Source organism: Gordonia sp. NPDC003950 (genome assembly GCF_053605205.1).
In genome coordinates this window covers 1-84,612 of the sequence record NZ_JBSGIT010000025.1, presented here as the reverse complement: position 1 = coordinate 84,612, position 84,612 = coordinate 1, and the positions used below count along the sequence as shown (strand labels likewise).

Below are 84,612 nucleotides of genomic sequence, written 5' to 3'. Positions count from 1 at the left end.
ACCGTCTTCGACCTGCGCACCGACGCCGAGGTCGCAAAGAAGCCCGACGTGCTCCCCGACGGTCGCAACCCGAGGCTGGAACTCGAATTATCATGCCGCACCCGGCAATCCATCCAACGTCATGGTCCTGCGGTGATACGACCTCAGCCATCGGCGTTGTGGGTCAACCGTTTCCGGTGGGATCAACCACGGGTGGTGGTCGGCTCCCATGACGACGTCCCATCCGTTATGGTGGACATCGTCATGACAGGACGAACAGAGCAAAGCGCCGTTCTCCACACAGGTTTCGCCGCCATCGATCCAATGGACGATGTGGTGCGCCTGGGTCCGCGAAGGCGGCGCACCGCACTTGATGCACCCTTTGTCGCGGTGCGTCAACGCGCGGCGTTGGGCCCGGTTGAACAGTCGGATCGTCCGTCCGAGTGACAGGGGTACCTCGTCTTTGCTGACGATCATCACACCGACGGTGGCGTCGCAGCACAGTTTTCGGGCGGTGGCTTCGGTGACCGATCCCATGAACCGCAGCGATGCCAACGAGGGCGTGCCGGTGGGGATCGTGAGGTTGACCAGTTCGGTGGGCATGCGTGGCCCGTCGTCGTCGCAGTACTGTCCGGTGGCGACACGGGCGGCGGTGTCCAGGATGATCTCGAGGGCGTCGGCACGCATTTGTCCGGCCGAGCGTGGATCGCGGGACCCGTCGGGTTGGGGTCGTGGCGCCGACAACACTTCGATCGCGGTCCGTAGTTTCTCCCCGAGCACGGCATGCAGATCGCCGGTGACGGTGAGTCGTCCGTCGTCGGAATCGTGAAAGTCCAGCGTGTTGATACTGCGATCTTCGCCCGCCGGTAGACCATCGGTGTCGTCGGCCTGCTGATTCCCGCGACTCTTGGCGTAGTCACGGATCTCGGCGGGCGTGAACCCGGCGGTCGCGTGCCCGAGTAGGGCAATGCTGTGTGCGTCGCGTTCTTCGGCGGTGACGGGTTCGCCGGATCGTTTCTCGATGTGCGTCAATCCTCGGACGATGGCGTCGGCGTGTTCGGCCGACAATGTGCCCAGCGCGGTGTGGCGGTGTACGCGGTCGATATCGGGAGTGGTACCCAGGCGGATCATGCGGGACGCCGAGGCCGGGGCGACACCCCACTCGAGCAGGAGCTCCTGCAGTTTGCGACCCTCCTTCTCTGCAACCTTCAGGTGATCGCAAAGTCCGACAAGCACACTGGCGTGGTGATCGACCAGATTGCGGATCAGCAGGATGGCATGCAGCGCGCTCTTTGCGTCCTCGTGGGTGAGGCTGCCGGTGGCGAAGTCAAGCTCCGACAACAAGTCGATGGTGGTGTCAAGTTCCCCCGATGTCATGTCCACCACAGTACGCCGGGTTGGCGGTCGACGCAAGGGTCAGTGTCGTGAATCCTGTTGTTGTGCATAACTTTTGGTCTGTGGATAACCTATCGTCGGCGTCGATCCCTTGTCGGTGGGCTGTGCTATAGCGCGGCACGTTCACGGGAGACGTTGTAGTGGTACGGGTTCCAGCCTTGTCTCACCTGGTCTCGACACGGACTTCGTTTCGACGGAGCTCAACGCGGCGGCTAGCGCTCCGTCCGGCTCGACCGGCGGGATGGGGCCGCCTCGACCGGCGAGAGGATGTGGCTCGACCGGAGGGATGGGGCCGACTCGACCGTAATATGAGCGCTGTCAACGGAATAGAGAGCGCTGTCAGTGACGAGGTGAGCGCTGTCAACGGAATAGAGAGCGCTGTCAGTGACGAGGTGAGCGCTGTCAACGTAATTCAGGGCGCTGTCAACGGGATACCGAGCGCTGTCAACGTAATTCAGGGCGCCGTCAACGGGATTGAGAGCGCCGGCGCTGCGATCAGGCTAGCCGAACCAGCGTTCCAGGACCCGGGCGACGCCGTCGTCGTTGTTGCCGACGGTGATCTCGTCGGCGGCGGCGAGGGCGGCGGGGTGGGCATGCCCCATCGCCACGCCGTGGTCGACCCAGGTGAGCATCTCGACGTCGTTGGGCATGTCGCCGAAGGCGATCGTCGAGGACGCGTCACTACCGGTGTATTCCAACAGCTTTCGCAGCCCGGAAGCCTTGTGGGTGTCCGGCAGGGATAGTTCGATCAGGCCGTTGTCGGTGGAGTAGGTGATCTGGGCGAGCTCACCGATCGGACCCGAGAGCCGTTGTGCCATTTCGGCACTGGGCATCCGTGGCGCGCGCACCAGGAGCTTGACAGCCGGTTCGGTGTAGATCTCGTGGTCGCCGACCTCCACGTGGTCGGGGTTGAGCCAGGCGTGTTGGTATCCGGCGGTGGCAACGAAGGGTGCGGTGGCGGCATCGTGGGCCGACTCCCCCACCCGCTCGGCGGCGATACCACAGCCCGGAAGGTGTTCCAGGGCAAGTCTTCCGAGCTCGATGAGCACCTCCGGGGCCAGGGTCGCCGCCCACAGCACCCGATCGCTCTCGACGTCGTAGACGATCGCGCCGTTCGCGCACACCGCATGGCGGACCGGCAGCACCGACGGATCGAACTGATCGGTGATCTCGGCGATCCAGCGCGGCGGACGTCCGGTGGCGAGAACGAAATCGACCCCTTGGGCGACGGCGTTGGCCAGCACCGACTTGGTCCGTTCGGACACCACATTGTCGTCGTCGATCAGCGTTCCGTCGACGTCGCTCGCGATCAGGGTCGGTCGCTGCCCGACGCCACTCATTTTCCGGCCTTCCGGTCATGCGCAGCGGCTTTCGCGGCCCGCGCCTCCGCTTTGCGTTGTGCCTCTTCGGTTTCGATCACCGCAGCCTCTTCTGGCGTCGGCGCCGACCCACCCAGGCGGGCCGGGACCCAGAACTCACCGGCCGGATGCGAGTAGTGCTCCTGGATCTCATGCAGCATCGTCGTCATCGTGTCGCGCACCCTCAGGATCTCGGCATCCATGTCGGCATCGACATCGACGACAATCGGCGCACCGTAGCTCACGCGGACCGGGATCCCACTGCGTCCCATGTTCCGCCGACCGCCCTTGGTCCACTGACGCTGAGCGCCCCACACGATCGCCGGAACAATGGGCACACCCGCCTCGGCGGCCATCCGCACCGCTCCGGACTTGAACTCCTTGAGCTCGAAACTGCGGCTGATGGTCGCCTCGGGATAGACCGCAACGATTTCACCACTGCGCAAGGAATCGACCGCCGCGTGATACGCGTCGGCACCTTGTGAACGATCGACCGGAATGGTGCCGGTGTGCGTGACCAGGAAGCGCATGATGCCGATGTCCATGACCTCGGACTTGATCATGAACCGGATTCGACGGCCGACGGCGTGCAAACCGAGGGCAGCGGGAAGAAAGTCGACGTAGGACGTGTGATTGAGGACCAGCACCGCACCGCCGGAGGCCGGGATGTTGTCGAGCCCGGTGAACTGCAGATCGACGTTCTGCGCACGGCGCAGCGTCGAGGCGATGATCTCGAGGGTGCGAAAGACCGGCTCCCGACGCCGAGGTCGGGACCGGGAACCGGTCGGCCCGGCCGCAGTCATCATGCGGCCACCCTATCGGTAGCCTCCGACGGGGAACCCTCAGTCGTCGCTCGACCGCACGAACTCGGGCTGATCGATGATCCGCACCCACGATCCGTCGGGCCGCTGCACGACCACCTGGGCTCGCGCTCCCGCGCCGTCCTTCGGCGGCGTGGAGGTGAGCGCGATGTCACCGAAATACAGGGTCGGCAGCGCCGGCTCCGGCGTGAAAGTCGGCCGGTCGGCCAGCACCGTCGCCCACAGATCGCGAATGGCATCGCGGCCACGGGTCACCTCTCCCGGCGGGAAGGCCATCACCGCATCCTCGTGATACAGCGAGGCCACAGCGTCGGCGTCGCCCGCATTCGAGAACTCGACGAACAGCCGGGTGATGTCCTCCGGGGTGGCGGCGGTGGGTCGGGTGGCGGTGGGTCGGGTGGCGGTGGGTCGGGTGGTGTCCGTCGACATGAGGTCGTCCTCTCCGGTGGTTGATGTGCTCCTCCAGCATCGAACGCATCCACACATAAGTCCAAGACGCATCTTTGATCTGAACTATCATTGGCAGTTATGGAACTCCGGCAGCTGGAGTACTTCGTCGCCGTCGCACAGTCGGGCTCGTTCACCCGGGCGGCCGAACTCACCCACACCTCACAACCCAACGTCAGCGCCCAGATCCGCGGCCTCGAACGCGAATGGGGCACAGCACTTTTCGAGCGTGTCGGCCGCACCGTCACCCTCAGCGACGCCGGTGCCGCCGCCCTCCCGCACGCTCGCGCGGCGCTGGATTCCGCGGCGGCCGCGGCAACAGCGGTCGCCGACGTCGGGCAGGTCATAGCCGGATCGCTGTCGGTGGGCATGGTCGATGGATGCACCATCGGCGCACTGTTCGATGCCTTCGCCGGGTTCCGGAGGGCTCACCCCGGCGTCCGGTTCTCCCTGTGCGAGGACGAATCCCCGGCACTCGCCGACCGCGTGCGCACCGCCGATCTCGACGTCGCGCTCACCGGCCTGGCCGGCACCACTCCGGCCGATCTGGCCTGCCAGGTGATCATCGCCGAGCACATCGTCGCCGTGGTACCGCGCGGTCATCACCTCGCCGGACGTGCCCGGCTCACCCCCACCGACCTGGCGGCCGAAACGCTCGTCGGGTTGCCGCGAGGCGCCGGCATCCGCACCGTCTTCGATCGCGGGTGTCCGGATCTGCGCATCGACGTCGAGGCCAGCTCACCCGATGCGATCCTGGCCCTGGTCCGCAGCGGCGTCGGCGTCGGCATCCTCAGCGAGTCGATCGCGGCCGGTGCCACCGACACCATCCGTGGCCTGCGCATTCGGGGCGTCGACGAGCAGGCGCTGCTGGCCCTGCTGTGGCGCCGGAGTCCCTCACCGGCGGTGGCGGCATTCGTCACCCGGGCCCGCACAGCCTTCGGAGTGGACCGAGTGACGAGGTGACCTACTCCGCCGAACCACCCTCACGCTGCGCACGCTTGGCCGCCTTCGCGGCCTGCTCCTCGGCGTCCATCCGGTTGGCCTCCTCGAGAGTCGGCGCGGAGCCGCCGAGGCGCGCGGGTACCCAGAACGCACCCTTCGGATGATCGGGGTAGCTTTCCTGCAACTCGAGCAGCTTCTCGCTCATCACCTTGTGTAGTTGGGCGGTGAGGGCGTCGGGATCACCGACCGGCTCTATCGGCTCGGCCACCCCGATGGCGATCGGCGTCTTGGTCCGACCCAACCGCTTCGGATGGCCCTTCGTCCACACCCGCTGCGCGCCCCAGATGACGGTCGGGATGATCGGCGCACCCGATTCGATCGCCATCCGCGCCGCACCCGACTTGAATTCCTTCAGCTCAAAACTGCGGCTGATCGTCGCCTCCGGATACACGCCGACGAGTTCGCCGTCCTTCAGGTACTCGACGGCGGTCCGGTAGCTCTCCGCCCCCTGAGCACGATCCACCGGAATGTGCTTGAGCGAGCGCATGATCGGACCCGAGTACTTGTTGTCGAAGACCTCTTTCTTCGCCATGAACCGCACATACCTCTTGCCCTGCAGGAAGGCCGGGATGCCGGCGTAGGTGAAGTCGAGGTAGCCGGTGTGATTGATGGCGACGACGCCGGGCCCGGTCTTGGGCACGTTCTCGACGCCGGACACCGAGAACTTGAGTCCCTCGGCCAGCCACAGGAGGCGCGCGGTGGTGATGACGGACGAGTACACGGGTTCCATGACAGACGAGCTTAGCGAGGTGGTTACGGGTGCGTAGCCGCGTGCCGAGAACTCGGCGCCGACGCGGCCGTCACGGCGCTCACAGCGAGAACCCGGCCATGCCCTGCATCCCGAAGAACATGTAGGCCATGCTCAACGCCATGAACGCCATCGCCAGCCGGTCCGGCCACCCGGACGGCAGGTAGGCGTCATCACCGGCGGTGTGGCTGTGTTCGGAGCCGGTATCGCTGCCCGCTCCCGGGGGCACGACCGAGTATCCGCGGAAGATGTCGCTGAGCCACCCGATTGCCTCGGCGACGAACCACACGATCAGGACGACACTGAGCAGTCCGCTCCACGACGCCATCGGCAGCCACATGTAGATCATTCCGGCCTGCTGAGCGAGCAGCAGCAGCCACAGCAACGAGAACGATCGTCGGCGGGCGAGCAGGCTGACGAGATAGGCCAGGACGAGCGCGCTGATGACGACGAAGAACCACATCTGTGCCCGCGAGACATCCGGCCCCCAGGACTCCGGCGGGCGGAACGACATGATCAGGTACATGTAGATCATCGACAGGCACATGACGATGTGCCCGAGGTGGAACCAGCGATTTCCGTGTCCGCGGATCACGCACGGCACGTGATGCAGAGCCGCGCCGAGCAGCAGGATCGACACGAGGATCGTCAGCCAGGGCGGGAACCAGTCGATCCCCGGTGCCATCTCGTGCATATCGGACTGCATCTCCATCGGCATGCCGGGCATCTCGTCGGCGAGCGTGATCATGGCGTTCCCCTGAACCTGGTCGGTCGTCATCTGCAGGGCGGTCATCACGATCACCCAGGACAGTGGTCGCCGGGGACAGCCCTGCGGTTCCGCGATGTGAGCGCGGTCATGCGTCGACAGGGCCGCACACGCCTCGCCGGAGGCGGCGCCGACAAACACAGCCCTACGGCCCACGACGTCACCACGCCGGGCTCGTTAGATTGGTATGTCGAAGCGACAGGCGCGCAGCCCCGCGCATGCGAAGCAGAAAGGCCCCACGTGCAGATCACCAGCATCGGCCATGCCGGATTCCACATCCAGACCTCGGCCGGGTCGATCCTCTGCGATCCCTGGACCAATCCGGCGTATTTCGCCTCGTGGATCCCGTTCCCGGACAATTCCGAGCTGGACTGGAAGGCCCTCGGCCAGTGCGATTACCTCTACGTCTCGCATCTGCACCGCGATCACTTCGACGAGCAGAACCTGCGGGACAACGTCAGCAAGGACGCGACGGTGCTGTTGCCCGACTACCCGGTGCCGGATCTGAAGCGGGAACTCGAGAAGCTCGGTTTCACCAAGTTCGTGGAGACCACCGACTCGGAGAAGACGACGGTCACCGGCCCCAAGGGCTCCCTCGATGTCATGATCATCGCGTTGCGTGCCCCCGCCGACGGCCCGATCGGCGACTCCGGTCTCATCGTCGACGACGGCGAGACCGTGGCGTTCAACATGAACGACGCCCGCCCCATCGACCTCGACGTCATCGACGAGCAGTTCGGTCGGGTCGACGTGCATCTGCTGCAGTACTCGGGCGCCATCTGGTATCCGATGGTCTACGACATCCCCCGCCGGTCCAAGGCGAACTTCGCCGCACAGAAGCGTCAGCGGGGCATGGATCGGGCCCGGTCCTACATCGAGCAGGTCGGCGCCACCTGGGTGGTGCCGTCGGCCGGTCCGCCGATGTTCCTCGACGAGGACCTGTTCTCGCTCAACGACTTCGGTTCGGGGATCGAGGGTTCGGACAACGAACGCCCCGGCGATGTCACCTCGATCTTCCCCGATCAGGAGACCTTCCTGGAGCAGATGCGGATCCACGGCACCGACGACGGCGTGAAGCATCGTGGGCTGATGATGGTGTCCGGTTCGGTCGCGAACTTCACCGGTGATGTTCTCGACGACGTCACGCATCCCTATGCGCCGCACGATGTTTTCGGCGAGAACAAGCAGGCCTATCTGGAGCGGATGAAGGAGAAGTTCGCCCCGGTGATCGCCGCGGAGAAGGCCGGCTGGGCGTCGGCCGAGGGCGATCCGCTGCTGCCGCCGCTCAAGGAACTCTTCGAGCCGATCATGGCCGCCTCCGACCTGATCTGCGACGGCATCGGCTACCCGGTCGGTCTGGTGATGGGCGAGGAGACCGTCGTCCTGGACTTCCCCAATCGCATCGTTCGCGAGCCGAAGGAGGGAGAGGGCAAGTACCGCTACGGTTTCCGGATCTCCCCGGAGATCGTGCGCACCGTCCTGCGCGACGACGAACCGGACTGGGTCAACACCATCTTCCTGTCGACGCGCTTCACCACCTGGCGCATCGGCGGATACAACGAGTACCTCTACACCTTCTTCAAGTGCCTCACCGACGAACGCATTGCCTACGCGGACGGCTGGTTCTCCGAGGCGCACGACGATTCGGCGTCGATCACCAAGGACGGCTGGCAGATTCAGCGCCGCTGCCCGCACCTCAAGGCCGACCTGAGCAAGTTCGGGGTGATCGAGGGCGAGAAGCTGACCTGCAACCTGCACGGCTGGCAGTGGGATCTGCCGACCGGCCGCTGCCTCACGTCCAAGGGACATGAGCTGCGCGCCAAGCACCTCGACGGCTGAGAGGTCGTGAGAGGTTCGGGGGTCACACCATGTGACCCCCGAACAGGGTCACCCGAAAGAGCCGCCGGGACCAAACCTACGCCGCCGGCGACCATTCTGGTCCGAGGGCGGTGGCGATCGAAGCCACCGTCAGGAACTCGATGAGCATCAGCGGTATCTCGGCCGCCGCGGTGGTCAGCACGCTACGTTCGTCGACGGACTGCAGCGCCGGAACCGTCAGGGTGACCGTCGTCCCCTGCTGCGCGCGGACTCGACCTCCACATCGGCCATGGCGTCGAGTGCTCTCGGCGCCAAGCGATCTCGCAGGGTATCGGCGTCGAACATTCCGGTTCCGTTGTCGCACAACGTGCTCCGTCGGAATCGGCGATCGAAGTGGACCGCGACCTGATCCGTCCCGGAGTGTTTGGCCGAGTTGGTGATCGCCTCGCCGATCAGACCGGCGATCCCCTCCCGACGCCATCGGGGCTGGGCACCGAGCGCCCGCTCCGGATCATCCGCATCGTCGACGGTGACGTCCCGGTCGAACACCCGGGCACCGGCCGGCACGACGATGTCGGACACACGTAGTGATTCGAGTTCGTCGAGCGCCTCGATGTCGGTGGTCGGTAGAAATGCCGAAAGCGAAGGCGTGATGAACGATGGGTGTACGCTGGCCGATAGGAATCGCGGTCACGCCCGTGACCTGGGGTTATCGGTTCGCCTTCGCATCCTTGACCCCCGAAATGTGGACAACAACTCGACATCGGCGCCCTCGCGCGACGTGCAGAATGAGCCTCGTGCATCATCGGTTCGCCGATATTCGATCCCCATTACGGCATCGCAGCGCAGGAGGATCATTCATGGCATCTCCGACGTCGGACACCGACCCGGCAACCACCACCGGCAAGGTCAATCTCGCCACCCTGACCGCCATGGTCGTCGGCTCCATGGTCGGATCGGGAGTATTCCTGTTGCCGAGGCGTTTCGGCACCGAGACCGGTGTCCTCGGCGCCATCAACGCCTGGGCGATCGCCGGCACCGGAATGCTGATGTTGGCCTTCGTCTTCCAGCGACTTGCCGTGCGCAAGCCGGCGCTGGACGCCGGAATCTTCGCCTACGCCAAGGACGGCTTCGGTGACTAGGTCGGATTCAGCTCCGCCTTCGGTTTCTGGGCCTCGGCCTGTGCGGGCAACACGTCCTACTGGGTGCTGATCATGGTGACCACCAGCGCCCTGTTCCCGGCACTGGGAGACGGGTCGACGCTGCTGGCCGTCGTACTCTCCTCCGTCGGACTCTGGTTGTTCTGCTTCCTGATCAGTCGCGGCGTCCAGCAGGCGGCCATCATCAATCGCATCGCCACCATCGCCAAGGTCGTGCCGATCATCGTCTTCATCGTGCTCGCACTTGTCATGTTCGACGCCGGATACTTCTCCGACAACTTCTGGGGCGGAAACGGGATCGACTCCGGCTCGCTGTGGGAGCACGTCAAGGGCACCATGCTCATCACGGTGTTCGTCTTCCTCGGCATCGAGGGCGCCAGCATGTACTCGCGGTTCGCCAAGAAGCGTGAGGATGTGGGCAGGGCAACGGTTTTCGGCTTCCTTGGCGTGCTCGGTGTCTTCGCCCTGGTCACCCTGGTCTCCTACGGCGCGATGCCGCAGGGCCAACTCGCCGAGGTCGACCAGCCGTCGATGGCATCGGTACTGGAATCGCTTGTCGGCGAGTGGGGTTCGGTGTTCATCCGCATCGGCGTGATCCTCTCGGTGCTCGGCGCCTACCTCGCCTGGACACTGATGGCAGCCGAGATCCTCTATATCCCCGCCCGCACCGCGGACATGCCGAAGTTCCTCTCGCGCACCAACAAGGCCGACGCCCCGGTCCCGGCACTGATCTTCGCGACCGGCCTGGTGCAGATCCTGCTGATCATCATCCTGTTCGTCGACGACGCCCTGGACTTCATGCTGGATCTGACCTCGGCGTTGGCACTGCTTCCGTATCTGCTCGCCGCCGCCTACATGCTCAAACTCACGCTCACCCGCGAAACCTACGACGGCGAACCGGGTTCCGAAGGCAGCCGCGGCAGAGGCACCGACATGACGATCGCCGTCGTCGCGGTGATCTACACCGTTTTCCTGCTGTGGGCAGCCGGAATCGACAAACTCTTGTTGTCCTGCATCCTGTTCGCCCTCGGCACAATCCTCTACGTCATCGCCCGGCGCGAGCAGAAGCTGCCCGTCTTCCGGCGATTCGAGGCCGCGATCTTCGGCGTATTCCTGGTGGGTGCGATCGGCGGTGTCATCTACCTCGCCACCGGAGCCGAGGACATCTACGACCATCCCGAACAGGAGCGGCACTCCAACTACGTCGAATATCCCGAAGCCGGACAACCGGATTGACCTCCGACCGAACGGCCACCACCTCATCGGACAGGCACACATCATCGAGACAGGACGGACGCAATGACTGCACCATCAGCGAAGTACGGGGTTCATTCCGAGGTCGGGAAACTGCACAAGGTTTTGGTGTGCTCCCCAGGACTCGCGCACGAACGACTGACCCCCACCAACTCCGACGAACTCCTCTTCGACGACGTGCTCTGGGTGCAGAACGCCAAACGCGATCACTTCGACTTCGTCACCAAGATGCGTGACCGCGGCGTCGACGTCGTCGAGCTGCACAACGTCCTCACCGAGACGATGGACATTCCCGAGGCACGCACGTGGCTGCTCGACCGCAAGATCGTCGCCAACGAGACCGGCATTGGGCTCGTCGGCGCCACCCGCGAATTCCTCGACGACATCAGCACACGTGACCTCACGAAGTTCCTGATCGGCGGATTGTCCACGGTGGACCTGCCCACCGAACTGCGCCCCCGCTACATCGATCTGGTCGACGAGGCCACCGGACGCGGCGAGTACCTGATGCCGCCGCTGCCCAACACCCTCTACACCCGCGACACCACCTGCTGGATCTACGGCGGCCTCACCCTGAATCCGTTGTATTGGCCTGCGCGCCATGCTGAAACACTGTTGATGAAGGCCATCTATCAGTTCCACCCCGACTTCGTCGGCTCGGCGGTGTGGTGGGGCGATCCGGAAAAGTCCTGGGGCGCAGCAACCATCGAAGGCGGAGACGTGCTGGTGCCGGGCAACGGCGTGGTGCTGATCGGCATGAGTGAACGCACCTCCCGCCAGGCGGTCACCCAGGTGGCCCGCGACCTGTTCGCCGCGGGCGCCGCCGAGAAGGTGGTGGTGGCGGGGATGCCGAAACTGCGGTCGGCCATGCACCTCGACACGGTGTTCACCTTCGCCGACCGCGACCTGGTATCGGTATACCCCACCATCATCGACGCGGTCCGCCCGTTCACCCTGGTGCCCAGCGACGCCGAACCCGGCGTCGAGGTCATCACCGAGACCGACCACTTCCTCAAGGTGGTACAGAAGGCCCTCGGGCTCGACGGTCTGCGGGTGGTGGAGGCCGGCGGCACCGCCTACGCCTCGGAACGCCAGCAGTGGGACAGCGGCAACAACCTGGTGGCCGTGGAGCCCGGCGTCGTCTTCGCCTATGACCGCAACACCTACACCAACGCCCTGCTGCGCAAGCAGGGCGTCGAGGTGATCACCATCGTCGGTGCCGAACTGGGCCGCGGACGCGGCGGCGGGCACTGCATGACCTGCCCGATCATCCGGGATCCGTTGCCCGCCTGATCTCCCCGCCGCGTCGATTCACACCTGTGAGCGTCAGGCGTTCTCGGCCTGCTCGACCTCGGTGACCGCCGACGACGTCGCCACCACCATGGCGCCGGCGACCGCGACGACGAAGGCGGTCACGGCAACCGGCCCCCATCCCGATCGCACGGTGTCGCCGAGCCAGAGAATGCCGACGGCACTGGGGATCACGGTCTCACCGACCACGATCGACGCGGCGGCCGCGCTCACCGATCCGGTCTGCAACGCGATGGTGAACAGGTAGAAGCCGCCGAGACCGCACGCCACCACGGCGTAGGCGGCCGGGTCGGTCAGCAGCGTCGGCAGGTCGAACGGATCGAGTCCGTCGACAAGGCGTACGGCCACCGCCATCACACCGAACAGGGTGCCGCCGAGCAGGCCCGCGATCACCGCGACGCGACCGGTGAGCAACCGCATCCCGATGAGGCCGGCCACGAGGAGTCCCAGTCCCATCCCCAGGACCATCCAGTGGCCGGATTCGGTGTTGTCGTGTCCCTCCTCACCGGCCGACACCCCGAGCACCACCAACGCGACCACGACCGCCACGATCGCCCAACGATCCCGCATCCGAAGACCGATGTGCAGGACGATCGATGCGAGCACCGCGGTGACCGCGAGATTGGCCGCGATGATGGGCTGTACGAGGAACAGCGGCGCGGTGCGCGCGGCGAACAGATTGCCGAGGAAGCCCAGTCCGTCGAGGACCAGTCCGGTGATGAACGTGGCGGTGAGCATCGCCGCGATGGTGGACCGCAGGCTCGGCGCGCCGTGGCCATTCGTGTCGTCGGGGACACTCGTGGCGCCCTTGGCCTGCAGCACCGACGCCGTGCCGTAGGCGCATGCGGCCACGATCGCCGCGACGATGCCGATCACCATGAGTGTCAGTATGACCGGTCACGACGGGAGCGACCGGGCCCCGGCGCGGCGCGTCAGCCGTGTCCGTATCCCGCGGGCCGGTTGGTCAGGTCGGCCTTCTCGACCGCGGTCACCGCACTCGACGACGCCAGCACCACACCGCCCAGGACGGAGGCGACGAAGGCCACGATCGCCGCCGGGCCCCAGCCGTCGCGGACCAGATCGCCGAGGAAGATCAGTCCGACCGCACCGGGCAGAACGGTCTGCCCCACCACCAGGGCGGCCGCGGCGCCGTTGACCGACCCCGTCTGCAGGGCGACGGTGAACAGGTAGAAGCCACCCATGCCGCTGAGCAGCAGCGCATACAGCGCCGGGTCAGTGAACAACACACCCGGCTCAAAGGGGCTGACACCGTCCAGGATTCGCGACGCCACCGCCATCACTCCGAACACCGCACCGGCGATCAGACCGGTCGCCGCGGCAATGTGGCGACGCATCGTGCGCATCACCACCAGTCCGAGACCGAACAGTCCGAGACCTGCCACCAGCACCGCCCAGTGCATCCACCACATGTCGTCGGCGCCTTCCCGGCCCGCCGACACCGCCAGCAGGATCAACGAGAACACCACCACCGCACCGGCGATCCAGTCGCGCGTGCTCAGGCCGACCTTCAGCACCACCATCGCGAGCAGCGCGGTCGCGACGAGGCGCGCGGAAATAATGGTCTGCGACAGGAACAGCGGGATGAGTCGCGCCGAGGCGAGGGTCGCGATGAAACCGACGATGTCGAAGATGAACCCAATCAGGAACGGGACCGTCAGCATCGTCGCCGCCGTCGACCGCAACGACGGATGCGCCTTGTTCGACTCACGGCGTTCCTCACGGATCGCCGCGCGTTGGGCCACCTGATCGGCGCCGAGCGCCTGGAGTACGGCCGCCGCGGCGAAGGCGAATGCGCCGATCACCGCGACGATGATTCCGAGGGTCATCGCGAACTCACATCACGACATTGAGGGGGTGAGCACCTCGGTGCCGACGAAACGCGCGAGTTCCGGCGGCAGTACCACCGAACCGTCGGGCTGCTGATGGTTCTCCAGGATCGCGACCAGCCAGCGTGTGGTGGCCAGCGTGCCGTTCAGTGTGGCCGCGACCTGAGGCTTGCCGGTCTCGTCGCGATAGCGGATGGACAGTCGACGAGCCTGGAAGGTCGTGCAGTTCGACGTCGAGGTGAGCTCGCGATAGGTGTCCTGGGTGGGCACCCAGGCCTCGCAGTCGAATTTGCGGGCCGCCGACGATCCGAGGTCACCGCCGGCGACGTCGATGACGCGATACGGCACGTCGATCGCCGCGAGCATCTCCTTCTCCCAGCCGAGCAGCTTCTGGTGTTCGGCCTGCGCCTCCTCGGGTTTGCAGTAGATGAAACCCTCGACCTTGTCGAACTGGTGCACGCGCAGGATGCCGCGGGTGTCCTTGCCGTAGGAACCGGCCTCGCGGCGGAAGCAGCTCGACCATCCGGCATAGCGCTTGGGCCCATCGGCGAGATCGATGATCTCGTTCATGTGGTAGCCGGCCAGCGGCACCTCGGAGGTACCGACCAAGTAAAGATCGTCGTCCTTGTCGAGGTGATAGACCTCGTCGGCATGCGCACCGAGGAATCCCGTGCCGCCCATCACCTCCGGACGCACCAGCACCGGCGGGATCATCAGGGTGAAACCGTTGGCGGCGGCCTTCTGTGCGGCCATCGTCAGCAGCCCCAGCTGCAGCATCGCGCCGAAGCCCGTCAGGAAGTAGAACCGCGACCCGGACACCTTGGCGCCACGTTCCATGTCAATCAGGCCGAGGGATTCGCCGAGTTCGAGGTGATCCTTCGGGTTCTCGATCGGGCGGGGCTCGCCGACGTGCTCGAGCACGACGTAATCGTCCTCGCCGCCGGGCGGTGCCCCCTCGACGACGTTGGAGATCGCGATGTGCGCGGCCTTCGACGCCTCGTCGGCCTCGGTCTGACGCGCCACCGCGGCCTTGACCTGGTCGGCGAGTTCCTTGCCCTTGGCGAGCAACGCCGTCTTCTCGTCGCCGGACGCCTTGCCGACCTGCTTGCCGAGAGTCTTCTGCTCCGAACGCAGCGCATCGGCCTCGACGATCGCTGCCCGACGCGTCACATCCGCGGAGAGCAGCTGGTCGACCAGTCCGGGGTCTTCGCCACGGACCCGCTGGGACTCGCGAACACGGTCGGGGTTCTCACGCAGAATCTTGAGGTCGATCACGAGAAAAAACCTTACGCGAGCTGATCAGGAGTCCCAGAGTCGCAGGTAGTCGTCGCGGCCGAACATCGTCGCCGTGTCGTGCGCGGTGGGTGCCCCCGCTCGGGGATCGGCGCCCGCCCCGACGAGTGCCTCGACCACGTCGTCGACTCCCTTGAACACCGCCCCGGCGAGCGGTGTCTGACCACGATCGTTGGCCAGGTCGACGTCGGCGCCACGCTCGGCGAGGGCGATCACCGTGTCGGCGTGCCCGTGATAGGCGGCCAGCATGAGCAGCGAATCCCCGGACCGATTGCGCAGGTCCGGGGGTGCACCGGCGTCGAGGTAGGCGGCGAGTTCGGCGGTCGCACCGGCCCGGGCGAGGTCGAAGAGCCGGGTCGCCAACTCGATCACGGCCGGGTCGATGTCAGGTCCGGGGGCGTGGCCTTCGGGCTCATCGGCGTGCGCAGACACGGACTCGAGTCTAGGCGCGCGGCCTCCCGGGCCGTGGCGACGCTCGCCGCGCAGGCCGCACCAGGCATGATGGATGGCGATGAGTGACGAAGCCCACCGTGACGACGACATTCGGGACGACGACGTTCGGGACGACGACGTTCGGGACGACGACGCACCGGTCGACGACGTTCAAGACGCCGCGCCGCCACACGACGATGCCGCCGACGATCAGCCGACCACCCAGTTCCGCCCGGTCGACGACGACCCGGAACGCACCCGGCAGGCCTGGTCGGCGGTCGATTCGGGCCACGCGGACGCCGACACCACCGAGTTCGTCCCGGCCACCGACCAGTACTCCGACGAACCCGGCGAATCCGCTGAACCCGCCGGATCGTCGAGTTGGCTGCAACGCAACATCGTGCTGATCGGTTTGGCCGCGGTGCTGGTGGGCGCGCTGGTCGCCGGTGGCATCGCGGTGGCGCTGGGCGCCTTCGACGATCGCGGCAGCGTCGGCGACACCGACATCGGCGAGAGCGAACGTCTCGCGGAGAACGCCTTCACCCAGTCGGGTCCCGGGGATTGCCTGACGTGGCCGGAGAACAAGCCCGGTGAGCCGGTGAACGTGCCGTGCGCCGAGGAGCACCGCTTCGAGGTGGCCGGCGCGCTGAACACGGCGATCCTGCCCGGCTCGGAGTTCGGCGAGTCGGCGCCTTGGCCTGGGACGGAGCGCTTCGGGCAGATCCGCGACGAGCAGTGCCCGGTGATCGTCAACCGCTACCTCGACGGACGGCTCGATCCGCAGGGCCGTTTCTCCGTCGGCCTCATGTATCCGCCACAGGATCAGTGGGTCAAGGGTGCCCGCGAGCTGCGCTGCGGCCTGCAGGTGACCGGCGCCGACGGCACGCCGCAGCTGTTCGCCGGGAAGGTCGCCGATCAGGATCAGTCGTTCCAGTGGGCGGCCGGCACCTGCATCGGCATCAACCCCGAGACGCGTCAGGTCGCAGTACCGCCGACGACGGTGAGTTGCTCGGAACCGCACGCCTTCCAGACCACCGGCATCGTCGACCTCGCCCAACGGTTCGGCGACAAGAACTCCGGACGTCCTTGGCCGGCGGTGAAGGACCAGAACGCGTATCTGACCACCATCTGCCCCGCCCAAGCCGAACGATTCGTCGGCGGCAAGACCAAACTCGACGCCACCACGCTGAACGTGCAGTGGTCGGTGATCAGTGAGCCGCGTTGGCTGTCGGGGAGCCGAAAGGTGGTGTGCTACCTGGGTCTACCCGATCGCGGTGGATTCGCCACGCTCGTCGGGGACGCGCGCGGCACCGTCCTGATCAACGGCAAGCTGCCGGTGGCGCCGTCGCAGGCACCTCCCGGACGGGCGCTGCCGACGCCGGTTCCGTTGCCGCCGGGCGTGACGCCCAATCCGGTCGAGACTCCCGCCCCGGCCGGCTGAGAAAGGCGCACGATGCCCGTACCGATGCGCGACGAGGACTTCGAGATCCTCGTCGGGGATGCGCTCGACTCCATCCCGAGCGAATTGACGGATGCGATGAGCAACGTCGTCATTCTCATCGAACCCCGCAACCCCGAGTCCGATCACATCCTGGGGCTGTACTCCGGTGTGGCACTGACCCAACGGACCCATGACTACGGCGGGTTCCTGCCCGACACGATCACCATCTATCGGGAACCGATCCTCGCGATGTGCCACACCCGCGAGCAGGTGGTGCACGAGGTCGCGGTCACGGTGGTGCACGAGATCGGCCACCACTTCGGCATCGACGACGAGTGGCTGCACGCCCACGGCTGGGGGTGAGGTCGGGTCACCCTCGCTCTCGATCCGCCTCACCTGTCGACGAACAATGGGTTACATTCGCAGACATGCAGCCGGTACCCGACCATGCCGCCCGGGTACAGGCGACGATCTTCGTCGACGAGTTCGAGGCGATGGCCGACTCGCTGGTGGCCGAACTCGACGACCTGTCACCGCGCTCACCTCAGCGGCATCAACTCACCGCCGACCTCTATGAGGTTCGTCGCCACATCGCGCAACTCCAGCGCACCTTCGGACTCTCGCCTGTCCGCGGCGCCTCTGCCCAGCCGATGCCTGGCCGCGCCTGACCGACGGGACTGAGCCCGGTCGGAGCCGGACCGCACTCCTACCCCATCGGACTGTCGTCGACCACCAGCGGCTCGTCGACGACATCCCCGAACGGCGCGCGGGTGGCACCCCATCGATGGCAGATCCACAGCCCGTCCCGGTACTCCAGCTCCACCGATCCAGTGTTGGGCAGATGTGTTGCGGCAGCAAACTTTCCGTCGATTCCCGCCAGCCGGGCGGCGACCAGCCGGATGGCGGCACCGTGACTGACCACCACCACGTCGGTGGCGTCCGGTCCGCTCAGATGCCGTTGCGCGAGAACGTCGATCGCCGGAAGGTAACGCGCATAGACCATCTCGAGGGACTCCCCGCCGGGGATGCGGGTGTCCGGTGCACCTCCGTACCAGGCGTCGAGGACCGACCGGAACACCCCGTGCGCCTCCTCGTCACTGCGATCCTCGAGTTCGCCGGCCTGCACCTCGTGGATTCCCTCGACGACCTCGGGCACCACCTCCCACACCGAGCCGATCAACTCGGCGGTCTGCTGTGCGCGCCGCGCGACCGAGCTCACCAACACCGCCGGTGTTTGCCGCCCGCTTTCCAGCGCATATCGAACACCTTGCCGCACACCGAAATCCGTCAGTGCCGCACCGGGCAGCGCGGTGTCGAGGCGGCGCATGACGTTGGATGTGGTCTCACCGTGGCGGACCAGATGCAACCGGGCCATCAGTCCTGCCCCTTGCGGATGCGCTCGAGCCACTGCGCTCCGGCGCGGTGATCGGGTGGTGGCGCGCCACCGGGCCGGGTCATCGCCCACGATCCGAGGTAGGTGATGCGTTCAGCCCGACGGTAGAGCGCCTGCAGGGCCTCCGCGACGGCCGCGTCATCGATGTGTCCGACGGCGTCGAGGAAGAAACGATACTGCCCCGGCATCGTCGTGCCGTTGTCCAGATCGCGCCGGGGACGCGATTGAATTCGGGTGAGATCGATTCCACGCGAAGCGAATTCGTTCATCGCGGCCATCAGGCTGCCGGGCTCGTTGGACAGTTCGAGGATTACCGACGTGCGGTCGGCGCCGGACGCCGGCAGCGGGGCCGCGGGCCGACCGATCAGCAGGAACCGGGTGAGTGCATCGGTGGCGTCACAGACCCCGTCGGCCAGCACGGCCAACCCCGACGAGGCGGCGGCCAGACTCGTGGTGACCGCCGCGTCGGTCACGCCGGCCGCGGCGTCGAGTGCGGCGGCCGCATTCGAGGTGGCGGTGACGAACCCGGCCTCCGGGAACAACCGGGCGACGCTGGTGCGTACCTGCGCCGAGGCAACCGGATAGGCGGCGATGGTGCGCACGTCGCCGGTCTCGACGCCCGGTCGGGCGGCGATGGTGAAGGCGATCTTCAGCTGGACCTCGGCGAACACCTGCACCCGCGGTATCACCGCACTCGCGACGGGGACGAGGGCATCCATCGTCGCCGGCACCGAACCCTCGAGGGAACTCTCGATGGGCACGCAGGCGAACTCCGCCCGTCCGGAGCGGACGGCGTCGATGGTCGCCACCGGGCTCGGTGCGACGACCTTCTCGATTGCCCCCGGTCCCGTCGCTCCAGGCTCCCCCGAGGGCGACGCACCCTCGCCGCGTAGTGCCGACATCAGGTCCGCGTCGGCGAGGAACCGATCGAGGGCCATCTCGGTGAACGTCCCCGACGGCCCGAAGTAGGCGAACTGTGTCACGACCAGAGCCTAGCCGCTCGTCGGACCGGACGAATTTCGCTCAGAGGTATTTCGACCCTTGCCGGTTGACGCCGCCTCAAATTAGGTTAGGATTACCTTTGTAGCCACACATCAGACCGAGTGAGGACCCGACCATGACACGAGCCATCACCGACCGACCGTCGGATGCCGAGGTGATCGCGACGGCCTGCCGACGCGCCGACTCGGCGATGCTGGCCGTCGAGGTCGCCGGTCGCACCCCCGCATCCGATGCGGCACACCCTGGTGGCCCGACGACGGTGGGCCTGGTCCACCTCTTCGAATCCCAGGCGTTCCTGCTGGTGCCGACCGATTCCGAGGTCATCGAGCTCGCGTCGGGCTCGCCCGAGGGGGTCCCGGCGATGGTCGAGATCACCGACTGCGCCCCGATCGACCTGCGGGAACGCGTGCGGTCACTGGTCTGGCTCAACGGAACCGCACACGCCGTCCCGCGTGACCTGGAACGCGACCTGGCGCTGGAGATCGCCGCGGATCACCCCGACGGCGGACTCCTCGACATCGGCCACGGCCGGTCGATGATCCGACTGCAGGTCGACAACGCCGTGGTCGCGAGCAGTTCCGGCGCGGCCTGCGTGCAGGCGTCCGAACTCGCCGTCGCCAACCCGGACCCGTTCTGGGAGTACGAGGGCGACTGGATCGCGCACCTGGATTCCGATCACGCCGACGTCGTCGGGCAACTCGCCCGCAAGCTCCCCCGCGACCTGCGCAACGGTCGGGTCCGCCCGCTCGGGCTGGACCGCTTCGGCATCCGCTTCCGCGTCGAGGGCTCCGACGGTGACGCCGACGTCCGACTTCCCTTTCCCCGCCCGGTGAACGACGTGAGCGAGTTGTCCCGGGCGTTGCGTTCCCTGGCGGGCTGTCCGTTCATGAACAGCCTGCCCGACTGACCACCCGACGGAGTTCAACCCCGGTCTCGATGGTTGGGCTGGCCACCGAGATCGATGAGGCGAACTCCGGATGTGGTGCCGGTGGATCACCGCGATACCCCTCCGGGGTGATCCACCGGCACACATTCGTCCCACTACCCTGACCGACATGCGCGCCACCCCGCGGACCTGGGTCCGCCCGCGGCCACAGACCGTCGTCCCGGTCGTCACCGATCGCGTGCAGCGACGGGCGTTGATCATCGAACTCGCCATCGTCGGCGTGCTGACCTTCGGTTTCTCCGCGCTGTCGGCCATCTTGTCGCTGATCGAACTGCAGGTTTCGGTGGGTGTCGGCAATGCGACCGTCGCGCTGAATCCGAGCCGTTCGTCGGTCGGCGTGATCGACTTCCTCCGTCAGCTGATGAGCGCCGCACGTCTCTACGCCATCGCCGCGCTGGGCGCCTACCTGCTCTGGCGCGGCGGGATCGTCCTGCGCCGGGTGGGACTCGGCCGCATCCGCACCCCCGACATCCCCCCGGGGCTGGTCCTGGCCGCGGTGATCGGGCTGCCCGGACTGGCGTTGGTCGCCGCGGCGCGCGCCCTCGGCATGAACGCCCACCTGATTCCCGCCGAGACCGACGGCGCCTGGTGGCGATGGCCCCTCTACATCCTGCTCGCGATCGGGAACGCGGCCGCGGAGGAGATCGTTGTCGTCGCCTACTTCATCACCCGGCTGCGCCAGCTCGGGGTGGGCGAGAACACCTCGATGGCCGCGAGCGCGGTGCTGCGCGGCGGATATCACCTTTACCAGGGCATCGGAGCGGGCATCGGCAACATCGCGATGGGGGTGATCTTCGGGCGGTATTACCAGGTCACCTCCCGCATCTGGCCGTTGGTCATCGCGCACACGGTGATCGACGTGGTCGCTTTTGTCGGATATGCGCTGGCGCACGACCATCTGGGCTGGGTGGGCTGAGGAGGCCACACCGGGTGAATGACACGGAAGTGGCGGGCCCGTCGGTACATTCGGTGGGATGAACCAGCCAGATCCGCCTCCCGTGGGGCGCCGCGGTTCCGCGCCGCCGCCCCCGCGCCGACGGAATCCGGCACCCCAACCCCCGCCCGGCGTCACGCCCGAGTGGCAGGTCCCGCCACAGCAGAACCGGGCACAGCAGAACCCGATGGGACGCCACAACCCGCCGCGTCAGGCCCCACCGCAGCAACCCGGTCGCGACAGGTTCCCCGCACCCGGTCCGCAGGGCCACCGTCCGCCACGTCTGCCGGCCGACCAGTCGGGTCAGTTCCCGATACCGGAGCACGCGCGGCCACGGCACGAGGCGCCCGCGTTCGCCGAGCCGCCGACCGTGCGGGTCGCCGACCCGCGCGAAGCGGCGCCACCGCCCCGGGCCTATTCGCAGTCGGCGTACGCACCGACGCAGAAACCCGAACCGGTTCCCGATCGTGAGCGCCGGCCGGTTCCCCCCAACCGGCAGCCGTCCGAGCAGCGCCCCCGCGGCGCAGACCAACCGCCGCGCCCACCGGCCGCACGCCGTGCGGCGGGTTCGGAGCCGCCCCGCCGACGTCGCATGTCGGCATTTCGTCGGTCCCCGGGCCGGCCCGGCCGGCGATTCACCCGTCGCCGCGTCGGCACGATCTTCCTCGTGGCGTTGCTGGTCGCACTGGTCACGCCGATCGCGTTGATGTTCTACTACGACTCGAAGCTGCACCGGGTCGACGCCCTCGCGCCGTATGCGGGCCGTCCCGCCGACACCCCCGGTACCACGTGGCTGATCGTCGGCACCGACTCCCGCGCCGATCTCACCGAGGAGCAACGGCGCGAACTGGCCACCGGCGACAGCGACGGCGCACGGACCGACACCATCATGATGGTCTACAAGCCGCCGTCCGGGGACGCGTCGATCATCAGCATCCCGCGTGATCTCTACGTCCCAGTTCCCGGGCAGGGGCAGCACAAGATCAACGCGGCCTTCAACTTCGGCGGTCCGCAGCTACTGGTGCAGACCGTCGAACAACTCTCCGGGGTGCGCATCGACCACTACGCGGAGATCGGTTTCGGGGGATTCGACCAACTCGTCGACGCCGTCGGCGGCGTCGACATCTGTATCGACACCGCCCTGCGCGATCCCAAGGCCGGCCTGAACCTGCAGGCCGGATGCCAAACACTGGGCGGCGCACAGGCTCTCGGGTTCGTCCGGACCCGCAACTTCCCCAACGCCGACCTCGAGCGAGTTCAGAATCAACGAAAGTTCCTGGCCGCCTTGATGTCCAAGGCGACCAGCCCGTCGGTCATCGCCAACCCGTTTCGCCTGTTCCCCTTCGTCAACGGCGTCGTCGACACCCTCACCGTCGACAACGGCACCCACATCTGGAATCTCGCCATGCTCGCGTGGTGGTTACGCAGCTCGCCACAGACGGTGACCACCCCCAACGGTGGTGCCGTCGACACCGACGACGGCAGTTCCCTCGCGGTCGACGACTCCACCACGGAGTTCTTCGACGCGATCCGCATGGGCAGGCAGATCCCGCAGCAGTGAGGCCGCGCCGGTGCGGCCGGTGCTGCCGGGCGAATCCTGGTGCGGCCGAGCGCATCAACCAAGGTCAGACTGGCCTCAGTAAGGGTCAACTGAGCCGAAACCGGGCGGATCGGCCGGTAGAATCGGACACATGACCACTACCGAATCGACCAAGTTCCACCAGTTGCTCCACGACCAGGTCGGCCACGAATTCGCCGCGTCACAGCAGTACATCGCCGTCGCCGTCTACTACGACAACCACGACATGCCGCAGTTGGCCAAGCACTTCTATCAGCAGTCCGTCGAGGAACGCAATCACGCGATGATGATCGTGCAGTACTTCCTCGACCGTGACATCCAGGTGGCCATCCCCGGAATCGAGGCCCCGCGAACCGAATTCGACGATTACAAGGCGCCGATCGAGTTGGCGCTCGACCAGGAACGACGGGTCACCCAGCAGATCGTCGACCTCGCCAAGTCGGCCCGCGACAGCGGCGACTACCTCGGCGAGCAGTTCATGCAGTGGTTCCTCAAGGAGCAGGTCGAGGAGGTCGCCACGATGACGACCCTGCAGACCATCGCCGAGCGCGCCAACGGCAACCTGTTCGATCTGGAGAACTTCGTCGAACGCGAGTTCGCCGGCGGCAGCACCGCGGACGCCATGGCACCGGTGGCCGCGGGCGGCAACCTCTGAGAGGCCTCGTCTGAGAGGCTTCGTCTGAGAGGCTTCGTCTGAGAGGCTTCGGTCGAACAACCCGGGGTTGATCCCACGATCTGGGTGAATCTCCGGTGATGTTCAGCCATTCTTCAGCCCTATGCGGCAGGGTGGTCCCATGGCATCACGAAGCGGTAACAGCCCCGCCTCCTCCGGCCGCCCTGCCCGCTCGGGTCACACCAGGAGAACGACCCGGTCGACCACGGTGCCGCGGTGGTTCGCGGTGCTCGCCGCGGTCTATGGCAGCCTGTTGACCTTCCTCGCCGTTGCGTTCTACCTGGGTGCGAGCACGTCGAAGACGCACACCGCCGCGGCACTGGTCGACGGGGTGGGCCGGTGGTGGCCGTCGGCGGTGCTCGCCGCGGCGCTCATGGCCAGCCTGCTCGTCGGATTCGGTGCGGCCGCGTCGCGTACCCGCCGATCCCGGGCCGACGGGCGCATCAGCGTATTGTGACCTGCCGACCGCGCAGACCGTCCCGGGAACTGCGTTCGGCGGTGGTGAGGTCGCCGGTCTCGGTCAGCGCCTCCGACAGCCAGGTGTCGAACTGATCGAGTCCGTCGTACCACTCCTCGTGGTGACGTTCGTTGTCCAGGTCGAAGACGGGCACCAGCAAACCCAGCGTGCGGAACGACCCGGCGAACCGCGATCCCTCACCCAGGGTCAGCCGACCCGCGGCATGCAGACGTGCCAGCGCCGTCATCACCTCGTCCTCGGGTTCGGGACGCACCCACCGCAGGTGGGCGCGTTCCCCGGCATCGACCCACCACGGCGCACCCTTGCCGCTCGTCACGTTCAACCGTGCGGTCGGCATGATGGTGTCGTTCGCGCGGTCGAGCATCACCGAGATCTCTTGCGGCACTTCGGTACCCGGCGGGAACCACCAGGAGAAGTCGCCGTGCACGGTGATCGACAGTTCGGCGTCGGCGTTGAGCACGTCGGTGAGACGCAGGTCGGATTCCGTTGATGCACCCCGCAATTCGCCGCCGGGATCGCTGTGCGCGGCCCAGTCGATGGCGCCGGCGAGCGCCGCATCGAGGTCGTCGGGTTCGGGATCGGACTGCAGCGCCACCAGACCCTCGGTACGGCCCCGTGATTCCCGGGTGATCGCCGAGACGGCTCCGGGCAGGATGGTCGCCAGGATCACCTCGTTGCGGGTCCCGGCCGGCACCGGGGGCAACACCGCGGTCTCATCCGGCATCACCGACGTCAACTCGACCGGCGGCGGCCCCGGCTCGATGAGGTCGAGGACCGCGGTCGCCGACGACACGAACGTGTGCAGGGCCACCAGATCACATTCGGCGGCGAGCCCGGCGAACGGCCGGGGCGGGGCGACCAGCGCGGCCGCCTGCCGTGCCTTACGCGCCGCGACCCGTTCGGCTCGATTGCTCCCCGGGCGCGGCCCGCTTCCCCGCTTGCTCTTCTTGCCCATCGGTCCACCTTCTCATGCGGGCTGTCCCGACGATTTATCAGTCGGCCCACCCGATCAGTCGACGGTCACCAACCAGTCACGCACCTTCTGCGGATGATTCGTCGCGATCCAGCGCACCCCGAGGTCGGCACACAGTTGCACGTCGGCCAACTCGTCGACCGTCCAGCAGTAGGTGACCCGACCGGCCGCGGCGGCCTTGTCCACCAGATCCGGATGCAACCGCAGGGTCTCCACCGAGGGGCCGATGCCCGTCGCCCCGACCGCCGTGGCGGCGCTGCCGCCCAGCACCCGTGCCGTCTCGCCGAGCAGGATCGTCGGCAGCATGGGCGCGTGCCGACGGATCCGCCACACCCCCGAGGACGAGAAGGAGATCACCACGGCCCGGCTGTGGTCGGCCGACGGCGGCGTCGCGACCCCGAAATCGTGCAGCGTGGACAGCAGTTGCTGCTCGACGAGACTGCCGAACCGCACCGGATGTTTGGTCTCGATGAACAGCCGAACCGGCCGGCGCCAATCGAGGGTGAGGGTGAGCAACTCGGTCAGCGTGAGCACCTGCGCGGGCTTGCCGGCGTTGTGCCAGCTCCCGAAATCGAGTTCACGCAACTGCGGCAGGGTCATCTCACTGACCACGCCCGATCCGTCCGACGTGCGGTCCACGGTGCGGTCATGGATGCAGACCAACTCGTGGTCGGCGGTGAGCCGGACGTCGCATTCCAGACCGTCGGCGCCCTGAGCGAGGGCCAGTTCATAGGCCGCGAGGGTGTGTTCGGCGTGATCGGCCGACGCACCGCGATGGGCGACGACGGCGGGCTTGCCCGACCGGGAGACCTGGTCGCCGATCATGCGGCCACCACCCATCGCCGATGCGGGGCCGCGTCGACGTGGGTGCGATCGAAGATCGCGATCAGGCGTCGGCCCACCCACAGGGCGAACACCGCCGACACCGCCGCGCTGAGGGCCACCATCAGCACGGCGTTGGCCCCGGTCTGGATGGACCCGGATTCGGCGGCCACCCACCAGGTGATCGCGGCCAGCACGGCCACACCGTTGACCAGGGCCCACGCCACCCACATCGTGCGCAGGCGCGACGAATCGCGGGCATCGCGGCGTCCGTCCATCGCGGCCGCCTCGTAGATGAGCATCGGTGCGCCGACCACGTTGACCAACGGGATCGCGGCGAGCGGGATGCTCATCCATCGCGGCCGCGGATCGAGATACCCCGCCGACGCATACGCCTCTGCGCGCTTGGCGAGCAGCCACCGAACGAAGACGACGGTGGCGTAGACATAGCATCCGAGGGCCGCGGCGCCGGCGACGAACACCAGGATCGTGCTGAAGGTGATCAGCCATTCCGGAAGGGTGGTCGTCCGGTTGATCGCCAGCAGCACATAGCGGAATAGGTGGATCACCGCCGAGACCACCAGGGCCAGACCGACCAAGTGCAGGGCGCTGGTCAGCGCTTTGGTCAGACGTGTCGCCGCCGACGGCCCGTCGTCGGGTGACACCGGCGCATCGAGCAGACCCCACTGCGGGATGTAGGCGTAGCGCGGGATCTGATGCGACACCGCCTGGTGCGGCGCGCGTGGCGGCGGCAGGGTGTCGGCGGGCCGTCGCGCGATCCACCGCACTGCCCGGGTGCCGTATATGTGCGGCGCCGACCGGACGGGCGGTGGTGGCGGCGGTGGCGGTCCGGACTGTTGATACCGGGCGACGACGGCACTCGCCTCGACATCGTCGGCGACGACGGTCAGCGGGCCACCGCACCGGGGGCAGCGGTCACGACCCGAGCGATGCGGCGCCTGAATGCGGCAGCGGGGACACAGATCCAGCATGGTCAGGCAGGTCCCGTTCCGGTCGGACCGGAGGTCTGCACCGGCTTGCCGTTCTGCACCCAGGCGAGCATGCCGCCCTGCACACAGGTTCCTTCGTATCCGACGCGTTCGAGGTATTGCAGGACCCGCATGGACCGGCCGCTCGAATGACAGATGACGTAGAGGTCGGCGTCGGGATCGATCTCGTCGAGCCGGCCCGGTACGTCGCCGAGCGGGATGTGGACGGCACCGTGGACGTGCCCGGCCGTCCATTCGTCGTCCTCACGGACGTCGAGGAGGACGCGGTCGGCGTCGGCGGTGAAATCGTCCGGGAGTTCCGTCACGGGAACCTGCGGTATCTCTCCCATGCTCACCGATCCATGTTCGCATAGGCGGCTGCGCGCCGAGGCCCGCCTGCCCAACGCCGCGGCCCGACCCCCTTGGATGCTTCGTGTGACCGTCGATCGGGGGACAGCCGGTTTGACCCGCCCGAACCACCCGTCGACCGACTATGTAGGACTGCATAACGCTATCCACATGCGGCGATACCGCGCTGTGACCTGTATCACGGACCAAGGGTCAAGTTGTGGATGAGACTGTGGAATCTGTGGAGAATCGCACTCTGCATGCCTAACAATTGTGATCGGCATCACTCGATCGGTGCGAACATTCCGCACAGTGTTCACGTCAGTACACGACCACCGACCGGCTTGACAAATCGTCGAAATCCACAGGCCCTGTGGATAACGTGGGGACAACACGTCGCAAGTGGATCAATCAATCAGCGAAAACGCACACCACTGGCCCCATCGAGCGCACGCACCGCACCACCGATGAGATCCTCGGCGAGGACCGACGCATGCACCTGATCGCCCAGGAGGCGTGTCAGCAGCGGTTTCGGTGCGTCGACGGTGACGATCTCGGCGTCCGGATAGTGTTCGGCCACCACCGACCGCATCACGCCGACACCGTCGACGAGGCCGAGTGCGGCGGCCTTCTCGCCGATCCACACGTCACCGGAAAACAGGGCGGCGTCGTCGCCCTCGAGGCGCTTGCCGCGACGTTGACGTACCCACCGGATGAACGTCTCGTGGAGTTGACCCTGCAGTCCCTCGAGCCACGCCACATCGTCGGCGTTGACCGGCGAGAACGAATCGAGCCGCACCTTGTTCTCCCCCGCGGAGTACAGACGCCGTTCGACGCCGAGTCGCGCGATCACATCGGTGAAGCCGAATCCCGAGGACACCACGCCGATCGACCCGACCAGCGACGTGTGTGCCGCGTAGATCTCGTCGGCGGCGCAGGCGATCCAGTAACCGCCGGAGGCCACGACGTCCTCACAGAACGCGAGGACCCGGACACCCTTCTCGGAGGCGAGCTGACGGATGCGTTCGGCGATGTACTCCGACTGTGTGGGCGACCCGCCCGGCGAGTTGACGACGATGACCACCGCACGCAGATGCTCGGTCTCGAACGCCCGCTTGAGCACCGATTCCACCGACCTCGTCGTCAGGCCGGCCCGCCCGGGCCCGACGTGACCGATCACGCCGTCGAGTCGCACCACCGCGACCTTCTCCGCACGCGCGCGGCCGAGCTTCTTGGCGATCCGCTTGATCGCTGCAGCAGTCATCTCGCCGAGTCTAGCGACGCCTGATCCGCACACCCACCACCTACACTGCTCACGTGCAGATCCGGTGGCTCACCGCGTTCCTCGACTTTCCCGCGCGGCAGTTCGGCAGTGAGGTCACGTTCTGGCGGGCCATCGCCGGCTCGACGGTGTCGCCGCCACGTGGCGAGCATCGGGAGTTCGCGACGCTGCAACCCTTCAACGGCGATGCGCACCTGCGGGTCCAGCGGATCGAGTCCGGCGTCGGCGGCGTGCACGTCGACATCCACACCGACGATGTGCGGGCCGCCGCCGACGAGGCCGTCGCACTCGGCGCCGTCCTGGCGGCCGACAACGCGTCGTTCCTGGTCATGGAATCGCCGGCGGGTCTGCGGTTCTGCCTGGTCCCCGCGGCCGCGACCGCGCGCCGATCCCGTCCGATCCGCTGGCCCGAGGACACCATCAGCATCATCGACCAGGTGTGCATCGACGTCCCGGCCATCCTGTTCGACCGCGAGGTGTCCTTCTGGTCGGAGCTGACCGGACGGCCCGCCTTGTCCGCACGTCGCTCCGAATTCGTCCGCCTCCAACGAGATCCGCGGCTGACCCTGGGAATCCTGTTGCAGCGCTTACTCTTCGACGGGTCGGCGCCGGCGGCGGCCGGGTTGCGTGCGACCGCGCATCTGGACCTGGCGACCACCTCGGTCGACGACGAGATCGCCCGCCACGAGGATTGGGGCGCAACGATGGTCGAGCGTTTCGATTCGTGGGCGGTGATGATGGATCCGGCCGGACGCCGCTACTGCATCACCGACCGCAATCCCCGCACCGGCGACTGAGATGGTGATCGGCGGGCTCAGTCTCCCGCAGCGAGCCAGGCACGTAGCCGGTCCACCTCGTCGTCGAGTTCGCCCGCCACGCTGCGAGCGGGCTCGAAGAAGAGGTCGACGTGCGGTCCGTCGTCGGTGAGCGACCAGGTTCCTGCGAGCCGGCCGTCGCAGAGCACGAAACCGGGTGAGCGGCCATTGGGGGTGACGGTGCGGGCGAACAGTTTCTCGTCGGCGATCCGCGCGCGGTCGGCCTGCGCGACCAGGATGTGATCGAACGGTGCGATGAGTCGGACAGGTGCCGGGGTGTCCGCGGGGATCAGATCGAGACCCTCGAGGTCGTAGAGCGTCTGACCGTCCGGGCCGGTGTGACACTGCAGTTCCCAGTCGCGTTCCATCTCTTCGACGAGGGGCCGCAGTCCACGCAGTCCCGACCACGTCTGGATGGCCGGCACCGACGCCGGACCGAATCCGCGCAGATAGAGCCGGATCAGTTCCCGGCGCGCCTCGTCGCCGACGAGGGCGGGGTCGCCGGAACCGATCCACTCGTCGAGCAACCGGTAGGTCACCGCACCCCGGCCCCGCCACAGCCCGCGCGGCGGGATCTGCACCAGCGGAAGGCCGCACCGGGCGACGGCGACCAGGGTGGCGGGTTGCTCTTCGGGGAACCGCTGCGACAGCGTCGCACCGAGTTCGGCACCGCCGACCGACCGCCCGGCCAGGATGTCGACCGCGGCGGTGATCACCTCCGACGGATCGGCCTCGGACAGCCGCCTGCGATGGATCGTGCGGATCTCCGCGTCGAGGGCCTCCTGCGCGACGGGCCGGATCCAGCGGGCGTCGGCCCCGTCGACGAGGAAGATGGTGCTGCGCAGCAGGGCCATCCGTACCACTTCACGATCGGTGAGCAGATCGTCGAGTTCGCCGGGTTGGAAGCCGTCGATGCGGGAGAACAGCCCGAAGAAGGCCGCTCGCGGATCCTGCGACTGCATGCCGACGATGCGGTCGAGCACCTCGATGGCGTCCTCGTCGGCGCGCGCGAGGAGATGTTGACGGTGCAGCAGGGTGCGATTCCACTGACCGACCGAGATGGGTGCGGGCATGCGTGTCAGCCCGGGAAGGTGATTCCGGTGGCCGCGTGGCAGCGATACCCGTGCGGGTTCTTCGCGAGGTACTGCTGGTGGTAGTCCTCGGCGTAGTAGAAGTGTCCGTCGCCGGCCTGATCGAGCGGGGCGATCTCGGTGGTGATCGGGCCCAGTCCCGCCGCATCCAGCGCGGTCTGGAAGGTGGCCGCCGATTCGCGGGCGAGGTCGGCGTCGGCGGCCGAGGTGGTGAAGATCGCCGAGCGGTACTGGGTTCCGATGTCGTTGCCCTGACGCATCTCCTGCGTCGGATCGTGGGTCTCCCAGAAGGTGCGCAGGATAGTGCGCAGGTCGACCCGTGATTCGTCGAAGACGATCAGTGCGGATTCGGTGTGCCCGGTCCGGGCGGTGCAGGTCTCCTCGTAGGTGGGATTCGGGGTGTAGCCGCCGGCGTATCCCACCGCCGTCGTCCACACGCCCGGCACCTGCCAGAAGATCTCCTCGACACCCCAGAAACAGCCGCCGGCCAGCACGACCGCGTGCAACCCGTCGTCGAAGGTGCCGATGCCGGTGCCGTTCTCGAAATCCGAACCCCGCATCGGGTGATGCAGGACGATGTTCTCCGGCGCGAGCGGCACCGGGGTGCTCCGGCCCGGCAATGCCGCGTCGGCATCAATGAGCTGCTGCTTTCCGGACCGGGACGCGAAGAGCTCGTCAAGCCATGACATGCGTCGATCCTACGCAAGGAGTTCCCGGCTTCATTTGAGTCGGCCGACCCACTGTGCATAAGATGACCCACACGGGATGTGACACCGATCACCACGGTGCTTTATTCCCGTCCAGCCCGAGACCTGCTCCACCCGGGTCTCTCACAGAAGTCAGTGGAGGACCGCGATGGCCACACATGCGACCCGCGACCTGCGATCGATCGCCCGCGGCCCGAGCGCGCCCCGCGTCACCTACGACGTCCGGTCCTCCTGCTTGGGGATCGGCGCCAGCATTCTCGGACTCCTCATCCTGCTGGGCATCCTGGCCCTCATGTGAGGCCACATCAACTCTCGGGCAACACAATTCGGCGTTCAACGAGCGCCTGACACGACCCACAGACCTCAACCAGGGTTGAAGTTTGTTGGGTCGATTTTGTTGCATTCGGTCAACCACTGCGTAAGGGTGGAAGGGTCCGCGATGCGTCGTCCACCCAGACGATTCCGCGCGTGTCGATAGTTGAGAAGCAATACCCCCAGACGGTATGTGCCCAAAGGGTATATGCACAGAGAGGAATACCGTGGCCGAATACACCTTGCCGGATCTCCCTTATGACTACGCGGCACTGGAGCCGCACATCTCCGGCAGGATCATGGAGCTCCACCACGACAAGCACCACGCCACCTATGTGAAGGGCGCCAACGACACCCTGGCCAAGCTGGCCGAGGCACGCGAGGACGGCACCATCGCGGGCAAGGTCTACGGGCTGTCGGCGACCCTGTCGTTCCACCTCGGTGGACACACCAATCACTCGATCTTCTGGAACAACCTGTCGCCGGACGGTGGCGACAAGCCCGAAGGCGAGCTCGCCGCGGCCATCGACGATCAGTTCGGTGGCTTCGACAAGTTCCAGGCCCACTTCACCGCCGCGGCCACCACCCTCCAGGGTTCGGGCTGGGCGATCCTGGGCTACGACACCATCGGCGGCAACCTCGTCACCCTGCAGCTGACCGACCAGAGCGGCAACATCCCCGCCGCGATCATCCCGGTCGTCATGCTCGACATGTGGGAGCACGCCTTCTACCTCGACTACCAGAACGTGAAGCCGGACTACGTCAAGGCCTGGTGGAACGTGGTCAACTGGGCCGACGCCGCCGAGCGTTTCGCCCGTGCGACCAGCCAGGGCAAGGGACTCATCGTCCCCGCCTGATCGCTCTCAGACCTCGGGCGGCGGCCGAACCCAGATGGGTTCGGCCGCCGTTGTCGTCGACGAGGTTGGTCGCTGACGAGGTTCGTCGCCAGAACCGGGGACACCGACCCTCCGTCTGGTGTCACCAATCCTGGTGACACACATCGCTTTTCGTCCGAACGATCGACACGACCGACAAGTGAATCCCCCGAACGGCCGATATCAGGGTCGCGACACGTGCGGTTAGCGTCGCACTGCTGTCCCCGACACCTGATGTCCCGAAGGAGATTCCGTGACCTCTCGCAGAATGCGCGTCTTGTCCGCGGCCGCGCTGTCCGCTGCCGCTCTCGCCATCGCCACCCCCGCTGTGGCCAACGCCGGCGGCACACATGATCCGGCGTACAGCCACCCGCCGACGACGAGCAGCCAGCCAACACCGGCAGCGCCCGCGCCTGAGGCCACCGTCCAATGCAACGAATCGACACAGGCCGGCCACGGTGGAGTAACGCACATCGATTACAAGCTGGGCCGTTCAGGTCCCACCAAGTTCGAGTTCACGTACGACACGGAGGTCGTGCCGGACGAGATCGTGATCAAGTACGAGGGCAAGAAGACCTGGGCCACGCCGGGAGCCATCGGCACCAACGGTGATCGCACGGTGACCGTTGCGGTGCCGCGAGGGAACTCGGACACCGTCAGCGTGATCGTCTATGGGAACACCGACCAAAACACCAACTGGGACTACACCGTCCACTGCCCTGCCTGATCTGGCATCGGCTCACACACCGGGGTGTCGCACGCTCACCGCGTGCGGCACCCTGTGTCTCAAGCGTCGTGTTCTCTCGAAGGCTCCTCGCCGACCCGATCGCCTGGTTCCTCGTCTTCTACTTCGCGCTGATGTGGGTCAAGGAGGCCGTCAACAAGAACGTCGCGGGCAAGAAGACATCCGTGAAGTTCATGCAGATCATCAAGGCGGTCGCCACAGTGCTGACCGTCATCACGCTCGCCCTCTCCCAGAGGGCACACCTCCCAGCGGCCGACCCTCAGAACACCACGGTCGCCGTGATCGCCGCGGCACACGCCACCACGATCACCGCGAGCACCACCCAGTCCCGACGATGGGGCCGCGACGGGTAGGCCGTCAGCCGGCCGGTGCCGCCGCGAGCGGTGATCGCTTCGGCCATCTCCTCGCTGCGTCGTAGCGCCGAACTCATCGCGGCGACCACCATGTCGATGATGCCCATCTCCGCGGCGGGATGCCCGGAGTTGGCGGGGGCGGTCGGCCGCAGCCGGTGCGCGGCACGCAGCAGTCGCAGCTCCTCGATGAGCATCGGCAGACCACGCAGGCACAGCGCGATCGACACCGCCCACTCGTCGACGGGCAGCCGCAGCCATCGCAGCGGTCGCATCAGGGTGGCCACCGCGGGCGCGACCTCGGCCAACGGCGTCGTCCAGATCACCAGGATCGACGTCCCCAGCAACACCAGCCCGAGGGCCGTCGCCCGCAGGAAGATCACCACCGCACTCAGCCCGACCGCGGCGTTGACCGCGGCGCCGACCAGGATCAGTCCCCAGAACCACCAGGGCGGTCGGGGGATGGCGCCCAACGGGATTCCGGCGAGCAGCGCGGTGATCACCAGGACCGCCGCCACCATGCCCAACGCCGGCCACGACGGCAGCACCCACGTCATCGCGCTCAGCGCGAACACCACGAGCAGTTTGGTCCCCGCCCAGAGGCGGTGGATCACCGAATCGCCGGGCACCTGCCGCAGCGGCACCGTCCGCATCGTCATTCGATCGTCCCCTCTGCGTTGATCCCCTCTGCGTTGATTCCGTCTGCGTTCATCCCCTCGCCACGCACCGGCCAGGCCGCACCATCCGGTCCCCCGGGCATCTCTTCTCCCCCGGCCGTGAGTTCGCCGCCGACCAGATGCACCCGCCGGTCGCACACCTGCTCCAACGACGAGAAGTCGTGGGAGATGATCACGATCGTCATCCCCGCCTGCCGCAGTGAGGCGAGCACCCCGATCACCTCGGTCCGCGCACCCGGGTCGAGCCCGGCGAGCGGTTCGTCGAGCACCAGGATCTCCGGGGTGCGCGCCAGCAACCCGGCGAGCACCACACGCCGCATCTGACCGCCGGACAGCGAGTCGGTCCGCGCCGCGGCCATCGACCTCGGCAATCCGACGGCCTCGAGGACGCGGGCCACCTCGGTGGTGCCGACCTTCTCACCGCCCGCGGCCATGATCTCGTCGCCGACGTTCTGCTTCTGGATCTGCAGCCGCGCATGCTGGAAGGCCAGCCCGACCTCACCGACCGAGTCGGTGACCTTCTGCCACCCGTCGTCGACGAACAGTTCGCAGGACCCCTCGGTGGGGGCGATGAGTCCGGCCATGATCCACGCCAAAGTGGTCTTGCCCGAACCGTTTCCGCCGACGATGAGCAGTCCGTCGCCGCGATCGACGTGCAGCGAGACGTCGTGCAGTGCCCGCACCTCCCACGGCGAACCCGCAAGGTAGACGTGTCCGAGCCCGGCCAGACGCAACAGCGGACGGCGACTGCGGATGGCGTGGGTGTCGCCGATGGACTCCGGGAGCGCCTCGACGCGCTGGGCCTCCGGTGCCATCCACTCCGGCGGCGTCGGCGCCACCCGGCCGTCGACGATGTGGATCACGCGGTCGGCCGAACGCGCCTCCGACGCCCGGTGGGTGATCAGCACGACGGCCACGCCGCGTCGTCGGGGCAGTTCGGTGAGCAGGGCCATGATCTCTTCCCGACCGACCGGATCGACCATCGAGGTCACCTCGTCGGCGATCAACAGCGCGGGATCACGGGCCAGCGCGCCGGCGATCGCGAGACGTTGTTGCTGACCACCGGACAGATCCGAGGTCTCCCGCTCACCGAGTCCGGCCAGGCCCACCTCGGCCAGCAGCGCGTCCACGTCCACCTCGGTCTCCGGTGGCAGACCCCAGACCACGTCGTCGGCGACGCGGGAGCCCAGCATCTGGGTCTCCGGACGCTGCAGCACCATCGCGGTGCCGCCGGCCCGGCCCAGCCCGGCGAGTCCGGGACGGATCACCGCACCCGCCGACGGCCGGCGCCCGGCGAGCACCTTGGCCAGTGTCGACTTACCCGAACCATTGGCTCCGACGACGGCCACGAACTCACCGGGCTCGATGGTGAGGTCGACGCCGCACAGGATGCGCCGGCCGCCCGGCTCATAGGCGAACTCGACGTCGCGCAGCGTCATCGGTAGGGGTGCGACGACGTCGGAGTCGCGAGCACTCACGGCGGCGTCACCGGCGTCGAGGGTGTCCTCGCTCGGCACATCGGCCAACCGGGCGATGATGGCACCCAGAATCCACCAGGCGACGACGATCGTGATGAACGTCCCGACGGTCCCCGAGATCAGCACCCACGCCCACCAGTAGTCGGCGATGTTGATGCCCAGTCCCTTGAAGAAGTCACCCACACCCCTCAGACCCGGGACCTTGGCGACCCACCGGCCGAGACCCTCCATGCTGTTGCGCATCGCGGCGAGCACCAACTCGCGCAACGGCTTGAGCAGGAACAACACGCCGACGGTGACCGCGGCGACCAAGGGCGCGGTGACGAGTGCGGCCGCCAGCATCGTCGGCGCGCCCCGACCTCGGCGTTTGATCTCGCCGATGATGCCGCCGAGGACCGCTGACCCGAACACCGACAACGCCGCACCCGACCCGGCCATCGCGAAGGCCACCCCGGTACTGGCCACCGCCGCGGCGACCATGGCACGGGGACGCGTGCGCGCCGCGATCAGTGCCAGCGGTACCGGCGCGAGCACGCGGACCGCACTGGCCAGGGGGATGACCGCGGCCACCACGACCGCGGCGACGGCCAGTCCGCCGAAGATCGCGATCGCGGCGATCTCCACCGGCCGCAACGGTCCACGCACACCGGCCGACCCCGTCGACGATGTATCGGTCTTTCTTCGCACCCGTCCAGTGTGCCTGTGCCCACCGACGTACCTGCCGGAGACTCCTGCGCCGCGCGATGTAAAAGAACCGTCACATCCGGTGTTTCGAGTTGTCCGGCGCAGGGGCAGGGTGGATTCTTTTTCCACCGGTCGTTCGCATCCGGTTCGCTCGTCACCTGCGCGGAAGGGAGACACCATGCAGTCGATCCCCATCGGACTCACACCCGTTCACCAGGAGGGTGAACTGAACGGCATCCTGATCTCCGGTCGCTGGCCGGAGTCGACGCTGGAATGGACCCAGACGCTCGTCGCCTCGGTCCGCATCGCCTGCCGTCCCGGGTTCCTGCCCACCACCACGATCTTCGGGGTGGTCGAGGAGCATCCCGACGACGCCGACACCGAGACCGTCGGGATGATGGTGGCCGTGGGCAACGTCGTCGACGACAGTTTCCTCGAGGCCGGGCGTTTCCTCACCAATCCGCCGGCGTTGTTCATGTTGCATCCGCCGTCACGGACCCGTCCGTCCCTGCCGGAATGCGCCGACGTCGCCTCCGGCTGTGTGTTGCTGCCGGGACTGCCGGAACTCGGCCTCGAGCACCGGGCCGGGTGGGCCGAGGCCGAGGCCGACGGAACCGTGGTGACGCTGCGCAACAAGGTGGGGATCGATCCCAACGCCGACCCCGATACCGCGGTGCTGGCGATGCTGCTCGCGGCGTGAGCATCCGGATCTGTTTTTCAGGGCACCCTAACTCCTGGTTTTGAGTCCCCTACCTGCATAAATACGGATCAGCGAGACGTTGCACACATCACTGAGGGCTGTCTAACCTGGCCTTCATGATCGCTGCCCTCCTGTTGAGCTTCGGCGTGATCTTCGTCGCCGAACTCGGCGACAAGTCGCAGCTGATGGCCATGACGTACGCCCTGCGCTACAAGTGGTGGATCGTGCTGGCCGCGATCACCGTCGCCACCACCGCGGTGCACGCGGTGTCGGTCTTCTTCGGCCATTTCCTCGGCCTGTCGATCCCGTCGGATCTGATCTCGATCGTCGGCGGTCTGGCGATGTTGATCTTCGGCCTGTGGACCCTGCGCGGCGACGACCTCGACGACGACGAGCAGAGCAAGGCCGACCGCGTGGGTGCCTCGGTGTTCTTCGCCGTGATGTCGTCGTTCTTCCTCGCCGAACTCGGCGACAAGACGATGCTGGCCACCATCACCCTGGCCACCGACAACAACTGGCTCGGCGTCTGGATCGGCTCGACCATCGGTATGGTCGCCGCCGACGCGCTGGCCATCGCCGTCGGCGCCGTCCTCGGCAAGCACCTCCCCGAACGCACCATCGCACTCGGTGCGGCCGCACTGTTCTTCGTCTTCGCGGCGTGGCTGCTCTACGAGGGCCTGTCGGCGGCCTCCACCCCGGTCATCGTCGGCACCGTCACCGCGGTCGTCGTCCTGGTCGGCGTCGGCTCGGTCTACATCCACCGCGTGCGTCGCCGGCGGGTACGCGCGCGACTCGACGACGCCCAGCACGTCCTCGCACACGCGCACGGGGACGGACCGGGTGGGGACGGACCGGCCAAGTGAATGCGGCAGGGGCTGGGATGAGCGGCCGGCCGGCGACTGTCTAGGGTGACGGGGTACCGAGCGAACGCTCGGCCGATCACCCCGAAAGGACCCCCGATGGACGTCTCCGGCTCCTCCGTCATCGTCACCGGCGCCGCTTCCGGCCTCGGCGCCGCCACCGCCGCCCGTTTCGCCGCCGCAGGCGCCGAGGTCTTCGGCCTCGACCTGCAGCCGTCGATCGACAAGGCCGAGCCCGTGGGCGGTGTCACGCTCATCGCCACCGACGTGACCAGCGAGGACGAGGTCCAGGCCGCGATCGACACCATCGCCGCGTCCGGCGCCCCGCTGCGTGTCGCGGTGAACTGCGCCGGTGTCGGTTGGGCCTCGCGCATCCTGAGCAAGAAGGGTCCGCACGACCTCGAGTTGTTCCGCAAGGTCATCGACATCAACCTGGTCGGCACGTTCAACGTGATGCGACTGGCCGCCAACCAGATGCAGAAGGAGGCGCCCGTCGACGACGACGGCGCCCGCGGCGTCATCATCAACACCGCGTCGGTGGCGGCCTTCGAGGGCCAGATCGGTCAGATCGCCTACGCCGCATCCAAGGGTGGCGTGCACGCGATGACCATCTCCGCAGCGCGCGATCTGGCGCAGGTCGGTGTGCGCGTGTGCACGATCGCTCCCGGGACGATCAGCACCCCGATGCTCGCGGGCATCACCCCTGAGTTCCAGAAGACCCTGGCCGAGGCGATCCCGTTCCCGCAGCGACTCGGCGAGCCGACCGAGTACGCACAGCTCGCGGAGTTCATCGTCGCGCACAACTACCTCAACGGCGAGACGATCCGGATGGACGGTGCGCTGCGGATGGCGCCGCGCTGAGCCAAGGGCGGCCAGACCCGGCGTCGTACCGCTACTCTCTCCGGAGGTGGGACGGCGCCGGGATGTCGGGCCCGGTTTCGGGGGAATCCTGTTCCCCGACAACGCGTGTGACGCCCTCGAGAGCGAGCGCATCCGCGACGGCCAGCAGCGGTTCGGCATCGCCTTCGAGGGTGTCAGACGTGGCGGGCAGCAGTTCCCGCACGGCGCCGGACCGTGGCCCCTGCGCCAGGCGTTCGGCGACGGCCCGCTCGATCATCCGGGCCGCGACGTCGGCCTCGGCATAGTCGAAGACCGGCGGGAGAAACGGACTGAGCTGGGTCAGCGCATCCCGGATCTCGACGACGCGGCGGTGCAGCAATGCGGTGGGCGACAAGGCGTCCGCGCCCGGTAGCACCACCTCGGGAACCGCGTCGGTGACCAGTGTCCACAGCGGCAGCAGCCGGTGCGCGGTGTTCCGGCGCCGTCGGCGGGAGGCGAGTTCATGCCATCGGGCCTGCACCATCGGGTAGCTGATGCCGAGGAGGAATCCGACGACGCCGAGAACGGCGGTCACCCGGCTCGCGGTCAGCAGTCCCTGCAGGTGTATCAGCCCGCTCGCGTTGCCGAGGACGTAGACGATCTCGGTGATCGCGGCAACGGCGAGCAGGCCCAGACCGCCGATCAGCATCGACAACGCGTGCCGCAGATAGCCGTCCGCCAGCGCCAGGTACTGCCAGACGCTGCGCAGGCAGGCCAGGAACCCGTAGGCGAGATATCCGGTCGCGATCAGATAGAACGCCGCGTAACCCCAGTTGGTCAGGGTCCATTCGCTCATCGAGGCGGTGCGCATGTCCGACGGCACCAGGTAGAGGCTGACCTGCAGCCCGACCAGCGCCGCGACCAGGGGAACCGCCTCGACTCCGGCGCGGCGTTCCCGCGTCACCTGATCACGTGGATAGAAGAACACGACGATCAGACCGGCCACTCCGATCGCCAGCAGTCCGTACAGCGCGACGCGGGCGGCCCCGGCGAACGCGACGTCGTCGAGGGTACGCGCCGCCGACGCGTTGGAGACGGCGAATGCGAGGGTGAGGGCCGCCACCGAGATCGTCATCGCCACCGCCTGCAGTCCACCGCCGGACCGCCGGATCTGATCGAGCCGCCAGCACAACGCCGAGACGAACGCCACCACGGCGAGCACGTTGACGGTCGCGGCCGCCGCCGACCACTGCGCGGCCATCACAGCCATCCCTTGTGGCCTCCCAGCAGACGCTGCAGTCCACGAACCTCGGTGTCCGACGCGCTGCGCCCGACGCCGTCACCGGCCTCGGCGGCCCAGGTGAGGATCATCGAGGCGATGGTCTCGGCTTCCGCCTCGCGGACATCGTCGTAACAGGTGCGCCGCAGCGTCGCCTCGGTGTCTGCGGCGCTGAGCCCCGGCATGACCGTCGGGAGATCGCTGAGCATCTGATGCCCGGCGATGAGGTGGGCGAACTCGTGGAGGACGATCTGATCGCGATGCCAGCGCGAGGTGTTCGCCTGATGGAAGAAGTAGTCGGCGTCCTCGGCCGCGAGCCAGATCCCGTTGGGGACGCCGGCCGGCAGCGGATGCGCGACGACGCGGATCGGACGTCCCCGCCGCTGTCCGTGGCGTTCACAGAGTTGATCCACGTCCAGCGGGAGGTCGAGGTCGAGGCCGCGCAGCGTCGATCGGCACAGTGACCACATGGCCCGGCGACTGCGCATCACCGAACCGTCCGCCGCCTCCGATGAGCGCGGGTGCGTGGGCCGACGGCGGTTACCGAAGCCGATCGTCAGTCCTGGGTTTCCTTGCCGCCGACGACCCGCAGCAGCGCATCACCCTGGTCCTCGGTGAGCCCCGCGGCGACGATGTCGGGCGGATCCTTCGGCAGGCCCTGCTGTTCGCGCAGCACCTTGATGAGTTCGTTGACGACGGTCACCGAATCGCTGGACAGCCCGGCCAGACGGAACGCGGCGAGCTGCACGTTGGTGTCGGCCTGCAGACGCATCAGATCGATCTCGTCGCGCGTGCGCTGGGCCGCCCGATCCTCCAGGAAGTAGTGGACGTCGACCCCGAACGCCGCGGCGATGCCCTCCACCGTGCGGAACGACGGCGACTTGGCCTTCCCTGAGCGCAGCTGGCTGAGGTAGGACTCGCCGAGGCGGAAGCCGCGTTCGGTGGATCGCGCCGCGATGGCCTTGGCGCTGTAGGCGCGGCCGTTGGGACCGGGAACGGTACGGAACAGTTCCTCGAGCCGGCGGGCGAAGAGTCCCGGATCGGTATCGACCGGCCGGTCGGATCCTGTCGCACGATCTGTGGACATGTCATCCCCTCGAGTGGTCATCATCTACTCTCCGAACCTAAAGCTTGCATGTGCAAACATTAAATACCTCAAACTGGATCGCGCGCAACGGCCGCTATCATCAATAATTATCCGAGGATCGCATACCTACGCATAGCGTGCCCTCTGCCAGTAACGCCGACATTACTGTGTCGTTGATCACAACCCTGAGATCGGGCGTGTATCACGCCGTGACCACACCGTGATCGGGCAGACCTCGGCGACCTTGCCAGATGAACCGACGATGAACAAACGATGGATGGAGAGGGTTTCGTGGCGGGACGAAGACTGCGGCTGACACGACTGCTCTGCGCCGTCACAGTCGCCCTCACGCTCGGACCCGGCGTCGGCCTGGCCGCGGCACATCCCTGGCACGACCACTCGGGCCCGGGCAGCGGACAGACCCCCGGCCACCATTGGCCGACAAGTCCACCGTCGACCGGGTCCTCGACCGAAACCACCAGCGCACCGACCACCACCAGCGCTCCCACCACGACCACCAGCGAGCCGACCACGACCAACTCGTCCGGTGGCATCACACTCACCCCCGGTGGGCCCGGTGCGGGAAGTGGCAGCGGACATGGCACGGGTGGTGGCGCCGGTGCCGTGGCACCGAGTCTGCCGACGACGTCGGTACCGTCGGCGAACCTCGGGTCGGGACCCGGACGACCGGCCACCCCCGGTCCGAGCGCCGCCAATCCCGGCGCACCCGCCACCGGTCCGGCCGCCGCACCCCTAGCCCCCCAGGTCGCCGTGCCCCGGGTTGCCCCGGCGGCACCGAACGGCCCGGTGACCGCCGCGCCATCGGCCGGCATCGATCCGCCGGCACCGCAGGCCGATCCCCCACCCGCGACCGCCGGCGAGCCCGTAACACCTGCAGGCACGCCGTCGGGGCTCACCCCTCAGGTCCCACAGGCGGCGCCCGGCACCTCGGTGGGGCTGGTGGGCGTGCGCGATTTCCTCGGCGACGTCGCACCCGGCCTGCTCCTGCTGTTGGGCGCAGTCGCACTGATCGGCAGCGGTCCCTTCCTCGAGGCCCTACGCTCGATGCGCGTGTGAGTCGGGCGCCGTTGTGCGCGAATCGGATCCGCTCTGCCGAAACGCCAGCAGGTCGTCGCGCAACGGCAATGCCCGGGCAGCCGGCTCAACCATCCACTCGCGCAACACCTTCGTGGCACGGACGTCGTCCTCGTTGTACTCCAGCAACCGATCACGCTGGGAGAGGTCGACATCGACACCGTCGAGTCCGACGGCTCGCTTGTACCAGTCCATCGACGCCGCGCCACCGGCCTCGGCGTCACGCCAGGTGAAGCCGGCCACCGGCGCAATACGCTTGAGTCCCTTGCCTTGTGGACAGACGAAGTTCGCGCCCACCGCCTCGTAGATGTCCACCCACTCGTCCGAGGCGATGAAGTCCTCGACGTCGGCCCGGGGCGGAATGCCGTCGGCGTCGGCGAACCTATCGACCGTGGACCGCAGCCACCGGTTCTCGGCCTGTTGCGAATAGCAGTAAGCGGCAAACGTTTTGCCCTTGGCATGGGCGTCGGCACGTTCGGCCATCAGCCAGGTCCAGAACTCGGCGAATGAGCGCGCCTCGTCACTGGTCGGCAGTGGCTGCCAGGTGACGAACGCGCGGTAGATCACCGGCCGGTCGCTCTCGACGCGATCGGTCAGCAGCGTGCCCCACAGGTACGCGCCGTCCTCGCCGTAACTCTCCATGTCGACGTCGACCTCGACGTCGGCGCGGCGCACCTGCGGCTCCTCGACGCGACGGATGAGGGGAATGTCGGCGAGCCAGGCGATCGCGGTGGACACCGCATCGTCGAAGGCGATGTTCGACGGCCACGATTGCGGCGCCGGACCGCGGTGGCGCGCCAGCTGGTCGATGGTGGTCACACCCGACTCGACGAGCAGGTCGGCCTGATTTCCCGACGCCACCAGGCTGACATCTCGACGCTGCACGAGTTCGGTTTCGCAGCGCGGCCACCACGGGCAACTCCGGCACTCCGAGACCCGGCGGGCGGCGGTCAGCACGTCGCCGGAGGCCACCGCCTGACGACGGGTGAACACCTCCCGGTACTCACGCAGCAGCGTTCCCGTCCGGTGGACGACGATGCAATCGGCATCCAATCCGATGGAACCGGCGAGCAACGTCGACTCGTCACCCGACGGTGCCAGTCCCAGATCCAGCAGCATCTGGGTGAGGTGCGCCAATCGCATCTGATCCCGGCGATGGTTACGCCCGGTGCGGTACGGATCGTGGGTGGGCAGCCAGCCCCACAACGGACTGGTGAGAAACGGGGTGGCGTCGGGGGTGAGGACTCGGCGCACCTTCGCCGGATAGGACACGCGATGATTGACGACGATGACCGGCAGGTATCCGTCGCCGACCCGCGCCAGGAGTTCGGAGTGACCGCGCCGGCCGCCGTCGACGTCGGTGGGCAGGGTGGCATTCCAAATCCACGACGCCCCGTCGGCGCAGGCCCGCAGGGTCGCCGCGACGCGTTCGGATGTGCGACCCGGCCCGATGATGACGAAGGTGCCCGGCGGTTGATCGCTGTGCATGGCGCGCAGGAGATCGCGGACCCGGTCACGGTGGGCGTTGGCGGCCTCGGTGCGTCGCACGGCCTCGGCGGTGCGGGGACGGTCGGCGGCCAGTTGCGGATGCGACACATCCAAGGCGAGCCGGTGCTCACAGCCGGCGAGGTCGCGCGCATGCAGGATGGACGGCCTCACCCCCTCACCACCTTTCCTCATCGTGATCGGGCGGCCGTGGGTGTTTTTTGGCTTCCGGTCCACCGCCTCCTCCCGAGCCTATGCAATGCTTGATCGGGTTCACGTCACCACCGGCCCGGCCACTCCGCGGGCACCCGGGTGAACCGGCCACCGGCAGTCCGCAGCGAAAGGTCCCTGATGGGTGTGTTCTCGTCCGACGGAAAGAGCCGATCTCAGCGTCGCGCCGAGGCCAAGGCGCTGAAGAAGAAGGCCAAGCTCGAGGCGAAGTTCGAGTCGAAGGACCGCCGCAAGGCGGAGAAGTCCCGACGCAAGGCCGAACGCAAACTCCGCGACAAGGAACGCAAGGCCGACGCCAAGGTGGCCGAGAAGGTGGCGCGCAAGTCCGCCAAGGCCGAGCGCAAGGTGGCGAAAGCCCAGGTGAAGGTCGCCGAGGCGGAGACCAAGACGGTCGCCGCCAAGGCCAAGGCGGCCGCCGACGCACGTCCCCTCAGCCCGGCCAGTGTTCGTCGGTACCTCACCGTTGCGCGGCTGGTGGCTCCCATCGTCGCGCCGATCGTCTACCGCGCCGCGGTGGCCGGACGCGGCCGGATCACCTCCCTGCAGGCCGATCGTGCCGGTGTCTCGCCGGAGTTGCTGCGGCAATATTCGGGCCATGGTGCGCCGTTGGCCGCCCGCATCGCCTCGACCCGGACCGCGCTGGAGAAGGTATCCGCCCAGGACACCTCGCACGACGCGAAGACATTCGTCGACACCATGGGCGGACGACTGGACAACCTGTCGATCGCGGTGGAGGCGTCGGAGGCCATGTCGTCCGGACAGCGCCGTACCGCCCACCGCGCGATCAAGGATGAGCTCGGCGCCATCGACGCCGACATCCTGGCACGCCTGGGTGTGCGGGCCTGACCAAACCGCGCGTGCGGCTGTGAGGCAACGCTCCGGTGTCCTCTAGGATCGGGTGAAAGGCCCGGTGACACGCAAGGGAGCGACCTCACGATGACGGAATCGGATCCTGTGGACCCCGTCGACCGACCCGCACCCGAGAACTCGGGCGCGACGCCCGCCGGCGAGAAGGCCGCAGCGAAGAAGACCCCCGCAAAGAAGAGCCCGGCCGCCAAGAAGGCTCCTGCGAAAAAGGCGGTCGCCAAGAAGACCCCCGCCAAGAAGACCCCGGCCAAGAAGGCGGTCGCCAAGAAGACCCCCGCCGCCAAGAAACCGGCCCCGGGCGCCGGGACCGCACCGGCCAAGAAGGCTCCGCCGAAGACCTCACCGAACGCCGGATCTCCTGCGGCGGCACAGAATCCGGCGGCGCCGTCGTCACCCCCGGAACCGCCGACCGTGATGCCGACACCGCAAGTCGACGAGCCTCCGATCATCGAGACGCCAGTCGCCGAGACACCGGTCGCCGAGACGCCGATGCCCGCGACACCGGTCGTCGACGCCGTCGCCGAGGCCGATGCCCAGCGCGCGACGTTCGCGCAGTTGCGCGCAGGCGCCCCCACCGAACTCCCGTTCCCGATCCGCGTGCCGGTGATCGCCGCCGCGATCATCGCGGCCCTCTCGGTGATCGGGGTGCTGCTGCGGCGCCTGCGCCACTGAGCCGGACCCCAGAGCGTCAGGCGGAGTGGGCGATCCGGGCGAGGACCGCGTCGGCCACCGCGTCGGGTCGCCGCTCCGGAATCCAGTGGTCGACACCCTCGAGCACGATGAAGTCGTAGGGCGCGTCGACCATCGCCGCACATCCGCGGGCCCCCGCGCGCGACAGGTAGATGTCGCCATCGCTCCAGATGTAGGTGGTGGGGACCGTCGTCTTGCGACGCATCAGTTCCCGGTCCATGTACCGCATCGCCCGATACCAGTTGAGGCCGCCGGGCAGGGCACCGTAGTCGACGATGTCGGTGCGCAACCTATCGGCAAGTCCCTTGGGCCCGAACCTTTCTGCGCCTTCACTTGCCAACGCCTTGGGCAATAGCCACTCCACCAGGCCCGGGATCTGGAAGACACCTATGTACCACGACCGAAGGAGTTGCCCCCGGGGCATCGCGCGCATGTAGGCACCCGGGTGCGGGACGGCGAGCGTGGTCAGCGTCGCCAACCGGTCCGGGTACCGCAGGGCCACCGCCCACGCCACTATCGATCCCCAATCATGGCCCACCAGATGTACTTTGGGAGCTTCCACGGCGTCCGCGAGGGCCACCACGTCGGCCACCAACTCGGCGATCCGATAGTCACGCACCTTCGCGGGTCGGGCCCGCGGTGAGTACCCGCGCTGATCGGGGGCGATGGTGCGCAGGCCCGCGGCGTTGAGGAGCGGGGTCACCGATCTCCAGCAGTCGGCACGCTCGGGGAATCCGTGGAGCAGGATCACCGGTATCGACGTCTCATCACCGTCGGCGATCGGGCCGGAGTCGACGACATCGAAAACGTAGCCGTCCCTGCTGAATTCGGTGATCTTTCCCGGCATGCCGACCTCCACTGTCCACCCGACGGCCCACTGTGTCGATTTCGGATGGTACATCGTCGGGTTCAGCGATTTCGCAAGTACGCGGCCGGTGAGGTCCCGACGATCCGTGTGAATGCCCGTGTGAGATGTGCCTGATCACTGAATCCGAGGCGCACAGCCGTTTCCGCCCAGTCGATGTCACCGCCCGCGTTGGCGACCGCCGCGACGTCGAGCATCCGGAATCGCTGGATGACCCATTTCGGCCCGATTCCCACGTAGTCGCCGAATTGCCGTTGCAGTGTCCGCAGGCTGACGCCGGCGAGCGCGGCCAGGTGCTCGGCCCGGGTGAGGTCCTGATCGTGTTCGGCGGCGTCCACCAGCGCTCCGACCTCCCCGATCACCGGATCCGCACGCGGCCCGAGCCGTTGCAGCCAGTCACATGCGGCGGCGACGAGATCGGTGTCATCACGCTCCGGGTCGAGGAGTGTCGCCGCGATCGGCCGGTCGTCGACGCCCAGCACGGTCTCCAGCGGCATCACCGATCGGGTCAGGGTACTCACCGGGGCGTTCGAGAATCCGCGAAAACCACCCGGGCGGAACGCAATTCCGACGGTGTGTCCGCGACCGGCGAGGGTTCGCGAGAAATGCAGATCCCCCACCCCGTTGACGTTGAGTCGTCCGCCCTCGGCGGCGAGATGCACCACGGGTTGCGGAATCACCTGCTGCACAACGGGTGTGTCCACGGCCCATCGGACGATCCAGACATAGTCCAGCCACAGCGCCAGGTCCGGCGTCGGCCGATGACGGGTGATCTGCAGCGGCGCGGCGCCGACGGAGGTAATGATCGCCGATCGGCCGCGTCCCTCCGGCTCATCGGTGCCACCGGCAGCGTCGGCGGATGCGTTCTCGCTCATCGCCTCCAGTGTCGGGCTTGATGTCGTGTTTGTTCAAGACCCGGCTGCGGCGACGCGGCAGCCTGAGAACATGACAACCACGACGACACACACCGCAACGGGCACATTCCAGGTGACCGCCTGGTCGGAGACCCCCGTCTACACCCGCGACGACCGCACCGTCGAAATCAGTGGCGTTGCCTACCCGGCACACGGGTTCACCCGCGCCGACGTGTCCTACGACTACTCCGGTGACGTTCACGGGACCGGCACGCTCGCCTATCTGATCGCCTACATCGAGGGCACCGAGGCCCCGACGCTCGGTCTCCAGGCCTTCGAGGGGTCCATCGACGGGCACGACGGAACACTGGTCCTGCGCCACGACGGTTCCCACGATGCCATCGGGGTGCACGAACGTCTCGACATCGTCGACGGGCTCGGCACCGGCGGCCTCGCCGACATGCGTGGCCACGCCGAGATAGAGATCGCCGGCCACAGCGACGACGGGTATCCGATCACCTTCCACTATTCGATGCGCTGAGCAATCCAGGGACGACAACAGCCGCGACCGGAATGGTCGCGGCTGTTGTGCCGGTGTCTGCCGGATGGGTCAGATCAGCTTGTAGACCGTCTGCCCGCCGACGGTGATCGCGGTGAAGTGCTCCGACACCCAGGTGGAGATCTCCGAGTTCCCGCCGGGACCGCCACCGGAACCACCGATGTAGTAGGCGATCTGGCCGTCGGCCACCATCTGCTTGAACTCATCGAGCGTCGGAGCGGGGTCACCGCTCCAACCGCCGATGGCCATCACGGCCTCACCCGAGGCGATCTCGATACCCGCTGCCGACTGCGAACCGTTGGTCGCCGCCGCCCACTTGGTGTCGGAGGCCTGGAGGAGTTTCACCAACTCGGCGCTGGTCGACGCGCCGCCGGGGCCACCCATGCCGCCACCGCCCGAACGTTGTCCGGTCTGCTGGCCGCTGCCCTGGCCGGCGGTCGAGCCCTGACCCTGGCTCTGCGTCGAACCCTGGCTCTGGCTCGAACCCTGGCCCTGCGTCGAACCCTGACCCTGCGTCGAACCCTGGTTCTGTCCGGGCGGTGTGCCGCCTCCGCGGTTACCTCCGCCGCCGGGGCCACCCATGCCGCCACCTTCCATGGAGGTCTGGACCGCGGTCGGGATCGAGCCGCTGTGCGCGGTCGCCGCGGTGGCGATCGAGAAGGCCGCCGTTCCACCGAAACCGGCGAGTGATCCGGCGATCAGTGACGCCGCAACGAGCTTCTTGAGTCCGAGCACGGAGCCGGCGATGACGCCCACAACTGCGACCACGGCGACCACACCGATCAGCCAGCGGCACCACACCGGACCCCAGTCGTTGCGATCGAGCAGGACGATCGACCACGCGGCGGCCAGTCCGATCATCGCGGCCATCGCGATGCGGCCGTCCCAGTGGTCACGTCGACGCCAGGCGAAGACTGCTCCCATGCCGACCAGGGCGCCGATCGCCGGGGCGAGGGCCACCGTGTAGTACGGGTGGATCGTGCCGCTCATGTAGCTGAAGACCATGCCGGTCACCAGCAGCCAGCCACCCCAGGTGACGATGGCGCCGGACTCGACCCGATTCACCCCGTTGCGGTAGGAGAAGGTCGGGAAGCTGCGGATCATCAGGTACACGCCGAAGGCCACCACAAACAGGGCCACGGGCAGCAGCCAGGAGATCTCATTGCCCATCTCCGAGCTGAACAGCCGATCGAGGCCGGTGGAGCCGCCGAACGAACCGCCGGCCGTACCACCGCCACCGCCGGGCCCATTGCCCTGGCCACCGCTGATGCGTCCGACGCCGTTGTAGCCGAGGACCAGATCCATGAACGAGTTGTCGGTGGAGCCACCGATGTAGGGCCGCGAACTCGCCGGCACGATCATCGTGACGACCACGAACCAGCCGGCCGAGACGACCAACGCGAGTGCCGCACCCAGCAGGTGGGCGATGCGCTTGATCCATCCGTTGTTGGCGAAGATCAGGTAGGCCAAGCCGAAGGCCGGCAGTACCAGCAGACCTTGCAACATCTTGGTGAGGAATGCGAAGCCGAGCGCCACACCGACGAGGGCCAGCCAGCGGCCGGAGTTCGTCGCGATGGCCCGCGTCATGCAATATCCGCCGGCGACCATGAGCAGGACCAGCAGCGCGTCGGGATTGTTGAAGCGGAACATGAGCGCCGCGGCCGGTGTGAAGGCGAGGACGGCACCGGCGATGAGGCCCGCGGCGGTGCCGTGACGCGGATCGGTGAAGACGCGACGCATCGTCGCGTACATCAGTGCGACGGCCAACATGCCCATGATGGCCTGCGGGGCGAGTACCGCCCACGAGTTCATCCCGAAGATCCGCACCGACAGTCCGGTCACCCACAGCGAGGCCGGCGGCTTGTCGACGGTGATGAAGTTCGACGGATCGAGGGCTCCGAAGAACCAGGCCTTCCAGCTCTCCGATCCCGCCCATGCCGCGGCGGCGTAGAAGCTGTTGCCGTAGCCGCTGGCCGAGAGATTCCACAGGTAGAGGAATCCGGTTGCGGTCAACAGTCCGGCCAGGGAGAGCTTGCTCCAGGGCACGGCACGTCGGGATCGCCGGTGCGCCGGTGGCGCGGCATCGTCGGCCGGCGGCGACGTGCTCGGCCGGTCCAGAATTGCGGTCATCACTCCTCCTGAGCGGATCGGGGTCTTTTCGCGTGCGCCGTGCCGATAGGCATCACACGCACTGCGTCGAGTACCAGAGTGGGTCGCCGGGCTCCGCTGAGACTGGACACCAACTGGGAGAAGTCTGTGAACGTCGGAGTGTTCTGTTGGTCACAAAAACCACGGTCAACCGGCATTGTGGTTGGCATTGCGGCGCCCAGAGGCCAATTCTGGATACGAGAGTTCCCCTTTGTGACGAGGTTCAGATGGCGGCGCACACCACGTACCGGCGATTCGCCGCGTTCTATCCGTGGTCGACCAACCCGCTGATGCGTCGTGGCGATCGACATCTCGCCCGCGCCGGTTGGTCGGCCGTGCTGGTGACGGTACTGGCGATTCCGCTGTGCATCTGGGCGGCCACCACCACCTATGACTCGGTCACCGCCCGCGCCGATCGTGCGATCCCGGCGTCGGCGACGGTCCTCAGTGTGGTCGCGGCCGACCCGACCGCGATCGACACGTCCGCCACGGTCTCCTGGCGGAACGCCGACGGCACGCACACCGCGATCACGTCGGTACCGCACGGCACCGCGGAGGGTTCGTCGATCGACATCTGGACCACCGCCGATGGTTCCCAGCTGCAGCAGCATGCAGGCCCGTTGGAGCGGATCCTCGGTGCCGTCTGGGTCGGCATTCTCAGCTGGGCGCTGGTCTTCGCCATCATGATCGGCGCGGTTGCACTCGTCCGCCGGCGGGTGGCGCGCGCCCACGCCGATCAGTGGGACCGGGAGTGGCGTCAGGCAGGCAACGCCAACGGTTGGGCCGCGCACTAGCTGCATTTGCCGAGTTCGAATCCGACCCGAACCGAGTGCGGACGGTGGAGGGCGTGGCCGAGGCGCGAAGAAACTCGCCGACCACTCGGTAGGTAGCCGAAACTATTTGTCCTGCAACAGAAACGGATATCCGCACGACTACGGATAAGGGACTACGGATCAGGTCAGTACTCCATCACGACGTTGATGGACCGTCGACGTGGATCACCGATCGAATGACTGGCTCTGCTCTTCTGCGCCAGCCACCACCTTTGACGTAGCACCACACGACCGCGTCGGAAATCCAGGGCAATGGTTCCTGGGTCGGTCTTCCGTGGCGGTAGGACAAATCGGGAACTCCTCGCACCGTGCTCTCGTCAACGAATGCGTGCATTGCGGGAGATCATCACCCACATAACACGCTGCTACCTGCGGAAAGGCATCTCAGCCCGGACCGGCCACAACGGACGGCGATGCCGGCGGCGACGTCACCGGGCGGGGCGCCACCGGAACAAAGGCGTTGACCGCACGACCCCGCAGCGTCGGCGAGATCTCGTTGATGAAGGCCAACACCTCCCGGCCCTCCGCCGGCGGATAGGGCGTCGGGACGTAGTCGTTGTACGCCTCCGTTCGCGAGACCCGCGTCGGGATCACCCGGAAGTCGACACCCCGAACGTCCTTGCCGGACATGTCGAATCGGGTCTGGAGGATGAACGTCCGCTTGTCCGTCGGATTGCTGTTGCCGCCGAAGGCGAAATTGCCGAACGAGTAGGCGATGAGCTTGCCGCGGTAGATCTCCATCGACTGGATCACGTGCGGGTGGGTGCCGACCACCAGATCGGCACCGCTGTCGATGGCGAGGTGGGCCAACTCGGTCTGCACGCTGTACGGCACGTGTTCGGACTCGATTCCCCAGTGCATGAACGGGATCACGACGTCGGCGCCGGCCGCGCGCAGGCGATGGATGTCGGTCACCAGTTTCCGGCGCATCGCCGGATCGTCAGTCCACGCCTGATAGCCGACGAAGCCGAACGTCACACCCTTGACCGTCGTCAGATTACGGATGTCGTAGGTCGATCCCTCACCCTCGTAGCCCGTGCCGAAGTACTCGACGCCGACGCCCCGCAACGCCGCGAGGGTGTCGTCGAAGCCGGCCTGGCCGTAGTCGAAGGTGTGATTGTTGGCGACGGTCACCACGTCGATCCCGCCAGCCAGCAGCGTCGCGGCGAGGGCAGGCTCCCCGTGGAAGTGGTACACCTCGCCCTCGCCCTTGTACCGCTGATTCAGCCGACGGGTCAGTGCCACTTCGAAATTGGCGACGGTGAGGTCGTCGGCGTCGAGGAATCGTTTGACGTTCTGGAAGAAGTAGTCGGGGCGTCGCCCGCTCTGTTCCCAGAGCGTCGGCAGCGAGTTCGAGGTGGAGAACTTGTCGTCGGTACCCAGGATGTTGTCGCCGGTGAAACTGAGGACCAGTTGCTGCTCGACGGGTGGGGGCTCGACGACCGCACTCGTCGATCCCGCGTGTATCGCCACGGCCCCGGTCGGTACCGCCGACGCCGCCGCCACGGCGACGACGACAACCGCCAGCACCACACCCACTCCGACAGCGCGCCATCGGGCTCTTTCACCGAACACCCTTGCATCCAACACGATTCACGTCTCGGGCGCGCGTCGTACAAACGGTGGAAATCGGCGGTGGCGCCCTGACGCGGGTCAGCGGCCGGGCAGGTACTTCAGTGCGCGCATCGCCATCGGGGTCAGCGCACGATAGACGTCCTTGGGGATTCCCGGTGCGCGGTCGATGCCGAGGAAACGTTGTTCGGCGATCGTCTGGGGCTCGGTGTACTTGAGCAATCCCTCCTCGCCGTGACGCCGCCCGACACCGGAGATGCCCATGCCGCCCATCGGGGCGGCCGTCGACGCCCACGCCGCGGCGTATCCCTCGTTGATGTTGACGGTGCCGGCGCGCAGTTTCTCCGCGATCCGCTGGGCTTCCTCGCTGCTGCCCGCGAAGACGCTGGCGTTGAGGCCGTAGTCGGTGTCGTTGGCGAGTTTGATGGCCTCGTCGATGGAATCCACCGGATAGATCGACACCACCGGACCGAAGGTCTCGTTGCCGTAGCAGGTCATCGCGTCGGTCACGCCGGTCAGGACGGTCGGCTCATAGAAGAACGGGCCGAGATCCGCGCGGCGTTTGCCACCGGCAATCACCGTGGCGCCCTTGGACACCGCGTCCTCGACATGCGCCTCGGTGGTGTCGACCTGCGCCGCCGAGGCCAACGAACCCATGTCGGCACGGAAGTCATAGGTCGCGTCCAGCTTCATGTTGCGCACGTATGCACCGAACTTCTCGGTGAATTCGTCGGCGATGATCGCGTCGACGTAGAGCCGCTCGATGGAGATGCACAGCTGTCCCGAGTTCGAGAAACAGGCCCGCGCGGCGCCCTCGACGGCCCGGTCGATGTTGGCACCGGCGGTCACGATCATCGGGTTCTTGCCGCCCAGTTCGGCGGAGAACCCGATGAGGCGTTGACCGGCCTGCGCCGCCAGGGTCGCGCCGGTCGTCGAGGAGCCGGTGAACATCACGTAGTCGGTGGTGGCGACGATGGCCTGCCCGACGACGCTGCCCGGGCCGGGAACGACGGCGAAGAGTTCCTGCGGCAGACCCGCCTCGTACAGCAACTCGGCCAGCGCCAGGGAGCAGTACGGGGTCTGGCTGTCCGGCTTGATGACGACGCCGTTGCCGGCGATGAGCGCGGCCACGGCGTCGGACACCGCGAGCGTCAGCGGATAGTTCCAGGGACTGATGACGCCGACGACGCCCTTGGGCTGGTAGCGCACCCGCACATTGGTCGCCCCCGGGATCAGGCCCTTGACCTTGTGCTCGGCCAGCGCCTTGGGCCCGACGGTGGCGTAGTGCCGCGCGGTGAGGGCGACGTCGATGACCTCTTCCTGCGCGTAGATCCGGGCCTTGCCCGACTCCGCCTGCGCGATGTCCATCAGCGAGTCGGCGTGGCGGTGCACGAGCTCGGAGAACTTCGCGATCACCTTGGCGCGGTCCGCAGCCGGCCGCGCGGCCCACCCTTCCTGCGCGACGCGCGCCCGGGCGACGGCGGTTTCGAGGTCCTGGGCCGTCCCCACCGGAATCGTGGCCATCTCGACGCCGCTGAACGCCTCGAGCACCGGACGGGTCGGACGCTTGTCGGCGTCGTCGATGGCCACCAACGCGCCCAATCGCGCGAAGTACGCAGACGTGGGTTTCGGCATGACGGGACTCCTCGGTGAGTGGTGCGGTCGGAAAGGTCAGACGGCGGCGACGAGGACGATGCCGTCGTCGTCGGAGTAGAGCGTGTCTCCGGGGGCGAAGGTGATCCCACCCAGTTCCACCGGGACATCGCGTTCACCGACACCGGTCTTGGTCGACTTGCGCGGGTTGGTGCCCAGGGCCTTCACACCGATGTCCATTCCGCCGATCGTCTTGGCGTCGCGGATCGCACCGTTGACGACGATGCCGACCCAACCGTTGGAGCGGCCGAGTTCGGCGATGAGATCGCCGACCAGCGCGGTGTGCACCGACGCATCGCCGTCGATGACGAGGACGCCACCGGGGTTGGATTCGCCGAGGATGGACTTCAGCAGCGCATTGTCCTGGAAGCATCGGACGGTGCTGACGGTTCCGACGAACTCGCGGACGCCACCGTACTGGGTGAACTGGGTGTCGCAGCTGCGCACGTCGGCGCCGATCTCGTCGACCAGATCCGCGGTCGGGGTGAAAGTGAGCTCACTCATGCCGACCAGCATAGGTGTTACCCGCGGGCACACGTATGGCCGGTGTGAGCAGGATGACCGTCGGCGCCCCGACAGCTGAGTCACACCTGAAGTTAGCCTTACCTAATCCTTAGGGTAGGGTCGGTTCTCGCCGACCGCCGCCGAGCAAGGAGACCCGACGATGCCGCTCCGGAGCACCTCCGCCACATCCGGAATGCGTCGTCCACGAACGCGCCTTGCGGTCTGCGCCGTCGCCGTGCTCACCACCGTCGGACTGGCCACCGGCGCCGGGCAGGCCTTCGCGGTCGACCCGACCGTCGTCCGGGACGGGTGTGCGTTCACCAGCGACGCCGATCGCGCGGCCAACATCCAGACCTGCTGGGTGTGGTCGGAGTCGATGCAGACCTCGGTGACGGTCAAGATCCGGCCGTCAGATCAGGAGGCAGGCGAATCCGAACAGGCCGTGTACTTCCTCGGCCAACTCAGCGACCCGAGCACCAACGGCCGCGGCGATCTGTACGGCACCGAGTACAACCTCGTCGCCATCCCCGATTCGGCCACCACCTGGTCGGCAAACTGGCAGTCGACACCCCGCGACAACGACGGCAACGTCCTCACCACCTACGAGGGGGGCGAGTTCGATCCGGCCTGGGAGACCTTCGTCGGGGAAGAACTGCCCGCATTCCTGAATGAAGAATTCGATATCAGCACGTCGGGGAATGCCATCTCCGGCCTGTCGATCTCCGGCGGACAGGCCATCAATCTGGCGCTGAAATATCCCGACGTCTTCTCCGTCGCGGTGTCCCGTTCGGGCTATTACCAGACCGACAATATCTTCGGGTATCTCGCAGTACCGTTCATTCTCGCCACCCGACAAGGCGTGTCCAACGGCTTCGACGCGCTCTGGGGCAACCCGTTCCTACCGGGTAACACATGGGCCGCCAACGACGTCGCCGCGCGGATCGCGGAGGCGAAGGCCAACGGGCAGACCATCATCGTCTCCACCGGCAACGGCCTGCCCGCATCGCAGGCCGAGTGGGACGAGATGATGGCCCAGGGCGGGATCCTCAACGTCGCGATCGGCGTCGGCCTCGAGGTCGTGTCGTTCGCGTCGACACTGCTGCTCAACGCACAGGCCGACCTCCTGGGACTGCCCATCGAGTTCATCTACACCGACGGCGCCCACACCTGGAACCGGTGGATTCGCACCGACGCCGAAGAAGTCGCCAAACTCGAAGAGGCGCTGAAGAAGTACGCCGTCACCTCGACTGCGCCCACCTCGACTGCGCCCACCTCGACTGCGACCGTGTCCGCACGCGCCGTATCTGATGCGTCCCCATCGGAATCGTCCACACCGGAAGTCGATTCGGCATCGACACCCACAGCATCGACACCCACAGCATCGACCCCGATGGCCACCGACCCCGACGAGACCGAGGACTCGCCGGCATCGTCAACGACTACATCAACGCAGTCGACGACGACATCAACACCGTCGACGCCGGCACCGACGTCCACATCCCCCTCGACCTCGACCTCGACCGAACAGAGTTCCGACCCGATAACCCCCGACCCCACAACCCTCGATACGTCGACGCCGACCTCGGAAAGTGTTCCGGATTCCGACGATTCCGCCGCCTCCAAAATTGCGGCTACCACATCCGCTTCACCGACAACAAAGAATGCGATTTCCGACTGAAAGAATGCGCATTCCGGCCCGGCAGCCGACAAAATACTCTGCTATGTTCTACCCGTGCCGAAAATGCGTCTGCGACCATTGGTGTCGACATTCCTTCGCCCCATTCTCGCCCTCGGCGTGGTCGCCGGAGCGACGATCGCGGCCGATCCGGGCGACGCACACGCCCTCGACCTCGGATCGTCGTCATCGGCCCGGTGCACCGCAACCGCCGCCGCCCAACATGGCTGGGGCACGCCCGATCACGCCGATGACTTCAACTCGCTGAGCAACTGGCACGTCTACGAGGGCGCCGGCCATGCCGGGAACGGCAGCCGCACGCGCGACGCGGTGTCCATCTCCGACGGCGCATTGGCGATCACCTCGAGCATCAACGGCGACTCCGGTGGCGTCACCCCCACGTGGGCGGGACGCAAGTACGGCCGCTGGGAGATCTGTGCCAGAACCACCATCGCATCGCCGAATTGGCATGCGGTGGCGCTGCTCTGGCCCGACGCGGAGGACTGGCCGGTCGGCGGCGAGGTCGACTTCATGGAGATCGTCGACGCCACCCGGCAGGCGGTCCAGTACAACCTGCATTTCAGCGCCCAGGACACCGTCGAATCCCACACCACCTTCATCGACGCCACCGCCTGGCACAGTTGGGCGGTGGAGTGGACGCCGTCGCATATCGCGGTGTTCCGCGACGGTGTCCAGTGGGCGATCAGCACCGATCCCGCACGGTTCCCGCCGCGCGCCATGCACCTGGCCCTGCAACTCGACAACTTCGGCGGCATCATCGTCCCGACCGGGCAGATGTTCGTGGATCGGGTCGCCGAATACGGCATCTGAACCGACAACCCGGCCACCGGTACCGGGTTCAGGCCGGATCGTCCCGATCACCGAAGAGTCGATCCACGTCGACCACATCCCGCACCGACACGTCGCCGATCTCGAAGTACTGCTCCGGCGTCACCCGATGCAGCGACGCCACCACCGAGGCGGGCACACTGCCGATCCCGGTGTTGAGGGCGCGGACGTTGGCGTTGTAGAGGGGCCGCGCGACGACGATCCGGTCCTCGGTGTCGCCGAGTTCTCGTTGCAGCGCTTCGTAACTGCGCACGACGCCGAGGTCCGGGTACTCCTCGGCCAACGCACCGAGCCGCCCGAGGGTGGCGGTCAGCGCATCTTCGGCGTCGCCCACCGCGGCGACATCGATCGCCGCGGGGCACCACAGCCGGCAGTCGCAGTGCGAACACGTTGCGATAGTGGCTGCTCATCTGAATGCGGTTGTTGTTCCATCAGGTGAAGTGGAAGTACGTCGCGGGGTACGCGCCGCGCTGCCCGGTCATGCCCGTCCCGGACGCGCTTGCGGCGGGCCCGGCGGACCGAGAACGGCGGCACCTCCCATTGCGGTGCCGACCACAGCGGATCACGCCGATAGGTGAAGTCGTTGGCGGTCGCCCACGCCTGTGTCCACCGACGGCCCACGACCTTGAGGATGACGCCCGCCGGGAGGAAGGCCAGCAACGGCGTGGGCGATGAGCAGTACCCAGGTCAGCGGACGTCCGTGGCACGTGGGCACCGACGAATCAGTTCTTCGGCCCGGTCGGTCCCCCGAATGGTCTCGGCAACGCCCGCACCTCGTCGATGATCCGCGCGAGTGCCTCGGGTTGGTCGAGGACGATGAAGTGTCGTGACCGGAGTGCCCGAATCGAACCGCCCAACATCCGGGCATACCGTTGCTGCTTCCACCGCCAGACCCGTTGCCACACCGACGGTCCGGACAGCGCCACCACCACAACCACCGGCACCGGCGGGATCTCGGCCACCTTCCGCATCTGGCGAAGCGCTTCGTTGATGGCCGGAAACGCCGCATTCTCCACCAGCGTGGCCAGCAACACCGACGTACCACCGAAGAGCTGTTCGGCCCACGCCTGCTCCGCGTCGCCGAACCCTTCCGGCGGTTGCGGCAGGAGGCGTGCACGCAGCAGCGCTCGGCCGTGCAGCCGAAGATCGGTGCGCCGAGCGACCTCCCGCACGACGGCGATCAACCGATGGGCGTTGGCGACGCGGAATGCGGTCGGCACCAGTCGCCACGGCAGCAGGACGAACGATCCGTCGAGCATCACCACCGCGGCAATGCGATCCGGATGTGCGCGAGCAAAGCCCTCGACGTAGAGCGAGGCCAACGAATGCCCCACCACCACCACCGGCTCGGTGACCCCCACCGCGTCGAGAACCGCACGCATGCGCTCGATTTCGTCGGCGAGCGTCGGAACATGACCGGGCGCCGGCTCCTCGGAGAAGCCGTATCCGGGGCGGTCGTAACGGATCACCCGCCGCGATCGTGCGCGCAGCCGCCAGGCGATCGCATCGAGATCGAACCAGTTGCTGCCCAGCGCCGCCATCAGCAGCACCGGATCACCGACCCCCTGATCGACGACATGTATTCTCCGACCGGCGATCTCGAAGAACGTCCCCGGCGGTTGCCGCACCGTCGTCAGATCCTGCATCGGTTATCCCTCGTCCGGTTTGACGAGCGGGAACGGCAGGGATTCGCGGATGGACTGGCCGGTGATGAGCATGACCACGCGGTCCACGCCGATACCGAGGCCACCGGTGGGCGGCATCGCGTACTCCAAGGCCTCGAGGAAGTCCTCGTCGAGTTCCATCGCCTCGGGATCACCGTCGGCGGCCAGGATCGACTGCGCGGTGAGCCGGGCCCGCTGCTCCACGGGGTCGGTCAATTCGGTGTACGCGGTACCCAATTCGACGCCCCACGCCACCAGATCCCAACGTTCGGCGACACCCGGGCGGCTGCGGTGCGCACGCGTCAACGGCGACGTCGACGTCGGGAAGTCGATGTAGAAGGTCGGGAAGGTGGTGCGGTCCTCACCGAGATGTTCGTAGAGTTCGAGTACCAGTGCGCCGGCATCCCAGTCGGGACGGTGCGCGATCTCCAGCCGATCGCAGATACGACGCAGTTCCTCGGCGCTCGTCTCCGGGGTGATCTCCTCGCCGGCACCTTCGGAGACCACCTCGTGCACCGTCTTCACCGGCCACGGTCCGGAGATGTCGATACGCTGCGTCTCGCCGTCGTCGCCGGTCCGGTAGATCACCGGTTCACCGTGCGCGGCGGTCGCGGCGAACTGGATCATCTCCCGCGTCAGATCCAGCATTTTGAGGTAATCACTGTGTGCCTCATAGGCTTCCAGGCTGGTGAACTCCGGGTTGTGGGAGAAGTCGACGCCTTCGTTGCGGAAGTTGCGGCCGATCTCGAAGACCTTCTCCACCCCGCCGACGCACAGCCGCTTGAGGTAGAGTTCCGGCGCGATCCGCAGGTACAGGTCGAGGTTGTAGGCGTTGATGTGGGTCCGGAACGGAGTTGCGTTGGCGCCGCCATGGATTCGTTGCAGAATCGGCGTCTCGACCTCGAGATAGTCACGGGTGGCCAGGAAGTCGCGTAGCGACTTCACCACCACGCTGCGGATACGCAGCAGATCACGGCTTTCGGCATTGGTGGCCAGATCCAGATACCGTTGCCGGACACGGGCTTCCGGGTCGGCCAGGCCGGACCACTTGTCCGGGAGCGGACGCAGGCATTTGCCGTTGATCCGCCACGCGTCGATGAGGATCGACAGTTCGCCCTTACGGCTGGTGCCGACCTCGCCGCGTACCTCGATCAGGTCACCGAGATCCACATCCGAGCCGAAATCCGGTGTGCCCGGAATGATCCGATCGGCCTCGACGAGGAGCTGCACCTGTCCCGACCAGTCGTGGACGTCGGCGAAGATGACCTTGCCGAAGTCGCGGAAGCGGGTCACCCGTCCGGCGATCGTCACCTGCGTACCCATCGGCTCGGCGACGGCCCGCACGATGGTGTGGGTCGGGGCATCGGCGGGTGGATACGGATCGAATCCCTGCTCGACGAGCCGCTCCAGTTTGGCCATCCGGACCCGCACCTGCTCGGGGCGGTGGACCTCCACGGCGCTGCGGTCGGCCTCGGCCTCGAATTGCGCGATCAGCGCGTCGACGTCGACACCGGCCGGGATCGACGGCTGGCCCGCCTCGTACTGTTCCTTGCGGCCGAACCGCGGCAGCCGCACGAATCCCTCTGTGACCACGCTCGCCAGGCCCGCACGCGGCAGCATCCGGGCGTCCTCGAAGCACAGGAACCGCGGTTGCCAATCCGGCAGGTACTTGGCGTTGGACTTGTAGAGCGATTCCATCTGGAAGAACCGGGAACCGAACATCAGCACCGAGTAGGTGGCCCGCATGACCGGGCCGGCACCGATCTGGCCACCCTGCTCGAAGAACGCGCGGAACGTCGCGAAGTTCAGCGAGACGTCGGTGACACCGACCTGCTCGGCCTGTCGGCACAGTTCTGCGACCATCGTCTCGACGACGCCGTTGACGCCGTTGCGGTCGCGGCGCATCAGATCCAGCGACACCCCGCGCCGTCCCCACGGCACGAAGCTCAGCATGCCGATCACCCGTTCCGTGCCATCGTCGCCGGTCTGGATCGCCTCGACGAGCAGACAGTTGTCGTCGGCCGGATCACCGATCCGGGAGAGCGCCATCGCGAATCCGCGCTCCTCGTCGGTGTCGCGCCACGCGTCGGCACGCGCCACGACGTCGACCATCTCGGCGTCGGTCAGCTCTCCGTGCCGACGAATACGCACCATCACCCCGGCCCGACGGTTACGGGTGACGGCCTGACGTACGCTCTTCATCGCCGATCCGGACAGGCTGAACTCGCGGGTGTGGATGATCGCCTCGTCGCCGATGTTGAGGGTGTTGAACCCGGCCGCATCGTAGGCCTCGGCGCCGCGTTCGCCGGCGCCCATCGCCGCCGGATGCCACCCGTACCGTTCACACAGGGTCAGGAACTCCGCGATCGCGCCGGGCCACGATTCCCGGTCACCGATCGGATCACCGCCGGCCAGGCCGACACCCAACTCCACCCGATAAGTGATGGCGGCACGGCCGTCGGGTGAGAACACCACCGCCTTGTCCCGGCGGGTGGAGAAATAGGCCAGCGAGTCGTCGTCGCCGAAGCGGGTGATCAACGCGCGGATGAGCCGTTCGTCCTCCACGGTCATCAACGATTTCAGGCGTTGCGACCGGAACAGCACGATCGCCGCGGCGATGAGTGCCAGTGCGCCGAACAATCCCAGGAGACCGTTGATCGGCGCGTGGGCGTGACCGTCGAAGGTGCGTTGGTCGATGGTCGCGAAGGCCACCACCCGGTTGAAGGCGTACGGCAGGCGCTCACCGGACTGCAACGTTCCGGGGAACAGTGCCACCAGCGCCCACCCGAGGAGGGTGGCGACGAACAGGCCCACGATCAGGACGACGAGCGCGCGCAGCAGCGCCGCGCGCCGGACCCGCGTATAGAACTGTCGATAGGTGAGAAGCAGGAAGATCAGGATCGCGACGTCGATCCCCAAGCCGACGACGAGGTTGACGCGTTCGGTCCGCGATATCTCGAGTTCGTCGGCGACCGCCGGGATGAGCAGCAGGGAGTTGGTGAGCATGAACAGCACCAGGATGATGACGCAGATCCACCAGGCGATGCGTTTGCGGGCGGCCAGCGCGATGGCGACGAGCGCCAGCACGTACGCCCACGCGAAGCTGGTCTCCGGCATCGCGATGATGTAGTTGTCCACGTAGTCGCGGGGTACGTGAATCCAGTGCCGGAAGAACGGCAGAATGCTCGACGCCAATGCGATCGCCGCCATGACGCCGACGACGGTGCCGGCGATCTGCGGTGCCCGATGTCCGAAACCCCGCGGGTGCCGGATCTGCTCGAGCAGATCCGCCGACCGCCGGTCGGCGACCGTCCGGTCGGGCTCATGCGGGACGTCGGTGCCGGTTCGCGAGGGTGGTGTGTCGACCGCCATGGCAGCCAACGTTAGTCGGCGGTTGCGGTCGCCACGAGTGGTTCATTACGGGCACTATGGGCGTGTGTTCGACGTGACGATCAGAGATGACACGATCCGCCTGGGCCAGTTCCTGAAGCTGGCCAACCTCATCGAGTCCGGGGCGGAGGCCAAGGAGGTCATCGCCGACGGCGAGGTCTCGGTCAACGGCGACGTGGAGACCCGGCGCGGTCGACAGTTGGTCGTCGGTGACGTGGTCGAGTTCGCCGGCGAGTCGGCGCGGGTCGTCGCCGAGTAGCGGTACGGCGGCCACCGCAGGCGGCCGCGGCGCGGGCTGACGCGGGTTAGAGCGCCAGGCGCTTGAGTTCGGCGGGGGTCGCCAGTCGTTCGGCCTCGGCCGGGAACATCCGTGCCTGCCGGCGGCCACGCCGGTTGGCCAGCGCGGACAGTTTGGAGGGGCGTCGGTGAGAGTTGATGCTGTCAGTCAATTTCATGACTTGAGGCTTCCCTGATCAGTACAACGGATACGAACTTCAAAATGCTGTAGTTGCCGATTCCCCAATCGCAACTCACCCGTGTACGTCGATGATGACACGCCGAACGTTACCGATCCGGTAGCGACGCGCCAGCGCCTTGACCTGCGGAAAATCTTCCGAGTGGCACACGCCACACAGATTTCAGCGGGATTCGAGCACCTCGGCCATCTGTTTCGGCACCGAATCGGCCAGCCGCCCGAAGATGAATCCGAACAGCGGTTCACCGATGAACGCAAACCGGTGGAAGTCGACCAGCGCGCGATACGTGATCGTCGTCCCGCCGCCATCGGCGTCAGCGAAGGACAGATCGTCGGACGTGGTGGCGGTCTTGTTGCTGCCGGAGAACACGACGTGGTCGGCGTCGTCGCGGACCAACTCGTAGGTCAGTTCGGTGGAGATGCCGTACAGCTTCGACTTGTTGTGCCAGCGGGTACCGAGCCCGATCTCCCCCGGTGTCTCCTGCGTGCACTCGACGGTCCCGGGATCCCAGGCGGTGGCGTTGGCGAAGTCACGCAGATAGGCCACGACCTCTGCGCGCGGACGGCTGACGGTGAAAGTGCGGGATACGTCGACCACGTGGGGAGTCCTTTCGATCGGGTTCCCCAGCGATTCGACGGCGTCGCGGCTTCGGATGGTCGGCGGGGTCGGCGCATCGGACACTCGGCGGGCTCGGGGTCGTCGGAGACGATCAGGACAGCCGGTGCCGCACGCCGGTGGGCGCGCAGGCCCACCGCGCCACTGGCTCGCCCGTGCTCAGTCATTCCACGAGTAGATCGGGCCCAAAACCCCAGGTCACGACGATCTTCTACTCAAGCCGATGACTGAGGACGGGTTGGCAGTTGCCTCCGATGTCAGTGCGGATACGCCGAGAGCCGGGCCTCGACCCCCGGATGGAGCTGTTCGGCGAGTGCGGCCACCGCGTCGTCATCGATGCCGACGCCGTAGATGACCAACGCCCAATCGTGGTCGGCCGTCGACCAACGGACGCCCGGTTCACTCCATCTCAGCTCCCACTCGGTGTCGGCTCGATCCCGCCGCGCGACGGCGCCGAAGGACCCGCCACGGTCCGCCCGCAGGCTCGCCTCCACATGCCCGCCGTCGGTGCCATCGGTGTGGACGACTTCCACGTCGAGAGCGATACGCACCGGCACCGACAGATGTGTCGCACCGACATTCGCGGCGAACCAGGCTCGTTGGTCCCGGGCCGCGACCTCGTGCTCGCGGCGCATCTGCTCCTGGCGATCCTCCATAGAGGCAACCGGGCCCTCGTAGGCGAAGACCGCCGGGTCGATCGACTCGACCACCTCGAACTCCACGTACGACGATGAGAGCCCGAAGTGATCGCTACGCTCCTCGACGACGGCGCCGGTCTCCCGATCCACGACGATGCCGATCGGTGCGGGCTTGTGTCTCGGCGGGGCGAGTTCCACAGCCCACGCGGGCCGCCCCAGGAACTCGACGGTCTCGATCGGGCGTTGTGTCGGCCTGGTGAAGTCGTCCGATCCCGCCCAGTCACCGGCCGGGCGCACCTGCATCAGTTGCCGGCCCGGACCCGAGTAATACAGCCGCCGCGCCGGCCCACTCAACGGCGGCTCGCCCGGCTGCTCCCACCGCCACGCCGTCTCGCCGTCGGTGCGGAACAGCGGTGTGCCGTCGAGGAGTTCGACGGCGAGCTTCGCTCCGTCGCGGTACATCCGCACCCGCTCGCTCAACCACGGCGTCATCATCCGCGGACCCGCCACGGCAAAGGTCTCGGAATACCCCTCCGGAACAACCGATTCCACCACCCCGGTGATGGGCTTCGACGGTCCGTCGACCATGGCCACGAGAACTTCCACCCACGCTGTCATACCGACCAGGCTAGAGCGACGCGCCGAGATCACGTCGCATCGAGTGCTCGCGCAGATATCCGGCTGCTGATTCGGAAAAGCGTCCGATATGGTGTGATCGAACTTCATATTTGATCCACGATGGTGGATCACCACTCTCGAAGGATCGGGGACCGATGAGATACCGAAACCGTGTGGCGATCGCGTGCGGCGCGATGGCGCTGGCCGCGACGTCGATGACCATGACCGCATCGCCGTCACAGGCAGCGTCGCGGTTCCAAGACGGTGAATGTGAGTTGCGTGGTGACGGGCCGCTGCTCCCGTGCGAATACAGCACATCCAGTTCGACGCAGAGTTCCTACCCGGACGACGCAATCGGAACCGTCAAGGTTCACATCGAGGCGAAGACCAACACAGGATCGTCGATCACCTGCACACTGTCTGCGCGCGGAGTTCCCGAACTGGGAACCGACGAGGACTGGGCCGGCAGGACCTGGATGGATCTCGAGTTGCCCCAGAGAGCGGCCGAGACCCGCTACGACATCACCTGCGAGAGCTTCCTGTCCAGCGACGGCGAACTATCCGGCTCATTCGTGATCGACAGCAGTAACTGACGTCTGTCGCCGCCTCGGATTCGAGGCGGCGACAGACGATTGAGGCTCGTGGCGCGTGCGATCAGCGCTGAGCGACCTGCGTCGGGTAGATCGGCGAGGGCAGGTCGGTCTGGCCGGCGAGGAACGCGTCGGCGGCCGCGGCGGCCGAACGGCCCTCGGCGATCGCCCACACGATCAGCGACTGACCACGGCCGGCATCACCGGCCACGAACACACCCTCCTGGCCGATCGCCCGGAATTCGTCGTCGCGCTTGATGTTTCCGCGCTGGTCGTACTCGACGCCGAGCTTGTCGAGCAGATCATTGCGCTCGGGTCCGACGAAGCCCATGGCCAGCAGGACGAGGTCGCATTCGAGCTCGAAGTCGGAGCCCTCGACCTTCTGGAAGCGACCGTCGACCATCTTCACCTCGTGCGCCTGCAGCGCGGTGACCTTGCCGTTCTCGCCGACGAACTGCTCGGTGTTGACCGAGAACACCCGCTCGCCGCCCTCCTCGTGGGCCGAGGAGACGCGGTACATCAGCGGATAGGTCGGCCACGGGGTCGACTCGGCGCGTTCCTGCGGCGGACGCGGCATGATCTCGAACTGATGCACGATCTCGGCACCCTGGCGCAACGAGGTGCCCAGGCAGTCGGCGCCGGTGTCGCCGCCACCGATGATGACGACCTTCTTGCCCTTGGCGGTGATCTGGGAATCGACGGTGTCGCCCAACTGGATTCGGTTGGCCTGCGGCAGGAACTCCATCGCCTGATGGATGCCGTCGAGGTCACGGCCCGGGATGGGCAGGTCACGACCGATGGTCGAACCCATCGCGAGCACCACCGCGTCGTAGTCGGTGCGCAGCTGCTCGATGGTGATGTCGACGCCGACGTTGACGCCGGTCCGGAAGACGGTGCCCTCGGCCTTCATCTGCTCCAGACGACGGTCGATGTGCCGCTTCTCCATCTTGAACTCGGGGATGCCGTAGCGCAGCAGACCACCGATGCGGTCGGCCCGCTCGTAGACGTACACGGTGTGACCGGCGCGGGTGAGCTGCTGCGCGGCAGCCAATCCGGCAGGGCCCGAGCCGACGACGGCCACATTCTTACCGGTCCGCTCGGTCGGCAGCACCGGGGTGACCAGGCCGGAATCCCAGGCGTTGTCGATGAGTTCGACCTCGACCTGCTTGATGGTCACGGCAGGCTGGTTGATGCCGAGCACGCACGACGCCTCGCACGGCGCCGGGCACAACCGACCGGTGAACTCCGGGAAGTTGTTGGTGGCGTGCAGCCGTTCGATGCCGGCATCCCACTGGTTCTTGTAGACCAGATCGTTCCACTCGGGGATCAGGTTCCCCAGCGGGCAACCGTTGTGGCAGAACGGGATACCGCAATCCATGCAGCGACTGGCCTGCGTCTTCAACTCGTCCTTGCCGAAGTCGGTGTAGACCTCTTTCCAGTCGAGCAGTCGCAGGTCGACGGGTCGACGGTCGGGCAGTTCACGCTCGGTGTGCTTGAGGAATCCTCTGGGGTCAGCCACGTGCGGCCTCCATGATCGCTTCGTTCACGTCTCGTCCATCTCGCTCGGCCGCTGCCGCCGCCGCGAGCACCCGCTTGAAGTCGCGGGGCATCACCTTGGCGAACTGGCTCTGCGTGGTCTCCCACTCGGTGAGAACCGCTGCGGCAACCGGAGATCCGGTCTCGTCGCGGTGCTCGGAGATCGTCGCCGACAGGAACGCGATGTCCTCGTCGTCGAGCGGCTCGAACTCCACCAGTTCGGTGTTGAGGTTGTCGGCGAATCGTCCCGCCGGGTCGTATACGTAGGCGATGCCGCCGGACATGCCGGCCGCGAAGTTGCGTCCGGTGTCCCCGAGTACCACCACCCGGCCACCGGTCATGTACTCGCAGCCGTGATCGCCGACGCCCTCGACGACGGCGGTCGCACCCGAGTTACGCACGCAGAACCGCTCACCGACCACACCACGCAGGAAGATCTTGCCCGCTGTCGCACCGAAGCCGATCACGTTGCCGGCGATGATGTTGTCCTCGGCCACAAAGCCTTCCGGCGCATTGGTCGCCGGGCGCACCACGATACGACCACCGGAGAGTCCCTTGCCGACGAAGTCGTTGGCGTCGCCCTCGAGGCGCAGGGTGATGCCCTTGGGCACGAACGCTCCGAAGCTGTTGCCCGCCGACCCGGTGAAGTCGATCATGATGGTGCCGTCCGGAAGCCCTTGCGCACCATAGGTCTTGGTGACCTCGTGGCCGAGCATGGTGCCGACGGTGCGGTTGACGTTGGTGATCTTCGAGGTGAAGCTCACCCGGGTACCACTGTCGATCGCCTCACGGCTCTGCGCGATCAGTTGCTGGTCGAGCGCCTTGTCCAGACCGTGGTCCTGCACGCCGGAGCAGTACAGATCCTGGTTCATGAACGGCGACTCGGTCAGCGCCAGCACCGACGACAGATCCAGCTTGCCGGCCTTGTCCGACGCCCAATGCGCCTGCGCCTTACCGGTATCAAGTGCCTCGACGTGACCGACGGCCTCCTGCAGCGTCCGGAATCCCAGACGCGCCAGCAGTTCCCGGACCTCTTCGGCGATGAACAGGAAGAAGTTCTCGACGAACTCCGGCTTGCCGGTGAAACGCTCACGCAGCAGCGGGTTCTGGGTGGCCACACCCACCGGGCAGGTGTCGAGGTGGCAGACCCGCATCATGATGCAGCCCGACACCACCAGCGGCGCGGTGGCGAAACCGAATTCCTCGGCACCGAGCAGTGCCGCGATCACCACGTCCCGACCGGTCTTGAGCTGGCCGTCGACCTGCACCGAGATGCGGTCGCGAAGTCCGTTGAGCAGCAATGTCTGCTGAGTCTCGGCGAGGCCGATCTCCCACGGCGCACCGGCATGCTTGAGGGAGGTCAGCGGCGACGCGCCGGTACCACCGTCATGCCCGGAGATGAGCACCACGTCGGCGTGCGCCTTGGACACACCCGCGGCGACGGTACCGACACCGATTTCACTGACCAGCTTGACGTGAATCCGCGCCTGCGGGTTCGCGTTCTTCAGGTCGTGGATCAGCTGCGCGAGATCCTCGATCGAGTAGATGTCGTGGTGCGGCGGCGGCGAGATGAGGCCGACGCCCGGCGTCGAACCACGCACCTCGGCGACCCACGGATACACCTTGTGCGGCGGCAGCTGGCCGCCCTCACCGGGCTTGGCGCCCTGCGCCATCTTGATCTGGATGTCGGTGCAGTTGGTCAGGTAGTGCGAGGTGACGCCGAAACGTCCCGACGCGACCTGCTTGATCGCGCTGCGCCGCCAGTCGCCGTTCTCGTCATGGTGGAAGCGACGCGGATCCTCGCCGCCCTCACCGGAATTCGACCGGCCACCGAGGCGGTTCATCGCGATCGCGAGGGTCTCGTGTGCCTCGGCCGAGATCGACCCGAAACTCATGGCGCCGGTGGAGAATCGCTTGACGATCTCGCGGGCGGATTCGACCTTGTCGATCGGGATCGGGTCGCGGTCACCGAAATTGAAGTCGAACAGACCACGCAGGGTGGCCAGCTTGCGCGACTGATCGTCGACGAGCTTGGTGTATTCCTTGAACACCTTGTACTGCCCGGTGCGGGTGGCGTGCTGCAGCTTGAACACCGTGTCCGGGTTGAACAGGTGGTACTCACCCTCACGGCGCCACTGGTATTCACCGCCGACCGGCAGTTCGCGATGCGCCCGCTCCGAGGGACGCTCGCTGAACGCGAGTTGGTGGCGGGCGGCGACGTCGGCGGCAATCTCGTCGAGACCGATACCACCGAGCTGGCTGCGCATGCCGGCGAAGAACTCGTCGACGGTCTCGGTGTTGATGCCGATGACCTGGAAGAGCTGGGCGCCGGTGTAGGAGGCCACCGTCGAGATGCCCATCTTGCTCATCACCTTCAGCACGCCCTTGCCCGCGGCCTTGATGTAGTTGGTGCGGGCGGTCTCGAAGTCGATGTCGCCGAGCACTCCGCGTTCGACCATGTCCTCGATGGATTCGAACGCCATGTACGGATTGACCGCTGCCGCACCGAAACCCACCAGCGTGGCGACGTGATGCACCTCGCGGCAGTCGCCGGATTCGACGATCAGGCCGACCTGGGTGCGCTTGCGCTCACGCACCAGGTGATGATGCACCGCGGCGGTCAGCAGCAGCGACGGGATCGGGGCGAGCGTCTCGTCGGATTCCCGGTCGCTCAGGATGATCAGGTTCACCCCGTCGGCGATCGCGGCGCTGACCTTGGCGCGGACCTCGTCGAGTGCCTTGCGCAGTCCGGCGCCGCCCTCGGCCACCGGATACAGGCCGTGGATGTGGGCGCTGCGGAAGTCGGGCAGGTTCTCGTCGTCGTTGATCCGGACCAGCTTGGCCAGGTGATCGTTGTCGAGAACCGGTGAGGGCAGCGCGATCTGGCGGCACGACTCGGGGCCCGGGTGCAGCAGGTCGGCTTCGGAGCCGATGGTGGCGCCGATGCTGGTGACGATCTCCTCGCGGATCGCGTCCAACGGCGGGTTGGTCACCTGCGCGAAGAGCTGCTGGAAGTAGTCGAACAACATCCGCGGCCGTGCCGAGAGCACCGCGATCGGGGTGTCGGTGCCCATCGAGCCGATGGCCTCCGCGCCGGTCTTCGCCATCGGCGCGACCAGCAGGTTCAGCTCCTCGGTGGTGTATCCGAAGGTCAACTGGCGCAACGTGACCCGGTGATGCGACATGTGCTCATGCGGCAGCGCCTTGACGTGATCGATGTGCACGAGCCCGTTGTCCAGCCACTCCTGGTAAGGGTGCTCGGCGGCGAGTTCGTCCTTGATCTCCTCGTCGTCGACGATGCGGCCGGCCGCGGTGTCGACGAGGAACATCCGGCCCGGCTGTAGGCGCATCTTCTGCACCACGTCGGAATGGTCGATGTCGAGGACGCCGACCTCCGAGGCCATCACGACGAGGCCGTCCTTGGTGACCCAGATGCGGCTGGGGCGCAGGCCGTTTCGGTCGAGAACCGCGCCGACGACGGTGCCGTCGGTGAAACACACCGACGCCGGTCCGTCCCACGGCTCCATCAGCGTCGCGTGATACTCGTAGAACGCGCGGTGCTCCGGCTTCATCGACTCGTGACGTTCCCACGCCTCGGGGATCATCATCAGCACCGCATGCGGGAGGCTGCGGCCACCGAGGTGCAGCATCTCGAGCGCCTCGTCGAAGCGCGCGGTGTCGGACGCACCCGGTGTGCACACCGGGAAGATCTTCTCGGCCGTGCCCTCGCCGCCGAACAGTTCGGTGTCGATGAGCGCCTCACGGGCCCGCATCCAGTTCTCGTTGCCGGTGACGGTGTTGATCTCACCGTTGTGCGCGACGCGGCGGAACGGGTGGGCCAGCGGCCACGACGGGAAGGTGTTGGTGGAGAAGCGCGAGTGCACCAGACCCAGCGCCGACTCGACACGCGAGTCCTGCAGGTCGACGTAGAACTCCCGCAGCTGCGGGGTGGTCAGCATGCCCTTGTAGACGAAGGTCTTGCCGGACAGGCTCGGGAAGTAGACGGTCTCGCGGCCCGGGCCGTCGGCACCGGCACCCTTGTTGCCGAGTTCGTGCTGGACGCGCTTGCGGACGACGAACGCCTTGCGCTCCAGCGCCATGCCGTCGGCATCCTCGACGTCCTCGGGGAGCGAGAGGAAGACCTGACGGAAGGTCGGCATCGCGTCACGCGCGAGCGCCCCGAGACCGTTCTCGTTGGTGGGCACCTCGCGCCAGCCGAGCAGGTTCAGGCCCTCGGACTCGATGATCTTCTCGACGCCCTCGACCGCCTCGGTCACATCCTTGGAGCCCTGCGGCAGGAAGGCGATGCCGGTGGCGTAGGCGCCCTCGGCGGGCAGGTCGAAGTCGACGACCTCGCGCAGGAAGCGATCCGGAACCTGGATCATGATGCCCGCGCCGTCGCCGGTGTTCGGTTCGGCGCCGGCGGCGCCGCGATGCTCCAGGTTGACCAGCGCCATGATCGCCTTGTCGACGATGTTGCGGCTGCGTCGACCGTGCATGTCGACGACGAAGGCGACACCACAGGCATCGTGCTCGTGGACGGGGTCGTACAGACCGGTCGGACCGGGAGCATGCTTCATATTCGCCCTCACTTTGCGCGCCACTCTGCGCACCGATTCATCCGTATACGTCTTGTGCGGACTCGACACCCCCGACCCCGTCTCGACACGCCCCGGTTGGTGGGCTGACCTGGGCATTGTCGAGGGTCAAGCGGTGGCGTCCCGAGGGTCAGCGCCATTGCTGACTGATTCCACCCGACATCAGTTGTCGGGCAGGACTCACCCTGCTCGCTGAGCATTGTCGATTATTTTCTCACGGCGGGTACCCAGTATCGAAATCCGGTTACCACAACGATGCCGTCCACGCAGCGTATGAGGCATTGCGTGTCCTCCCCAAGGTCCTCGCCGACAGCGCTCTCCCCCACTGGCAGCGCCCGCCACCCCACTGACAGCGCTCACCCCCACGTTGACAGCGCTCGGTTTCGCACTGACAGCGCCCGATTTCCCCCACCGAAGGGCTACGCAGGCATAGTGTCGCGTTTGTGAACCCCACGTCAGGTGCCGCGGCGGAGCTGCCCGACACCAACGATCCCGCCACCACGGACACCCACGACGCCCCGATTGACGACCGGCATCCCTCTTCGGCCCTCGCGTCGCGGCGGACGCTGGCACTCAACTCGTATCTGCGACGGGTCACCCGCCCACTGATGGCGGGTGCCCGCTACGGCTCCCCCGCCGTCACCGCGCAGGTCATCCGCACAACCCGACCGGGACTGAACCGGGCACTGGAGGTCATGAGTCCGATCCCGGAACGCGTCGTCACCCGGCCCGTCGCGACGCGATTCGAGGGCGGTCAGGTCCGCGGCGAATGGGTCGGCGACAGCAGCCGGCACGGCGTGCACCTGACCATCGGCCGCGATCGGCCGGTGATCTATTACCTCCACGGCAGCGGATACGTCGTCTGCTCGACGCGCACCCATCGCGGGCTCGTCGCCCGGTTGAGCCGACGGACCGGATGTCTGGCCTTCAGCCTCGCCTACCGACTCGCACCCGAGTACCGGTGGCCGGCCGGCGGCGACGACGCGATCCGCGGATATCACTGGCTACTGTCCCAGGACATCGATGCCGAGCAGATCATTGTGGCCGGCGATTCCGCGGGCGGGCATCTCGCGCTCGACCTCCTCGCCGACAATCAGCGCACCGGTACTCCGCAACCGGCCGCGATGACGCTCTTCTCACCACTGTTCGACCCCACCTTCGACACCGCCGTCGCCCACCAGCGCGCCGGCGCACGCGACCCGATCATCGACGCGATCGGGGCACGCAAGATCCTGCGGCTCTACACCGGCGACGCCGATCCCGACCACCCCCGCATGCGCATCAGTGTGGATGATCGAACACCGTTGCCGCGCACATTGATCCAGTATGGCGGTCTTGAGGTGATGGGCCAGGACGCGCGTAACTATCACCAGATGCTGACCGACGCCGGTGCCGACGCACGGATCGAATCGTGGGCCGGGCAGGGGCACGTCTTCCAGATGTTCCCGCGCCTCTCACCCGAATCCGGCCATGCGCTGCGCAGCGCCGCCTCGTTCATCTCCCAATCCGTGACGACGCCCCGAACCAACACGCCCTGACCCCACACCCCAACCCAAGGAGAATCGACGTGTCCGACATCGACGACCTGATGTCCCGCCTCCCCATCGGCGACATCGCCGGCCAACTCGGCGTCGACGAGACGACCGCGCGTTCCGCTGTCGCGCAAGCCCTTCCGGCCCTTGTGGGCGGTCTGCAACATCAGTCCGCCGACGAGTCCTCGGCACAGGGCATCGCCACCGCGTTGTCTGCCCACGACAACGACCTCGCGCAGGGCACCATCAATCTCGACGATGTCGACACCGCCGACGGCGACAAGATCGTCTCGCACATCTTCGGCGACAAGACCGACTCGGTGGCCACCGCCCTGAGTGATCAGGTCCCGGCCGCCGCGGTGGATCAGGGCCTCGTCAAGAAGCTGCTGCCCATCCTCGCCCCCATCGTCATGAGTTACCTGGCGTCGAAGATCCTCAACAGGGGTGGCGCATCGTCCACCACCGCGTCCGGCGGTGCCGGAGACCTCGGCTCCATCCTCGGCGGCGCCCTCGGTGGCGGCGCGGGCGGCGGGCTCGGATCCATTCTCGGTGGTGTTCTCGGTGGTGGCTCGAAGGGCGGCTCGGGCGGCGGCCTCGGGGATCTGCTCGGCGGAATTCTCGGCGGCCGCAAGTAACGCTGGGCACCAGGACGTCTCGGACGGCAGCACCCGATCGGCTCGACACCCTCGCTCGGCCAAATGACACGCGCCGCGCGCGATGAGAAACACCTGAGGATTCGTTGTTAACGTCCCCGGCATGTTCGCACGACGCATCCTCGCCGCCCTGACGCTGACCGTTTCGCTCACCGGCGTCGGCCTGGCCCTGTCTCCGGCCGCGCCGGCCGCAGCCTACGACTACAACTTCGGCGCCATCGCCTACGACAACTACGGCGGAACCGCCGCGGCCTGGAACTACCCGACGGCGCAGGCGGCGACCGACGTGGTCGAGGCGCAGTGCGGCGAGGACTGCGGCTACTTCACCTTCTACAACTCCTGCGGTGCGGTCGCCTACTCCGACGACGGCGAGTCCGTCGCCTGGGCACGCGGGTACGACACCCACGAAGGGGCGCGTCGTGCAGCGTTGCGCAAGCTCGGCGCCGGCGTCCCCGGCCACATCGCACGGTCGGTGTGCACGGATCGCTGACACACGCGTCGATCCGTCAACCATCAAGCGCCCCAGCCCGTCACGGGTTTGGGGCGCTCGGTGTCTGCTCGCTCGCTGGCGGCTACAGTGCCGCACCCCGTTCGGAGCCGTATCCCTGCCGGTCGGGGTCGGCGGCGAGCCGACGGTCGAGCGGCACCGTCCATTCCTGGGCGAGTTGCATATCGAGGGCCTCGAGTCGTTCGAGAATCGGCGATTGCTGATCGTCGGCGCACTGCGCGGCGAGCGTTTCGTAGAGGGCGCGTAGCCGACGGTGTACCTGCGCCTGGCCATGGCTGTGGCGGCGGATCTCGTCGGTGCCGATGGCCACGTAGTCGGCCCAACTGCGCCGGTAGCCACGCACGAACCTCGACTGGCTTGCCGCGCGCACGCGTGGTGCCAGCATCAGTAACAGATCCTCGATGTGATCGAGGGCCAGAACCGCACTGCTCGGATCATTGCCCGCGGTGGAGATCGCCTTGAGCGCGATGTCGGTGATCGCCTGCAGTGCCGCCGCCGGACTCACCGACGGCTGATGGGTGTCGCCGAAGAACAGGGAGCCCAGCACTTTACGCTGAAAATCCGCATCGCTGCCCTCGTCGCCGCCGTCGGTTCGCCCGATGACGGCGATCACCCCGACGTTGTGGGATACGTTGTCGCCCACCCGGACCAGCAGGTCGAATCGCACCTGCCGCGACGCGGCGTACCGCTCCAGCATCGGCACATTGACGGCCAGGAGGATCCGACCGCGGGCACCGAGTTCCGGAAGCGTGATGACGGTCCGCGGTGCCGCTGCGGCACCGCCCCATTCGTCGACATCGGAGCCGTGGTCCACGGTCTGCCCACCGACGACGGGATACTGCCGCCGGATCGCCGAACGTCCGTCGGCGGCAATCCACCGCAGCAACTGGGCGGAGTTCAGTACCGAGCCGACCTTGGTCACCAAGGCGATGAACAGGATCGCCGACACCACGGTGAGGAAGGCCGCGATGGCGGTCGACACGCCGGGGGTGCCGTCACCGGGCCCCGACAACGCCAGGTCCATCGCGATGATCACGCTGAACACGAAGGTCGCCAGAAAGAAGCCGATGGACCAGCGCATCACCGGTTCGCGCTGCAGCATCGGGATCACCCGCACCGAGATCTGCGACGCCCCGAACTGCATCGCGAGGGTCACCGCGGTGAAGACCAGACCGGTGAGGGTGGCGGTCGCACCGGCGATCACCCCGAGCACGGTTGCCAGGGTGCCGGAATCGACGTCGAGACCCAGGTTTTCGTCGATGGTCACGCACGCGATCGCCGCGATGATGGCCAGCATCACCAGGATCACCGGAAGCCGCCAGGTCGGCACCACTTTCAGTTCCCGTCGGATGCGGCGCCAGCGGATGGCGGTGGCGATCCGGTTGGGCACCTGCACGGACGGGGATTGCGCGATCGGGGCGGGTACCGGCGCGACCGGTTGCGACACCGGCGGGGCGTCGGGCACCCCGAATCTGCCTGCGAGCGCCTCCTGCACGACAATCTTCCACCGGATCATCGGTTCACGCAGTCGTCGCTCACGCCGGATGGCCTTCTGGTGCTTACCGTCTCGACTGCCGTAGAACCAACGCGCCCACGGGGAGGCCGGTCGCGCCACCCTGACGGCGCCGACGACCAGCAGGACCGGGATGAACATCCCGATGAGCCCGGTCCACAACTTGCCCTTCACCAGGGTGATGATCGCCAGCACCACGTTGACCGCGATGCCCACCACGACGATGATCCGACGCACCACATCCGGGTCGTCACGGAATTCGCCCACCGCCGCGGAGAAGTCGAGCGGACGAAACCCCATCAGGAACAGCAGCCCGATCGCGATGGCGACGAACACCGCGTCCACCGACGCGCGTCCTTCCTTCTCCCAGTAGACGTCCCGCAGATGCAGGATCAACGCGAACTCGTCGAGCACCAGCGCACATCCGACGCCGAACAACGACGCGAGCACCGCGTCTGCGATCGGGGTGTCGAACCGTGACACGGAGATCAGCCCGAACCCGGACAGCGTCATCACGATGACGCCGAAGAACTCGTGATGCAGATGCAGACCACCGGGGGTCACGTTGCCCGGCCACCACCGCACCTGCGCCCGAATCATCCGGACGCTGAATCGGATGAACAGGAAGGTGAGGATGAACGCGACCAGGAAGACGAACAGCGGCAGCCGCCCCGGGTCGACGATGGTGCGGGTGAACCACGAGGTCACCGCGCCCGCCTCGGATGCACGATGGGGCGTCGGCAGTTCATGGCGGTGAGTCTAATTCGCCCGCCGACCGGCCACCGACCGTTTGGCACCCCCGGCCCCCGATTCCGGACACAGCCGCCTCACATCATGTGTTTGGGATGCACGTTCTTCGGCATCAGTTGCAGCAGCGACATGTCCCACACCGCGTTCCGGAGTCGGCCGACCGGCTCGGCGTAGAGATCCTCGAGGGCGGCCTTCCCGAGATTGTGGGGGCCGACGATCCGGTAGCACGACTGATTGAAACTGCCGAACCACAACTGCTTGAACAGCTTCGGGCTGATCAGCATCCGCCACATCGGGACCAGGACACCCATCTCCTTCGCGATCGAATCCAGGTAGACCACCTGCGAGGGAATCGATTCGGTGTGCCGGGGACTCAGCGCGGTCCAGTACTCCTCCCACTGCTTCTCGCGCAGGATGCGATCGGCGACGTCCGCCGGCAGCTTCTGCTTTCCGCTGCACAGTCGCGCGAAGTAGCGGGCCTGCATCTCCGCGCAGATCGGGATACCACCGGAGAAGGGCCGCACGAACCCGATGAACGCGGCGGTCCCGTCGTGCTCCGGCGGAATGGAATGCTTGTAGAGGTTGCGGACATTGCTGTCACGGACCGTCAGGTCGCCGATCGCGAGTCGTTCGGTGGTGAACCCGGTGCACAGCACGACGGTGTCGAAGTCGGCGGCCGTCGCATCCTTGAAGAAGACCTTCTTGCCGTCGGACCGATCGATCCCGGCGTCGTTGAGCGTGACTTTCCCGGACACGAGGCTCGGGATGAAGGTGACGTTCTTGCAGAAGATACCCCGCTGGGTCCAACTCCCGTCGGGATGCGAACGCCGGTTCCAGGTCCGCAGCATCTCCCAATTCGCTTCGTCCTCAACCGTTCCCAGATCCATCTTGAACGGGTGGATCGGCTCACCCATGGGATTGAGGGCGGGTTCGTCCGGTGTCCGTCCGGCCCGGCGGGCGAGTTCACCGCGCAGCCCGCCGACGCCGGCCGTGATGAACCCGAGGATCACCGAGGCCACCAGGAACACCGCTTTGGCGAACCGGTTGCGTCCCCAGAACGTCTCCAGCGGGAACGGGTAATCCGTTGAGCGACGCAGCATCTCGTGATGGTGGGAGCGGACCGTGCCGTAGTCGGTGGTCTTGTCCCCCTCGAACACCCGGGGCAGCAGCCACGTGTAGGAACGGATCGACAGCGTGGCGGACTCGGCGACGTCGCCGATCTCGCGGACGATGTCGGCGCCGGATTCGGCGAGGCCGACGATCAGGACGCGCTTGCCCCGGAAGCGTTCGTTGTTGCGGTACTGCGCGGAGTGCACGATCTCACCGTCGAAACCCTCGAGACCGGCGATGGCACGGTTGGGGGTCTTGAACGGGCCGGAGCAGATCGCGACGGCGCCGAACTCTTCGCTCGACTCGACACCGCCACGGCGCACCGACACCGTCCACGACCTGCCGGTCTTGCGGACGTCGGTGACCTCGCTGCCGAACCGGATGTGATCGCGCAGCCGGAAGCGGTCGGCGTAGTCGCGCAGGTAGCCGTGATACTGCTTGCGTGAGTAGAAGACCCGGCCACCCTTGAACGGATGGTCGGAGTAGGCCATCAGTTTCATCGAGATGGTGAGCATCAGGTTGTCGAAGGCCTTCATCTCGTCATCGTCGCCGGCGTGCCGGAGCCAGATGCCGCCGATGTCGGCGTTCTTGTCGAAGCAGACGACCTCATGTCCTTCGTCGCGGAGTTGTTTGATGGTCGTCAGGCCGCAGGGGCCCGCTCCGACGACACAAACCTTCATGGACTACCTCCGCCTAACTCACGCGCAATGCTGTACCGGCGACCACGGACAGTTTCCGCAGTGTAGGCTTACCTTACTATGCGTTCTTCCGTGTCGACCCGACCAGGCGGCTTCCGCACCATGATCGGGACCTTGGTCCTCGCCGTGGTGACCGCCTTCGCGATGGCGCCATCGGCCACCGCGGACCGCAGCCGAGCAGCGGGTCGACCGGTGGGTTGACATTCGTGAAGCAACTCGACGACACCTGTGGCTGGCCACCGCCCATTCGGCGGCGATGAACGCCGACATCCCGCTCCAGGTGATCCGACCGGCGGGCAATCCGGCCGACGCACCGACGCTGTATCTGCTCAACGGCGCAGGCGGCGGGGAGGACGGCGCCAACTGGCTCGCCCAGACCGATGCCCGGTCGTTCTTCGCCGACAAGCTCGTCAACGTCGTCATCCCGATGAAGGGCATCGGTAGCTACTACACCGACTGGGTGGCCACCGACCCGAAGATCGGCCGCCCGCTGTGGGAGACCTTCCTGACGCGGGAACTCCCACCCGCCGTCGACTCGACGTTGAAGACCAACGGACGCAACGCGATCGCGGGCCTGTCCATGTCGGCGACCTCGGTCCTCACCCTCGCCGGCGAGACCGGTGACCTCTACCGGTCGGTCGCGTCCTACAGCGGTTGCGCACGGACGAGCACTCCCGAGGGCGCGGCCGCGGTTCGGGGCATCGTCTACACCGCCGCCGGCGCCAATGTCGACAACATGTGGGGACCCACCGGCTCCGCCGATTGGATTCGTCACGATCCGTACATCAATGCGGCCAAACTCCGCGGCCGGACCCTCTACCTCTCCGCCGGCAGCGGCCTCGCCGGACGCTACGACACACCCGAACACCAGGCCCCGGGCGCTCCGCCGGTGGCCAATCAGATCGTCGTCGGCGGCGCACTGGAGGCCGCGGCCCGTCAGTGCACCGAGCAGATGGCGCAACGACTCCGTGAGCTGAACATCCCTGCGACGGTGAATCTTCCTGCCACCGGCACACATTCGTGGATGTACTGGCAGGATCAACTGCATCGATCCTGGCCGACGATCGCCGCCGGCCTGAACTCATGACCCGCTGCGCCGACGGCGACTCGCCGCCGGTCGACCTCGACACCGTCCGCCGCGGACTACCGGAAACGGCCGTGGCGCACTGGCGGGCCGTCGCCGCGGCCCGCGGCGACGGAATCGCGATCCTCACCCCCGAGGCCTCCATCGGCTTCGCGGAGGCGTTGGCGCACACCGAGGACCGCGCACGGGCGATCGCCGCGATCACCGACGTGGACCGCCCGGTGGCCGTCGACACCGAATCCGATGTCGACTCGGTTCTCGCCCTGCTGTCGGTGCTGATGTCGGGACGTCCGGTCATCATGCTCGACCCGCTGCTGCCCGACGACCGCCGCGAGCACATCCTGCACCTGTCCGGCGCGGTGCGGATGAGCCCCGCGCTAATCAACGAATTGCCTTCGAGTGCACACCCATTGGCAGACCCGTCGCCCGACGACCCGGCCATCGTCATCTTCACCTCCGGTTCCACCGGAAAACCGAAGGGCGTCATCCATTCTCAGCGCGGCTGGGTCAACCAGGCGGTCGATGGACGCGAGTTCATGGGACTCGGGCAGGCCGACCGCGCCGCAGTCCTGCTGCCCCTGAGTTTCGGGGCCGGATTCGACTGCCTGATCATGACGCTGCTCAACGGAGCCACCATGATGCTGTGGGATGCCCGGCGCCGCACCACCACCGGATTGCGCGACTGGCTGGGCGCCACCGGCGCCACCACCCTGCACTGCACCCCGTCGCTACTGCGTTCCTGGCTGCCCGAACTCGACGACACCTCGCCGAACTCGGTACGACTGGCCTCCACGTGCGGCGAGCCGGTCACCGCCGCCGACGTGGCACTGCTGCGGCGAACGGTTTTGCGCCACGGCGTCTTCTGCAGCTGGTCGGGTTCGTCGGAGATGGGCGATCTCGCCTTCAATCGGTTTCCGCCGGAACGGGATCTGCCCAGCGGTCCCATCCCCGTCGGTACGCCCGCATCGAATAAGCGGGTTCGGATCGTCGGTGAGGACGGAGATGACCTCCCCGCCGGGACCGCGGGTGAAATCGTCGTCGAATCCGCTTATCTCGCGCTCGGTTACCTCAACGATCCCGACTTGACCGCCCGCCGGTTCGTCGCACTCGACGACGGCCGGACACGGCTGCACACCGGCGATCTCGGCCGTTTCGACGACGCCGGTCACCTCCATCTGCTCGGTCGCCGTGACGATGCGGTCAAGATTCGCGGATACCTCGTCGAGCCGATCGAGGTGGAGGCGGCGCTGCGGGCGTTGCCCTGGACCGTCGAGGCCGTGGTCACCGGCGACCGTGACGCCGGCCGGCTCATCGCCCACGTGGCGGTGGACCGCGAGAAGTGGTCGCCGTCTCCGGCCGAGATCCGCATCGCGTTGGCAAAGACGCTGGCCCCCTGGATGATTCGACGTGACGTCGTGGTGATGACCGAGTTGCCGCGCACCGAACGGGGCAAGGTGGATCGTGCGGCGCTGCCGCCGGTTCCCGAGCGCGGCGATCTCGTCGGACCACAGGGCCCGACGGAGGCGATGCTCACGCTGCTGTGGCAGGACACACTCGGTGTCGAGCGCGTCGGACGGGACGAGGACTTCATCTCGCTCGGCGGCGATTCCCTCGCCGCACGCACCATGCTGGCCGACCTCGAGCACCGCTTCGGGGTGCGGCTGGACACCGCGATGCTCTCGGCCGCCCCCACCATCGCCGAGTTCGCCCGCGTCCTCGACGCCGCCAACGACGAACGGGCGCGCACGGCGACCGGAAACACCCTGGTGCAGTTGCGGACCGGTGCCGGTGACCCGATCTTCGTCATCGCCGGAGCAGGTTCACTCGCGACGTCGCTGACCCCGCTCGCCCGCGCCCTCGACACCGAACGTCCGGTCTACGGAATCCAGGCCCGTGGCATCGAGGGCCGTTGCCGCACCGACCATTCGATTGCGGCCGCCGCACGCCGCGCCATCGCCGACATCCGTTCGGTCCAGCCCGGCGGCCCATACCGTCTCTGCGGATACTCGATGGGCGGCTTCATCGCCATCGAGGCGGCTGCCGCCCTGACCCGGGCCGGGCACGCGTGCAAGCAGGTGATCGTCCTCGATCCGCTGATCGACCCGATCCTGGCCGATCGGCTGGTCGGCCGCGAGATCGGTGGGCTGCGCCGGCTCCGAGCCGAACTCGCCACGTTGACAGCCGATCACGCCGTCCTTCCAGACCGTTCCGCGACGGCAGCGGCCTCCACCCGGACCAGGTTCCTGCAGGCCTGGAATCTGCTCGCGATGAACGTCCTGATGATCACCGCAGGGCTGGTCCGGCTGCCGACCACCCTGCAGTGGACGGTCTTCTTCGACCTCGGCACCCGGATGATCCGGCGCTACCGCCCCAGCGGTTACGGCGGTCCGATCCACATCATCCGGGCCCGCACGAACTCCGACGACCCGGCCCTGTGGGCGCATGTGACCTCCGGCGAGGTGACATTCACCGATGTCGCCGGTGACCATCACTCGATGGTGCGCGCGCCGTACGTCACCGAGACCGCGACGGCCTTCGACAAGGCGTTGTCCGACGTGGCGGCGGGTTCGCCGTCATGACCATCGCCCCCACCGGCGTTGCCGTCGTGATCAGTGCATTCGAACCCGACGACGGCCTGGTGGCCACCGTCGACTCGGTGCGCGATCAGACCGGTCAGGTGATCATCGTCGACGACGGATCACCCTCTCTGTCCACCGATTCCGATGGTGTGGTCGCACAGATCCTGGAGAAGTGCGCCGTTGCCGGCGCGACCGTCCTGCGCTCCGGCGCGAACCGCGGCATCGCCCACGCACTCAACCGCGGCATCGAACTCGCCTTGCAGGAAGGCGCCGAGGCGGTCCTCACCCTCGATCAGGACACCGGCCTGCCCACCGACTACGTCTCCCGGATGCTCGATCACCTCGCGTTGACCCGGTCACTCGACATCGACCTGGTGATGCTGTCGCCGAGCCTGATCAACGATGACGTCGCACCATTCTGGTTCGCCCACAAGGGTTTGACATTGGCATTCGAACCGATCCAATCCGGCATGATGTTTCCGCGGGCGCTGCTCGAGCGGGTCGGTCTCTTCGACGAGGGACTCTTCATCGACTGCGTGGAGACGGAGTTCTATCTCCGGGCCCGCGCGCTCGGAGCCCACGCGGTCATCGTGCCGGGTACGCGCATCACCCACCGGCTGGGCCGGGCGGCGCAATGGACACCGCCGCGCCCGCTCCGCTGGATCTTGCGGGGCCGGGCCGCGGGCGCCATCGAGTTCACCGAGGACGCACCGTTCCGGCATTACTACATTGCGCGCAACCGCGTGCGGCTCTACCGGGAGTACGGTGGCCGCGAGCCACTGTGGCTGATGGTCTCGATCGCGAAGGATCTCCTGAGCCGAGGCCGTGCAATGGTGATCGGGACGCACCGTGTGTCCCGAATCCGGCTGACGCTGGCCGGGTTACGGGCCGGTCTCCGTGGGGACACCGGCCCGATCCCGTCGCGAACCCTCGCGCCGCGATCCGACCGCGGACCCACCCCACCGACCGAACGGATTCTGCGCTCCACACCTCGCGTCCCGCGCCTTGTCTCGGTGATCATCCCGGCCCGCAATGCGGCGGCCACCATCGACACACAACTCGAGGCCCTCGCCGCCCAAGACTACCTCGGCGAGTTCGAGGTGATGGTGTGCGACAACGGTTCCGACGACGGCCTCGCCGATCATGTGCGGGATTATCCCCTGGCTGACCGTTTGAGTCTTCGGTGGGTCGATGCCTCGGGTCGGGTCGGATCGTCGTACACCCGAAATGTGGGGATCAGTTCCGCGGCTGGAGATCTTATCGCTTTCTGCGATGCGGATGACGCGGTACATCCGGGGTGGCTGCGTCATCTGGTGGCCGTCGCCGGTCACCACAGTCTGGTCAGTGGTGCGGTCGAGACCGAATCGCTCAACACCTCCGAGGTGCGACGCTGGCGACCCATGCCCGAACCGGATGAAGGATTCGACATACCAGGATTCCTGCCCGTAACGACCGCGGCCAACATGGCGTGTTGGAAGGACGATCTCGTCCGGCTCGGTGGTTTCGACGGGGCTTACCGGAACGGCTACGAAGATGCCGAGTTCGCCTTGCGTCTGCAATTGGCCGGCGGGACGGTCGGACACAGCCCGGACGCGTTGGTGGCCTACCGGTTTCGCGACACCCTCCGAGGAATCTTCACGCAATCACGAATCTACGGCTTCGGCAACGTCCAACTGTACGCAGACTTCCGCGAGTACGGCATGCCCCGTCGGCCCGGTTACGCCCTCGTCGATGTGTTGGCATACCTCGTGATTCGCAATCCGCTGCTGCCCGAGGTTCTCACCAGGGTTCCGACCGGACGCTGGCTCTTCCCAGCCGGGCACCTTGTGGGCCGCATCGAAGGCAGCTTCCGACACCGGTGCTTCTACATTTGACCGATTCCGTAGGTCGGTCCGCTTCGGGCGACTTCGAGCCCGTGGCGTATCCGTCGGACCGACCTTGTCGAGGTCGAGCCCACACAACCCGGAGCTGGGAACTGGTTGCAGCCCAGCATCACCCGACGGTAGTGGCCTACCGCGGATAGGTGGTGATGGTTTCCCCGGTGACGGGGTCGCGCCAGATGACCGCCCGATCGGCGAGCATGGTGGGGATCAGCAAGCCCATGTGTTTTCGTTGGTGGTCCGGCGTGCACAGCGGCATCAGGTTGAATTCCACCGTCCAGCCACCGGTGATCGGATCGCGGTGCACGAATTTCACCAGGTGATCGATCTGGCAGTCACTGGCCGGCCGCCCGCACTGCGGATACCGGCAGGTGCCATCCAATTCGATGATCTTCTCCCGCAACCAGGCCGGTATCCGATATGTCAACGCACCCGGTGGTGGGAGGAGATATCCGCCGTGCCCGGTCGGGTCGATCGGCGTTGCGGGGAACGGGTCGTCGAGACGACGCCACGCCGCCGGTATCCGATCCAGTGAGGTGGCGGTGCTGATGCCGGGTATGTCCAGGGTGGGAAACTCGCTGACGGTGACCAACTGTCCCGAACTGATCAGCGTTCGGGCGTGAGCTTCGTCAATCACGCCGAAGTATTCCAGCCGGGCTTCCCGCTGCCCGGACGGATCGGTGATCAACGACAGCGACAACTGCAAATCGCTTTCGGGTTCGGTGTCGGTGTCGGATTCGGCGTCGGGGTGCGCCTCGACGGTCTCCGCTACCGCACAATCAGCGTCGTCACAATCAGCGTCGCCGTCGGTGATCGTCTCGGGATCATCGGTCACGTCGGCTGCGACGTCAACGCCCGACTGGGTATCGTCGGTCACGTCGGCATCCGCATCGACATCGCCAGACAGATCAGCCGCGTCGCCGTCAACATCGATGTCGAGGTCGGTCAGACCACAGGGCTCCTCCGGCAACGGGACCGCCCGCGAGCAGTCACCCCGACCGCATTCACACGACAGGTACGCACCGGGTAGGCCTTGGATTTCGGCGAATGCCGCGACCTGCACCTGACCCCGACGACGCCGATCACGCGGGCAGATCCGCTGACTGATCATCTGTGCGATCCGCGCCGCGAGGTGCGCACCCATCTCCCCGGGTGCGTAGACGGAGATGCTGCAATGCCCGTTGGTGTCCCGACGGACCCGCACATTCTGGACACGCGCGGCGGCCTCCTCGCGACGGTCGGCGGCACCGTCGGGATCCAGGGCGATCACCATTTCGGCGACCTGATCCCGCAGGGTCGTATCCGCCTGATTACGTCCGGCGAGTTGCAG

General features: G+C 67.0%; 77 protein-coding genes and 1 pseudogene. 35 read left to right on the top strand and 43 right to left on the bottom strand.

Annotation, left to right across the window (positions count from 1 at the left end; all coding sequences use genetic code 11):
• Nucleotides 1-90 precede the first annotated feature (90 nt).
• The 4 genes from ACWETB_RS19870 to ACWETB_RS19855 form a co-directional block, all read right to left on the bottom strand.
• A complete protein-coding gene (locus ACWETB_RS19870; protein ID WP_452213114.1) occupies nucleotides 91-1,356 on the bottom strand; it encodes a DUF222 domain-containing protein in 1,266 nt (421 codons plus the stop codon).
• A 518-nt stretch (nucleotides 1,357-1,874) separates the two neighbouring features.
• A complete protein-coding gene (locus ACWETB_RS19865; protein WP_348809351.1) occupies nucleotides 1,875-2,714 on the bottom strand; it encodes an HAD family hydrolase in 840 nt (279 codons plus the stop codon).
• Nucleotides 2,711-3,538 carry a lysophospholipid acyltransferase family protein gene (locus ACWETB_RS19860; RefSeq protein ID WP_449742575.1) on the bottom strand — a complete coding sequence of 276 codons (828 nt, stop codon included), beginning with the start codon at nucleotides 3,536-3,538 and terminating at the stop codon, nucleotides 2,711-2,713. The genes ACWETB_RS19865 and ACWETB_RS19860 overlap by 4 nt, the downstream gene beginning before the upstream one ends.
• Nucleotides 3,539-3,574: 36 nt before the next feature.
• A complete protein-coding gene (locus ACWETB_RS19855) occupies nucleotides 3,575-3,982 on the bottom strand; it encodes a YybH family protein (protein WP_452213112.1) in 408 nt (135 codons plus the stop codon).
• Between the two features lie 99 nt (nucleotides 3,983-4,081).
• Between ACWETB_RS19855 and ACWETB_RS19850 the strand changes: the two genes are divergently transcribed.
• Nucleotides 4,082-4,963, top strand: coding sequence for a LysR family transcriptional regulator (locus tag ACWETB_RS19850; protein WP_348809348.1), 882 nt, complete (start codon nucleotides 4,082-4,084; stop codon nucleotides 4,961-4,963).
• Between the two features lies 1 nt (nucleotide 4,964).
• Here ACWETB_RS19850 and ACWETB_RS19845 read toward each other — a convergent pair whose 3' ends face one another.
• Together ACWETB_RS19845 and ACWETB_RS19840 are read right to left on the bottom strand one after the other, a co-directional pair.
• Nucleotides 4,965-5,732 carry a lysophospholipid acyltransferase family protein gene (locus tag ACWETB_RS19845; RefSeq protein WP_348807125.1) on the bottom strand — a complete coding sequence of 256 codons (768 nt, stop codon included), beginning with the start codon at nucleotides 5,730-5,732 and terminating at the stop codon, nucleotides 4,965-4,967.
• 79 nt (nucleotides 5,733-5,811) lie between these two features.
• Entirely contained in the window at nucleotides 5,812-6,672 is an 861-nt protein-coding gene (locus ACWETB_RS19840; RefSeq protein ID WP_348807126.1) for a DUF5134 domain-containing protein, read from the bottom strand.
• A gap of 84 nt (nucleotides 6,673-6,756) precedes the next feature.
• Here ACWETB_RS19840 and ACWETB_RS19835 point away from each other — a divergent pair, with 84 nt between their 5' ends.
• On the top strand, nucleotides 6,757-8,355 hold the full coding sequence (locus ACWETB_RS19835) for a Rieske 2Fe-2S domain-containing protein (RefSeq protein WP_348809347.1): 1,599 nt from the start codon (nucleotides 6,757-6,759) through the stop codon (nucleotides 8,353-8,355).
• Between the two features lie 216 nt (nucleotides 8,356-8,571).
• Here the strand turns inward: ACWETB_RS19835 and ACWETB_RS19830 are convergent, their stop codons facing one another.
• Nucleotides 8,572-8,916 carry a hypothetical protein gene (locus ACWETB_RS19830; RefSeq protein ID WP_452213108.1) on the bottom strand — a complete coding sequence of 115 codons (345 nt, stop codon included), beginning with the start codon at nucleotides 8,914-8,916 and terminating at the stop codon, nucleotides 8,572-8,574.
• Nucleotides 8,917-9,194: 278 nt separating this feature from the next.
• On the opposite strand from ACWETB_RS19830, the pseudogene ACWETB_RS19825 reads away from it, so the two are divergent.
• Together ACWETB_RS19825 and ACWETB_RS19820 are read left to right on the top strand one after the other, a co-directional pair.
• A pseudogene (locus ACWETB_RS19825) lies at nucleotides 9,195-10,730 on the top strand (basic amino acid/polyamine antiporter).
• 63 nt (nucleotides 10,731-10,793) lie between these two features.
• Nucleotides 10,794-12,041 carry an arginine deiminase gene (locus ACWETB_RS19820; RefSeq protein WP_449742573.1) on the top strand — a complete coding sequence of 416 codons (1,248 nt, stop codon included), beginning with the start codon at nucleotides 10,794-10,796 and terminating at the stop codon, nucleotides 12,039-12,041.
• Nucleotides 12,042-12,074: 33 nt separating this feature from the next.
• Here the strand turns inward: ACWETB_RS19820 and ACWETB_RS19815 are convergent, their stop codons facing one another.
• Genes ACWETB_RS19815 through ACWETB_RS19800 form a run of 4 tightly spaced genes read right to left on the bottom strand, consistent with a single transcriptional unit; the run spans nucleotide 12,075 to nucleotide 15,685 of the window.
• Complete coding sequence (locus ACWETB_RS19815) at nucleotides 12,075-12,938, bottom strand: DMT family transporter (RefSeq protein WP_452213106.1); 864 nt, start codon at nucleotides 12,936-12,938, stop codon at nucleotides 12,075-12,077.
• Nucleotides 12,939-12,991: 53 nt separating this feature from the next.
• The gene (locus ACWETB_RS19810; protein WP_348807135.1) at nucleotides 12,992-13,906 is read right to left on the bottom strand and encodes an EamA/RhaT family transporter; all 915 of its coding nucleotides are present in this window, start codon (nucleotides 13,904-13,906) and stop codon (nucleotides 12,992-12,994) included.
• A 12-nt stretch (nucleotides 13,907-13,918) separates the two neighbouring features.
• Nucleotides 13,919-15,181, bottom strand: coding sequence for a serine--tRNA ligase (gene serS / locus ACWETB_RS19805; protein WP_452213104.1), 1,263 nt, complete (start codon nucleotides 15,179-15,181; stop codon nucleotides 13,919-13,921).
• 24 nt (nucleotides 15,182-15,205) lie between these two features.
• Entirely contained in the window at nucleotides 15,206-15,685 is a 480-nt protein-coding gene (locus tag ACWETB_RS19800; RefSeq protein WP_452213126.1) for an ankyrin repeat domain-containing protein, read from the bottom strand.
• 25 nt (nucleotides 15,686-15,710) lie between these two features.
• On the opposite strand from ACWETB_RS19800, the gene ACWETB_RS19795 reads away from it, so the two are divergent.
• From ACWETB_RS19795 to ACWETB_RS19785, 3 genes are all read left to right on the top strand, one after another.
• Entirely contained in the window at nucleotides 15,711-17,072 is a 1,362-nt protein-coding gene (locus ACWETB_RS19795; protein WP_452213102.1) for a septum formation family protein, read from the top strand.
• Between the two features lie 12 nt (nucleotides 17,073-17,084).
• Nucleotides 17,085-17,435 (top strand): metallopeptidase family protein, encoded by a 351-nt coding sequence (locus ACWETB_RS19790; protein WP_449742568.1) that lies wholly within the window; start codon nucleotides 17,085-17,087, stop codon nucleotides 17,433-17,435.
• A gap of 65 nt (nucleotides 17,436-17,500) precedes the next feature.
• Nucleotides 17,501-17,740 carry a hypothetical protein gene (locus ACWETB_RS19785; RefSeq protein ID WP_452213100.1) on the top strand — a complete coding sequence of 80 codons (240 nt, stop codon included), beginning with the start codon at nucleotides 17,501-17,503 and terminating at the stop codon, nucleotides 17,738-17,740.
• Nucleotides 17,741-17,778: 38 nt separating this feature from the next.
• Here the strand turns inward: ACWETB_RS19785 and ACWETB_RS19780 are convergent, their stop codons facing one another.
• Nucleotides 17,779-18,447, bottom strand: a complete 669-nt coding sequence (locus ACWETB_RS19780) for a histidine phosphatase family protein (RefSeq protein ID WP_452213098.1) — start codon at nucleotides 18,445-18,447, stop codon at nucleotides 17,779-17,781.
• Nucleotides 18,447-19,448 carry a prephenate dehydratase gene (gene pheA, locus ACWETB_RS19775; RefSeq protein ID WP_452213096.1) on the bottom strand — a complete coding sequence of 334 codons (1,002 nt, stop codon included), beginning with the start codon at nucleotides 19,446-19,448 and terminating at the stop codon, nucleotides 18,447-18,449. The genes ACWETB_RS19780 and pheA overlap by 1 nt, the downstream gene beginning before the upstream one ends.
• A 134-nt stretch (nucleotides 19,449-19,582) precedes the next feature.
• Here pheA and ACWETB_RS19770 point away from each other — a divergent pair, with 134 nt between their 5' ends.
• The 5 genes from ACWETB_RS19770 (at nucleotide 19,583) to ACWETB_RS19750 (ending at nucleotide 24,056) form a co-directional block, all read left to right on the top strand.
• Nucleotides 19,583-20,374, top strand: a complete 792-nt coding sequence (locus tag ACWETB_RS19770; RefSeq protein ID WP_452213094.1) for a DUF2470 domain-containing protein — start codon at nucleotides 19,583-19,585, stop codon at nucleotides 20,372-20,374.
• Nucleotides 20,375-20,522: 148 nt separating this feature from the next.
• The gene (locus ACWETB_RS19765; protein ID WP_452213092.1) at nucleotides 20,523-21,329 is read left to right on the top strand and encodes a CPBP family intramembrane glutamic endopeptidase; all 807 of its coding nucleotides are present in this window, start codon (nucleotides 20,523-20,525) and stop codon (nucleotides 21,327-21,329) included.
• Nucleotides 21,330-21,534: 205 nt separating this feature from the next.
• Nucleotides 21,535-22,908 (top strand): LCP family glycopolymer transferase, encoded by a 1,374-nt coding sequence (locus ACWETB_RS19760; protein ID WP_452213124.1) that lies wholly within the window; start codon nucleotides 21,535-21,537, stop codon nucleotides 22,906-22,908.
• Between the two features lie 130 nt (nucleotides 22,909-23,038).
• On the top strand, nucleotides 23,039-23,581 hold the full coding sequence (locus tag ACWETB_RS19755) for a ferritin (RefSeq protein WP_452213090.1): 543 nt from the start codon (nucleotides 23,039-23,041) through the stop codon (nucleotides 23,579-23,581).
• Between the two features lie 139 nt (nucleotides 23,582-23,720).
• Nucleotides 23,721-24,056 (top strand): hypothetical protein, encoded by a 336-nt coding sequence (locus ACWETB_RS19750; RefSeq protein WP_452213088.1) that lies wholly within the window; start codon nucleotides 23,721-23,723, stop codon nucleotides 24,054-24,056.
• On the opposite strand, the gene ACWETB_RS19745 is transcribed toward ACWETB_RS19750, so the two are convergent.
• The 5 genes from ACWETB_RS19745 to ACWETB_RS19725 form a co-directional block, all read right to left on the bottom strand.
• Nucleotides 24,043-25,032 (bottom strand): DUF5926 family protein, encoded by a 990-nt coding sequence (locus ACWETB_RS19745; RefSeq protein WP_452213086.1) that lies wholly within the window; start codon nucleotides 25,030-25,032, stop codon nucleotides 24,043-24,045. The genes ACWETB_RS19750 and ACWETB_RS19745 overlap by 14 nt on opposite strands.
• 54 nt (nucleotides 25,033-25,086) lie before the next feature.
• On the bottom strand, nucleotides 25,087-25,875 hold the full coding sequence (locus tag ACWETB_RS19740) for a glycerophosphodiester phosphodiesterase (RefSeq protein WP_348807149.1): 789 nt from the start codon (nucleotides 25,873-25,875) through the stop codon (nucleotides 25,087-25,089).
• Nucleotides 25,872-26,864 carry a DUF4328 domain-containing protein gene (locus tag ACWETB_RS19735; RefSeq protein ID WP_452213084.1) on the bottom strand — a complete coding sequence of 331 codons (993 nt, stop codon included), beginning with the start codon at nucleotides 26,862-26,864 and terminating at the stop codon, nucleotides 25,872-25,874. The genes ACWETB_RS19740 and ACWETB_RS19735 overlap by 4 nt, the downstream gene beginning before the upstream one ends.
• A 2-nt stretch (nucleotides 26,865-26,866) precedes the next feature.
• Complete coding sequence (locus tag ACWETB_RS19730) at nucleotides 26,867-27,211, bottom strand: rhodanese-like domain-containing protein (RefSeq protein ID WP_452213082.1); 345 nt, start codon at nucleotides 27,209-27,211, stop codon at nucleotides 26,867-26,869.
• A gap of 413 nt (nucleotides 27,212-27,624) precedes the next feature.
• Nucleotides 27,625-28,473 carry a S49 family peptidase gene (locus tag ACWETB_RS19725; RefSeq protein WP_452213080.1) on the bottom strand — a complete coding sequence of 283 codons (849 nt, stop codon included), beginning with the start codon at nucleotides 28,471-28,473 and terminating at the stop codon, nucleotides 27,625-27,627.
• A 53-nt stretch (nucleotides 28,474-28,526) separates the two neighbouring features.
• Between ACWETB_RS19725 and ACWETB_RS19720 the strand changes: the two genes are divergently transcribed.
• Nucleotides 28,527-29,288 (top strand): VOC family protein, encoded by a 762-nt coding sequence (locus ACWETB_RS19720; protein WP_452213078.1) that lies wholly within the window; start codon nucleotides 28,527-28,529, stop codon nucleotides 29,286-29,288.
• A 17-nt stretch (nucleotides 29,289-29,305) separates the two neighbouring features.
• On the opposite strand, the gene ACWETB_RS19715 is transcribed toward ACWETB_RS19720, so the two are convergent.
• Together ACWETB_RS19715 and msrA are read right to left on the bottom strand one after the other, a co-directional pair.
• Entirely contained in the window at nucleotides 29,306-30,379 is a 1,074-nt protein-coding gene (locus ACWETB_RS19715) for a winged helix DNA-binding domain-containing protein (protein WP_452213076.1), read from the bottom strand.
• Nucleotides 30,380-30,384: 5 nt separating this feature from the next.
• Nucleotides 30,385-31,086 carry a peptide-methionine (S)-S-oxide reductase MsrA gene (gene msrA / locus ACWETB_RS19710; protein ID WP_348809331.1) on the bottom strand — a complete coding sequence of 234 codons (702 nt, stop codon included), beginning with the start codon at nucleotides 31,084-31,086 and terminating at the stop codon, nucleotides 30,385-30,387.
• A gap of 166 nt (nucleotides 31,087-31,252) precedes the next feature.
• On the opposite strand from msrA, the gene ACWETB_RS19705 reads away from it, so the two are divergent.
• The 4 genes from ACWETB_RS19705 (at nucleotide 31,253) to ACWETB_RS19690 (ending at nucleotide 33,389) form a co-directional block, all read left to right on the top strand.
• Nucleotides 31,253-31,402 (top strand): hypothetical protein, encoded by a 150-nt coding sequence (locus ACWETB_RS19705; protein WP_452213074.1) that lies wholly within the window; start codon nucleotides 31,253-31,255, stop codon nucleotides 31,400-31,402.
• A gap of 241 nt (nucleotides 31,403-31,643) precedes the next feature.
• A complete protein-coding gene (locus tag ACWETB_RS19700; protein WP_348807157.1) occupies nucleotides 31,644-32,273 on the top strand; it encodes a superoxide dismutase in 630 nt (209 codons plus the stop codon).
• Nucleotides 32,274-32,559: 286 nt separating this feature from the next.
• Nucleotides 32,560-33,018, top strand: a complete 459-nt coding sequence (locus ACWETB_RS19695; protein ID WP_452213122.1) for a hypothetical protein — start codon at nucleotides 32,560-32,562, stop codon at nucleotides 33,016-33,018.
• Nucleotides 33,019-33,086: 68 nt separating this feature from the next.
• Complete coding sequence (locus tag ACWETB_RS19690) at nucleotides 33,087-33,389, top strand: hypothetical protein (protein ID WP_452213072.1); 303 nt, start codon at nucleotides 33,087-33,089, stop codon at nucleotides 33,387-33,389.
• Here the strand turns inward: ACWETB_RS19690 and ACWETB_RS19685 are convergent.
• Nucleotides 33,296-34,045 carry an energy-coupling factor transporter transmembrane component T family protein gene (locus ACWETB_RS19685; RefSeq protein WP_452213070.1) on the bottom strand — a complete coding sequence of 250 codons (750 nt, stop codon included), beginning with the start codon at nucleotides 34,043-34,045 and terminating at the stop codon, nucleotides 33,296-33,298. The genes ACWETB_RS19690 and ACWETB_RS19685 overlap by 94 nt on opposite strands.
• A complete protein-coding gene (locus ACWETB_RS19680; RefSeq protein ID WP_452213067.1) occupies nucleotides 34,042-36,228 on the bottom strand; it encodes an ABC transporter ATP-binding protein in 2,187 nt (728 codons plus the stop codon). Before ACWETB_RS19680 ends, ACWETB_RS19685 begins: the two co-directional genes overlap by 4 nt.
• 175 nt (nucleotides 36,229-36,403) lie before the next feature.
• On the opposite strand from ACWETB_RS19680, the gene ACWETB_RS19675 reads away from it, so the two are divergent.
• The 3 genes from ACWETB_RS19675 (at nucleotide 36,404) to ACWETB_RS19665 (ending at nucleotide 38,646) form a co-directional block, all read left to right on the top strand.
• Nucleotides 36,404-36,925, top strand: coding sequence for a peptidase (locus ACWETB_RS19675; protein WP_348807162.1), 522 nt, complete (start codon nucleotides 36,404-36,406; stop codon nucleotides 36,923-36,925).
• Between the two features lie 116 nt (nucleotides 36,926-37,041).
• Complete coding sequence (locus ACWETB_RS19670; RefSeq protein ID WP_452213064.1) at nucleotides 37,042-37,788, top strand: TMEM165/GDT1 family protein; 747 nt, start codon at nucleotides 37,042-37,044, stop codon at nucleotides 37,786-37,788.
• A gap of 96 nt (nucleotides 37,789-37,884) precedes the next feature.
• Nucleotides 37,885-38,646, top strand: coding sequence for an SDR family NAD(P)-dependent oxidoreductase (locus tag ACWETB_RS19665; RefSeq protein ID WP_452213062.1), 762 nt, complete (start codon nucleotides 37,885-37,887; stop codon nucleotides 38,644-38,646).
• Nucleotides 38,647-38,677: 31 nt separating this feature from the next.
• On the opposite strand, the gene ACWETB_RS19660 is transcribed toward ACWETB_RS19665, so the two are convergent.
• The 3 genes from ACWETB_RS19660 to ACWETB_RS19650 form a co-directional block, all read right to left on the bottom strand.
• On the bottom strand, nucleotides 38,678-39,874 hold the full coding sequence (locus ACWETB_RS19660; RefSeq protein WP_452213060.1) for an MAB_1171c family putative transporter: 1,197 nt from the start codon (nucleotides 39,872-39,874) through the stop codon (nucleotides 38,678-38,680).
• Nucleotides 39,865-40,371 (bottom strand): hypothetical protein, encoded by a 507-nt coding sequence (locus tag ACWETB_RS19655; RefSeq protein WP_452213058.1) that lies wholly within the window; start codon nucleotides 40,369-40,371, stop codon nucleotides 39,865-39,867. Before ACWETB_RS19655 ends, ACWETB_RS19660 begins: the two co-directional genes overlap by 10 nt.
• Nucleotides 40,372-40,439: 68 nt before the next feature.
• Entirely contained in the window at nucleotides 40,440-40,991 is a 552-nt protein-coding gene (locus ACWETB_RS19650; RefSeq protein WP_452213120.1) for an XRE family transcriptional regulator, read from the bottom strand.
• Between the two features lie 270 nt (nucleotides 40,992-41,261).
• Between ACWETB_RS19650 and ACWETB_RS19645 the strand changes: the two genes are divergently transcribed.
• Nucleotides 41,262-42,047, top strand: a complete 786-nt coding sequence (locus tag ACWETB_RS19645) for a hypothetical protein (protein WP_452213056.1) — start codon at nucleotides 41,262-41,264, stop codon at nucleotides 42,045-42,047.
• Here the strand turns inward: ACWETB_RS19645 and ACWETB_RS19640 are convergent.
• Nucleotides 42,027-43,724 carry a TM0106 family RecB-like putative nuclease gene (locus tag ACWETB_RS19640; protein ID WP_452213054.1) on the bottom strand — a complete coding sequence of 566 codons (1,698 nt, stop codon included), beginning with the start codon at nucleotides 43,722-43,724 and terminating at the stop codon, nucleotides 42,027-42,029. The two genes, ACWETB_RS19645 and ACWETB_RS19640, sit on opposite strands and share 21 nt — an antisense overlap.
• A gap of 177 nt (nucleotides 43,725-43,901) precedes the next feature.
• On the opposite strand from ACWETB_RS19640, the gene ACWETB_RS19635 reads away from it, so the two are divergent.
• Nucleotides 43,902-44,627: a DUF6474 family protein gene (locus ACWETB_RS19635; RefSeq protein WP_452213052.1), complete on the top strand. Its 726-nt coding sequence runs from the start codon at nucleotides 43,902-43,904 to the stop codon at nucleotides 44,625-44,627.
• 90 nt (nucleotides 44,628-44,717) lie between these two features.
• The gene (locus ACWETB_RS19630) at nucleotides 44,718-45,320 is read left to right on the top strand and encodes a hypothetical protein (protein ID WP_452213050.1); all 603 of its coding nucleotides are present in this window, start codon (nucleotides 44,718-44,720) and stop codon (nucleotides 45,318-45,320) included.
• Between the two features lie 16 nt (nucleotides 45,321-45,336).
• Here the strand turns inward: ACWETB_RS19630 and ACWETB_RS19625 are convergent, their stop codons facing one another.
• Both ACWETB_RS19625 and ACWETB_RS19620 read right to left on the bottom strand, forming a co-directional pair.
• Nucleotides 45,337-46,185, bottom strand: a complete 849-nt coding sequence (locus ACWETB_RS19625) for an alpha/beta fold hydrolase (protein WP_452213048.1) — start codon at nucleotides 46,183-46,185, stop codon at nucleotides 45,337-45,339.
• Between the two features lie 62 nt (nucleotides 46,186-46,247).
• Nucleotides 46,248-47,078: a helix-turn-helix domain-containing protein gene (locus ACWETB_RS19620; protein ID WP_452213046.1), complete on the bottom strand. Its 831-nt coding sequence runs from the start codon at nucleotides 47,076-47,078 to the stop codon at nucleotides 46,248-46,250.
• 70 nt (nucleotides 47,079-47,148) lie between these two features.
• Between ACWETB_RS19620 and ACWETB_RS19615 the strand changes: the two genes are divergently transcribed.
• Nucleotides 47,149-47,598: a DUF3224 domain-containing protein gene (locus tag ACWETB_RS19615; protein WP_449742545.1), complete on the top strand. Its 450-nt coding sequence runs from the start codon at nucleotides 47,149-47,151 to the stop codon at nucleotides 47,596-47,598.
• A gap of 69 nt (nucleotides 47,599-47,667) precedes the next feature.
• Here the strand turns inward: ACWETB_RS19615 and ACWETB_RS19610 are convergent, their stop codons facing one another.
• Nucleotides 47,668-49,746 carry an ArnT family glycosyltransferase gene (locus tag ACWETB_RS19610; RefSeq protein ID WP_452213044.1) on the bottom strand — a complete coding sequence of 693 codons (2,079 nt, stop codon included), beginning with the start codon at nucleotides 49,744-49,746 and terminating at the stop codon, nucleotides 47,668-47,670.
• Nucleotides 49,747-49,991: 245 nt separating this feature from the next.
• On the opposite strand from ACWETB_RS19610, the gene ACWETB_RS19605 reads away from it, so the two are divergent.
• Nucleotides 49,992-50,558 carry an Rv1733c family protein gene (locus ACWETB_RS19605; protein ID WP_449742543.1) on the top strand — a complete coding sequence of 189 codons (567 nt, stop codon included), beginning with the start codon at nucleotides 49,992-49,994 and terminating at the stop codon, nucleotides 50,556-50,558.
• Between the two features lie 423 nt (nucleotides 50,559-50,981).
• On the opposite strand, the gene ACWETB_RS19600 is transcribed toward ACWETB_RS19605, so the two are convergent.
• The 3 genes from ACWETB_RS19600 to rraA all read right to left on the bottom strand — a co-directional run bounded on the left by ACWETB_RS19600 (nucleotide 50,982) and on the right by rraA (nucleotide 54,338).
• The gene (locus ACWETB_RS19600; RefSeq protein ID WP_452213041.1) at nucleotides 50,982-52,172 is read right to left on the bottom strand and encodes a CapA family protein; all 1,191 of its coding nucleotides are present in this window, start codon (nucleotides 52,170-52,172) and stop codon (nucleotides 50,982-50,984) included.
• 78 nt (nucleotides 52,173-52,250) lie between these two features.
• Nucleotides 52,251-53,804, bottom strand: a complete 1,554-nt coding sequence (locus ACWETB_RS19595; RefSeq protein ID WP_348807179.1) for a succinic semialdehyde dehydrogenase — start codon at nucleotides 53,802-53,804, stop codon at nucleotides 52,251-52,253.
• 36 nt (nucleotides 53,805-53,840) lie between these two features.
• Nucleotides 53,841-54,338: a ribonuclease E activity regulator RraA gene (rraA, locus tag ACWETB_RS19590; RefSeq protein WP_449742540.1), complete on the bottom strand. Its 498-nt coding sequence runs from the start codon at nucleotides 54,336-54,338 to the stop codon at nucleotides 53,841-53,843.
• A 148-nt stretch (nucleotides 54,339-54,486) separates the two neighbouring features.
• Here rraA and ACWETB_RS19585 point away from each other — a divergent pair, with 148 nt between their 5' ends.
• Entirely contained in the window at nucleotides 54,487-56,004 is a 1,518-nt protein-coding gene (locus ACWETB_RS19585) for an alpha/beta hydrolase (protein WP_452213039.1), read from the top strand.
• A 63-nt stretch (nucleotides 56,005-56,067) separates the two neighbouring features.
• Nucleotides 56,068-56,832 (top strand): glycoside hydrolase family 16 protein, encoded by a 765-nt coding sequence (locus tag ACWETB_RS19580; RefSeq protein WP_452213118.1) that lies wholly within the window; start codon nucleotides 56,068-56,070, stop codon nucleotides 56,830-56,832.
• Between the two features lie 28 nt (nucleotides 56,833-56,860).
• Here ACWETB_RS19580 and ACWETB_RS19575 read toward each other — a convergent pair whose 3' ends face one another.
• From ACWETB_RS19575 to lysX, 3 genes are all read right to left on the bottom strand, one after another.
• Complete coding sequence (locus ACWETB_RS19575; protein WP_452213116.1) at nucleotides 56,861-57,199, bottom strand: LemA family protein; 339 nt, start codon at nucleotides 57,197-57,199, stop codon at nucleotides 56,861-56,863.
• A 373-nt stretch (nucleotides 57,200-57,572) separates the two neighbouring features.
• Nucleotides 57,573-58,496 (bottom strand): alpha/beta fold hydrolase, encoded by a 924-nt coding sequence (locus ACWETB_RS19570; protein WP_452213037.1) that lies wholly within the window; start codon nucleotides 58,494-58,496, stop codon nucleotides 57,573-57,575.
• A gap of 3 nt (nucleotides 58,497-58,499) precedes the next feature.
• Nucleotides 58,500-61,886 carry a bifunctional lysylphosphatidylglycerol synthetase/lysine--tRNA ligase LysX gene (gene lysX, locus ACWETB_RS19565; protein ID WP_452213035.1) on the bottom strand — a complete coding sequence of 1,129 codons (3,387 nt, stop codon included), beginning with the start codon at nucleotides 61,884-61,886 and terminating at the stop codon, nucleotides 58,500-58,502.
• 64 nt (nucleotides 61,887-61,950) lie between these two features.
• Between lysX and ACWETB_RS19560 the strand changes: the two genes are divergently transcribed.
• Nucleotides 61,951-62,163 carry an RNA-binding S4 domain-containing protein gene (locus tag ACWETB_RS19560; RefSeq protein WP_452213033.1) on the top strand — a complete coding sequence of 71 codons (213 nt, stop codon included), beginning with the start codon at nucleotides 61,951-61,953 and terminating at the stop codon, nucleotides 62,161-62,163.
• Between the two features lie 46 nt (nucleotides 62,164-62,209).
• On the opposite strand, the gene ACWETB_RS19555 is transcribed toward ACWETB_RS19560, so the two are convergent.
• The 3 genes from ACWETB_RS19555 to ACWETB_RS19545 form a co-directional block, all read right to left on the bottom strand.
• A complete protein-coding gene (locus ACWETB_RS19555) occupies nucleotides 62,210-62,359 on the bottom strand; it encodes a hypothetical protein (protein ID WP_348807187.1) in 150 nt (49 codons plus the stop codon).
• 183 nt (nucleotides 62,360-62,542) lie between these two features.
• Nucleotides 62,543-62,977, bottom strand: a complete 435-nt coding sequence (locus tag ACWETB_RS19550) for an SRPBCC family protein (RefSeq protein WP_452213031.1) — start codon at nucleotides 62,975-62,977, stop codon at nucleotides 62,543-62,545.
• Between the two features lie 275 nt (nucleotides 62,978-63,252).
• Nucleotides 63,253-64,251 carry a hypothetical protein gene (locus ACWETB_RS19545; protein ID WP_452213029.1) on the bottom strand — a complete coding sequence of 333 codons (999 nt, stop codon included), beginning with the start codon at nucleotides 64,249-64,251 and terminating at the stop codon, nucleotides 63,253-63,255.
• 155 nt (nucleotides 64,252-64,406) lie between these two features.
• Here ACWETB_RS19545 and ACWETB_RS19540 point away from each other — a divergent pair, with 155 nt between their 5' ends.
• Nucleotides 64,407-64,844, top strand: a complete 438-nt coding sequence (locus ACWETB_RS19540) for a hypothetical protein (protein ID WP_452213027.1) — start codon at nucleotides 64,407-64,409, stop codon at nucleotides 64,842-64,844.
• 61 nt (nucleotides 64,845-64,905) lie between these two features.
• Here the strand turns inward: ACWETB_RS19540 and ACWETB_RS19535 are convergent, their stop codons facing one another.
• Both ACWETB_RS19535 and gltB read right to left on the bottom strand, forming a co-directional pair.
• Nucleotides 64,906-66,360: a glutamate synthase subunit beta gene (locus tag ACWETB_RS19535; protein ID WP_452213025.1), complete on the bottom strand. Its 1,455-nt coding sequence runs from the start codon at nucleotides 66,358-66,360 to the stop codon at nucleotides 64,906-64,908.
• The gene (gltB, locus tag ACWETB_RS19530) at nucleotides 66,353-70,957 is read right to left on the bottom strand and encodes a glutamate synthase large subunit (RefSeq protein ID WP_452213023.1); all 4,605 of its coding nucleotides are present in this window, start codon (nucleotides 70,955-70,957) and stop codon (nucleotides 66,353-66,355) included. Before gltB ends, ACWETB_RS19535 begins: the two co-directional genes overlap by 8 nt.
• A gap of 461 nt (nucleotides 70,958-71,418) precedes the next feature.
• On the opposite strand from gltB, the gene ACWETB_RS19525 reads away from it, so the two are divergent.
• The 3 genes from ACWETB_RS19525 to ACWETB_RS19515 all read left to right on the top strand — a co-directional run bounded on the left by ACWETB_RS19525 (nucleotide 71,419) and on the right by ACWETB_RS19515 (nucleotide 73,650).
• On the top strand, nucleotides 71,419-72,513 hold the full coding sequence (locus ACWETB_RS19525) for an alpha/beta hydrolase (protein WP_452213021.1): 1,095 nt from the start codon (nucleotides 71,419-71,421) through the stop codon (nucleotides 72,511-72,513).
• 29 nt (nucleotides 72,514-72,542) lie between these two features.
• A complete protein-coding gene (locus ACWETB_RS19520; RefSeq protein ID WP_449742528.1) occupies nucleotides 72,543-73,142 on the top strand; it encodes a DUF937 domain-containing protein in 600 nt (199 codons plus the stop codon).
• 121 nt (nucleotides 73,143-73,263) lie between these two features.
• Nucleotides 73,264-73,650, top strand: a complete 387-nt coding sequence (locus tag ACWETB_RS19515) for a DUF4189 domain-containing protein (RefSeq protein WP_449742527.1) — start codon at nucleotides 73,264-73,266, stop codon at nucleotides 73,648-73,650.
• Between the two features lie 82 nt (nucleotides 73,651-73,732).
• On the opposite strand, the gene ACWETB_RS19510 is transcribed toward ACWETB_RS19515, so the two are convergent.
• On the bottom strand, nucleotides 73,733-75,889 hold the full coding sequence (locus tag ACWETB_RS19510) for a DUF2254 family protein (protein ID WP_452213018.1): 2,157 nt from the start codon (nucleotides 75,887-75,889) through the stop codon (nucleotides 73,733-73,735).
• Nucleotides 75,890-76,008: 119 nt separating this feature from the next.
• Nucleotides 76,009-77,721 (bottom strand): flavin-containing monooxygenase, encoded by a 1,713-nt coding sequence (locus ACWETB_RS19505; RefSeq protein WP_452213016.1) that lies wholly within the window; start codon nucleotides 77,719-77,721, stop codon nucleotides 76,009-76,011.
• Between the two features lie 274 nt (nucleotides 77,722-77,995).
• Here ACWETB_RS19505 and ACWETB_RS19500 point away from each other — a divergent pair, with 274 nt between their 5' ends.
• Genes ACWETB_RS19500 through ACWETB_RS19490 form a run of 3 tightly spaced genes read left to right on the top strand, consistent with a single transcriptional unit; the run spans nucleotide 77,996 to nucleotide 83,276 of the window.
• Nucleotides 77,996-78,826 carry an alpha/beta hydrolase gene (locus tag ACWETB_RS19500; RefSeq protein WP_452213014.1) on the top strand — a complete coding sequence of 277 codons (831 nt, stop codon included), beginning with the start codon at nucleotides 77,996-77,998 and terminating at the stop codon, nucleotides 78,824-78,826.
• Entirely contained in the window at nucleotides 78,823-81,402 is a 2,580-nt protein-coding gene (locus ACWETB_RS19495) for an alpha/beta fold hydrolase (protein ID WP_452213012.1), read from the top strand. The genes ACWETB_RS19500 and ACWETB_RS19495 overlap by 4 nt, the downstream gene beginning before the upstream one ends.
• Nucleotides 81,399-83,276, top strand: coding sequence for a glycosyltransferase family 2 protein (locus tag ACWETB_RS19490; RefSeq protein ID WP_452213010.1), 1,878 nt, complete (start codon nucleotides 81,399-81,401; stop codon nucleotides 83,274-83,276). Before ACWETB_RS19495 ends, ACWETB_RS19490 begins: the two co-directional genes overlap by 4 nt.
• Nucleotides 83,277-83,412: 136 nt before the next feature.
• Here ACWETB_RS19490 and ACWETB_RS19485 read toward each other — a convergent pair.
• Nucleotides 83,413-84,612, bottom strand: a 1,200-nt coding sequence (locus ACWETB_RS19485) for an HNH endonuclease signature motif containing protein (protein ID WP_452213008.1), incomplete at its 5' end; no start/stop codon positions are given.

Coding starts and splice junctions, on each gene's coding strand:
- ACWETB_RS19870 (WP_452213114.1), bottom strand. CDS start 1,356: ATGACATCGGGGGAACTTGACACCACCATCGACTTGTTGTCGGAGCTT.
- ACWETB_RS19865 (WP_348809351.1), bottom strand. CDS start 2,714: ATGAGTGGCGTCGGGCAGCGACCGACCCTGATCGCGAGCGACGTCGAC.
- ACWETB_RS19860 (WP_449742575.1), bottom strand. CDS start 3,538: ATGATGACTGCGGCCGGGCCGACCGGTTCCCGGTCCCGACCTCGGCGT.
- ACWETB_RS19855 (WP_452213112.1), bottom strand. CDS start 3,982: ATGTCGACGGACACCACCCGACCCACCGCCACCCGACCCACCGCCACC.
- ACWETB_RS19850 (WP_348809348.1), top strand. CDS start 4,082: ATGGAACTCCGGCAGCTGGAGTACTTCGTCGCCGTCGCACAGTCGGGC.
- ACWETB_RS19845 (WP_348807125.1), bottom strand. CDS start 5,732: ATGGAACCCGTGTACTCGTCCGTCATCACCACCGCGCGCCTCCTGTGG.
- ACWETB_RS19820 (WP_449742573.1), top strand. CDS start 10,794: ATGACTGCACCATCAGCGAAGTACGGGGTTCATTCCGAGGTCGGGAAA.
- ACWETB_RS19815 (WP_452213106.1), bottom strand. CDS start 12,938: ATGGTGATCGGCATCGTCGCGGCGATCGTGGCCGCATGCGCCTACGGC.
- ACWETB_RS19810 (WP_348807135.1), bottom strand. CDS start 13,906: ATGACCCTCGGAATCATCGTCGCGGTGATCGGCGCATTCGCCTTCGCC.
- ACWETB_RS19795 (WP_452213102.1), top strand. CDS start 15,711: ATGAGTGACGAAGCCCACCGTGACGACGACATTCGGGACGACGACGTT.
- ACWETB_RS19790 (WP_449742568.1), top strand. CDS start 17,085: ATGCCCGTACCGATGCGCGACGAGGACTTCGAGATCCTCGTCGGGGAT.
- ACWETB_RS19785 (WP_452213100.1), top strand. CDS start 17,501: ATGCAGCCGGTACCCGACCATGCCGCCCGGGTACAGGCGACGATCTTC.
- ACWETB_RS19780 (WP_452213098.1), bottom strand. CDS start 18,447: ATGGCCCGGTTGCATCTGGTCCGCCACGGTGAGACCACATCCAACGTC.
- ACWETB_RS19770 (WP_452213094.1), top strand. CDS start 19,583: ATGACACGAGCCATCACCGACCGACCGTCGGATGCCGAGGTGATCGCG.
- ACWETB_RS19765 (WP_452213092.1), top strand. CDS start 20,523: ATGCGCGCCACCCCGCGGACCTGGGTCCGCCCGCGGCCACAGACCGTC.
- ACWETB_RS19760 (WP_452213124.1), top strand. CDS start 21,535: ATGGGACGCCACAACCCGCCGCGTCAGGCCCCACCGCAGCAACCCGGT.
- ACWETB_RS19755 (WP_452213090.1), top strand. CDS start 23,039: ATGACCACTACCGAATCGACCAAGTTCCACCAGTTGCTCCACGACCAG.
- ACWETB_RS19750 (WP_452213088.1), top strand. CDS start 23,721: ATGGCATCACGAAGCGGTAACAGCCCCGCCTCCTCCGGCCGCCCTGCC.
- ACWETB_RS19745 (WP_452213086.1), bottom strand. CDS start 25,032: ATGGGCAAGAAGAGCAAGCGGGGAAGCGGGCCGCGCCCGGGGAGCAAT.
- ACWETB_RS19740 (WP_348807149.1), bottom strand. CDS start 25,875: ATGATCGGCGACCAGGTCTCCCGGTCGGGCAAGCCCGCCGTCGTCGCC.
- ACWETB_RS19735 (WP_452213084.1), bottom strand. CDS start 26,864: ATGCTGGATCTGTGTCCCCGCTGCCGCATTCAGGCGCCGCATCGCTCG.
- ACWETB_RS19730 (WP_452213082.1), bottom strand. CDS start 27,211: ATGGGAGAGATACCGCAGGTTCCCGTGACGGAACTCCCGGACGATTTC.
- ACWETB_RS19725 (WP_452213080.1), bottom strand. CDS start 28,473: ATGACTGCTGCAGCGATCAAGCGGATCGCCAAGAAGCTCGGCCGCGCG.
- ACWETB_RS19715 (WP_452213076.1), bottom strand. CDS start 30,379: ATGCCCGCACCCATCTCGGTCGGTCAGTGGAATCGCACCCTGCTGCAC.
- msrA (WP_348809331.1), bottom strand. CDS start 31,086: ATGTCATGGCTTGACGAGCTCTTCGCGTCCCGGTCCGGAAAGCAGCAG.
- ACWETB_RS19705 (WP_452213074.1), top strand. CDS start 31,253: ATGGCCACACATGCGACCCGCGACCTGCGATCGATCGCCCGCGGCCCG.
- ACWETB_RS19695 (WP_452213122.1), top strand. CDS start 32,560: ATGCGCGTCTTGTCCGCGGCCGCGCTGTCCGCTGCCGCTCTCGCCATC.
- ACWETB_RS19685 (WP_452213070.1), bottom strand. CDS start 34,045: ATGACGATGCGGACGGTGCCGCTGCGGCAGGTGCCCGGCGATTCGGTG.
- ACWETB_RS19675 (WP_348807162.1), top strand. CDS start 36,404: ATGCAGTCGATCCCCATCGGACTCACACCCGTTCACCAGGAGGGTGAA.
- ACWETB_RS19670 (WP_452213064.1), top strand. CDS start 37,042: ATGATCGCTGCCCTCCTGTTGAGCTTCGGCGTGATCTTCGTCGCCGAA.
- ACWETB_RS19665 (WP_452213062.1), top strand. CDS start 37,885: ATGGACGTCTCCGGCTCCTCCGTCATCGTCACCGGCGCCGCTTCCGGC.
- ACWETB_RS19660 (WP_452213060.1), bottom strand. CDS start 39,874: ATGGCTGTGATGGCCGCGCAGTGGTCGGCGGCGGCCGCGACCGTCAAC.
- ACWETB_RS19655 (WP_452213058.1), bottom strand. CDS start 40,371: ATGCGCAGTCGCCGGGCCATGTGGTCACTGTGCCGATCGACGCTGCGC.
- ACWETB_RS19650 (WP_452213120.1), bottom strand. CDS start 40,991: ATGACCACTCGAGGGGATGACATGTCCACAGATCGTGCGACAGGATCC.
- ACWETB_RS19635 (WP_452213052.1), top strand. CDS start 43,902: ATGGGTGTGTTCTCGTCCGACGGAAAGAGCCGATCTCAGCGTCGCGCC.
- ACWETB_RS19630 (WP_452213050.1), top strand. CDS start 44,718: ATGACGGAATCGGATCCTGTGGACCCCGTCGACCGACCCGCACCCGAG.
- ACWETB_RS19625 (WP_452213048.1), bottom strand. CDS start 46,185: ATGCCGGGAAAGATCACCGAATTCAGCAGGGACGGCTACGTTTTCGAT.
- ACWETB_RS19620 (WP_452213046.1), bottom strand. CDS start 47,078: ATGAGCGAGAACGCATCCGCCGACGCTGCCGGTGGCACCGATGAGCCG.
- ACWETB_RS19615 (WP_449742545.1), top strand. CDS start 47,149: ATGACAACCACGACGACACACACCGCAACGGGCACATTCCAGGTGACC.
- ACWETB_RS19610 (WP_452213044.1), bottom strand. CDS start 49,746: ATGACCGCAATTCTGGACCGGCCGAGCACGTCGCCGCCGGCCGACGAT.
- ACWETB_RS19605 (WP_449742543.1), top strand. CDS start 49,992: ATGGCGGCGCACACCACGTACCGGCGATTCGCCGCGTTCTATCCGTGG.
- ACWETB_RS19595 (WP_348807179.1), bottom strand. CDS start 53,804: ATGCCGAAACCCACGTCTGCGTACTTCGCGCGATTGGGCGCGTTGGTG.
- rraA (WP_449742540.1), bottom strand. CDS start 54,338: ATGCTGGTCGGCATGAGTGAGCTCACTTTCACCCCGACCGCGGATCTG.
- ACWETB_RS19585 (WP_452213039.1), top strand. CDS start 54,487: ATGCCGCTCCGGAGCACCTCCGCCACATCCGGAATGCGTCGTCCACGA.
- ACWETB_RS19580 (WP_452213118.1), top strand. CDS start 56,068: ATGCGTCTGCGACCATTGGTGTCGACATTCCTTCGCCCCATTCTCGCC.
- ACWETB_RS19570 (WP_452213037.1), bottom strand. CDS start 58,496: ATGCAGGATCTGACGACGGTGCGGCAACCGCCGGGGACGTTCTTCGAG.
- lysX (WP_452213035.1), bottom strand. CDS start 61,886: ATGGCGGTCGACACACCACCCTCGCGAACCGGCACCGACGTCCCGCAT.
- ACWETB_RS19555 (WP_348807187.1), bottom strand. CDS start 62,359: ATGAAATTGACTGACAGCATCAACTCTCACCGACGCCCCTCCAAACTG.
- ACWETB_RS19545 (WP_452213029.1), bottom strand. CDS start 64,251: ATGACAGCGTGGGTGGAAGTTCTCGTGGCCATGGTCGACGGACCGTCG.
- ACWETB_RS19540 (WP_452213027.1), top strand. CDS start 64,407: ATGAGATACCGAAACCGTGTGGCGATCGCGTGCGGCGCGATGGCGCTG.
- gltB (WP_452213023.1), bottom strand. CDS start 70,957: ATGAAGCATGCTCCCGGTCCGACCGGTCTGTACGACCCCGTCCACGAG.
- ACWETB_RS19515 (WP_449742527.1), top strand. CDS start 73,264: ATGTTCGCACGACGCATCCTCGCCGCCCTGACGCTGACCGTTTCGCTC.
- ACWETB_RS19505 (WP_452213016.1), bottom strand. CDS start 77,721: ATGAAGGTTTGTGTCGTCGGAGCGGGCCCCTGCGGCCTGACGACCATC.
- ACWETB_RS19500 (WP_452213014.1), top strand. CDS start 77,996: ATGAACGCCGACATCCCGCTCCAGGTGATCCGACCGGCGGGCAATCCG.
- ACWETB_RS19495 (WP_452213012.1), top strand. CDS start 78,823: ATGACCCGCTGCGCCGACGGCGACTCGCCGCCGGTCGACCTCGACACC.
- ACWETB_RS19490 (WP_452213010.1), top strand. CDS start 81,399: ATGACCATCGCCCCCACCGGCGTTGCCGTCGTGATCAGTGCATTCGAA.